109 protein-coding genes, 1 other RNA gene and 1 pseudogene (1 of these 111 only partly in view) are annotated in these 111,484 nt (G+C 63.1%); 66 read left to right on the forward strand and 45 right to left on the reverse strand.

Annotated features, from left to right (window positions below):
• Positions 1-546: 546 nt before the first annotated feature.
• Positions 547-918 (forward strand): translation initiation factor Sui1, encoded by a 372-nt coding sequence (locus B597_RS41435; RefSeq protein WP_003292385.1) that lies wholly within the window; start codon positions 547-549, stop codon positions 916-918.
• A 121-nt stretch (positions 919-1,039) separates the two neighbouring features.
• Positions 1,040-2,953, forward strand: a complete 1,914-nt coding sequence (gene speA / locus B597_RS41440; RefSeq protein WP_003292386.1) for an arginine decarboxylase — start codon at positions 1,040-1,042, stop codon at positions 2,951-2,953.
• Positions 2,954-2,984: 31 nt separating this feature from the next.
• Here speA and B597_RS41445 read toward each other — a convergent pair whose 3' ends face one another.
• From B597_RS41445 to B597_RS41455, 3 genes are all read right to left on the reverse strand, one after another.
• Positions 2,985-3,443, reverse strand: coding sequence for a DUF2214 family protein (locus B597_RS41445; RefSeq protein ID WP_003292387.1), 459 nt, complete (start codon positions 3,441-3,443; stop codon positions 2,985-2,987).
• Between the two features lie 4 nt (positions 3,444-3,447).
• Positions 3,448-4,824 (reverse strand): MATE family efflux transporter, encoded by a 1,377-nt coding sequence (locus B597_RS41450; RefSeq protein ID WP_003292388.1) that lies wholly within the window; start codon positions 4,822-4,824, stop codon positions 3,448-3,450.
• A 143-nt stretch (positions 4,825-4,967) separates the two neighbouring features.
• The gene (locus B597_RS41455) at positions 4,968-5,261 is read right to left on the reverse strand and encodes a hypothetical protein (protein ID WP_003292390.1); all 294 of its coding nucleotides are present in this window, start codon (positions 5,259-5,261) and stop codon (positions 4,968-4,970) included.
• A gap of 231 nt (positions 5,262-5,492) precedes the next feature.
• Here B597_RS41455 and B597_RS41460 point away from each other — a divergent pair, with 231 nt between their 5' ends.
• Positions 5,493-6,428 (forward strand): SdiA-regulated domain-containing protein, encoded by a 936-nt coding sequence (locus B597_RS41460; protein ID WP_003292392.1) that lies wholly within the window; start codon positions 5,493-5,495, stop codon positions 6,426-6,428.
• A gap of 15 nt (positions 6,429-6,443) precedes the next feature.
• On the opposite strand, the gene B597_RS41465 is transcribed toward B597_RS41460, so the two are convergent.
• From B597_RS41465 to cra, 6 genes are all read right to left on the reverse strand, one after another.
• Positions 6,444-6,893, reverse strand: a complete 450-nt coding sequence (locus tag B597_RS41465; RefSeq protein ID WP_003292393.1) for a DMT family transporter — start codon at positions 6,891-6,893, stop codon at positions 6,444-6,446.
• 84 nt (positions 6,894-6,977) lie between these two features.
• Positions 6,978-7,535, reverse strand: a complete 558-nt coding sequence (locus B597_RS41470) for a DUF4136 domain-containing protein (protein WP_003292394.1) — start codon at positions 7,533-7,535, stop codon at positions 6,978-6,980.
• A gap of 74 nt (positions 7,536-7,609) precedes the next feature.
• Entirely contained in the window at positions 7,610-8,212 is a 603-nt protein-coding gene (locus B597_RS41475; protein ID WP_003292395.1) for a DUF4136 domain-containing protein, read from the reverse strand.
• Between the two features lie 20 nt (positions 8,213-8,232).
• Entirely contained in the window at positions 8,233-8,982 is a 750-nt protein-coding gene (locus tag B597_RS41480) for a methyltransferase domain-containing protein (protein ID WP_003292397.1), read from the reverse strand.
• On the reverse strand, positions 8,979-9,284 hold the full coding sequence (locus B597_RS41485; RefSeq protein ID WP_003292398.1) for a nucleotide pyrophosphohydrolase: 306 nt from the start codon (positions 9,282-9,284) through the stop codon (positions 8,979-8,981). The genes B597_RS41480 and B597_RS41485 overlap by 4 nt, the downstream gene beginning before the upstream one ends.
• A 66-nt stretch (positions 9,285-9,350) precedes the next feature.
• Positions 9,351-10,340, reverse strand: coding sequence for a catabolite repressor/activator (cra, locus tag B597_RS41490; RefSeq protein WP_003292399.1), 990 nt, complete (start codon positions 10,338-10,340; stop codon positions 9,351-9,353).
• Positions 10,341-10,520: 180 nt separating this feature from the next.
• Here cra and ptsP point away from each other — a divergent pair, with 180 nt between their 5' ends.
• From ptsP to B597_RS0223685, 4 genes and pseudogenes are all read left to right on the forward strand, one after another.
• On the forward strand, positions 10,521-13,403 hold the full coding sequence (gene ptsP / locus B597_RS41495; protein ID WP_003292400.1) for a phosphoenolpyruvate--protein phosphotransferase: 2,883 nt from the start codon (positions 10,521-10,523) through the stop codon (positions 13,401-13,403).
• A complete protein-coding gene (pfkB, locus tag B597_RS41500) occupies positions 13,403-14,341 on the forward strand; it encodes a 1-phosphofructokinase (protein WP_003292401.1) in 939 nt (312 codons plus the stop codon). Before ptsP ends, pfkB begins: the two co-directional genes overlap by 1 nt.
• A 20-nt stretch (positions 14,342-14,361) precedes the next feature.
• Entirely contained in the window at positions 14,362-16,101 is a 1,740-nt protein-coding gene (locus tag B597_RS41505) for a fructose-specific PTS transporter subunit EIIC (RefSeq protein WP_024162398.1), read from the forward strand.
• A 121-nt stretch (positions 16,102-16,222) separates the two neighbouring features.
• Positions 16,223-16,573: pseudogene (locus B597_RS0223685) on the forward strand (membrane-bound PQQ-dependent dehydrogenase, glucose/quinate/shikimate family); the annotation flags it as partial.
• Between the two features lie 240 nt (positions 16,574-16,813).
• Here B597_RS0223685 and B597_RS41510 read toward each other — a convergent pair.
• Positions 16,814-18,397, reverse strand: coding sequence for a peptide chain release factor 3 (locus B597_RS41510; RefSeq protein ID WP_003292405.1), 1,584 nt, complete (start codon positions 18,395-18,397; stop codon positions 16,814-16,816).
• A gap of 406 nt (positions 18,398-18,803) precedes the next feature.
• On the opposite strand from B597_RS41510, the gene B597_RS41515 reads away from it, so the two are divergent.
• On the forward strand, positions 18,804-19,967 hold the full coding sequence (locus B597_RS41515; protein ID WP_003292406.1) for a type III PLP-dependent enzyme: 1,164 nt from the start codon (positions 18,804-18,806) through the stop codon (positions 19,965-19,967).
• 61 nt (positions 19,968-20,028) lie between these two features.
• On the opposite strand, the gene B597_RS41520 is transcribed toward B597_RS41515, so the two are convergent.
• Together B597_RS41520 and B597_RS41525 are read right to left on the reverse strand one after the other, a co-directional pair.
• Positions 20,029-20,787: a tetratricopeptide repeat protein gene (locus tag B597_RS41520; protein WP_003292407.1), complete on the reverse strand. Its 759-nt coding sequence runs from the start codon at positions 20,785-20,787 to the stop codon at positions 20,029-20,031.
• The gene (locus B597_RS41525) at positions 20,787-21,467 is read right to left on the reverse strand and encodes a Fe2+-dependent dioxygenase (RefSeq protein WP_003292408.1); all 681 of its coding nucleotides are present in this window, start codon (positions 21,465-21,467) and stop codon (positions 20,787-20,789) included. Before B597_RS41525 ends, B597_RS41520 begins: the two co-directional genes overlap by 1 nt.
• 136 nt (positions 21,468-21,603) lie before the next feature.
• Between B597_RS41525 and B597_RS41530 the strand changes: the two genes are divergently transcribed.
• Complete coding sequence (locus B597_RS41530; protein ID WP_003292410.1) at positions 21,604-23,862, forward strand: TonB-dependent receptor; 2,259 nt, start codon at positions 21,604-21,606, stop codon at positions 23,860-23,862.
• Positions 23,863-23,922: 60 nt separating this feature from the next.
• Here the strand turns inward: B597_RS41530 and B597_RS41535 are convergent, their stop codons facing one another.
• The 6 genes from B597_RS41535 to B597_RS41560 form a co-directional block, all read right to left on the reverse strand.
• On the reverse strand, positions 23,923-25,479 hold the full coding sequence (locus B597_RS41535; RefSeq protein WP_003292412.1) for a sulfite reductase subunit alpha: 1,557 nt from the start codon (positions 25,477-25,479) through the stop codon (positions 23,923-23,925).
• A gap of 76 nt (positions 25,480-25,555) precedes the next feature.
• Positions 25,556-26,431: a DUF4198 domain-containing protein gene (locus tag B597_RS41540; RefSeq protein WP_003292414.1), complete on the reverse strand. Its 876-nt coding sequence runs from the start codon at positions 26,429-26,431 to the stop codon at positions 25,556-25,558.
• Positions 26,432-26,445: 14 nt separating this feature from the next.
• Positions 26,446-26,955 (reverse strand): DUF2271 domain-containing protein, encoded by a 510-nt coding sequence (locus tag B597_RS41545; protein ID WP_003292416.1) that lies wholly within the window; start codon positions 26,953-26,955, stop codon positions 26,446-26,448.
• Positions 26,956-26,965: 10 nt separating this feature from the next.
• Positions 26,966-27,559 carry a PepSY-associated TM helix domain-containing protein gene (locus B597_RS41550; protein WP_003292417.1) on the reverse strand — a complete coding sequence of 198 codons (594 nt, stop codon included), beginning with the start codon at positions 27,557-27,559 and terminating at the stop codon, positions 26,966-26,968.
• A 156-nt stretch (positions 27,560-27,715) separates the two neighbouring features.
• Complete coding sequence (locus tag B597_RS41555) at positions 27,716-29,956, reverse strand: TonB-dependent receptor domain-containing protein (RefSeq protein WP_003292418.1); 2,241 nt, start codon at positions 29,954-29,956, stop codon at positions 27,716-27,718.
• A 197-nt stretch (positions 29,957-30,153) separates the two neighbouring features.
• Positions 30,154-30,858: an SIMPL domain-containing protein gene (locus B597_RS41560; RefSeq protein WP_003292419.1), complete on the reverse strand. Its 705-nt coding sequence runs from the start codon at positions 30,856-30,858 to the stop codon at positions 30,154-30,156.
• 152 nt (positions 30,859-31,010) lie between these two features.
• Here B597_RS41560 and B597_RS41565 point away from each other — a divergent pair, with 152 nt between their 5' ends.
• The 6 genes from B597_RS41565 to B597_RS41590 all read left to right on the forward strand — a co-directional run bounded on the left by B597_RS41565 (position 31,011) and on the right by B597_RS41590 (position 35,915).
• Positions 31,011-32,264 (forward strand): ATP-binding protein, encoded by a 1,254-nt coding sequence (locus tag B597_RS41565; protein WP_003292420.1) that lies wholly within the window; start codon positions 31,011-31,013, stop codon positions 32,262-32,264.
• A 31-nt stretch (positions 32,265-32,295) separates the two neighbouring features.
• Positions 32,296-32,856 (forward strand): response regulator transcription factor, encoded by a 561-nt coding sequence (locus B597_RS41570; RefSeq protein ID WP_003292421.1) that lies wholly within the window; start codon positions 32,296-32,298, stop codon positions 32,854-32,856.
• 134 nt (positions 32,857-32,990) lie between these two features.
• On the forward strand, positions 32,991-33,932 hold the full coding sequence (locus tag B597_RS41575) for an AEC family transporter (RefSeq protein WP_003292423.1): 942 nt from the start codon (positions 32,991-32,993) through the stop codon (positions 33,930-33,932).
• A 218-nt stretch (positions 33,933-34,150) separates the two neighbouring features.
• On the forward strand, positions 34,151-35,134 hold the full coding sequence (locus tag B597_RS41580; RefSeq protein ID WP_024162400.1) for a M23 family metallopeptidase: 984 nt from the start codon (positions 34,151-34,153) through the stop codon (positions 35,132-35,134).
• 79 nt (positions 35,135-35,213) lie between these two features.
• Positions 35,214-35,471, forward strand: a complete 258-nt coding sequence (locus tag B597_RS41585; RefSeq protein ID WP_003292425.1) for a hypothetical protein — start codon at positions 35,214-35,216, stop codon at positions 35,469-35,471.
• Between the two features lie 18 nt (positions 35,472-35,489).
• Positions 35,490-35,915: a bactofilin family protein gene (locus B597_RS41590; protein ID WP_003292426.1), complete on the forward strand. Its 426-nt coding sequence runs from the start codon at positions 35,490-35,492 to the stop codon at positions 35,913-35,915.
• A gap of 44 nt (positions 35,916-35,959) precedes the next feature.
• Here B597_RS41590 and B597_RS41595 read toward each other — a convergent pair whose 3' ends face one another.
• From B597_RS41595 to gatC, 6 genes are all read right to left on the reverse strand, one after another.
• Complete coding sequence (locus tag B597_RS41595) at positions 35,960-37,045, reverse strand: calcium/sodium antiporter (protein ID WP_003292427.1); 1,086 nt, start codon at positions 37,043-37,045, stop codon at positions 35,960-35,962.
• Positions 37,046-37,083: 38 nt separating this feature from the next.
• Positions 37,084-38,166, reverse strand: coding sequence for a calcium/sodium antiporter (locus tag B597_RS41600; protein WP_003292428.1), 1,083 nt, complete (start codon positions 38,164-38,166; stop codon positions 37,084-37,086).
• A 69-nt stretch (positions 38,167-38,235) separates the two neighbouring features.
• Positions 38,236-38,637, reverse strand: coding sequence for a septal ring lytic transglycosylase RlpA family protein (locus tag B597_RS41605; RefSeq protein ID WP_003295056.1), 402 nt, complete (start codon positions 38,635-38,637; stop codon positions 38,236-38,238).
• Between the two features lie 140 nt (positions 38,638-38,777).
• Complete coding sequence (gene gatB, locus B597_RS41610) at positions 38,778-40,223, reverse strand: Asp-tRNA(Asn)/Glu-tRNA(Gln) amidotransferase subunit GatB (RefSeq protein WP_003292430.1); 1,446 nt, start codon at positions 40,221-40,223, stop codon at positions 38,778-38,780.
• A gap of 11 nt (positions 40,224-40,234) precedes the next feature.
• A complete protein-coding gene (gatA, locus tag B597_RS41615) occupies positions 40,235-41,686 on the reverse strand; it encodes an Asp-tRNA(Asn)/Glu-tRNA(Gln) amidotransferase subunit GatA (RefSeq protein WP_003295057.1) in 1,452 nt (483 codons plus the stop codon).
• Positions 41,687-41,700: 14 nt separating this feature from the next.
• Positions 41,701-41,988: an Asp-tRNA(Asn)/Glu-tRNA(Gln) amidotransferase subunit GatC gene (gene gatC / locus B597_RS41620; RefSeq protein WP_003292432.1), complete on the reverse strand. Its 288-nt coding sequence runs from the start codon at positions 41,986-41,988 to the stop codon at positions 41,701-41,703.
• Positions 41,989-42,304: 316 nt separating this feature from the next.
• On the opposite strand from gatC, the gene mreB reads away from it, so the two are divergent.
• The 9 genes from mreB (at position 42,305) to tldD (ending at position 54,649) form a co-directional block, all read left to right on the forward strand.
• Positions 42,305-43,342 (forward strand): rod shape-determining protein MreB, encoded by a 1,038-nt coding sequence (mreB, locus tag B597_RS41625; protein ID WP_003292433.1) that lies wholly within the window; start codon positions 42,305-42,307, stop codon positions 43,340-43,342.
• 117 nt (positions 43,343-43,459) lie between these two features.
• Complete coding sequence (gene mreC / locus B597_RS41630; RefSeq protein ID WP_003292434.1) at positions 43,460-44,416, forward strand: rod shape-determining protein MreC; 957 nt, start codon at positions 43,460-43,462, stop codon at positions 44,414-44,416.
• The gene (mreD, locus tag B597_RS41635) at positions 44,413-44,901 is read left to right on the forward strand and encodes a rod shape-determining protein MreD (RefSeq protein ID WP_003292435.1); all 489 of its coding nucleotides are present in this window, start codon (positions 44,413-44,415) and stop codon (positions 44,899-44,901) included. Before mreC ends, mreD begins: the two co-directional genes overlap by 4 nt.
• A 178-nt stretch (positions 44,902-45,079) precedes the next feature.
• Entirely contained in the window at positions 45,080-46,222 is a 1,143-nt protein-coding gene (locus tag B597_RS41640; RefSeq protein WP_024162403.1) for a PEGA domain-containing protein, read from the forward strand.
• Between the two features lie 102 nt (positions 46,223-46,324).
• Positions 46,325-46,915 carry a Maf family protein gene (locus B597_RS41645; protein ID WP_003292437.1) on the forward strand — a complete coding sequence of 197 codons (591 nt, stop codon included), beginning with the start codon at positions 46,325-46,327 and terminating at the stop codon, positions 46,913-46,915.
• Positions 46,916-47,001: 86 nt separating this feature from the next.
• On the forward strand, positions 47,002-48,459 hold the full coding sequence (rng, locus tag B597_RS41650; protein ID WP_003292438.1) for a ribonuclease G: 1,458 nt from the start codon (positions 47,002-47,004) through the stop codon (positions 48,457-48,459).
• A gap of 49 nt (positions 48,460-48,508) precedes the next feature.
• Positions 48,509-52,309 carry a YhdP family protein gene (locus B597_RS41655; RefSeq protein ID WP_003292439.1) on the forward strand — a complete coding sequence of 1,267 codons (3,801 nt, stop codon included), beginning with the start codon at positions 48,509-48,511 and terminating at the stop codon, positions 52,307-52,309.
• Between the two features lie 49 nt (positions 52,310-52,358).
• On the forward strand, positions 52,359-53,204 hold the full coding sequence (locus B597_RS41660) for a carbon-nitrogen hydrolase family protein (protein WP_003292440.1): 846 nt from the start codon (positions 52,359-52,361) through the stop codon (positions 53,202-53,204).
• A gap of 2 nt (positions 53,205-53,206) precedes the next feature.
• Positions 53,207-54,649, forward strand: a complete 1,443-nt coding sequence (tldD, locus tag B597_RS41665) for a metalloprotease TldD (RefSeq protein WP_003292442.1) — start codon at positions 53,207-53,209, stop codon at positions 54,647-54,649.
• A 75-nt stretch (positions 54,650-54,724) separates the two neighbouring features.
• Here the strand turns inward: tldD and yjgA are convergent, their stop codons facing one another.
• Complete coding sequence (yjgA, locus tag B597_RS41670; RefSeq protein ID WP_003292443.1) at positions 54,725-55,246, reverse strand: ribosome biogenesis factor YjgA; 522 nt, start codon at positions 55,244-55,246, stop codon at positions 54,725-54,727.
• 112 nt (positions 55,247-55,358) lie between these two features.
• Between yjgA and pmbA the strand changes: the two genes are divergently transcribed.
• On the forward strand, positions 55,359-56,705 hold the full coding sequence (gene pmbA / locus B597_RS41675) for a metalloprotease PmbA (protein WP_024162404.1): 1,347 nt from the start codon (positions 55,359-55,361) through the stop codon (positions 56,703-56,705).
• Between the two features lie 55 nt (positions 56,706-56,760).
• On the opposite strand, the gene B597_RS41680 is transcribed toward pmbA, so the two are convergent.
• The 10 genes from B597_RS41680 to B597_RS41725 all read right to left on the reverse strand — a co-directional run bounded on the left by B597_RS41680 (position 56,761) and on the right by B597_RS41725 (position 63,765).
• Positions 56,761-57,033: an HPr family phosphocarrier protein gene (locus tag B597_RS41680; protein ID WP_003292444.1), complete on the reverse strand. Its 273-nt coding sequence runs from the start codon at positions 57,031-57,033 to the stop codon at positions 56,761-56,763.
• A 12-nt stretch (positions 57,034-57,045) separates the two neighbouring features.
• A complete protein-coding gene (rapZ, locus tag B597_RS41685; RefSeq protein WP_003292446.1) occupies positions 57,046-57,903 on the reverse strand; it encodes an RNase adapter RapZ in 858 nt (285 codons plus the stop codon).
• A 15-nt stretch (positions 57,904-57,918) separates the two neighbouring features.
• Positions 57,919-58,383, reverse strand: a complete 465-nt coding sequence (gene ptsN, locus B597_RS41690; RefSeq protein WP_003292447.1) for a PTS IIA-like nitrogen regulatory protein PtsN — start codon at positions 58,381-58,383, stop codon at positions 57,919-57,921.
• 6 nt (positions 58,384-58,389) lie between these two features.
• Positions 58,390-58,698: a ribosome hibernation-promoting factor, HPF/YfiA family gene (hpf, locus tag B597_RS41695; protein WP_003292449.1), complete on the reverse strand. Its 309-nt coding sequence runs from the start codon at positions 58,696-58,698 to the stop codon at positions 58,390-58,392.
• Positions 58,699-58,772: 74 nt separating this feature from the next.
• Complete coding sequence (locus B597_RS41700) at positions 58,773-60,281, reverse strand: RNA polymerase factor sigma-54 (protein ID WP_003292450.1); 1,509 nt, start codon at positions 60,279-60,281, stop codon at positions 58,773-58,775.
• 147 nt (positions 60,282-60,428) lie between these two features.
• The gene (gene lptB / locus B597_RS41705; protein WP_003292452.1) at positions 60,429-61,154 is read right to left on the reverse strand and encodes an LPS export ABC transporter ATP-binding protein; all 726 of its coding nucleotides are present in this window, start codon (positions 61,152-61,154) and stop codon (positions 60,429-60,431) included.
• Entirely contained in the window at positions 61,154-61,699 is a 546-nt protein-coding gene (gene lptA / locus B597_RS41710) for a lipopolysaccharide transport periplasmic protein LptA (protein ID WP_003292453.1), read from the reverse strand. Before lptA ends, lptB begins: the two co-directional genes overlap by 1 nt.
• A complete protein-coding gene (gene lptC, locus B597_RS41715; protein ID WP_003292455.1) occupies positions 61,686-62,258 on the reverse strand; it encodes an LPS export ABC transporter periplasmic protein LptC in 573 nt (190 codons plus the stop codon). The genes lptA and lptC overlap by 14 nt, the downstream gene beginning before the upstream one ends.
• A gap of 8 nt (positions 62,259-62,266) precedes the next feature.
• Positions 62,267-62,791, reverse strand: a complete 525-nt coding sequence (locus tag B597_RS41720; protein WP_003292456.1) for a KdsC family phosphatase — start codon at positions 62,789-62,791, stop codon at positions 62,267-62,269.
• Complete coding sequence (locus B597_RS41725) at positions 62,791-63,765, reverse strand: KpsF/GutQ family sugar-phosphate isomerase (RefSeq protein ID WP_003292458.1); 975 nt, start codon at positions 63,763-63,765, stop codon at positions 62,791-62,793. The genes B597_RS41720 and B597_RS41725 overlap by 1 nt, the downstream gene beginning before the upstream one ends.
• Positions 63,766-64,045: 280 nt before the next feature.
• Here B597_RS41725 and B597_RS41730 point away from each other — a divergent pair, with 280 nt between their 5' ends.
• The 11 genes from B597_RS41730 (at position 64,046) to hisC (ending at position 72,851) form a co-directional block, all read left to right on the forward strand.
• The gene (locus tag B597_RS41730) at positions 64,046-64,864 is read left to right on the forward strand and encodes an ATP-binding cassette domain-containing protein (RefSeq protein WP_003292460.1); all 819 of its coding nucleotides are present in this window, start codon (positions 64,046-64,048) and stop codon (positions 64,862-64,864) included.
• Positions 64,857-65,654: a lipid asymmetry maintenance ABC transporter permease subunit MlaE gene (gene mlaE, locus B597_RS41735; protein ID WP_003292461.1), complete on the forward strand. Its 798-nt coding sequence runs from the start codon at positions 64,857-64,859 to the stop codon at positions 65,652-65,654. The genes B597_RS41730 and mlaE overlap by 8 nt, the downstream gene beginning before the upstream one ends.
• Complete coding sequence (gene mlaD / locus B597_RS41740) at positions 65,654-66,112, forward strand: outer membrane lipid asymmetry maintenance protein MlaD (RefSeq protein WP_003292462.1); 459 nt, start codon at positions 65,654-65,656, stop codon at positions 66,110-66,112. Before mlaE ends, mlaD begins: the two co-directional genes overlap by 1 nt.
• Before the next feature lie 11 nt (positions 66,113-66,123).
• Positions 66,124-66,771: an MlaC/ttg2D family ABC transporter substrate-binding protein gene (locus tag B597_RS41745; RefSeq protein ID WP_003292464.1), complete on the forward strand. Its 648-nt coding sequence runs from the start codon at positions 66,124-66,126 to the stop codon at positions 66,769-66,771.
• Positions 66,764-67,078, forward strand: coding sequence for an STAS domain-containing protein (locus B597_RS41750; RefSeq protein ID WP_003292465.1), 315 nt, complete (start codon positions 66,764-66,766; stop codon positions 67,076-67,078). Before B597_RS41745 ends, B597_RS41750 begins: the two co-directional genes overlap by 8 nt.
• A gap of 16 nt (positions 67,079-67,094) precedes the next feature.
• Complete coding sequence (locus tag B597_RS41755) at positions 67,095-67,586, forward strand: phosphate-starvation-inducible protein PsiE (protein ID WP_003292466.1); 492 nt, start codon at positions 67,095-67,097, stop codon at positions 67,584-67,586.
• A gap of 107 nt (positions 67,587-67,693) precedes the next feature.
• Positions 67,694-67,933, forward strand: coding sequence for a BolA family protein (locus B597_RS41760; protein ID WP_003292467.1), 240 nt, complete (start codon positions 67,694-67,696; stop codon positions 67,931-67,933).
• 106 nt (positions 67,934-68,039) lie between these two features.
• A complete protein-coding gene (murA, locus tag B597_RS41765; RefSeq protein WP_003295062.1) occupies positions 68,040-69,305 on the forward strand; it encodes a UDP-N-acetylglucosamine 1-carboxyvinyltransferase in 1,266 nt (421 codons plus the stop codon).
• 108 nt (positions 69,306-69,413) lie between these two features.
• Positions 69,414-70,046 carry an ATP phosphoribosyltransferase gene (gene hisG, locus B597_RS41770; RefSeq protein WP_003292470.1) on the forward strand — a complete coding sequence of 211 codons (633 nt, stop codon included), beginning with the start codon at positions 69,414-69,416 and terminating at the stop codon, positions 70,044-70,046.
• A gap of 307 nt (positions 70,047-70,353) precedes the next feature.
• Positions 70,354-71,664, forward strand: coding sequence for a histidinol dehydrogenase (gene hisD / locus B597_RS41775; protein WP_003292471.1), 1,311 nt, complete (start codon positions 70,354-70,356; stop codon positions 71,662-71,664).
• A gap of 140 nt (positions 71,665-71,804) precedes the next feature.
• Positions 71,805-72,851: a histidinol-phosphate transaminase gene (hisC, locus tag B597_RS41780; RefSeq protein WP_003292472.1), complete on the forward strand. Its 1,047-nt coding sequence runs from the start codon at positions 71,805-71,807 to the stop codon at positions 72,849-72,851.
• Positions 72,852-72,959: 108 nt separating this feature from the next.
• Here hisC and algW read toward each other — a convergent pair whose 3' ends face one another.
• Positions 72,960-74,117 carry a Do family serine endopeptidase AlgW gene (gene algW, locus B597_RS41785; protein ID WP_003295063.1) on the reverse strand — a complete coding sequence of 386 codons (1,158 nt, stop codon included), beginning with the start codon at positions 74,115-74,117 and terminating at the stop codon, positions 72,960-72,962.
• Positions 74,118-74,284: 167 nt separating this feature from the next.
• Here algW and B597_RS41790 point away from each other — a divergent pair, with 167 nt between their 5' ends.
• The 3 genes from B597_RS41790 to cysN all read left to right on the forward strand — a co-directional run bounded on the left by B597_RS41790 (position 74,285) and on the right by cysN (position 78,048).
• Entirely contained in the window at positions 74,285-75,043 is a 759-nt protein-coding gene (locus tag B597_RS41790) for a Nif3-like dinuclear metal center hexameric protein (RefSeq protein ID WP_003292474.1), read from the forward strand.
• Between the two features lie 176 nt (positions 75,044-75,219).
• Positions 75,220-76,137, forward strand: coding sequence for a sulfate adenylyltransferase subunit CysD (gene cysD / locus B597_RS41795; RefSeq protein WP_003292476.1), 918 nt, complete (start codon positions 75,220-75,222; stop codon positions 76,135-76,137).
• Between the two features lie 12 nt (positions 76,138-76,149).
• The gene (gene cysN / locus B597_RS41800) at positions 76,150-78,048 is read left to right on the forward strand and encodes a sulfate adenylyltransferase subunit CysN (protein WP_003292477.1); all 1,899 of its coding nucleotides are present in this window, start codon (positions 76,150-76,152) and stop codon (positions 78,046-78,048) included.
• Between the two features lie 120 nt (positions 78,049-78,168).
• Here the strand turns inward: cysN and B597_RS41805 are convergent, their stop codons facing one another.
• The 3 genes from B597_RS41805 to B597_RS46595 form a co-directional block, all read right to left on the reverse strand.
• Entirely contained in the window at positions 78,169-78,606 is a 438-nt protein-coding gene (locus tag B597_RS41805) for a YtoQ family protein (RefSeq protein ID WP_003292479.1), read from the reverse strand.
• A 328-nt stretch (positions 78,607-78,934) separates the two neighbouring features.
• Positions 78,935-79,087 (reverse strand): hypothetical protein, encoded by a 153-nt coding sequence (locus B597_RS46585; protein ID WP_003292480.1) that lies wholly within the window; start codon positions 79,085-79,087, stop codon positions 78,935-78,937.
• A gap of 411 nt (positions 79,088-79,498) precedes the next feature.
• Positions 79,499-79,996 carry a pilin gene (locus B597_RS46595; RefSeq protein ID WP_003292481.1) on the reverse strand — a complete coding sequence of 166 codons (498 nt, stop codon included), beginning with the start codon at positions 79,994-79,996 and terminating at the stop codon, positions 79,499-79,501.
• A 320-nt stretch (positions 79,997-80,316) separates the two neighbouring features.
• Here B597_RS46595 and pilB point away from each other — a divergent pair, with 320 nt between their 5' ends.
• The 5 genes from pilB to yacG all read left to right on the forward strand — a co-directional run bounded on the left by pilB (position 80,317) and on the right by yacG (position 85,040).
• Complete coding sequence (pilB, locus tag B597_RS41810; RefSeq protein WP_003292482.1) at positions 80,317-82,020, forward strand: type IV-A pilus assembly ATPase PilB; 1,704 nt, start codon at positions 80,317-80,319, stop codon at positions 82,018-82,020.
• 2 nt (positions 82,021-82,022) lie between these two features.
• Positions 82,023-83,240 (forward strand): type II secretion system F family protein, encoded by a 1,218-nt coding sequence (locus B597_RS41815; protein ID WP_003292483.1) that lies wholly within the window; start codon positions 82,023-82,025, stop codon positions 83,238-83,240.
• Positions 83,241-83,242: 2 nt separating this feature from the next.
• On the forward strand, positions 83,243-84,112 hold the full coding sequence (locus B597_RS41820) for a prepilin peptidase (RefSeq protein ID WP_003292484.1): 870 nt from the start codon (positions 83,243-83,245) through the stop codon (positions 84,110-84,112).
• Positions 84,113-84,237: 125 nt separating this feature from the next.
• Positions 84,238-84,846, forward strand: coding sequence for a dephospho-CoA kinase (gene coaE, locus B597_RS41825; RefSeq protein WP_003292485.1), 609 nt, complete (start codon positions 84,238-84,240; stop codon positions 84,844-84,846).
• Positions 84,843-85,040 carry a DNA gyrase inhibitor YacG gene (yacG, locus tag B597_RS0223695; RefSeq protein WP_003292486.1) on the forward strand — a complete coding sequence of 66 codons (198 nt, stop codon included), beginning with the start codon at positions 84,843-84,845 and terminating at the stop codon, positions 85,038-85,040. Before coaE ends, yacG begins: the two co-directional genes overlap by 4 nt.
• Positions 85,041-85,077: 37 nt before the next feature.
• Here yacG and B597_RS0223700 read toward each other — a convergent pair whose 3' ends face one another.
• Both B597_RS0223700 and B597_RS41830 read right to left on the reverse strand, forming a co-directional pair.
• Positions 85,078-85,743, reverse strand: a complete 666-nt coding sequence (locus B597_RS0223700) for an energy-coupling factor ABC transporter permease (RefSeq protein ID WP_003292487.1) — start codon at positions 85,741-85,743, stop codon at positions 85,078-85,080.
• 69 nt (positions 85,744-85,812) lie between these two features.
• Complete coding sequence (locus B597_RS41830; RefSeq protein WP_003292488.1) at positions 85,813-86,850, reverse strand: NADP(H)-dependent aldo-keto reductase; 1,038 nt, start codon at positions 86,848-86,850, stop codon at positions 85,813-85,815.
• A gap of 429 nt (positions 86,851-87,279) precedes the next feature.
• Between B597_RS41830 and rplM the strand changes: the two genes are divergently transcribed.
• The 7 genes from rplM (at position 87,280) to B597_RS41865 (ending at position 92,078) form a co-directional block, all read left to right on the forward strand.
• Complete coding sequence (gene rplM / locus B597_RS41835; RefSeq protein ID WP_003292490.1) at positions 87,280-87,708, forward strand: 50S ribosomal protein L13; 429 nt, start codon at positions 87,280-87,282, stop codon at positions 87,706-87,708.
• Positions 87,709-87,722: 14 nt separating this feature from the next.
• Positions 87,723-88,115: a 30S ribosomal protein S9 gene (rpsI, locus tag B597_RS41840; protein WP_003292491.1), complete on the forward strand. Its 393-nt coding sequence runs from the start codon at positions 87,723-87,725 to the stop codon at positions 88,113-88,115.
• Between the two features lie 251 nt (positions 88,116-88,366).
• Positions 88,367-88,960 carry a ubiquinol-cytochrome c reductase iron-sulfur subunit gene (gene petA / locus B597_RS41845; RefSeq protein ID WP_003292493.1) on the forward strand — a complete coding sequence of 198 codons (594 nt, stop codon included), beginning with the start codon at positions 88,367-88,369 and terminating at the stop codon, positions 88,958-88,960.
• Entirely contained in the window at positions 88,960-90,171 is a 1,212-nt protein-coding gene (locus tag B597_RS41850) for a cytochrome b (protein WP_003292494.1), read from the forward strand. The genes petA and B597_RS41850 overlap by 1 nt, the downstream gene beginning before the upstream one ends.
• Positions 90,171-90,950: a cytochrome c1 gene (locus B597_RS41855; RefSeq protein ID WP_003292495.1), complete on the forward strand. Its 780-nt coding sequence runs from the start codon at positions 90,171-90,173 to the stop codon at positions 90,948-90,950. The genes B597_RS41850 and B597_RS41855 overlap by 1 nt, the downstream gene beginning before the upstream one ends.
• Positions 90,951-91,038: 88 nt before the next feature.
• Positions 91,039-91,656, forward strand: coding sequence for a glutathione S-transferase N-terminal domain-containing protein (locus tag B597_RS41860; RefSeq protein WP_003292496.1), 618 nt, complete (start codon positions 91,039-91,041; stop codon positions 91,654-91,656).
• A 14-nt stretch (positions 91,657-91,670) separates the two neighbouring features.
• Positions 91,671-92,078: a ClpXP protease specificity-enhancing factor gene (locus B597_RS41865; RefSeq protein ID WP_003292497.1), complete on the forward strand. Its 408-nt coding sequence runs from the start codon at positions 91,671-91,673 to the stop codon at positions 92,076-92,078.
• 48 nt (positions 92,079-92,126) lie between these two features.
• On the opposite strand, the gene B597_RS41870 is transcribed toward B597_RS41865, so the two are convergent.
• The 4 genes from B597_RS41870 to B597_RS41885 form a co-directional block, all read right to left on the reverse strand.
• Complete coding sequence (locus tag B597_RS41870; RefSeq protein WP_003292498.1) at positions 92,127-92,705, reverse strand: BON domain-containing protein; 579 nt, start codon at positions 92,703-92,705, stop codon at positions 92,127-92,129.
• Complete coding sequence (locus tag B597_RS41875; protein ID WP_024162406.1) at positions 92,702-93,295, reverse strand: phosphoheptose isomerase; 594 nt, start codon at positions 93,293-93,295, stop codon at positions 92,702-92,704. Before B597_RS41875 ends, B597_RS41870 begins: the two co-directional genes overlap by 4 nt.
• Before the next feature lie 108 nt (positions 93,296-93,403).
• A complete protein-coding gene (locus B597_RS41880; protein WP_003292501.1) occupies positions 93,404-93,766 on the reverse strand; it encodes a YraN family protein in 363 nt (120 codons plus the stop codon).
• Positions 93,763-95,568, reverse strand: a complete 1,806-nt coding sequence (locus B597_RS41885; protein WP_003292502.1) for a penicillin-binding protein activator — start codon at positions 95,566-95,568, stop codon at positions 93,763-93,765. Before B597_RS41885 ends, B597_RS41880 begins: the two co-directional genes overlap by 4 nt.
• A 91-nt stretch (positions 95,569-95,659) precedes the next feature.
• On the opposite strand from B597_RS41885, the gene rsmI reads away from it, so the two are divergent.
• The 15 genes from rsmI to B597_RS41955 all read left to right on the forward strand — a co-directional run.
• Complete coding sequence (gene rsmI, locus B597_RS41890) at positions 95,660-96,553, forward strand: 16S rRNA (cytidine(1402)-2'-O)-methyltransferase (RefSeq protein ID WP_419184909.1); 894 nt, start codon at positions 95,660-95,662, stop codon at positions 96,551-96,553.
• A gap of 67 nt (positions 96,554-96,620) precedes the next feature.
• An RNA gene (gene rnpB / locus B597_RS46120) (RNase P RNA component class A) lies at positions 96,621-96,980 on the forward strand.
• A gap of 297 nt (positions 96,981-97,277) precedes the next feature.
• Complete coding sequence (gene mraZ / locus B597_RS41895; RefSeq protein WP_003292505.1) at positions 97,278-97,733, forward strand: division/cell wall cluster transcriptional repressor MraZ; 456 nt, start codon at positions 97,278-97,280, stop codon at positions 97,731-97,733.
• On the forward strand, positions 97,730-98,677 hold the full coding sequence (gene rsmH, locus B597_RS41900) for a 16S rRNA (cytosine(1402)-N(4))-methyltransferase RsmH (protein ID WP_003292507.1): 948 nt from the start codon (positions 97,730-97,732) through the stop codon (positions 98,675-98,677). The genes mraZ and rsmH overlap by 4 nt, the downstream gene beginning before the upstream one ends.
• A gap of 17 nt (positions 98,678-98,694) precedes the next feature.
• Positions 98,695-98,964, forward strand: a complete 270-nt coding sequence (ftsL, locus tag B597_RS41905; RefSeq protein ID WP_234461635.1) for a cell division protein FtsL — start codon at positions 98,695-98,697, stop codon at positions 98,962-98,964.
• Complete coding sequence (locus B597_RS41910; protein ID WP_003292509.1) at positions 98,961-100,688, forward strand: peptidoglycan D,D-transpeptidase FtsI family protein; 1,728 nt, start codon at positions 98,961-98,963, stop codon at positions 100,686-100,688. The genes ftsL and B597_RS41910 overlap by 4 nt, the downstream gene beginning before the upstream one ends.
• On the forward strand, positions 100,688-102,151 hold the full coding sequence (locus B597_RS41915; RefSeq protein WP_003292511.1) for a UDP-N-acetylmuramoyl-L-alanyl-D-glutamate--2,6-diaminopimelate ligase: 1,464 nt from the start codon (positions 100,688-100,690) through the stop codon (positions 102,149-102,151). The genes B597_RS41910 and B597_RS41915 overlap by 1 nt, the downstream gene beginning before the upstream one ends.
• Positions 102,144-103,520 (forward strand): UDP-N-acetylmuramoyl-tripeptide--D-alanyl-D-alanine ligase, encoded by a 1,377-nt coding sequence (locus B597_RS41920; RefSeq protein WP_003292512.1) that lies wholly within the window; start codon positions 102,144-102,146, stop codon positions 103,518-103,520. The genes B597_RS41915 and B597_RS41920 overlap by 8 nt, the downstream gene beginning before the upstream one ends.
• The gene (gene mraY / locus B597_RS41925; protein ID WP_003292513.1) at positions 103,520-104,602 is read left to right on the forward strand and encodes a phospho-N-acetylmuramoyl-pentapeptide-transferase; all 1,083 of its coding nucleotides are present in this window, start codon (positions 103,520-103,522) and stop codon (positions 104,600-104,602) included. The genes B597_RS41920 and mraY overlap by 1 nt, the downstream gene beginning before the upstream one ends.
• A gap of 6 nt (positions 104,603-104,608) precedes the next feature.
• A complete protein-coding gene (murD, locus tag B597_RS41930) occupies positions 104,609-105,952 on the forward strand; it encodes a UDP-N-acetylmuramoyl-L-alanine--D-glutamate ligase (RefSeq protein ID WP_003292514.1) in 1,344 nt (447 codons plus the stop codon).
• Positions 105,952-107,175: a putative lipid II flippase FtsW gene (gene ftsW / locus B597_RS41935; protein ID WP_003292515.1), complete on the forward strand. Its 1,224-nt coding sequence runs from the start codon at positions 105,952-105,954 to the stop codon at positions 107,173-107,175. Before murD ends, ftsW begins: the two co-directional genes overlap by 1 nt.
• Complete coding sequence (gene murG, locus B597_RS41940) at positions 107,165-108,235, forward strand: undecaprenyldiphospho-muramoylpentapeptide beta-N-acetylglucosaminyltransferase (RefSeq protein ID WP_003292517.1); 1,071 nt, start codon at positions 107,165-107,167, stop codon at positions 108,233-108,235. Before ftsW ends, murG begins: the two co-directional genes overlap by 11 nt.
• On the forward strand, positions 108,228-109,688 hold the full coding sequence (gene murC, locus B597_RS41945; RefSeq protein WP_003292519.1) for a UDP-N-acetylmuramate--L-alanine ligase: 1,461 nt from the start codon (positions 108,228-108,230) through the stop codon (positions 109,686-109,688). The genes murG and murC overlap by 8 nt, the downstream gene beginning before the upstream one ends.
• Entirely contained in the window at positions 109,685-110,629 is a 945-nt protein-coding gene (locus B597_RS41950) for a D-alanine--D-alanine ligase (RefSeq protein ID WP_003292520.1), read from the forward strand. Before murC ends, B597_RS41950 begins: the two co-directional genes overlap by 4 nt.
• Positions 110,630-110,631: 2 nt before the next feature.
• Positions 110,632-111,484 carry the 5' portion of a cell division protein FtsQ/DivIB gene (locus B597_RS41955; RefSeq protein WP_003292521.1) on the forward strand. 5 nt of this gene lie beyond the right edge of the window, so the window shows 853 of its 858 coding nt (coding positions 1-853); its start codon is at positions 110,632-110,634; the stop codon falls past the right edge of the window.

Genomic DNA, 111,484 nt, shown 5'->3' on the forward strand with positions numbered 1-111,484 from the left:
GCTCTGTGCGCGAATCGCGGGCCAGGCTGATCCCAAGGTAATCGCTGCGTCGGTGCTTTGTTGGTGGGCTGAAGCCCACCCTACGGAACCGATGGCGTTCAGGTAGGCACGGAGATTCATTGCAGGAGCGCGCCCTGCGCGCGAATCGCGGGCCAGGCTGATCCCAAGGTAATCGCTGCGTCGGTGCTCTGTTGGTGGGCTGAAGCCGACCCTACGGAACCGGTGGCGTTCAGGTAGGCACGGAGAATCATTGTAGGAGCGCGCCCTGCGCGCGAATCGCGTGCCTGGCTGATCCCAAGGTAATCGCTGCGTCGGTGCCCTGTTGGTGGGCTGAAGCCCACCCTACAGAACTGCCTCCGTGCAACACGAAACGGGGACATTGTCTTCTCGAATAGCTGATGGTTGAGCCTCGGCAAACCGAAACGCCGGGAGGTGGCGGAAAGTTTTGTCGAGCGGTGGCGGATTCGTTCGCCTCTGTCTGTTAAATTGCGCCCTCTTCCGCCGCCTGCTGGCGCGGCTTCCATCCGTTTGATCGAGAGGTGTCTGGTGGCGAAGAAAACCACCTCACTCGCCAGCCTGGGCGGGCTGGTCTATTCCACCGAATCGGGACGTCATTGCCCCGATTGCGGCAAGCCGGTCGATGCGTGTACCTGCAGGCAGACGGCCATTCCCGAAGGCGACGGCATCGCCCGGGTACGCCGTGAAAGCAAGGGGCGGGGCGGCAAGACCGTGACCACCATCAGCGGCGTTGCACTGCCGGAAAGCGAACTCAAGGAGCTGGCCAGCGCGCTGAAGCGCCGCTGTGGTACCGGCGGGGCACTGAAGGACGGTGTCATCGAGATTCAGGGCGATCATGTCACGCTGCTGATCGACGAGTTGAGCAAGCGTGGTTTCAAGGCAAAGAAGTCCGGTGGCTGAGAACCCTTGCCGCGCCGGCTGCCAGTTTCGCCATTTCCGCATATCGGCTGTCGAAGCCGCATAGCCTTCGCCGGGCTGCTTCAGCCCGCTGCGAACCAGTCAATTTTTCCGGGAGGCCTCGATGCCTGTAAGACGCACACGTAAAGACGACGGTAGCCAGTGGACAGCTGCCGATAGCCGCAGCATCTACGGCATTCGCCACTGGGGCGCGGGGTATTTCGCGATCAATGACCAGGGCAGCGTCGAAGTCAGGCCGCAAGGCCCGAACGGCGAGCCGATCGAGTTCAGCGGGCTGATCGAGCAACTGCGCGAAGCGGGACTTTCGTTGCCGTTGCTGGTGCGCTTCCCTGGCATCCTGCAGGACCGTGTGCGGCGTCTGACCGGTGCGTTCGATGCGAATATCGAGCGCATGGAGTACGCCGGCAAGTACACCGCGCTGTATCCGATCAAGGTGAATCAGCAGGAAGCGGTGGTGGAGAACATCATCGCCACGCAGAACGTTTCCATCGGCCTTGAGGCCGGCTCCAAGCCGGAGCTGATGGCCGTGCTGGCGCTGGCGCCGAAGGGCGGCACCATCGTCTGCAATGGCTACAAGGACCGCGAGTTCATCCGTCTGGCACTGATGGGCCAGAAGCTCGGCCATAACGTGTTCATCGTCATCGAGAAGGAGTCCGAGGTCGGGCTGGTGATCGAGGAAGCCAACGAGCTCAAGCTGACCCCGCAGGTCGGCCTGCGCGTGCGATTGTCGTCCCTGGCGTCGTCGAAGTGGGCCGATACCGGTGGCGAGCGCTCCAAGTTCGGCCTGTCCGCGGCGCAGCTGCTTTCGGTGATCGAGCGTTTCCGCGCGGTGGGCATGGATCAGGGCATTCGCCTGCTGCACTTCCACATGGGCTCGCAGATCGCCAATCTGGCTGACTACCGCCAGGGCTTTCGCGAGGCGATCCGCTATTACGCCGAGCTGCGTGCGCTGGGGCTGCCGGTGGACTACATCGACGTCGGCGGTGGCCTGGGGGTCGACTACGACGGCACGCATTCGCGCAATGCCAGCTCGATCAATTACGACATGGACGAATACGCCGGTACCGTGGTCGGCATGCTCAAGGAGTTCTGCGACCGTCAGGAACTGCCGCATCCGCACATCTTTTCCGAGAGCGGCCGGGCGATGACCGCGCACCATGCCGTGCTGGTCATGCAGGTCACCGACATCGAACGGCACAACGACGAGGTGCCGCAGATCGACAACTACGACGAACTGCCGGAGATCGTCCAGTCGCTGGTCGACCTGCTCGGGCCGACCGACCCGGAGATGGTCACCGAAACCTACTGGCGCGCTACCCACTACATGAGCGAGTCCGGCGCGCAGTACGCGTCGGGCAAGCTGAGCCTGGCGCAGAAGGCGCTGGCAGAGCAGAGCTACTTCGCCATCTGCCGACGCCTGTACAACCAGCTCAAGGCCCGTCAGCGCTCGCATCGCGCGGTGCTCGACGAACTCAACGACAAGCTGGCGGACAAGTACATCTGCAACTTCTCGGTATTCCAGAGCCTGCCGGATACCTGGGCCATCGACCAGATCCTGCCGATCGTCCCGCTGCAGCGACTGAGCGAGGAGCCGGTGCGTCGTGCCGTGCTGCAGGACCTGACCTGTGACTCGGATGGCAAGATCAAGCACTACGTCGACGAGCAGAGCATCGAGAGCAGCATGCCGGTGCATGAGGTCGCGCCGGGTGAGGAGTACTTCCTTGGCGTGTTCCTGGTGGGCGCCTATCAGGAAATCCTCGGCGACATGCACAACCTGTTCGGCGATACCGATTCGGTGAACGTCTATCAGCGCGAGGATGGCAGCTATTACCACGCCGGCATCGAGACCCATGACACCATCGAGGACATGCTGCGCTACGTGCACCTGTCACCCGAGGAGCTGATGACCTACTACCGGGACAAGGTTGCCGGCGCCAGGCTGACCGCCAAGGAGCGCACCCAGTACATCGATGCGTTACGCCTGGGGCTGACGCGATCGTCCTATCTGACGCCTTGAGGGGATGAGCGATGTGCCGGGCTGTGCGCGGTCAGCCCGGCATGACACCGAAGCCACGCGCCATGAGCACCGCCAGCATGGGGATCAGCAGGAGCAGAAACAGTTCCAGGCGAATGCTCAGCCTGACCCATCTGGCGCAGCTGCCCGACACCACCGGCGTCTGGCCTGCCGCCAGGGCCGGGCGCCAGCGAAGGAAGGTCAGGGTCGGGTAGATGGACAGGACCGCGACCACCACGAACAGGCCGACCTTGGCGTGGAACAGACTGTTCTTCAGGTAATAGTCCAGGCCCTTGCCATAGAAGATCGCCCGTGCGCTACCGCTCGCCAGTACCGCCGCCGCGGTGATGCCGAAGGCGATATCGATGCGAAAAAGACTGCGTGCCCGCTCCAGCGTCAGTGGCTGGCGAAACAGCTGATGCTCCAGCAGAAGCAGTGCGAAGAGCACGAATATCGCCAGAAAGTGCAGGTAGGCGGCGACGGCATAGGCCATGTGTTCAGGTTCCTTCGACAGGGTGTCCGACGGCAGGCCCGGTCATGGTAAACCAGGCGCCGCGGCGTTGCAGGCGCCAGGCGACAGTACCCAGGCAGAGGCCGCGCATCAGCATGAAACTCAGGAAGGCCAGCCACAGTCCATGGTTGCCCAGCCCCTGCAGCAACCAGCCCAGTGGCAGGCTCAGCACCACCGCCAAGAGCATGCTGTCGCGCATTTCGCGCGCGCGGGTGGCGCCGATGAACAGGCCATCGAGCAGGTAGCTCCAGACCGTCACCAGCGGCAGCACCGCCAGATAGGGCAGGTAGGTCAGCGCGGTCTGGCGAACATCGGGGATGTCGGTCTGTAACTGGATGAACAACTGGCCGGCACAGAGAAAGAACAGGCCGAAGATTAAGCTGGCCATCAGCGACCAGCCGCCAGCGACGACCATCACCCGCTGCAGCGCCTTGCGATCGCGGGCACCGATGGCGTGCCCGCTCAGCGCTTCCACGGCGTGAGCCAGTCCATCGAGCGCATGGGCGGTCAGCAGCAGGCCGTTGAGCAACAGCGCATTGGCTGCAACCGTCGCGTCACCCAGTCGTGTGCCCTGCACCGTGACCAGGAAGAACACCAGCTGCAGCGCCAGCGAGCGCAGGAAGATGTCGCGATTGACCGCCAGCAACGGCCGCCAGCTTGCCCACCGACGCAACGCGCCGGCGTCGAGTCGGCCCGGATAGCGGGCCAGCGCATTGCGGGTGAGCGCCAGGCCGAGCAGCGCGCCGCTCCATTCGGCAATCACCGAGGCGCGGGCAGCGCCGGCAACGCCCCAGTCGAGGCCGAGGACGAACCAAAGGTCCAGCACGACATTGATGAGGTTGGTCGTCAGCAGGATGGCCAGCGGCGCACGAGCGTTCTGCGTACCGAGAAACCAGCCGATCAGTGCATAGCTGGCCAATGCCGCGGGCAGGCCGAAAAGGCGTGTCTGGAAATAGTCGCGGGTCAGTTCGTCCAGTTCGGCCGAGGGCTGCATGAACTGCAGGGCAATGCCTTTCAACGGGACGCCCAGTGCACCGAGCAACAGGGCGAAGCCCAGTGCCAGCAAGAGGCCCTGCAACAGGATCTGACGCAGCGCTCCACCATCGTCGCGGCCGGCGGCTTGTGCCGTGAAGCCCGTGGTGCCCATGCGCAGGAAACCCATCACCCAGACCAGCAGCGTGTAGAGGCTGCCGCCAACGGCCACCGCGCCCAACTGATGTGCGTGCGGCAGATGGCCGATCACGCTGCTGTCCACCAGGGCGACCAGCGGAACGGACAGGTTCGACAGGATCATCGGCGCAGCCAGCGCCCAGACGCGCTTGTGGGTCGGGGCGTGCTGCCAGGCGGTCAACAGCCGTGACATGAAGGTCTCCAGAGCAGCCGGACATGATACGTCGCGCTCAGGGGCGCGGCCAGCGCTGGAGCGTAAGGCGAGAGGTGGCTGACCGGGCGATGTGCTTCGTGCGAATCGATCGGCCCGCTATGCGGTGTGCTGCGTGTCCCGGGTCACTGAATCAGCCAGCTCAGCAGCCATAGGCCGAAAAACAGCCAGACCAGGCCGCCGATGATCGATCCGCGAAAGAATGCGCGGATCGCGGCGACCAGCAACAGCAACCCGATCACCAGCGCGACCAGGCTCAGTAGCGAACGGTCCATGCCGAGGGTGCGTGAAAGGCCCTCGAGAAAATTGTGCCCGGCGCGGGCGAACAGGCCGAAGAAGTCGCCCAGTCCCTCGACGATGAAGCGAATGACCGTACCGATCGCCTGACCCAGCCATTCGAAGAATCCCTCTACCCGCATGTATCACTCTCCCAAACCAGTCGAATGCAAGGCGCAAGCCCGGCCCTGCATATTGGGCTGCCGCACAGGCCCTAGAGTTCCATGTGTGGGCCGTAGGCGGGAACCAAGCGTGGCAAACGCGGGTCGGTATGTCGCTTCGTGACCCTCGCTGCATCCCCCGGAGTCCGCCGTCATTCAATTGCAACATGCGCCGGGCAGCCTGCCCAGTACTACCTGAACGAGTAAACGACGATGCGAGCCCTCGCCATAGCGCACCTAGGGCGGATAGCGACGCTGCGCCCACTCACCTGGGTCTACGCCTTCGTGCTGTTCGGCCTGCTTTATCTCGCCGCCACGCTTCATCTCGACGAGCGAGTGTTCTATTCACTGAAGACCGCCTGGCATGAAGCGAGCTGGGAGCGGCGCAGCCTGTGGCTGCCTGAGTACCGTGTGAAGATCGATGCGCTGCCCGTCGCGACGGTGACGAACAACCTTTCCGGGCTGACCTACGATGATCGACGCGATCATCTATGGGCGGTGCTCAATAACCCGGAAGAGCTGCTGGCGCTGGGCCGCGACGGCGCCTTGATCGCGCGTTACCCGTTGCAGGGCTTCGAGGATGTCGAAGGGGTGACCTATCTCGGCGATGACCTGTTGGTCCTGACCGAAGAACGCAAGCAATCACTGGTGGTGGTGCAGGTGCCCAGTGCTGCCGGGCCGCTGCTGCGTGCCGAGGCGCTCTCCCTCACCCTGGCCTTGAATGATGCGGACAATACCGGCTTCGAGGGCGTGGGATACGACCGGGCCGGGGACCGGCTGTTCGTGGTCAAGGAGCATTCGCCGCGCAAGCTCTACGAGATACGCGGTATCAAGCGTAGCCTGGCGGGTGACATGGCAATCACCATCATCGACCGCGAGGCATGGATCGAGAGGCTCGACATGGCCAGCGACCTGGCCTCGGTGCATTTCGACGAGCAAACCGGCCATCTGCTGTTGCTCAGTGACGAGGCGAAGATGATGCTGGAACTCGATGCCGAGGGCGAGTTGGTCAGCTTCCGCTCGCTATGGAGCGGTTTCGCCGGGCTCGAGCGCAGTGTGCCGCAGGCCGAGGGCATGACCTTCGATGCCGGGGGCAATCTCTATCTGGTCAGCGAACCCAATCTGTTCTACGCCTTCGAACACGAGTGAGCCGGCCTCTTCGCGCTAGCCGCGCTGGATCAGCCATACACCGGCGAAGATCAGCAGCAGGCCGGCCACCTTCCCCAGGCTGATGGGCGACTGACGAAAACCGGCCCAGCCGAAGTGATCCAGCAGCAGCGCGACGAACAATTGTCCGGCCAGCAGCAGTGCCATGAACAGCAGCGCGCCGGTGCGTGGTGCGGCAAAGGCGGCAGTGGCGATGAAGAACGCGCCGAGCAGGCCGCTGGTCCAGTGCCACCAGTTCAGGCTTCTGAGCGTCTGCAGTGCCGGCATGTCCCGTTGAATCAGCACGATGGCGCACAGTGCAAGCGTCCCCACTGCGAACGAAAGCAATGCCGCGCTCATGACGTTGCCGAGTTGACGTGCCACCTGACCGTTGATTCCGGCCTGCAGCGGCAACATCGCACCGGCGATGAACGGCAGGGTGAGTAACCACCAGGCAACGGCAGGCATTTCGAATCTCCAGCATCAGGGGCGCGACAGTATGGCGATCCCCGGAACGGCTCGCCAGCCTGTTGGGCGACCGGCCAGGCTGGATCAGCGAGGCGGGTATTGCGAGAGCACCCTGCTCACCATTTCCCGGGCCGCTTCGGCGCGTTCGGCAGGCGAGGCCTGCGGGCTGCGCAGCACCTGCTCGGCGCTGCCCCGCCAGACCAGCTTGCCGTCGGCTGCGTCATACAGGTCGATCTGCAGCGTGCCGACCTGATAGTCGACGGTGCGGGTATCGGTGAACATCGGCCCGCCCCAATAGCCGTACCAGGGGTTGCCCCACGCGCCGGACGTGGTGGTGTACTGCTGGGTGCGCTGGTCGACGATGTACCAGGCCTGCACCCGGACATCCGTTGCAGCTCCTTCGGCGGCAGGGCGCAGGCCGCGTTGGTCGAGCTGTGCGGCGATGGCGTCGCGGATGCGCTGCTCGGTCAGGTCGCTGTGTATACGCGGGTCGTCTGGCCGATACTGCAGCGCCGGCTCCTTCCAGCTCCAGTTGCGGTAAGCGGAGAAGTCTCTGGCTGGATCGAAATCGCGTTGCAACTGCAGGTTCTGGCAAGCCGCCAGGGCAAGGATGAGGGCAATCGGCAACAATCGGCGGAGCATGGTCGTTCTCCTGCGGTGGAATCTGCTCAGTCTAGGCCCGGCGCACGTTTTTGGCCCGTGCTCACTGGCTGCGCTCAGCGAGGTGGGTAGGCTTCGAGTGCGCGCTCTACCGCCTGGCGCACGGCTTCCTCCTGGCTGGAGCGGCTGTCGCTGCTGCGTGCCTCGGCGCGTGTGCTCCATACGGCCTGGCCGGAGGCCGCGTCGAACATCTCGATACGCACCGTAACCACTTCCTCTTCATAACTGCGCACGATTGGAACCCGTGTGCCGATGCCGTAGCCCGTTCCATACCCTCCACCGTAGCGCCCGGCACCGATCCCCGGGCCATAGTCGTCATAGGTATGCCGCAGCCGTGTCTCCATCCGGGCGATGGCGTTGATCTGCACGTCGCCCTTGGCGCCCTGCGCCGCGGGGCGCAAGCCGCGCTGGTCGAGCGCGCCGGAAACCATTTCCTGCAGCGCTTCGCCGCTGATCGAGGCGGTGCCGGCCGGCGGGTTGCGCCAGCTCCAGCTCTGGTAGGCGGAAAAATCACGAGGTGCGGCCGGGTAGGTGGGTGACTGGATCTGTTCCACCGGCGGCGCGGGCGGGATCGGCGCGGCGTCGCCGGTGTAGGGGTTGCTGCCCTGGCAGGCGGCAAGGCTCAGACAGAGCAGTGGCAGTGCGATGCGGATCGACATCGGTGACCTCCGGTCGGCGCTCAGCGGGGCCGACACAACCAGTGCAGGTAGCGCCCGAGACCGGCGAAGGCGGGATGGCGACGGTAGGCCAGTTCCATCTCGACGAGGTCGGCCGGCTCGGTGCGGGCCTGGAAATCGGCGGGCATGTAGTCATGGAATACGCGCACGCCACTGCTTGCTTCGACCTGCCAGTGCGGCGCGAGTTGCGCGGCCAGCTCGCGCGGGTCGAGCGGCTGTTGCGGCGTCAGGCTCTGGCGCTCGCCGGCGTAGGTCTGGCTGCGCAGCTTCTTGAAATGACCCTTGAGCAGGTTGCGGTAGATCAGTGCGTCGCGGTTGTAGAAGGCCAGCGACAGCCAGCCGTCGGCTGATGTCAGGCGATGCAGCACCGGCAGGATCGCCTGGGGCTCGGCCAGCCATTCCAGCACCGCGTGGCAGATGACCAGATCGAAGCGGCCCTCGACCTGGTTTTCGACTGTCTGCCAGGGCGCCTGAATGAAGGCTGCCTGCTGGCCGGCTGCGGCAAACTGCTTGCGAGCGCCTTCTAGCATCGGCTCTGCCGGTTCTGCCAGGGTCACATCATGGCCCTGCTGCGCCAGCCACAGACTCATATGGCCGAGGCCGGCGCCGATGTCCAGCACCCGCAACGGACGCTGCGGCAGGATTTCCGCGAGGTCGGCCTGCAGCACGGCAAGGCGGATCGCACCCTTGGCGCCGCCATAGATCTTCTCGGCGAAGCGCGTCGCCAGCTCGTCGAAATGGCGGTCGCTCATCGGGCGAACCGCCGCTCGTTGTCGGCCAGCTTGGCCAGCAGTGCCTGCTCCATGTCGATGCCCAGCTCGCTGCACATCAGCAGCAGGTACATGAGGATGTCGCCGACCTCCTGGCCGGCGTGCTCGAGCTTGTCGGCCGGCAGTCGGCGCGACTCGTCCTCGGTCTGCCACTGGAAGATTTCCACCAGCTCGGCCATTTCCACGCTGGCGGCCATGGCGAGGTTCTTCGGGCTGTGGAAGCGCTGCCAGTCGTTGCGATCGCGGATCGCATGCAGGCGTTGGGTGATCTGTTCGATGTTCATTTCAGGATGCGCGCTCGTTCGAAGGCCGCTAGCTTCCGTCAGCCAGTCATGGCCCGCAAGGGTTGATCAGGGGCGGCGAATCTTGAGCTTGCGTTCGATTGCCTGCACGCCAGGACGGTAGTCGCCCTGCTCGATGGCGCGGATCGCCTGCTCCAGCGCCCGTTCGGCGATCTGCGCGTGCTGCTGGGAAATCGCGTTGACCCGGATCGGCAGGAAATCCAGCAGCTGTGCATCGCCGAACGTGGCCAATCGCAGCCGGTCGGGCCACAGCAGGTCACGTTCGCGCAGCGCGTCGAAGACGCCTTCGAGCAATACATAGGCGGTGGTGATCAGCGCGTCAGGCAGTGGGCCTTGGCCGAGCAGGGCGAGCATCCGTTCACGGCCGCAGGTGCGACTGAATTGCTCCGCCTGCAAAACGCTGATCCGGCCCCGGTGCCGCGCAAGCGCCTGCCGGAAGCCAGCCTCGCGCTCCTGGCTGATGCGCAAAGCGGGGCGCGCACTGATCAGTGCGATATGCGCATCGGGCGGTACCTCAAGCGAGTGGGTCAGCTGGGCTGCGGCTTCGCGGTCAGCGCTGACCACCGAACAGAACTGCCCGGCATCCAGCGCCCGGTCGAGGGCGATCACCGGCGTCCCGCTCGCCTGGATCTCGCGGTAGCTGGCGTCATCGGCCGGCAGGCAACTGGCGACGAGCAGGGCATCGCAACGGCGCGAGCGCAGCACCCGGATGACCTGGCGCTCGGTCTCCGGCTCGTCGTCGGAACCTGCTATCAGCAACTGGTAACCGCGCTGGCGGGCACGCTGCTCGAGCAACTTGGCCAGGCGCGCATAGCTGGGGTTTTCCAGATCCGGAACGATGAGTCCGAGGGTGCGCGACTGCCCGCGTCGCAGGCCGGCCGCCTGCTGGTCGAGATGAAAGCCCTGCTGTTCGGCCACGGCCATCACCCGCTCGACCGTGGCCTGGCTGATCCGCCGCTGCGCGGCCTTGCCGTTGAGGACGTAGCTGGCGGTGGTCACCGAAACGTTGGCGAGGCGGGCGATGTCGGTCAGTTTCAACAGAGGGTCCTGAGACGGGCGGCGTGAACTCGGGCTTCTAGAATTACCCAATATTGCGTAATGTGCCAGCCTTAGGTGAAACGTTTCAGCAGTGTTTCGGTCTGAAGCGCCAGCCGAGGATTCGGGCAGAGCCGGCGCGACCGTCGGCCACAACAATCGCGAGCCCCGCAGGAGTTCTCCATGCTTGAGTTGAATGCACAGCACATCCACATGCATCAGGCCGCGGCCGACAAGCCTGCCGCGTTGGCGCTGCTGGGCGAGGTGCTGGTCGCCGACGGGTTGGTGGCGCCCGGGTATCTGGACGGACTGCGTGCACGCGAAGCGCAGGGTTCGACATTTCTCGGGCAGGGCATCGCAATTCCTCATGGCACGCCGGAAACCCGCGATCAGGTCTTCACCACGGGCGTGCGGTTGCTGCACTTTCCGCAAGGCGTCGACTGGGGCAACGGCCAGCAGGTGTACCTCGCCATCGGAATCGCTGCGCGTTCGGATGAGCATCTGCGTCTGCTGCAGTTGCTGACCCGGGCGCTGGGCGAGGGCGATCTCAGCGAGGCGCTGCAGAAGGCCGAAAGCCCCGAGGCGATCATCGACCTGCTGCAGGGCGCACCGCAGGAACTGGCACTGGATGGCGAACTGGTGGGGCTGGGCATCGCCGCCGACGATTTCGACGAGCTGGCCTGGCAGGGCGTCAAGCGGCTCAAGCGTGCCCAGTGCGTGGCGCCCGGTTTCAATGCGGGTCTGTCGCTGGAGCAGGCGCTGCCGCTGGGTGACGGCCTGTGGTGGCTGAGCAGCGAACAGGCGGTGCAGCGCCCCGGCCTCGCCTTCGTCACGCCAGCCTCGAAGCTGGCGCACCAGGGCCAACCGCTCAATGGTTTGTTCGTGCTGGCCAGTCTGGGCGAAGCACACCGGGCGATGCTGGAGCGCCTGTGCAACCTGCTGATCGAAGGACGCGGACAGGCGTTGAGCCAGGCGACCTCCAGCCGCGTGGTGCTCGAAGCGCTGGGCGGTGAGGTGCCGGCGGACTGGCCGAGCGCCCGGGTGCCGCTGGCCAATCCCCATGGCCTGCACGCACGCCCGGCCAAGCTGCTGACCGAGGTCGCCCAGGCCTTCGCCGGCGAGATCCGGGTGCGCCTGGCCGGCAGCCAGAGCGCCGGCGTGTCGGCCAAGAGCCTGAGCAAACTGCTGGCGATGGGTTCGCATCGGGGGCAGGTGCTGGAGTTCATCGCCGAGCCTTCGATCGCCGACGATGCGTTGCCGGCGCTTGTCCGCGCGGTGGAAGAAGGGCTGGGCGAGGAAGTCGAGCCGCTGCCGGTCGGCGGTGAGCCGGCGGAGCAGCCAGCTGGCATCGTGCAGTTGGATGAAGCGGCTCAGGACGTGCCTGCTTTGCGGGCCGGCGAGCAGGTCATCGGAATCGCCGCCTCGCCCGGCATCGCTATTGGCCCGGTGCTGGTGCGCAAGCCGCAGGCGATCGACTATCCGCGCCGCGGCGAATCCCCGGCAATCGAATTGCAGCGGCTGGATGCCGCGCTGGAAAAGGTGCATGGCGAGATCGGTACGCTGATCGCGCAAAGCCAGGTCGCCAGCATTCGTGACATCTTCACCACCCACCAGGCCATGTTGCGTGACCCGGCGTTGCGCGAGGATGTGCAGGTCAGCCTGCAGAAGGGCGCGAGCGCCGAAGCGGCGTGGATGGAGGAGATCGAGAGTGCGGCGCAGCAGCAGGAGTCCCTGCACGACAAGCTCCTGGCCGAGCGCGCGGCTGACCTGCGTGATGTCGGCCGGCGCGTACTGGCCTGCCTGACTGGCGTGGAAGCCGAGCAGGCCCCGGGCCGGCCCTACATTCTGGTGATGGACGAAGTGGCCCCTTCGGATGTCGCCACGCTCAATACCCAGCGTGTCGCGGGCATCCTGACCGCTGGCGGTGGGGCGACTTCGCACAGCGCCATCATTGCTCGCGCGCTGGGCATCCCGGCGATCGTTGGGGCCGGGCCGGGTGTGCTCGGCTTGGCGCGCAACACGTTATTGCTGCTCGATGGCGAGCGTGGCGAACTGCTGGTCGCGCCGACCGATGCGCAGCTGGAACAGGCGCACGGCGAACGCGCCGCACGCGAGGAACGCAAGCGTCTGGCCCATGAGCGACGCATGGAGCCGGCGGTCACCCGCGACGGTCACCCGCTGGAAATCGCCGCCAACATCGGCGCCGCTGGTGAAACCCCGGAAGCCGTGGCACTGGGTGCCGAGGGCATCGGCCTGCTACGCACCGAGCTGGTGTTCATGAACCATGCCCAGGCGCCGGACCAGGCGACCCAGGAAGCCGAGTACCGCCGCGTGCTGGAAGCGCTCGAGGGGCGTCCGCTGGTGGTGCGCACGCTGGATGTCGGCGGCGACAAGCCGCTGCCGTACTGGCCGATGCCGGCCGAGGAAAACCCGTTCCTCGGCGTGCGCGGCATCCGCCTGAGCCTGCAGCGTCCGGATATCCTCGAAACCCAGCTGCGCGCCTTGCTGTCGGCCGCCGATGGGCGCCCGTTGCGGATCATGTTTCCCATGGTCGGCAACATCGACGAGTGGCGTGCTGCCAGGGCCATGGTCGATCGCCTGCTTATGGAGCAGCCAGTGGCCGATCTGCAGGTCGGGATCATGGTCGAGGTTCCGTCTGCCGCGCTGATCGCGCCCGTGCTGGCGCACGAGGTCGACTTCTTTAGCATTGGCACCAACGACCTGACCCAGTACACCCTGGCCATCGACCGCGGCCATCCGACGCTTTCCGGCCAGGCTGACGGCCTGCACCCTGCCGTGTTGCGCCTGATCGGCATGACGGTGGAGGCCGCACATGCGCATGGTAAGTGGGTCGGCGTGTGCGGCGAGCTGGCCGCAGACGCGCTGGCGGTGCCGATGCTGGTGGGGCTGGGGGTCGACGAGTTGAGCGTATCGGCGCGCAGTATCGCGCTGGTCAAGGCGCGGGTGCGCGAACTGGATTTCGCCGTCTGCCGGCAATTGGCGCAGCAAGCCCTGATGCTGCCTGGCGCCCATGAAGTGCGCGCCTTCGTCGCGGAGCATTGCTGATGGCGCGCATCCTGACCGTGACCCTCAATCCTGCGCTGGATCTGACCGTGCAACTGCCCTCGCTGCGTCTGGGCGAGGTCAATCGCAGCGACAGCCTGCAGGTGCATGCCGCGGGCAAGGGGCTCAACGTGGCCCAGGTGCTGGCCGATCTCGGCCACCAGCTGACCGTCACCGGCTTTCTCGGCGAAGGTAATCCGCAGGCCTTCGAGCAACTGTTCGCCGCGCGTGGCTTTGCCGACGCGTTCGTCCGCGTGGCGGGCGACACCCGCAGCAATCTCAAGCTGGCCGAAGCCGATGGGCAGGTCACCGATATCAACGGCCCGGGGCTGCAGGTCAGTGCGGCGCAACGGGACGCGCTGCTGGCGCGCCTCGAGCGGCTGGCCCCGGCCCACGACCTCGTGGTGGTGGCCGGCAGCCTGCCGCGCGGCGTGGACTGCGAGTGGTTCGTCCAGCTGCTGCAGCGACTCAAGCAGCTCGGCGTGCGGATTGCGCTGGATACCAGCGGCGCCGCATTGCGTGAAGGGCTGACTACCAAGCCGTGGCTGATCAAGCCCAATGAGCAAGAGCTGGGCGAAGCGCGCGGCCTCGAGCTCAACGGGTCTTCAGCGCTGATAGCCGAAGTACGACGACTGCAGGCCGGGGGTATCGAGCATGTGGTCGTCTCGCAAGGCGCCGAGGGCGTCAGCTGGTTTGCGCCGGGTACGGCATTGCACGCCCGGCCGCCCAGGGTTCGGGTGGTCAGCACCGTCGGCGCCGGGGACTCGCTGCTGGCCGGCATGCTTCACGGCCTGCTCGAAGGCTGGCCGGCGCAACGCACGCTCGCGCACGCCACCGCGATCGCCGCGCAGGCGGTCGGGCAGGTCGGCTTCGGCATTTCCGATACGGCACGCCTCGCCGAGCTGGAGGCCGCGGTCCGGCTCCAGCCGCTGAGTCAATGATTCGAACAAGAGGTGAAGGAATGAATCTTCTCATCGTCACGGCCTGCCCCAATGGAATGGTCACCAGCGTGCTGACGTCACGCCTGCTCGAAGCGGCCGCCCATCGCCTGGGCTGGTCGACGGCCGTGGAGGTGCACGACCCCAAGGCCATCGGCTCGCCGTTGACGCCAGCGCAGATCAGCGATGCGGATCTGGTCGTCGTGGTCAGGACCGGACCGCTATCGCTCAAGCGCTTCATCGGCAAACGCGTCGTGCAATCGACACCTGCCGAAGCGTTGCTCGATCCGGAGGGCTTCCTGCGCAGCGCCGCCGATACGGCCACCGAGCTGCAGGCTGTTGATGACGGCGATGCCCCCCAGGCCAGCGGCAAGCCCAGGCTGGTGGCCATCACCGCCTGCCCGACCGGCGTCGCGCACACCTTCATGGCGGCCGAAGCCCTGCAGCAGGCTGCCATGCGCAAGGGCTACGAGCTGCAGGTGGAGACTCGCGGCTCGGTGGGCGCGCGCAATGTGCTCGAGCCGCAGGCCATCGAGGAGGCGGATGTGGTGCTGCTCGCCGCCGACATCGAAGTCGACGTCGCCCGTTTCGCCGGCAAGCGGGTGTTCCGTTGCGGCACCGGCGTTGCGCTGAAACAACCCGAGGCGACACTGGACCGCGCGCTGGAAGAAGGCGCGGTGCTCGGTGCTGGCGCCCCCGCCACTGCTGTCGGTGGCGAGCAGAAGGGCGAGAAGACGGGGGTCTACAAGCACCTGCTGACCGGTGTTTCCTACATGCTGCCGATGGTGGTGGCCGGCGGTTTGCTGATCGCGCTGTCGTTCGTCTTCGGGATCGAAGCGTTCAAGGAGGAGGGCACCCTGGCCGCCGCGCTGATGAAGATCGGCGGTGACACTGCCTTCCAATTGATGGTGCCGCTGCTCGCCGGCTACATCGCCTATTCGATCGCCGATCGCCCCGGCCTGGCGCCCGGCATGATCGGCGGGCTGCTGGCCGGTACGCTTGGTGCGGGCTTCATCGGCGGGATCATCGCCGGCTTCGTCGCCGGCTACGCGGCCAAGGCGGTGAGCCGCTGGGTCCCGCTGCCCAGCAGCATCGAATCGCTCAAGCCGATCCTGATCATCCCGCTGCTGGCGAGCCTGTTCACCGGCCTGGTGATGATCTACGTGGTCGGCACGCCGGTGGCCAAATTGCTCGCCGGGCTCACTGAGTTCCTCGACACCATGGGCACCTCCAATGCCATCCTGCTCGGGCTGCTGCTCGGTAGCATGATGTGCGTTGACCTCGGTGGTCCGGTGAACAAGGCGGCCTATGCCTTTTCGGTCGGCCTGCTCGCCTCGCAGAGCTACGCGCCGATGGCCGCCACCATGGCCGCCGGCATGGTGCCGCCGATCGGCATGGGTATCGCCACCTTTATCGCCCGGCGCAAGTTCGCCCAGACCGAGCGCGAAGCCGGCAAGGCTGCGCTGGTGCTGGGCTGCTGCTTCATCTCCGAAGGCGCGATTCCCTTCGCTGCCAAGGACCCGCTGCGGGTGATCCCCGCAAGTATCGCCGGCGGTGCGCTGACCGGCGCGCTGTCCATGGCGTTCGGTGCCAAGCTGCTGGCACCCCATGGCGGACTGTTCGTGCTGCTGATCCCCAACGCCATCAATCATGCCTTGCTATATCTCTTGGCGATCCTGGCCGGCAGTTTGCTGACCGGGGTGATCTATGCGCTGATCAAACAGCCCGAGGCACAGCCGCTGACTGTAGGTGCTGCAGCCTGATCAGCGGGCGAGGGTGGCTGAACTAACGGCTTACCCGCCGTATCCACTGAAGGCCGGCGAGGCTTCATGTCAAAACGTGTCGCCGGCTTTTTTCGACAGTGGATCGGTTGGAGAGCGTTGCAGCATGAAGAAGGTCTGGATGCACAAGAACGGCACGAGTCGCGACAGCGCGCCCTTGGGTATCCCGCTGCCGGTGGGTACGCCGACACTGGGCGGGCCGATCGTCACCGCGGGTGGCGTGGCCTTTATGAGCGGCACCCTGGATTATTACCTGCGCGCCTACGACCTGCAGAATGGCAGGGAGCTGTGGAAGGGCCGCTTACCCGCGGGTGGCCAGGCGACGCCGATCACCTATGTGTCGGAGAAGACCGGCAAGCAGTACGTGGTGCAGATGGCGGGCGGGCATGGCTCGTTCGGGACCAGGCTGGGCGACTCACTGATCGCATGGACGCTCGAGGAGGAAGCCCGATAGCTGCGCAATCAGGAAATCATTCGCGAGCAAGCTCGCTCCTACGGGTCCGGAGCGGCAAACGCTTTTGTAGGAGCCCAGCTTGCTGGCGAAGCTTGGCATTTAACGCCGGCCTGTTCGCGAGCAAGCTCGCTCCTACGGGTCCGGTTTAGCTGCTGATCGGAGCTAGCCTGCTGTGAGAGTCTCCTCGAGCAGTCCATCCGCACGCGCGGTGCTGCTCGGCCTAGGCACTTCGTCAATGTCTCAGTGGTGCTCTCGCGTCGCCCTGAACTTAACATCCGGCCAGCGCTCTTCCATCAGGCTCAGATTCACCCGTGTCGGCGCCAGGTAGGTCAGGTGGCCGCCGCCGTCGATGGCGAGGTTTTCGTAGGCCTTGTTCTTGAAGTCTTCGAGCTTCTTCTTGTCACCGCACTCGATCCAGCGCGCCGACCAGACGTTGATCGCCTCGTAGGCGCATTCCACCTTGTATTCCTCTTTCAGGCGGCTGGCGACTACGTCGAACTGCAGCACACCGACTGCACCGAGGATGATGTCGTTGTTGCGCTCGGGGAAGAACACCTGGGTCGCGCCTTCCTCGGCCAGTTCCTGCAGGCCCTGGCGCAGCTGCTTGGATTTCAGCGGGTCCTTCAGGCGCACGCGGCGGAACAGTTCCGGGGCGAAGTGCGGGATACCGGTGAAGCCGAGGTTCTCGCCTTCGGTGAAGGTGTCACCGATCTGGATGGTGCCGTGATTGTGCAGGCCGATGATGTCGCCGGCCCAGGCCTCTTCGAGCATCTCGCGTTCGCTGGAGAAGAAGGTCAGGGCATCGGCGATGCGGACATCCTTGCCGATGCGCGCGTGACGCAGCTTCATGCCTTTCTCGTACTTGCCCGAGCAGATGCGCATGAAGGCGATGCGGTCGCGGTGCTTGGGGTCCATGTTTGCCTGGATCTTGAACACGAAGCCGGTGAACTTCTCCTCGATCGGCTCGACAACGCGCTCGTTCGCTGCACGGGCGAGCGGCATGGGCGCCCAGTCGACGACGGCGTCGAGCACGTGATCGACGCCGAAGTTACCCAGCGCGGTACCGAAGAACACCGGGGTCAGCTGACCGCTGAGAAACTCGTCCTGGTCGAACTCGTGGCAGGCGCCCTGGACCAGTTCCAGCTGTTCGAGGAAGCGCTCGTACTCGTCGCCGATGTGCTTGCGCGCCTCGTCGGAATCGAGCTTCTCGATGATCTTGACCTCGGTGCGCTCGTGGCCGTGGCCCGGCGTGTAGACGATGATGTAGTCGTCCTTGAGGTGGTAGACGCCCTTGAAGTCGCGGTAGCAACCGATCGGCCAGGTGATCGGTGCGGCCTTGATCTTCAGCACCGCCTCGATCTCGTCGAGTAGTTCGATCGGGTCGCGGATATCGCGGTCGAGCTTGTTGATAAAGCTCACGATAGGCGTGTCGCGCAGGCGGCAGACGTCCATCAGCGCGATGGTGCGCGGCTCGACGCCCTTGCCGCCATCGAGAACCATCAGCGCGCTGTCCACCGCGGTCAGGGTGCGGTAGGTGTCTTCCGAGAAATCCTCGTGGCCGGGGGTGTCCAGCAGGTTGATCATGTGCTCGCGGTAGGGGAACTGCATCACCGAGGTGGTGATGGAGATGCCGCGCTGCTTCTCCATTTCCATCCAGTCGGACGTCGCATGGCGGTCGGATTTACGCGATTTCACCGTGCCGGCAACGGCGATCGCCTTGCCCATCAGCAGCAGCTTTTCAGTGATGGTGGTCTTGCCCGCATCGGGGTGCGAGATGATGGCGAAGGTACGGCGCTTCGCGACTTCGGCGGCCTGAGTGGTCATCGGAATTAAGGAACCCGTCGACGAGTAGTCGGTCTGTCAAAAAAGGCGGCGATTATAGCGGTAAATGGATTTCCCTGCGGCCGCGCCGCAGCGGAAATCGCTGATTTGTGCAGTTTCCATGACGCTTTGTTTTGAATCGACAACAACTCGAAACGGATGCGCCTTTGAGACGTTTTTTTGATTGATCTATCCCCCCCTTGGTCCTAAAGTTCGCGCCCGAACGTCCATGCTGGCAACGATCCATCCGGCTCAAGTACTGACGACGAGAGATCCACCGTGATACTCGGCGACATGCCTTGGGAAGTAGGCGAACCAAAGTGGGGAAACTGATCAGGCGTTCTTGTCAGGGCCGATGGCCCTCCACCCCCTCATCCGACTTTTGTTTCCTGTTTTTGGAGTCCCACGCATGACGGTCAAGATCGAAGATTATTTCCCTCGCGCCACTTTTCAGAAAATGAAGGCGTTCGCCGACCAGCACGAAACCCCCTTCGTGGTGATCGACACCGCAACCATCAGCCAGGCCTACGATGACCTGCGCGCCGGTTTCGAGTTCGCCAGCGTGTACTACGCAGTCAAGGCCAACCCGGCGGTGGAAATCATCGACCTGCTGCGCGACAAGGGTTCGAGCTTCGATATCGCCTCGATCTACGAGCTGGACAAGGTCATGTCCCGCGGCGTTGGCCCGGAGCGCATCAGCTACGGCAACACCATCAAGAAGTCCAAGGACATCCGCTACTTCTACGAGAAGGGCGTGCGCATGTTCGCCACCGACTCCGAAGCCGACCTGCGCAATATCGCCAAGGCCGCGCCGGGTTCGAAGGTCTATGTACGCATCCTCACCGAAGGTTCGACCACAGCCGACTGGCCGCTGTCGCGCAAGTTCGGCTGCCAGACCGACATGGCCATGGATCTGCTGATCCTCGCCCGCCAGCTGGGCCTGGTGCCGTACGGCATTTCCTTCCACGTCGGTTCGCAGCAGCGCGACATCTCCGTGTGGGACGCCGCCATCGCCAAGGTCAAGGTGATTTTCGAACGCCTGAAGGAAGAAGACGGCATCGAGCTGAAGATGATCAACATGGGTGGCGGCTTCCCGGCCAACTACATCACCCGTACCAACAGCCTGGAAACCTACGCCGAGGAGATCATCCGCTTCCTCAAGGAAGACTTCGGCGATGAGCTGCCGGAAATCATTCTCGAACCGGGTCGCTCGCTGATCGCCAATGCCGGCATCCTGGTCAGTGAAGTGGTGCTGGTGGCGCGCAAGTCGCGTACCGCTGTAGAGCGCTGGGTCTACGTGGACGTAGGCAAGTTCAGCGGCCTGATCGAAACCATGGACGAGTCCATCAAGTTCCCGATCTATGCCGAGAAGAAGGGCGAGATGGAAGAAGTGGTGATCGCCGGCCCGACCTGCGACAGCGCCGACATCATGTACGAGAACTACAAGTACGGCCTGCCGCTGAACCTGGCCATCGGCGACCGCCTGTACTGGTTGTCCACCGGTGCCTACACCACCAGTTACAGCGCCGTCGAATTCAACGGCTTCCCGCCGCTGAAGGCTTACTACATCTAAGCCGTAGAGGCCGAACGAACGCCCCGCATTGCGGGGCGTTTTCGTTTCCGGCTACAGGCGATCAGGCCTGCGTGCTGCGCAGCTCGTCCCGCCTTCGATCATAGGCCTCGACGATGTCGGCGACCTGCGGCAATGCGGCGGCTTGCAGGCTGGCCAGCGCGGTCTCGACGAACCTGAGGTGGCCGTGCGTCAGGGCACGAATCAGCCAGTGCCGCGCCGCGTCCCATTGCTGCTGGGCCAGCAACACGGCGGCGTGGCTGAACTGGCCGCGGAAATCACCGGCCTCGGCCGAGCGGCGATACCACTCGTGCGCCGCCGTAACATCCCGCGCCACGCCGCGGCCGTCCTCCAGGCAGCGACCGGTCAGGTTCATCGACTTGGCGTGGCCGAGTTCGGCGGCCTGGCGGTAGAGCCGGTAGGCTGCCGTTTCGTTCTGTTCGACACCGCGTCCGGTGGCCAGCAGGTTGGCCAGGTTGTACATGCCCCAGTCCAGGCCGATGCCTGCTGCGCGTCGGTAGAACTCGGCCGCGCGTGATGGATCGGCGGGGCAGCCCCAGCCATGTTCGTGGCAGCGCCCGGCCATGTTGCAGGCCATGGCATGGCCGCGTTCGGCCGCGAAGCCGAACCAGGTCAGCGCCAGCACTGGATCGGCCTCGATCCCGCGACCATCCAGCAGAATCTGGCCGAGCAGCGCCTGTGCTTCGATCTCCCCGGCTGCGGCAGCAGTCAGCACCAGGCGTGCGGCGCGGTGTGGCTCCTCGGCGAGGTCTGCGAGTCGATCGGTATCGAGGGTTTCCTCACGGCGCAGAAAATGCGACATCAGACCTCGACCCAGCGGCGCAGCAGGTTGTGGTAGGTGCCGGTCAGTTGCAGCAGAGAGGGGTGCTCCGGCACGTCGGCGGTCAGCTGCTGGATGGCCTGATCCATCTCATAGAGCAGCGTGCGCTGGGCGTCTTCGCGCACCAGGCTTTGAATCCAGAAGAACGAGGCCAGCCGCGCGCCGCGTGTGACCGGCTCGACCTTGTGCAGGCTGGTGCTGGGGTACAGCACCATGTCGCCAGCGGCGAATTTCACCCGCTGCGTACCGTAGGTGTCATGGATGACCAGCTCGCCGCCGTCGTATTCGTCGGGGTCACTGAAGAACAGGGTTGCCGAGAGATCGGTACGCACGCGCTCGGCGCTGTTGCGCACCTGACGGACCGCATTGTCAATGTGATAGCCGAACTGACCGCCCGCCGTGTAGCAGTTGAACAGTGGCGGAAAGACCTTGCCCGGAAGCGCGGCCGACATGAACTGCGGGTGCTGCCAGAGCCGTTGCAGCATGGCTTCGGCGATTTCGCGGGCAAGCGGGTCGTCTTCGGCCAGCTGCAGATTGTGCTTGGCCTTGGCCGACTGGTAGCCGGCGGTGACGCGTCCGTCCTGCCAGGCGGCCTGCTCCAGCGCCGCGCGGATACGATCGGTTTCTTCACGGGAAAACACGTTGGCAATGCGTAAAAGCATGGATCACCGGCAGGAGAAAAAGATCAAATGATAGTAATTTGCATTTAGATGTTTCGGAATGCGACAGAATGTATCAGAATGCTTGTCGCTAATAATAGCAATTCGCAGTTGCATTCAGATCAAGGACCTGCATTTTATGTCGCGTCAGTCTCTCGAACTGGCCCAGCCACCCCGCGTGTTGGCTTCGGCTATCGGTGTCGCCCTTACGGCATTTTCCGTTCCATCCATTGCCCAGACTGCTCCTGCCGCGTCGTCGCCCGGTGAGACACCGGTTGCGCTCGACGAGGTGACCGTGATCGGCGAGCAGGAACAGGCCTACAAGGCCGGTACCTCTGCCTCGAAGAAGTACACGGCGCCGCTGCGCGAAACGCCGAAATCGGTCACCGTCATCACCGACCAGGTGATTCGCGACACCGGTTCGCTCACGCTGGTCGATGCGCTGCGCACCACGTCCGGCATCACCTTCGGCGCGGGCGAGGGCGGCAACCCGGCGGGCGACCGGCCGATCATTCGCGGCTTCAACGCCGAGAGCGATACCTTTATCGACGGCCTGCGCGACGTCGGTTCGCAGACCCGCGAGATCTTCAACGTCGAAAGCATCGAAGTGAGCAAGGGGCCAGGCTCGGCCTACACCGGCGCGGGTTCCACCGGAGGCAGCCTCAACCTGATCAGCAAGACCGCCAAGCAGCGCGACTTCGGCGACGCCAGCGTCACCCTCGGTTCGGACCAGACACGCCGCTACACCCTGGACGTGAACCGGGTGCTCGGTGACAACGTAGCGGGTCGTCTGAACCTGATGAAGCACGAGGCCAATGTCGCCGGCCGCGATGGTGTGGACGTCAGCCGCTGGGGCGTGGCACCAACCATCACCTTCGGCTTCGATACGCCGACCCGGGCGACGCTGTCCTACTACCACCTGGAAACGGACGACATGCCCGATTACGGCATTCCGCTGACGGTGGCTACGCCAGGCAAACCGGGCCGCAAGCCGACCAGCGTCGATCGCGACAACTTCTACGGCCTGGAAAGCCGCGACTTCCGCGAGAGCACCACGGATGCCGGCACCATTCGTCTGGAGCACGACCTGAACGAGAACCTGACCGTCTCCAACACCACGCGTATCGCCCGCACCACGCTGGACTACATCGTCACCAACCCGGACGACTCGCGCGGCAACGTGCCCAACGGCCTGGTTTCGCGCGCCGCCAAGAGCCGCAACTCCAATACCCAGAGCTGGGTCAACCAGACCGATCTGACGGCGCGATTCGAAACCGGCAGCATCGAGCACACCCTGGTGACGGGCGTGGAGATCAGCGATGTCGGCGTGCACAACCGTCCCTACGTGGTCACCCCAGGCACCAGTGGCAGCACATGTACGCCTGCACACCTGGCGTCCGGCGATTGCACCAGCCTGCACAACCCGAGCCCCGCGGACGCCTGGACCGGCAGCATTGCGCGCAGCACGGCGACGACCGATACCGACACCGAAACGCTTGCGGCCTATGTCTTCGATACGCTGAAGTTCAACGAGCAGTGGTCGCTCAACATGGGGCTGCGCTACGACGACTACGAAACGGAGCAGAAGGCCGTCTCCACCGCCGGCGTGGTGACCCGGCCGGAGAACAAGAGCCACTTCTGGAACTATCAGTTGGGCCTGGTCTTCAATCCGCTGCCCAACGGCAGCATCTACGCGGCCTGGTCGACCTCCAGCAACCCGTCCGGCGAGACCGGTGGCGAAGGCTCCGATGCCCTCAGCGTGAACAACCAGGTCCTCGATCCGGAGCGCAACCGCAACTACGAGGTCGGCACCAAGTGGGACTTCTTCGACGAGCGTCTCGGCCTGACCGCTGCGCTGTTCCGAACCGAGAAGAGCAATGCGCGGGTAACCAACGCCAGCGGTTTCCAGGAGAGCATCGGCGAAACCCGGGTCGACGGCCTGGAATTGGGCGCGACCGGCCAGATCACCCATAACTGGCAGGTGTTCGCCAGCTATACCTATCTGGACGCCGAGCTGGTCAAGTCCGGTGCCGCCAACGTCGGCACCCGCGCGGCACCGGTGTACGTGGAGGGGCTGTACGACGGCAACGAGGTGCCCAGCACGCCGAAGCACAGCTTCAGCTTCTGGAACACCTACAACCTCACGCAGGACCTGACCATCGGTGGCGGCGCCACCTACGTCGACTCTCGCTTCGGCGATACGGCGAACAACATCGAGATACCGGAATACTGGCGCTACGATGCGATGGCTGCCTATCGTGTGAGCAAGAACCTGGACCTGCAGCTGAACGTGCAGAACCTGACCGACAAGCGCTATTTCGATCAGGTTTACGGCAGTCACTATGCCCACGTTGCCGCAGGCCGTACTGCCTTGCTGAGCACGAATTTCCACTTCTGATACGGGTGCGAGAAAAAACAAAGGCCGCTCTTCGAAGCGGCCTTTGTCGTTGTGGCGATATCAATACAGGTCGCGCCGATAGCGCCCCTGTTCGCTCAGTTGCTCCAGCTGCGCCTGGCCGAGCAGGCCGAGCAGGATCTGCTGCACCTCCTGGCCCATGCCTTCCAGGCTGCCGCAGACGTAGATCGCCGCGCCCTGATCCACCCAGCGGCGCAGGTCGTCGGCGGCATCGCGCAGCGCATGCTGCACGTAGCGCTTCGGTGCCTGGTCGCGCGAAAACGCCAGGTCAAGTCGTTGCAGATGGCCACTGTCGAGCCATTGCTGCAGTTCATCGTGGAAGAAGGCGTCGTGTGCGGCGTTGCGTTCCCCGAACAGCAGCCAGTTGCGCGAATGCGGCGTGGCGGCTCGTTCGCGCAGGTGCGCGCGCAGGCCGGCGATGCCGGTGCCGTTGCCGATGAGTATCAGCGGCGTCTCCGCGGCGGGGCCATGGAATGCTGGGTTGTGGCGAATGCGCAGGTCGATCTGCTGGCCGACGCCGGCATGGCGGCACAGCCAGCCCGAGCAGAGGCCGGGCGTCCCGTCCGGGTGACTGGCTTCGCGCACCACCAGTTGCAGCGAACCATCGGCAGGCACCGAGGCAATCGAGTACTCCCGGTGCGCTAGCGCCGGCAAGGCCAGCAAGGCGGTCATGTCGAGTTTCTGCAGCGCTTCGAGGTTCGGTAGCCTCGTGTTGCACAGGCGGCTGGCCAGAGTCTGGCCATCGATTAGCTGGTGCGAATCGAATCCCGACTGCTGCAGTAGCGCTTCGATGCGCGCCAGCTCGTGGCGAGGTCCGACTTCGACGATGTCGCCCGCGCGCCAGCTGACCTGGTGGGCCGCGGGTACCAGCGACAGGTGCTGCACCGGTGCACCGGCGCTATCAGGGTTCAGGCAGCGTCGATCGGCGAGTCGCCAGGCCTCATAGGGCGCCGGCAGCCAGTCGCTGAAGTCTCTGCCTCCGCTCAGGTGGGCGAGCTGCTGTTGCCAGTGACGCAGCACGCCGGGATCGCCGCGGTCGGCTTCCAGGCGGTCGAACAGCGGCGTGGCGCCGCATTGGCGCAGTCGTTCGTCGAGACGGCGACCAAACGCGCAGAAATGGCGGTACTGGCGATCACCGAAGGCCAGCACGGCATACTCCAGGTCGTGCAGCTGAGGACTTGCCGTGATCAGGCGCCGCTCGAAGCGTGCGCCGTCGTCCGGTGCCTCGCCTTCGCCATAGGTGCTGACGACGAACAGGATGCGCCGCGCTGGCAGCTGGCTCGGCTCGATCATATTCAGCGGCAGCAGTTGCACGTTCACGCCCGCTTCGCGAAGCTGCTCAGCGCTGCGCTCGGCGTAGAGCCGGGCTTGCCCGCCCTGGCTGGCATAGGTCAGCACCAGCGCCGAGGGCGCGTCCGTGGCTGCCGCTTTGCGGCGTAGCTGTCCGCGCCAGCAGTACAGCGAAATGGCCAGATAGACCAGCACGACCACGGCAGCGCTGATCGCCCGCGGCGGCTGCCACCACAGCAGCAGCGCAGCAAGCACGATACAGCCGAGCAGCGGCGACAGGTGCCGAACGGATCGGAAAGGTGTGGGCAAGGAGCGGACTCGTTACGGAGAATGCGGTAGCGGGAGCTGCCTGAGCGTCCGTGACGACCCAGGCAGCGTGCGGGCGTCAGGGGGCCAGCACTTCCAGGGTGGCGCTATAGCTGGCGCGCCGCTGGGTCGCCGGTTTGCTCACGCCCTTGTCAGTGGTCAGCTCGGCTTCCAGCCAGTGCATGCCGGCTTCCGGCCAGGTGATGCTGACCTTGCCGTCGGCATCGGTCTTCGCCTTGATCTCGCCCAGCTCGTCGCGGTAGCGATTGCCGCCGGGGATCACGCTGATCTCGATATCGGCGGCCGGCTTGCCTTCGAACAGGAAGACGAACTCGGCCGCTTCGCCGGCGAACAGGTCGTTGGGGTGGGTGACCGGCTTGAGTTCCAGACCCTGTCCGGTCGGCGCCAGTACTTCATCGGTGGGCGCGCCGGAGGTGACGAAGACTTCCATGCGGCTGCTGGTCTGGCTGACCTTGAGGTCTTCGGCCTTGGCCGGGACGTCCTTGGCAAAATTCTCCGGGTTGCCCATCCAACGGCGCGGCTGACCGTTTTCCTTCCAGCTGGCGAACAGGCCGCTGTTGGCGACCGCCAGCTTGTAGGTTCCCTTCTGGCTCAGTTGTACGTCGAAGGTGCTGCGGTAGCGGCCGATGGCACCGTTTTGCGGCGCGACCTTGGAGCCATCCGGCGCGATGATCTGCAGCTCCGGTACGGGCCGCCCGCGCATGCCCGGCGGACCTCCTGCCGGCGCCTGGGCCGCTTCGCCAATGCCCTTGAGGCGCATCGGCACGTGTTCGAAATAGAACAGATCGTTGGAAACGGCGGCGTCGACGGTGATCCACGGCTCTTCGCCGGAGAGCACGGTTGCCGAGGGCAGCATCCAGGCGCGGTGAGCCTGGGCCGACAGCGGCAGGCAGACGGCGAGCGCCAGGGCGGTCCATTTGATGACGGGTTTCATGGCGTGCTTCCTGTTCATGGGGTCAGCTTGAGGGTGATTGCGCCCAGTTCGCTCTGGCCCTGGGCTTGGTGCTCGGCGCTCTGCTGAGGCGGCCAGCTGAACGGAACGCGCAGCAGTTCGCGGCCACCGACTTCACGGGCGGCTTCGACCACCAGGCGGTATTCGCCGGCTGCCAGCGTCTTGAGCGGCTCCTGCTTATCGGAGAACTGCAGCGTATGGCTGCCAACGGCGCGGGTTGCGCCGCTGACACCATCGATCGGCATCTCCAGGCTGCGGCCGCTGCGGCGCCACCATTGGCGCAGATCCTTGAGCCACTTCTCGCCTTCCTTGTCCTTGAGCTTGGTGTCGTACCACACCGCCAGATTGGCGACGTGGCTCTGGTCCGGGCGCTCCAGCCAGATGGCGACATAGGGGCGGTGGTATTCGGCCACGTCCAGGCGAGGGATTTCCACATCGAGCTGCAGGTCCGCGGCGTGCAGAGGAGCGCTGAGCAGGGCGAGGGGCAACAACAAGCGTTTACGCATGGGACAGTCCTTAGTGAATGAAGAGCAGCGCCAGCAGCACGGGGATCACCAGACCCAGGCCGACCAGTGGCCAGGTACCGGGGCGGTTGCCGGCGTGACGTTGCAGAAGCAGCAGGCCGGTGAGGCTGAATACCACACAGGCAACGGCGAACAGGTCGATGAACCAGCTCCAGGCTTCGCCGCTGTGACGGCCTTTGTGCAGGTCGTTGAAGTAGGCGATCCAGCCGCGGTCGGTCGACTCGTATTCCAGCTCGCCGCTTTCCAGGCTCAGGCTGAGCCAGGCGTCGCCGCCGGGACGGGGCAGGGCGACATAGAGTTCGCCATCGCTCCACTCGACCTCACGGCCGTCCAGTTGCAGGTCCAGGGTCTGTTCCAGCCATTGCCGCAGATCAGCCGGCAAGCCGGCCTCTGGCGTATCGGCTTGCAGACTGCTGAGCAGCCGCTCGGGCAATTGCCCTTCGCGGGTTTCCACCAGCGGTTTGCTCTCGATCTGCCCGGCGTGGTTCAGCGTGATGCCGGTGACGGCGAACAGCAGCATGCCAACCAGGCAAAGCGCGGAGCTGATCCAGTGCCATTGGCGCAGGGTGCCGAGCCAGAAGTGCATGGTGGTCCTTGTCGTGCGGGAAGGTGGACGAATTCTAGGTCGACTGACGTGGCGATGCTAAAGATTTACAAATAGCATACATTCGCGTCTTTCATTTTCTGTGTAGGCGAGAACAACAGAGCCGGGATGGTCCCGGCTCGTTGTGTCGCCTTCAGCTCAGAAGGTCAGGTTGGCGGACAGCCAGAGGCGGCGGCCTTCCTCCACAATACCGGTAGTGGCCGCCCCGGAGTGGCTGAAGTCGGTGCCGTAGGCAGGGGCGCCAGGTGCGCCGCCGGGAGTGATGAGGACACCGGCGTTGTTATAACGAGGAGCGGAATAGGTGGTGTAGGCCTTGCCGTCAACAAAGTCCTTGTCGAACAGGTTGTAGATCGTCGCATTGAACGTCAGGTTTTCCGTGGCCCGATATGACCCGCCAAGGTGGAACAGGGTGTATGCCTTGGCGTTCTTGCCCAACGTGTCGTAGATCGACTGGCTGGTGGAGTAGCTGCCATCAGCATTAGCGAGGTTGGCATAGCTGGAGGTGAAGCGCGCGCGCTCACCGCGATACTCGCCCCTCAGCCACAGGCCCAGACGGTCGGTAGTCTGCCAGTCGAGCTTGGCATTGGCCAAGTGTTCGGGCGTGTTGGTCAGCGGCTCACCCTTGTTGTCGCCACTCTTCTGCTCGCTATCGGTGTAGGTGTAGTTGGCGCTCAGCTTCCAGGCTGGAGCGAACTGCCAGCTGCCGCCCAGCTCCAGCCCCTGGGTTACCGCTTCGTCGACATTGATCTGCTGCGAACAGGTCCCGCCGCTGTTACCCGCGCACAGCGGGTCGGTAATCGGATCGCCGCTGGCGATCTTGTCCTTGAACTTGTTGTGGAACAGCGTGGCGTTGGCGCTGTAGCCGGTCAGGCTGTCGAAATAGGCGCCGATCTCCGTGCTGGTGGTTGTCTCGGGGTCCAGGTCGGGGTTGCCGATGGTGATGATGGTGCCCTGGCCGGTTACGCCATTGATGCCGCCGTGCAGGTCGTTCAGGTCCGGCGTCTTGTAGCCTTTGCTGATGCCGCCCTTGAGGGTCCAGTTGTCGGTGGTGTTCCAGACCAGGTAAGCCCGCGGGCTGACGTGCCCGCCGAAGGACTCGTGGTCGTCGTAGCGGGCACCGAGGGTTAGCGCCAGGTCGTCGCGCAGACGCCACTCGTCCTCGGCAAACAGTGCCCAGGTTTTCTGCTCGAATTCCGTTTGGGCGATGCCATCGGTCATCTCGGCTTTCCACCATTGGCCGCCTACGGTGGCGATATGCGACTCGCCGATCGGGGCAACCAGTTTAGTGTCGAGGACCAGGTTCGTGGTTTCCAGCTCGCGATCGTCTCCGCCGACTGCGCCAGATACGGCGGTCGGCGCGCCGATGGTGCCGGGAATCGTGCGGCCGATGGTTTCGGTGGTGTTGTGCATCAGGCTGGATTCGAGCGTGCCGAATCCCAGTCGACCGGTATGGGTGAGCGCGATCTGTTCGCGCTCGAAGCGAAGCTCGTCGGCATAGCCATTTGCGGCAGTGTCCGGTGCGCTGCAGGCCCTGTTCAGGCCGTCCAGGGTGCCGAGCTGGCAGGCGTCGTTGTTGTAGGCTTGCCGGCCGCGCTCGAGGTCCAGTGCGAAATCGTGGTCGTCATGCGGTGTCAGGGTGAGACGGGCGCCGAGATTGTGATTGCGGCCATCCACTGGTGAAGGCCCGCGCTTGCTCACATCCACCCCGTTGCCATAGCTCAGGTCGGACTCTTCTCGATCGAACAGGCTGCCGCGCACCTGCAGGCCAAGCAGCCCGTCGACCAGCGGCCCGCTGGCGTAGACGCCGGTATTGCGGGTATCGCCGAAGTCACGGTCTTGCTGATAGGTGTAGTCCTGAGTCAGCGAGCCGGTCCATTCCTTGGCTACCTTGCGGGTGATGATGTTGATCACTCCACCCATCGCATCGGAGCCATAAAGCGTCGACATCGGGCCGCGGATCACTTCGATGCGTTCGATGGCGGACAGCGGCGGCATGAAGCTGGTGGACGTTTCGTTGAAGCCGTTGGGGGTGACGTTGCCCGCGGCGTTCTGCCGGCGACCGTCGATCAGGATCAGAGTGTATTCACTGGGCATGCCGCGAATGCTGATATTCAGTCCGCCGGTCTTGCCCGTACTCTGGCCGATGTCGATGCCTTCCACGTCGCCCAGGGCCTGCGCCAGGTTGTTGTAGCGCTTCTGCTGCAAGTCCTCCTGGCTGATCACGCTGATGCTCGCTGGCGCTTCGGTGATCTTTTGTTCGAAGCCGGAGGCACTGACGACCGTGTCGTTGAGCGTGACCGGTTCGGTCTGGGCGTAGGCCGTCAGGCTGCAGCCAATCAGGGCGCAGGACAGGGTGGTTCGTGCGAAGGGAATGGGCATGCGGGCTCCTTGTGTGCCGTCTCGTCAAGGCTCGCATGATAATTATTCTTAAATAAGAATTTACGTTTGTTCGCGATAATTTCTCATTTGCATGGGTTGAACAGGGTGGCAGCCTTACTGCCGTCGGGGTTCTGCGATTGTAAGGAAATATTTATCGATCGAGCGGGGCGTGTGCTTGCCGCTCGATCGTGATCCAGCTACGGCATCTGCACTTCGATGACACCATCGGCGCTGACCGTGACCTGGCGGCTGCCCGCCTCGATTTCGGGGATGGGTGCCGACTCCATCATGTCCATCTTCATCGCGCTGCTGCGCATGACCGGCTGCAATCCTCCGCCGTTGAGGTTGAGGCTCACCAGCTTGTAGCCGCTGCCGCCGAGCGCCTCGGTCGCCAGCTGTGCCCGAGCCTGGAAGGCGGCGACGGCATCCTTGAGCAGGGCATCTTCGTTCTGCTTGCGGATCGGGTCGGAGACGCTGAAGTACATGCCGCCCATTTTCAGGCTTTTCATCAGTTCGGCGGTCAGTTTCGACAGGCTGGCGAAGTCGCTGCTTTCCAGGCGTAGCTCGGCACGTTCGCGCCAGCCGGTGATCTGCTGGCCCTTGTCGTCGTAGACCGGGTAGCTGTTGCGGCTGCCCTGGCTGACGATCACGTCCTTGTTCTGGCGTGCGCTCTGCAGCGCCTGGTTCAGCGTGCGGGTGTTCTGCGCCGCGAGTTCGGCCGGATTGCTGTGCTGTGCTTCGCTGTAGAGCGTGACGTGCATGCGATCATGAGCGACTTCGCTGCTGACTTCGGCGCGAAGTGCGACCTGGTTGTAGCGGGGCTGTTCGGCCATGGCGGGCAGGCTTGTGAAGCTGGCGACAACCGCCAGCAGAGCGGCACTGTGCAGGAGGATACGGGACATGACGGTTCCTTGCTGGAGCACCTCGGCGGTGCGATAGCACAAGACTCTACCTGCGCCGGCCAATCTATGCAGCCGCCCGTGCGGCGCGTTGCCGCATTTCGGGCTGGGCACCGGGCGGCTTGGTTATACTCCGCCGAATCGTTGGAGACTCCATGTACGCATCCGTCCCGCTGCTCTCTGCCAGCCGGCAGAATCTTCGCTTACTGACCCTCATCCGCGTCGTTGTGCTGGCCGCGCAATCCGGCGCCGTGGGTGTCGCCTACGCGACTCAGTTGCTGGAGTTGCCCTGGCTTGCGCTCGGTATCACGCTTGCTGTGTCGGCCGTGCTTTGCCTGGGCACCGCGCTGCGATTGCGTGGCCCCTGGCCGGTCACCGATCTGGAATATGCGGTGCACCTTGGCTGCGACCTGCTGATTCACAGTGCCCTGCTGTACTACTCCGGCGGTTCGACCAATCCCTTCGTGTCCTACTATCTGGTCCCGCTGACCATTGCCGCGGCGACGCTGCCCTGGCTGTATTCGATCGTGCTGTCCGGCCTGGCTCTGCTTGGTTATACGCTGATGCTGGTGTGGTACGACCCGCTCGCCCTGCCGCCGCTGGAGCGCGCCACGCTGCAGGTTTACGGCATGTGGCTGAGCTTCGCGCTGGCAGCAGCGCTGATCACCTTCTTCGTCGCGCGCATGGCCGAGCAGCTGCGCCGCCAGGAAGAGCAGCAGGCCCAGCGTCGCGAGGAAAGCATGCGCGATCAGCAGTTGCTGGCCGTGGCTACGCAGGCCGCCGGGGCTGCGCACGAGCTGGGTACTCCGCTGGCGACCATGAGCGTGCTGCTCAAGGAGTTGCGCCAGGAGTACCAGGACCCGCAGCTGAGCGAAGACCTTGGCCTGCTGCAGTCGCAGGTCCAGTTGTGCAAGGAGAGCCTGCGCCAACTGGTGCGCGCTGCCGAGGCTGATCGCCGCCAGGCGATCGTCGAGCAGACGGCTCGCGAATGGGTCGACACGGTGTTGCAGCGCTGGCACCTGATGCGTCCTGAAGCGACCTTTCGCTTCCAGTGCGTGGGCCTCGGCAGCGCGCCGCGCCTGATGCCGCCGGCAGACCTCAGTCAGTCGCTGCTCAACCTGCTGAACAACGCCACCGACGCCAGCCCGGAGAACCTCGATATTCGCCTGGACTGGGATGCCCAGTGGATCAGGCTGACCATCCGCGACCACGGTGCAGGTGTGCCGCTGGCCGTCGCCGAGCAGATCGGCAGGCCATTCATCACGACCAAGGGTAAAGGTTTCGGCCTTGGTCTGTTTCTCAGTCAGGCCAGCGTGACGCGCGCTGGAGGCACAGTGAAGCTCTACAATCACGAAGAAAGTGGCACACTGACAGAACTGCGTCTGCCACGTGGTTCGGTGCGCGCCTGATCCCGAGTGTCCAATGCGAGGAAATGCACAGATGACCGACGAATTGCAGCAAGAGGGCGAAGAACAACCTCATCTGCTGTTGGTGGATGACGACCCCACCTTCACTCGTGTAATGGCGCGTGCCATGAGTCGCCGCGGGTTGCAGGTCAGTATCGCCGGCTCGGCCGAGGAGGGCCTGGCTCTGGCCAGGCAGGACATCCCCGACTACGCGGTGCTCGACCTGAAGATGGAGGGCGACTCCGGCCTGGTGCTGCTGCCCAAGCTGCTCGAACTGGACCCGGAAATGCGGGTGCTGATCCTGACCGGCTACTCCAGCATCGCCACCGCCGTTGAGGCGATCAAGCGTGGTGCCTGCAATTACCTGTGCAAACCTGCTGACGCCGACGACGTGCTGGCGGCACTGCTGTCTCAGCATGCCGATCTGGACAGCCTGGTACCGGAAAACCCCATGTCGGTCGACCGCCTGCAGTGGGAGCATATCCAGCGCGTGCTCAGCGAGCACGACGGCAACATCTCCGCCACTGCTCGCGCGCTGGGGATGCATCGTCGAACCTTGCAGCGCAAGCTGCAGAAGCGACCGGTCCGGCGCTGACTCGAGGGCACCGCTGAACGCCGGGTGTCGATAGCCCGGCTGCTGCCCGGCGGCTTGCCCTCCGGCGCGGCTGTGGATGAGCCGTCGCGGCGCTCTTGCTTTATGCTTGCGCTTTCGTAGTCGCGGACCTCCCCATGCTTCCCCTTGTTCTGCAGACCCTGAGCGTGACCGCTCCGGTGTTCGCCATGCTCTTTCTCGGCGTTGCGCTCAAGCGTCTCGGCTGGATTGATGCCGCTTTCGTATCTACCGCCTCCGCGCTGGTGTTCAAGGGCACCATGCCGACGCTGCTGTTCATTTCCATCATCAAGGCCGACCTGAACACGGCGCTGCAGCCCGGGTTGTTGATCTATTTCGTCTTCGCCACCATCGCCACCTTTGCTCTCGCCTGGATCTGGGCGCTCTGGCGCTGCCCGACCGCCGATCGCGGCGTATACGTCCAGGGGGCCTTCCGCGGCAACAATGGCATCGTCGGCCTCGCGCTGGCCAGCAGCCTCTACGGCGATTACGGTCTCTCGCTCGGCGGCGTGCTGGCCGGTGTGGTTATTCTGGTCTACAACAGCCTTTCGGCAGTTGTGCTGGCGATGTACAGCCCTGGAGGGCGTGTCGGGGCAAAGGGCATTCTCCTCAGTATCCTGCGCAACCCGCTGATTATCGGTGTGGTGGCCGCGGTGCCGTTCGCCTACTGGCAGGTGGCCCTTCCTGGCTGGTTGATGACATCCGGGCAGTACTTTGCACAGATGACCCTGCCACTGGCCCTGATCTGCATCGGCGCCACCCTAACTCTGGATGTGCTGCGCCAGAGCAGCGGCAGTGCGCTGAGCTCGAGTCTGATGAAAATGATCTGGTTACCGGCGATCGCGACCTCGGGTGCCTGGATGTTTGGCTTCCGCGGCGCCGAGCTGGGTATTCTCTTTCTCTACTTTGCCAGCCCCACAGCCGCCGCGAGCTTCGTCATGGCGCGCGCGGTGAACTCCAATCACCAACTGGCGGCAGCCATAATCGTCATCACGACCCTGATGGCTGCGCTTAGCATTAACCTGGGATTGTTTCTGCTCGGCTGGCTGGGCTGGATATAGAGCGTCTGGCGGGCGGAGTCGGCGATCGATGCCGTGCTGGCGGTTTGCTACTGCCTGGCTCTAATGTGATCCAGGTCCGCTTTTAAGCATAAGAAAGGCGCCGTGAGGGGCGTAATCGCTCATGATGCCTCAGCAAATCGCTCGTTTGCGCCAGATTGCCTTGGGCGATGAGACGGCTGGCTTGGGGCGATGAACGGTTGTGCTTCAGAGATTTCCCAATGTCGATCCTCAAACCTTCGAACCGGTCGCTGACACGGGACGGCATTCGTGTCGTCAGCCTGCGTCGGCTTGTGGCGCCGGGACTTGTCCTGATGCTGGCGCTGAGTCTGGGCAGCTTCGCCGGTGGCCTCTGGCTGGGCCGAGATCTGCAGGCGCAACCCCAGCCCACGGTGCAGGTCGAACCCGGCCCTGGCGAGGAGAAGCGGTTCGCCATCGCCCGTGTCGGCGAAGTGGTTGGTCGTCTGAAGTCGCTGGAGTCCGACCTGCTTGCCTTGCAGCTGATGATGGACGAGCAGCGCCTGCTGCACGCGCAGCTGTCGGCTCTGGACCCGGCGCTGCTGCCCGGGATGGCGCCCGATCGTTCGGAGCGCCCGGGAGACGGGCAGGGTGGCGTGCTTCTACCGCCGCGCGGCTGTTCCGCAACGCTGCAAGCCGATGTCGCCGACAGGTCGCTGAGCGATCTGGCGCGCAGTGAAAGTTCGGCGCGCTGCATGCGGGTGATGCTCGATGCGTTGATGCAGCGCGTAGCCCAGCGCAACGCCGCACTCATGGCGATTCCCTCCCGGCGCCCGGTAGGCGAGGCCCGTCTCGGTTCGGCGTTCGGCAATCGTGTCGACCCCTTTCGCAAGCAGCTGGCCTTTCATTCGGGGGTCGATTTTGCGCTGAGGGCCGGCTCCGAGGTCGTCGCTGCAGCCGGTGGGCGGGTGCGCTTTGCCGGCTATCGCGGTGCCTACGGCAAGCTGGTGGAAATCGATCATGGCAATCGCCTGGTGACCCGTTATGCACATCTGTCGCGGCTGGATGTGCGCCGGGGCGAGCTGGTCACGCCCGCGCAGCGCATTGGTGCGGTTGGTTCCACTGGACGATCTACTGGCCCGCACCTGCATTTCGAAGTGTTGCACAAGGGGCGTTTCGTCGACCCGCAGCGTTTCCTGGCTCTTGGCGATCTGGAGCGCGTCAGCGATGGCCTGGCGAACGACTAGAAGGCCGTCGACCCGCGAGCTGGTTCGTGCCGAACACCGGCCACGGATTGCCGGGGCCAGCGCTGGCGGACGCTGGGGCATGCTCGTGCTGCTGTGCGTGATCGCTGCTTTGCTTTATCTGCGCAATCTGGAACAGGCCGCTCATGCGCAACGTATTGACGCGCTGAATGAAGAGAGCCGGGCGTTGCGGGTGGCTCTGGACAACGGTCGCCTGCAGCACAGGGAGGCTCAGGCGACCGAAGAACAGTTGCTCAGGCGCATCGCCACCCAGTCCGCTCAGGTGGAGCGGCTACAGACCGAGCTGGCCTTTTTCCGGCAGCAGAAGAAGGCTCTTTGAACCTTTGTGGAGTAGATGATGTTCAGCAGGAAGAAATCGACGCCTCGCATCGCCATTGATCAGTTTTCCAGTCTGGTCTCCGGCAATCTCTCGCTGGATGGCGATATGACGTTCGAGGACGGACTCAAGGTAAGTGGCGAGATACGGGGGGATGTCCGCCATAAACCGGGTACGCACAGCCTCCTGGCACTCAGCGCCGAGGGCAGGATCGAAGGCAATGTCAGCAGTTACGACGCGCTGATCGATGGCACCATCGTCGGCGATCTGCTGGTCGAGCACCTGCTGGAGCTGCATTCCAATGCGCGGGTTCGCGGCAACATCCGCTACCGCCAGCTGAGCATGGAAAGTGGCGCGGTGGTCGATGGCACGCTCAGTCGGATGGGTGACGAGGAGGGCTCGGCCCAGGTCCTTGAGCTGCCTCGTTCGCGGGTTCGCGAAGGCTGAGCGATGGGCGGCCGGCCAGGCCCGCCCATCATCTCAGAGCCGGCTCAGCGCTGAGCCTTCCAGGCGCGGGCGGCAATGATCAGCAGGGTGATGGCGGTCAGCGGCAGTGCATAGCCGAGCATGGCGTCACCGAAGGTTTCGGCGAACGGTCGGCCGGTGCTGGCCAGCACCAGATACAGCGTGTACGCCACGTAGTAGGCGAGGAATAGCGCACCCTCCCAGCGTTTGATGCAGTAGCCGGCGAAGAAGATCGGCAGGCAGGCCACGGCGACCGCGATCATCACCGGGAAGTCGAAGGCCAGTGCGTTGGAGGAAACACCAATCGTCTGCGGCGACACCAGCGAGGCCAGGCCCAGTACGCAGAGCAGGTTGAAGATGTTGCTGCCTACGATGTTGCCAACGGCGATATCCCGCTCGCCGCGGATGGCCGCCATGATCGAGGTCGCCAGTTCCGGCAGCGAAGTGCCGATGGCAATTACCGTCAAACCGATGACCAGCTCCGACAGTCCGAGCGCGCGGGCCAGGGCCACCGCGCCCTCGACGAGAAAGTTGGAACCCACTACCAGCAGCACCAGGCCTGCGAGCACCAGGCCGGCGTTGATCAGACCCGCGTGCGGCTTGGCCGGTTCGTCCAGGCCGAACTCCTTGGCGAATTCATCGTCGGCCTCTGCCGCTTTCTCGCGGCGACTGCTGATGATCAGGAACAGCGTGTAGGCCACAACCCCGGCGAACAGCAGCGCACCGTCGATGCGGCTGAGTTCGCCGTCCCAGGCGAGGCCGAAGGTGACCAGGCTGGCACCGATCATGATCGGCACGTCCAGGCGGATCAGTTGGCGCGACACCACCAGCGGCGCGACCAGCGCGGTCATGCCGAGAATCAGTAGTACGTTGGCGATATTGCTGCCGACCACGTTGCCGATGGCGATATCGCCGCTGCCGTTGAGTGCGGCTTGCACGCTGACTGCCGTCTCTGGCGCGCTGGTGCCGAAGGCGACCACGGTGAGGCCGATGACCAGTGGCGAAATGCCAAACTGGGCGGCGAGTTTGGCTGCGCCGCGCACCAGCACCTCCGCGCCAGCGACCAGCAGCACCAGGCCGGCAATGAGGTAGACGAAAGTCATCAGGGTCACGATGTGGAACTCCGCAAAGACAGGTAGGAAATGAGGGGTTAGCGCTGGCGTTGCCAGGCGCGCAGGAAGATCACCAAAAGCGTGACAGCCGTCAAGGGAAAGGCGAACCAGAGCATTGCAACACGTAACAGCTCGATGGCGCCGAGGCCGGTGGCGAACATGACCAGGTACAGGGTATAGGCCAGGTAGTAGGCAAAGAACAGCAGGCCTTCCCAGCGGCGGATGCAGTAGCCGGAGAAGAAGATCGGCAGGCAGGCGACGAACACGGCGAGCATCACCGGGAAGTCGAACGACTGCGCGTTCGGCGATATGGACAGGCCGTCTGCCGATACTGCCGCGCCCGCACCGAGTACCAGCAATAGATTGAAAATGCAGCTGCCCACCACATTACCCACGGCGATGTCGCGTTCGCCCTTGAGCACCGCGAGCACCGAGGAGGCCAGTTCCGGCATTGAGGTTCCGACGGCGACCACGGTCAGGCCGATGACCAGCTCCGAAAGGCCGAGCGTTCGTGCCAGGCCAACTGCGCCCTCGATGAGCAGGTTCGAGCCGCCGATCAGCAGGCCGAGGCCGAGCAGGATCGACAGCATCTGACGGACCCAGGCGAACGGCTTGTCGTCGCCGGTGGGGCCGAATTCGGTGACGAACTCGTCGAGCGCCGGCGCCTTTTCCCTTTTGCTGGCAACCACCAGGAACACCGTGTAGGCAATCAGGCTGACCAGCAGCAGGGCGCCATCCAGTCGGCTGATGCTGCCATTCCAGGCCAGGGCGTAGCAGAGCAGTCCGGCGCCGATCATCACCGGCACGTCGAGGCGTATCAACTGCCGGGACACCAGCAGCGGGGCAATCAGTGCGGAAATCCCGAGGATCAGCAGTATATTGGCGATGTTGCTGCCTATGACATTGCCGACGGCGATGTCACCGCTGCCATTCAGCGATGCCTGAACGCTGACCGCCGTTTCCGGTGCGCTGGTGCCGAAGGCGACCACGGTCAGGCCGATGATCAGCGGCGGAATGCCGAAGCGGCCGGCAAGCTTGGCAGCCCCGCGAACCAGCGCTTCGGCACCGACGACGAGCAAGACCAACCCGCCGATGAGGTAGGCGAAGGTCATCAGCGACATGCCTGGGTTCCTGTGGCGAGTGGTACGGTGTTCGCGGCTGTCATGCTGCCTCGGCGTCGGTGATGGCTTTCATGGGAGCACTTCGATTCGTACGCGGGCCACGCCACGCTCGAGCATGCCCAACTGCTGCGCCGCGGCACGGGAGAGGTCGATGATCCGCCCGCGTCGGAACGGTCCGCGATCGTTGATGCGTACCACCACCTGCTTGCCGTTCTGCTCGTTGGTTACGCGTACGCGCGTGCCGAACGGCAGGCTGCGATGGGCGGCTACCAGGGCATTCTGATCATGAGTTTCGCCATTTGCCGTGCGCTGGCCGTGGTGCATGCGCGCGTAGTAGGACGCTTTGCCACTCTGGCTGAAGCGCTCCTCTGTGGCGGATGGTGCCTTGGGCTGCTGAGTCGGCTGGCGATCGGCGCAGCCACTGGCCAACAGGGCCAGAAGCAGCAGGGCAGTGAAGCGTGTCAGGCGCATGGACAATCCTTCCGTTGGGTCGATCGCTGAGTCGGCGATGCCCCGCGGCAGGTGTCGCGACGTTGTGGCGGTGCCGGGAGCAGTGATGCCGCGATGTCCGCGGTTGCCGCAGGGGCAACCGCGGAGGCCCGTCGCTCAGCTTAGCCTTCGAGTTTTTTCTTCAGCAGTTGGTTCACCTGGCCGGGGTTGGCCTTGCCCTTGGACGCCTTCATCGCCTGGCCGACGAAGAAGCCGAACATCTTGCCGCGCTTGGCTTCGTCGCTGGAACGATACTGTTCGACCTGCTCGGCATTAGCCGTCAGCACCTCGTCGAGCATCTTTTCGATGGCGCCGGAGTCGGTGACCTGCTTGAGGCCTTTCTTCTCGATGATCTCGTCAGCCGACCCTTCACCGGCGGCCATCGCTTCGAAGACCATCTTGGCGATCTTGCCGCTGATGGTGTCGTCCTTGATGCGCAGGATCATGCCGCCCAGTTGCTCGGCCGATACCGGCGACTGGTCGATTTCCAGGCCGTCCTTGTTGAGCAGGCTGGACAGCTCGCCCATCACCCAGTTGGCCGACAGCTTGGCGTCGCCGCAGACCTGTTGCACGGCTTCGAAGTAGTCGGCCATCTCGCGACTGGCGGCCAGCACCGTGGCGTCATAAGCGGACAGGCCGAACTCGCGCTCGAAGCGCTCACGCTTCTGCACCGGAAGCTCCGGCAGGCTGGCGCGCACCTCGTCGAGGAAGCTCTGCTCGATCACCACCGGCAGCAGGTCGGGGCAGGGGAAGTAGCGGTAGTCGTTGGCCTCTTCCTTGCTGCGCATGGAGCGCGTCTCGTCCTTGTTCGGATCGTACAGGCGGGTTTCCTGCACCACCTTGCCGCCGTCCTCGATCAGCTCGATCTGGCGCTGCACCTCGTGGTTGATCGCCTTCTCGATGAAACGGAAGGAGTTGACGTTCTTGATCTCGGCACGGGTGCCGAACTCGGCCTGGCCCTTGGGCCGCACCGAGACGTTGCAGTCGCAGCGCAGCGAGCCTTCGGCCATGTTGCCGTCACAGATGCCGAGGTAGCGCACCAGCGCATGGATCGCCTTGACATAGGCCACCGCTTCCTTGGCCGAACGGATGTCCGGCTCGGAGACGATCTCCAGCAGCGGCGTGCCGGCGCGGTTCAGGTCGATGCCGCTCATGCCGTGGAAGTCTTCGTGCAGGCTCTTGCCGGCATCCTCTTCCAGATGCGCGCGGGTGATGCCGATGCGCCGTGTGCTGCCATCTTCCAGGGTGATGTCCAGGTGGCCCTTGCCGACGATGGGATGATCCATCTGGCTGGTCTGGTAGCCCTTGGGAAGGTCAGGGTAGAAGTAGTTCTTGCGCGCGAAGACGTTCTTCGGCGCGATCTCGGCGTCGATCGCCAGGCCGAACTTGCAGGCCATGCGCACCGCTTCGGCATTCAGCACCGGCAGGGTGCCGGGCATGCCCAGATCGACCAGGCTGGCCTGGGTGTTGGGCTCGGCGCCAAAGGTGGTGGCGCTGCCGGAAAAGATCTTCGACTGGGTGGCGAGCTGTGCGTGGATCTCAAGCCCGATCACGGTTTCCCATTGCATCTTCAATCTCCTCAGAATCCGGCCGGGGCGCGCGTGTGCCAATCGGTGACTTGTTGATACTGGTGCGCCACGTTGAGCAGGCGCGCTTCCTGGAAGTACGGCGCGAGCAACTGGACGCCCACCGGCAACCCGTCGATAAAACCGGCCGGCATCGACAGGCCCGGAATGCCGGCCAGGTTGGCGGTGATGGTGTAGATGTCTTCCAGGTAGGCGGAAACCGGGTCGGCATTCTTCTCGCCGAGCTTCCAGGCCAGGTTCGGCGTGGTCGGGCCGAGAATCAGGTCGACCTGCTCGAAGGCTGCGACGAAATCCTGCTTGATCAGGCGACGGATCTTCTGCGCCTTGAGGTAGTAGGCATCGTAATAACCGGCCGACAGCGCGTAGGTGCCGACCATGATGCGCCGCTTGACCTCGTCGCCAAAGCCTTCGGCACGCGAGCGCTTGTAGAGATCGGTGAGGTCGACCGGATTTTCGCAGCGATAACCGAAGCGCACGCCGTCGAAGCGCGAGAGGTTGGAAGAGGCCTCGGCTGGCGCGATCACGTAATAGGAGGGAATCGCATGCTGCATGTTCGGCAGGCTGATTTCCTTGACCGTGGCGCCGAGCTTCTTCAGCTCCTCGACGGACGCCATCACGGCGTCAGCGATCTTCGGGTCGAGGCCGGCGCCGAAATATTCCTTCGGCAGGCCGATGCGCAGGCCGGAGAGGGGTTGGCTAAGACCGGCGAGGTAGTCGTCCAGTGGCTGGTCGACGCTGGTGGAGTCCTTGGCATCGAAGCCGGCCATCGCCGACAGCAGCAGTGCGCAGTCTTCGGCCGTGCGGGCCATGGGGCCGCCCTGGTCGAGGCTCGATGCATAGGCCACCATGCCCCAGCGCGAAACCCGGCCATAGGTCGGCTTGAGGCCGGTGAGGTTGGTCAGCGCCGCTGGCTGGCGGATCGAGCCGCCGGTATCGGTGCCGGTGGCGGCAGGCAACAGGCGTGCCGCGATGGCTGCCGCAGAACCGCCCGAGGAGCCACCTGGCACGCGGGTCAGGTCCCAGGGGTTCTTGACCGGGCCGTAGTAGCTCGATTCGTTGGCCGAGCCCATGGCGAACTCGTCCATATTCAGTTTGCCGAGGGTGACCGTGCCGGCCGCCGCGAGTCTTTCGACTACGGTGGCGTCGTAGGGAGCCTTGAAACTGTCGAGGATTTTCGAGCCGCAACTGGTGCGGATGCCCTCGGTGCAGAACAGGTCCTTGTGGCCAATCGGCGCACCCAGCAGCGCGCCGCTCTCGCCAGCGGCGCGACGTGCATCGGCAGACCTGGCCTGCGCGATAGCGAGCTCATCGGTAACGCTGATGAAGCTGTTGAGCTGCGGGTCGAGCTGCTGGATGCGAGTCAGCAGGGTGCGCGTCAGTTCCTCGGCGGAAAAACGCTTTTCGGCGAGGCTGCGAGCGATCTCGGCAAGCGTCAGATTGTGCATGTCGGTGTCCTTCATCACTCGATCACCCGCGGAACTAGGTAGAGGCCTTCTGCCACGGCGGGTGCGATGGCTTGGTAGGCATCACGCTGGTTGGTCTCGGTGACCACATCCGCGCGCAGCCGCTGAGTGGTTTCCAGCGGGTGGGCCAAAGGCTCGATGCCGGTGGTGTCGACCGCCTGCATGCGATCGATCAGGCCTAGAATGTTGTTGAGTGTCTCGGTGGTGCGGGGCAGGTCGGCTTCAGACAGGCCCAGGCGGGCCAGGTGAGCGATCTTTTCCACCTCGGTGCGTTCAAGCGCCATCGGGTATCTCCAGCGGAAAGCGAATCGGGGTTGCACCTTCCGTCGACTGGACGGGGCGCATGGCGGCGCGGGGCGAGCCGCGGCAATGGGCTTTCGAGCCCGGAAAAGCCGTCAATCTTACATGCCTGGGGTGGTTATCGGTAGCGTGGGCGCGGTATGCAGCTTGGGTCGAGCTTCGCTCCTGCGCTGCGGCCTGGCGCACAATGGCTTACGTCTTGCGTAATCCGGGCGGACTCGCGCCTTGCCCTAAGTTCGCACCATTGTTAGAGTTTGCGGCACTTTTTTCCCCACGCGTTTGCCTCAGGGCCCTTTTCCCATGTTCAAGAAACTGCGTGGCATGTTTTCCAGTGATCTGTCGATCGACCTGGGCACTGCCAATACCCTTATTTACGTGCGTGATCGCGGCATAGTTCTCGATGAGCCCTCGGTGGTCGCCATTCGTAGCCATGGCAACCAGAAAAGCGTCGTCGCCGTAGGCACCGAGGCCAAGCGCATGCTGGGCCGTACCCCGGGCAACATCAATGCGATCCGCCCGATGAAGGATGGCGTGATCGCCGACTTCAGTGTCTGCGAGAAGATGCTGCAGTACTTCATCAACAAGGTGCACGAGAACAGCTTCCTGCAGCCCAGCCCGCGCGTGCTGATCTGTGTGCCCTGCAAGTCGACCCAGGTCGAGCGTCGTGCCATCCGCGAATCCGCGCTGGGTGCGGGTGCCCGTGAGGTGTTCCTGATCGAAGAGCCGATGGCTGCGGCGATCGGTGCCGGCCTGCCGGTCGATGAAGCGCGTGGCTCGATGGTGGTCGATATCGGCGGTGGTACCACCGAGATCGCGCTTATTTCGCTCAATGGCGTGGTTTACGCCGAGTCCGTACGGGTCGGCGGTGATCGTTTCGACGAGTCCATCGTGACTTATGTGCGTCGCAACTACGGCAGTCTGATCGGTGAGTCCACCGCTGAGCGCATCAAGCAGGAAATCGGCACAGCCTTCCCGGGCGGCGAGCTTCGCGAGGTGGATGTCCGTGGGCGCAATCTGGCCGAAGGTGTGCCGCGCAGCTTCACGTTGAACTCCAACGAGGTCCTCGAGGCGCTGCAGGAATCGCTGGCAACCATCGTTCAGGCAGTCAAGAGTGCACTGGAGCAGTCGCCGCCGGAACTCGCCTCGGACATCGCCGAGCGTGGTCTGGTGCTGACCGGTGGTGGCGCGTTGCTCAGGGACCTGGACAAGCTGCTCGCCCAGGAAACCGGCCTGCCGGTGATCGTCGCCGAGGAGCCGCTGACCTGCGTGGCCCGAGGCGGCGGTCGTGCCCTGGAAATGATGGATCGTCACGCCATGGACCTGCTGTCCACTGAGTGAGCATGCGCCGTCGTTCATGACGAGCCGAACGCATCGGTCGCGCCGACTTCGGCCTGTCGCGTTTTAGCCTGAAGCCGCGAGGTAGTCGCAATCAAGCCGCTATTTGCCAAGGGACCTGTGCTCGGCGCGCGCCTGCTGGTGTTCGTCGTGCTCTGTGTCGTGCTGATGGTGGTGGATGCGCGTTTCGACGTGTTGAAGACAGTGCGCAATCAGATGTCGCTGGTGTTAACGCCCTTCTACTGGGTGGCCGAGACACCGGTGCGCCTCTGGCGAGGTGCTACCGAGCAAATCGCCAGCAGCAACAGCCTGATGGCGGAAAACGAGAGGCTCAAGGCCGAAGCGCTGCTGATGCAGCGTCGCCTGCAGAAGCTGGCCATGCTCACCGAGCAGAACGTGCGGCTGCGCGAACTGCTGAACTCCTCGGCTCTGGTCGACGACCGGGTCCTCGTTGCTGAGCTTATCGGCCTTGATCCGAACCCGTTCACCCACCGTATCCTGATCGACAAGGGCGAAAAGGATGGTGTCTTCATGGGGCAGCCGGTACTGGATGCCAGTGGGCTGATGGGGCAGGTGGTCGAGGTGTTGCCACACGCGGCCCGCGTGCTGCTGCTTACGGACGTGACGCACAGCATCCCGGTGCAGGTCAATCGCAATGGTTTGCGGGCCATTGCCGTTGGAACCGGCAGTCCGGACTACCTGGAGCTAAGGCATGTCGCGGAAACCGCTGATATCAAGGCCGGTGACCTGCTGGTCAGTTCAGGGCTCGGTCAGCGCTTCCCCAGTGGCTACCCGGTCGCCCAGGTCACGGAAGTGGTGCGGGGCTCGGGCCAGCCATTTGCCATCGTTCGTGCAGTGCCGACCGCGATGCTCAATCGCAGTCGCTACCTGATGCTGGTATTCAGTGATTCGCGGACGCCGGAAGAGCGTGCGGAAGCGGCGGCGCAGGCGCAGAACGACGCCGATCGGAAGGCAGCGGCCGAAGGCGCCGCAGTTGCCTCGCCGGCTGTCGATGCAGGGGCCGCAGATGTCCCTCGGACTGCTCCCGATACGCCGGCGTCGGAGACGGGGCAATGATCAGTGGGCGGCCGAACAATGGGTGGGTCATCTGGTTCAGCCTGGCCATGGCGCTGCTGCTCAGCGTGGTGCCCATGCCCGGCACCGCGGAGCTTGCCCGTCCGCTTTGGCTTGGCCTGGTCATCGCCTTCTGGTCGCTGACACTGCCGCATCGGGGGTGGCTTGGTGCCGCTTTCTGTTTCGGTCTCGCTCAGGATGTACTTGCCGGTACGCTGTTCGGTCAGAGCGCACTGCCTCTGATCCTGATCGCCTTTTTGGTGCTCAGCCTTCAGCAGCGCCTGCGCATGTTCCCCTTGTGGCAGCAGAGCATGGTGTTCCTGGTGGTGTTCGGCCTTGCGCAGTTGGTGCAGTTGTGGCTCAACACATTGACTGGCAATCGCCCGCCGACCTTGTTGTTTCTGGCGCCGGTGCCAATCAGTGTATTGCTCTGGCCGTGGCTGTTCGTTGCGCTGCAAGGGCTTCGGCAGCGGTTTGCCGTGTATTGAAAATGATATCGTTTGAGCGTTAGTGGCCAGATCTTTGTGATGGCTTGGATAGGCGGGACGACTCGCGGCTTGATGCTGCTGGCCATTTCTGGAATCATGGCAGCGATTGATGGCTTATAGCTATTACTGGCACCCTGTTTTAGAACAACAGCAAGCACAACAGCACGGGCGAAAGGGTATGGAAGCTGGCGTTATGAATTGTTCCAGGCCGCAATGGGCTCGCACCCGCACGGCAATGGCTGCCGCCGGTACGGCCGGCTCTCTGCTTTTGGTATTGATCATAGGTGCTGGCTATTCCCAGGCTGGCAGCGCTCAACAGGCGCAGCAGTTGGTCAGTTCTCCCCAGCCCGTGGCTGAGGCAACGCCAGAAACCGGGGACGCCGCCGATTCGCTTCGGGCGGAGCAATTGGAAAGCAAGCTCGCTGAGCTTGACAGCATTCTGATTGAGAAGCTGAAGCTCGAGGACGCGCTGCGTACGGCGAAAAGCGAGCTGGCCGCCATTGAGTTGCAGTTGCAAAGCACCAAGAAACTGATTCGGCTGGAAGTCGACGGTTTTCTCGGGCAGAGCACCGAGCGCAAGCGACTCGATGATCTGTTGGACGAGCACAAGCGTAGCGCTGAAGCTGCAGCTACCATCGGCGAGCGTGTCGTTGCCCTGGAAAAAGATCTTGGCAGCGAGCACCTGAAGTTTTCGCTCGCGACCCGCGATGTGGAGCGCCTCAAGTCCCAGCTGGCCGCGGAGATGCGCGAACGCAACAGCAGGAAGATCCAGGCCATCGCCCGCAAGCTGGACAAGACCATTCGCTTCGAGCGGTCGGTTTCGTTCCGCTGCTCGGCCAGCAAGAGCCTCGCCGCCTGTCTGGCCGAGCACCGCAACGACGGACAGATGTCGCAATGGGTGCTGGACAACTATCAGCGCGCATTGGCCGAGGATATCCGCGACCAGGTTGCGGACGTTACGCTGGACACCGGTTGGTATCGTTACCGTACACGCACTGACTTTGCTCACGCGAGCATGAGCCTGGACGGTACCGTTAACGCTCAGATGAATATCGAGGCGACCGTCACGGCGAAGAAGATGATGCCGTGTGCGATCCTGGACGTACCTTACGAGCAATGCGACACCAAGACGCATTCTCTGATCGTGCGCAGCAACAAGTACGGCGATCAGGTGCGTATCAATGACCAGGAGTACGGTGCAACGCCGGTCTCACTGGTGCTGGACGGCGGCGTTTATGATATCCAGGTCACCGCTGGCGGCATCACCCAGAAGCGGTCGCTTTCGCTCAAGGCCGACCAGGTAATCAACTTCAAGTTCTGATCAGAGGGGCGTCGGCCGAGCCTCTCTCGCGCCGCGCCCTGAGCCTTCCTCGACGTACCCGGATATGCGACGCTGTCGCTTATTCACCGTTGAGGACCCACCATGGGCATCCTGTTTCTTGCCTCGGCATCACCCCGTCGCCGCGACCTGCTCGCGCAGATCGGCGTTCCGTTCTCCCTGATTGATGTCTCGGTCGATGAATCACCCTCGCCGACCGAGTCTCCAGAGGCCTATGTCGAGCGCGTTGCACGGGACAAGGCGTTAGCCGGCCTGTCCGGTCTGGACGAGCGCGACGCCTGCGTGCTTGGCGCCGATACCAGCGTAGTGCTTGATCAGCGCATCCTCGGCAAACCCGTCGATCGCGCGGATGCCCTGGCGATGCTGGCTGCCTTGTCTGGGCGCACGCACCGGGTGATGACGGCCGTGGCGCTGGTCAGTCGGACGGCTTGTGAAGTGCGGGTGGTCATCAGTGAGGTCACCTTTCGTGTCATCGATGAAGCCGAGGCAGAGCAGTATTGGGCCAGCGGTGAGCCGCTAGACAAGGCAGGCGGTTATGCCATCCAGGGCTGGGGTGCTGCGTTCGTCAGCCAGTTGCATGGCAGCTATTCGGCGGTGGTCGGCCTGCCTCTGTGCGAAACCGCGCAGTTGCTCGATGAGTTCGGTATCCCGCGTTGGACCAAAGGCTCAAGCTAGAGCCTGTGGCTTCGGCGCCCATGCCGGTTAGAATCGACCACGACCATCAGCTAGTGCTGCACATCAAGCCACCGCCGAGAACAATAATGAGCGAAGAAATCCTGATGAACATCACCCCCATGGAATCGCGGGTGGCGGTGGTGGAGAACGGTGTCCTGCAGGAGGTGCACGTCGAGCGCACCCAGCGCCGGGGCATCGTCGGCAATATCTACAAGGGCAAGGTGGTGCGGGTGCTACCGGGCATGCAGGCGGCTTTTGTCGATATCGGCCTGGACCGCGCGGCGTTCATTCATGCGTCGGAGATTTCCAGCCGTGAAGGCAACGCGGTGGAGCCGATCAATGCGCTGGTCCATGAAGGCCAGAGCCTGGTAGTGCAGGTCACCAAGGACCCCATCGGCACCAAGGGTGCGCGGCTCACCACGCAGCTGTCGATCCCGTCGCGTTATCTGGTGTACATGCCGCGAACCAGCCATGTTGGTATCTCGCTGCGTATCGAAGATGAAGCCGAGCGCGAACGGCTCAAGCAGGTAGTCGCCGAGTGCGTGGCTGCCGAGGGTATTCAGGAGGTCGGCGGCTTCATCCTGCGCACCGCCGCCGAAGGCGCGGGTCGCGAGGAGATCCTGATGGATATCCGCTACCTGCGCCGTTTGTGGGAGCAAATCGCCAGTCAGATCAAGACCGTCGAAGCGGCAACGGTGATCTACGAAGACCTGTCGCTGGCCATGCGCACCTTGCGCGACCTGGTCAATCCGCGGATAGAGAAGATTCGTATCGATTCGCGGGAGAATTTCCAGAAGGTCACCCAGTTCGTTGGCGAGCTGATGCCCGAGCTGGGCGACCGTCTCGAACACTATCCCGGCGAGCGGCCGATCTTCGATCTCTACGGCGTCGAGGATGAGATCCAGAAGGCTCTGGAGCGCAAGGTCATGCTCAAGTCCGGTGGCTATCTGATCATCGACCCCGCCGAGGCGATGACCACCATCGACGTCAATACCGGCGCCTTCGTCGGTCATCGGACACTTGAGGAAACGATCTTCAAGACCAACCTCGAGTCGGCCACCGCCATCGCCCGACAGCTTCGGCTGCGCAATCTGGGCGGCATCATCATCATCGACTTCATCGACATGGAGGACGAGGAACACCGTCGCCAGGTCTTGCGCACGCTGGAAAAGCAGCTGGAGCGCGATCACGCCAAGACCAACATCATCGGCATCACCGAACTCGGTCTGGTGCAGATGACCCGCAAGCGCACCCGCGAAAGCCTCGAGCAGGTGCTCTGCGAGCCGTGCATGTGCTGCAAGGGCCGTGGCAAGCTGAAGACGCCGGAAACCGTCTGCTACGAGATCTTCCGCGAAATCCTGCGCGAGGCCCGCGCCTATCAGGCCGAAGGCTATCGCGTGCTGGCCAACCAGAAGGTGATCGATCGCCTGCTGGATGAAGAGTCGGGCAATGTCGCCGACCTCGAGGCTTTCATCGGTCGCTCGATCAAGTTCCAGGTGGAAAGCATGTACTCGCAGGAACAGTACGACGTGGTGCTGCTCTGAATAAAGGTAAACCAGACCGCAGGGGCCGGGATGGCCGGAGCGCATCCGCATGAATCGCCTCGTCGACTTCCTCGTCACGTTGTCGCGCCAGTTGCTCTGGATCGGTGCGTTCGGGCTGGTGCTGGCCGCGCTGTATGTCAGCCTCGGGCGCCAGCTGGTGCCGCTGGTTGCCGAATATCGGGTAGAGGTTCAGCAGAAAGCGCAGGCAGTATTGGCCATGCCCGTTCAGGTGGGCCGCCTGGAAGGCAGCTGGGAAGGCTTTGCGCCGCGCCTGCTGGCGCATGATGTGTTGCTCGGCGAGGGCGACAATGCCATGCGCGTGGATCGCATTGCCGTGGTTCCAGACCTGGCGGCCAGCGTCTGGTCGCGCGACTGGCGGCTGGACAGGGTGGAGATCGGTGGCGTTCACCTTTCGTTGGCCGAGGCAGCCGACGGCAAGTGGCGCGTGGAAGGCTTGCCTGTCCAGACCGGACAGCCAGCGCCCGATCCGCAGAAGATTCTCGAATCATTGCAGCGTTTTCGCGGGCTGGCGGTGCTCGACAGCCAGATCACGTTGGAGCCCTTTGGCGAGTCGCCGGTGACCCTGAGCTATACCGATCTTGGCCTGCGCGTCGATGGGGAGCGGCTGAGGCTGGACGGGCGCAGCGTCCTGCCGGACGGCCTGCCCGTGGCACTGAAGGTGGATGCCCAGGTGCAGCCGCAGCGCTGGCAAGAGGCGCAGGCGCAGGCCTATCTGAACCTGCCGCAGAGCGATTGGGCCGCCTGGTTGCCGCGACGCCTGACCGGCCACTGGCAACTGCAGAGCCTGCAGATGGGCGGTGAGGTCTGGGCTCACTTGAAGAACCGGCAGCTCGAGCGCGCCGTGCTGCGCATGCATGCGCCCCGGCTGCAGGCCAGCTATGCCGAGCGCAAGCTACAACTGCTCGAAGATCTGGCGTTCGATGCCTATGTCGATCATGGCGACCAGGGCTACCGGTTGTTGCTCGACGGTGTCGCATTCGATCTCGATGGCGAGCGCTGGGGTGATGCCCGCCTGGTATTGCAGCAGGATCAGGCGCAACAGCGCTGGCGCCTGCAGGCCGATCGCCTGGGCGTCGCGCCAATCGCCACGCTGGTCGGCGCACTGGCGCCGTTGCCGCAGACGGTTGCCGAGACGCTGGCCGCACTGCAGCCCGGTGGTACGCTGCGTAACCTGCAACTCGACTACCGGAGTGCGCTGGATTCGCCGCAGCGATTGCGCTTCGCCGCCAACCTCGATCGACTGAGTTTCCGTGCGCATGACTGGACCCCTGGCGTCGGCAACGTCAGCGGAAGCATTCAGGGTGACCTGGCCAGCGGTGAGTTGCGCCTGGACAGTGACGATTTCAGCCTGCATCTGGCCCATCTTTATCCTGAGCCCTGGCGCTATCGGCATGGCGCGGGCCGTCTGCTCTGGAAGCTGGACGAGCAGGGCGTGACGCTGGCCGCTCCGTATCTCCGGCTCGATGGCGAGGAAGGGAAAATCGCCGGGGATTTCCTGATTCGTCTGTTTCGGGACCCCGAAGCCGAGGACTACATGGACCTTCGTGTCGGGCTAAGCGAGGGAGATGCGCGTCATACCGAGAAATACCTGCCAACGCGCTCGCCCGCCCTGAGCCCGGCGCTGGTCAGCTGGCTCAGGCAGGCCATTCGCGGCGGAGCGGTCGAGCAGGGCTATTTCCAGTACCAAGGGGCGCTGAACAAGGGCGCGTCCGACAGCGCACGCAGCCTGAGCCTGTATTTCAGGGTGCGCGATGCCGTGCTGGCGTTCCAGTCTGGATGGCCGGAGCTGCGCGAGGGGCGGGGCGAAGTACTGATCGAAGACAGCGGCGTGCGAGTGCGGCTGGCCGAAGGGCGGATTCTGGACTCTCGGCTGCAAGGCGCGACTGCGGACATCCCTCGCTCGGTAAACGGCCAGGTGCCAAGTCTGGCGGTCAAGGGGCAGGTGCTGAGCAGCCTGGGCGATGCACTGAAACTGTTGCAGGAAGCACCGATCGGGACCGGCGAAATCTTTGCGGGCTGGCAAGGTCAGGGAGGTCTGCAGGGGGCGCTCGACCTGCAAATCCCGTTAGGCAAGGGCAAGCCGCGCGTCGTCGTGGACTTTTCCAGCAATGACGCGGCACTGAAGATTAGCCATCCGGCGCTCAGTCTCGAGCAGCTCAGCGGCACATTCCGCTACGACACCGACCGCGGGCTGAGCGCGGAGGATATCCAGGCGCGTCTGTTCGGCCACTCGGTCCGCGGTCGGGCCGTGGCGAGCGGTTCGGCTGGCAATCCTGCCTCGCGCATCGAGGCCCGTGGCAGTGTGGGGCTGGAGCGGCTGGTCGAGTGGCTAGGGCTTGAGCAGCCATTGCCGGCCCGTGGTGAGCTGCCTTATCAGATGCGCCTGGATCTGGCAGGCAGCGATAGCCGGTTGCAGATCGATTCGTCGTTGCAGGGCCTGGATATCGAGCTGCCGGCGCCGTTCGGCAAGGTTGCCGGCGAACGCCGTGATACCTCGTTGCGCATGACCCTGCAAGGCGACGAGCGCCGCTATGGCGTCAAGCACGGGCAACTGGCGGCGCTTGCATTCGCGGCGGCGCCTGACGCCTGGCTGCAGGGGCGCGGAGAGCTTCGGCTGGGCCCTGGTGCGGCAGATCTTCCCGCCCGCTCCGGACTCTACGTGCGTGGCCGTATCCCGGAATTCGACTGGCAGGCGTGGCAAGCTGTGCTCGAGCGGCATGGCAAGGGCGATCCGCAGCAGGCGGCCGGATCGCTGCTGCGCCGGGTACAGGTCGAGATCGGCCGCTTCGAAGGCTTGGGGAGTCGCATCGATGGGCTTGGCGTCGATCTGCGGCCCGCCGACGGCGGCTGGACGCTGGGATTGCGCAGCCAAACCATCAGCGGCTCAGTGCGTCTGCCGGCCGCGACCCACGGCATCATCGTTGCCGAGCTCGATCATCTGCGCTTGCCTGCCGCGAAGAGTGGTCAGGCCCCGGCGGCAGGCACCGACCCGCTGGCCGATATCGATCCACAGGGCCTGCCGGCAATGGATATCGCCATCAAGCAGGTCGCGCGTGGAGATGATCCACTCGGCGCCTGGTCGTTGAAGCTGCGTCCGGTCAGTGGCGGAGTCGAGTTTCGTGACGTCGATCTTGACCTAAAGGGCTTGAAAGTCGGCGGCAGTGGCGGCTGGCAGGCTGGGCAGACCTGGTACAAGGGGCGACTGGAGGGAGGTAACCTGGCCGACGTGCTGCAGGCATGGGGCTATGCGCCCTCTGTGACCAGCGACAGTTTTCGCCTGGACGCGGACGGGCAATGGCCCGGCTCGCCGGCCTGGTTCGCCATTGCACGCTACTCCGGCAGCATGCGCCCGCGCTTGCGCAAGGGGCAGTTCATCGAAATCGATGGTAGCGCCCAGGCCCTACGCGTGTTCGGCGTGCTTAACTTCAACTCGATCGGGCGGCGCCTGCGGCTGGATTTCTCCGACCTGTTCAGCAAGGGGCTGAGCTACGACCGGCTGGATGGACGGCTGCAGGCCAGTGAAGGGGTTTTCACCACGCGTGAGCCGATCACGCTTAGCGGCCCGTCGAGCAACCTGGAGCTGGACGGCACGCTGGACATGGCGCGCGACCGGATCGATGCCAAGTTGCTGGTGACACTGCCGATCAGCAACAACCTGCCGCTGGCGGCGCTGATCGTCGGTGCGCCGGCCATCGGCGGCGCGCTGTTTGTCGCGGACAAGTTGCTGGGCGATCGCGTAGCGCGCTTTGCCAGTGTGCAATACGACGTCAAGGGATCCTGGCAGGCGCCGAAGATCAGCTTCGACAAGCCGTTCGAAAAGCCCAATTGATTGGCCTTCGCGGCGCAAAACGATCATCGCTCGATCTGCAGGAGCTCTCATGTCTGTGTCTGTAATCCAGATGGCCAGCCAGGCCGATGTGGCGGCCAACCTGGCAACCGCCCGTCGCCTGCTGGAGCAGGCGGCCGCCGAGGGCGCGCGCCTGGCGGTACTGCCGGAGAACTTCGCCGCCATGGGCCGCAGTGACCTGCCGCAGCTGGGCCGCGCCGAAGCGGCAGGCGAAGGCCCCGTTTTGCCCTGGTTGAAACAGGCCGCCCGTGACCTCAGGTTATGGATTGTCGCCGGTACCTTGCCATTGCCGCCGGACGACTGTCCGCAAGGCAAGCCCAACGCCTGTTCGCTACTTATCGATGAGCAGGGGCAGCGGATTGCGCGTTACGACAAGTTGCACCTGTTCGACGCGGACGTGGCCGACAGCCGCGGATGCTACCGCGAGTCCGATGACTATGCGGCGGGGCAGCGGCTGGTGGTGGCCGATACCCCGATGGGGCGCCTGGGCATGAGCGTGTGCTACGACCTGCGCTTTGCCGAGCTCTATGCCGCGTTGCGTGCGGCGGGCGCCGAGCTGATCAGCGTGCCCTCGGCCTTCACCACGGTAACCGGCGAGGCGCACTGGGAGAGCTTGATTCGCGCCCGTGCCATCGAGACGCAATGCTATATGCTGGCGGCCGCGCAGGGCGGTGAACATCCCGGCGGTCGCACCACCCATGGCCATTCGTCTATCGTTGACCCATGGGGCCGGCTGCTGCGCGAGCAGGCGGCTGGCGAGGCGGCGTTGACTGCCGGCCGGGACGTGGCCGAGCAGGCTGCTATCCGCCAGCGCATGCCGGTGCAGCGCCACCGCCGATTTTCCGTACCGTGCCTGGCCACGGACCGTTTGGAGTGAATATGAGTGAACTGCTGTTACCCGTCACCGAGCGACTGCTAGCGCCTGGCGGCCTGAGTATCGATGATCTGCCTGGGTTGCTGGGAGAGCTTGCCGGGCCTGGCGTGGATGCCGCGGACCTGTACTTTCAGGACCAGGTCTCTGAGTCCTGGGTGCTGGAGGATGGCATCGTCAAGGAAGGCGGCTTCCATCTTGAGCAGGGCGTTGGCGTGCGCGCACTGTCTGGCGAGAAGACCGGTTTCGCCTATAGCAATGCGATCACTGCCGATGCCCTGCGTCAGGCCGCCCAGGCCGCACGCTCCATTGCCCGGAGTGGCCAGCAGGGGCAGGTCAGGGTGCTATCCCGCGCGGCGTGCGTGCCGCTCTATAGTCGTCACAATCCCCTCGATGGGCTGAGTCGCGCCGAGAAGGTCGAGTTGCTCAAGCGCATCGACGTCGCGACCCGCGCCCTGGACCCGCGTATCAAGCAGGTCACGGTGAGCCTGGCGGGCGTCTGGGAGCATATCCTGGTGGCCGGCATGGATGGTGGGATGGCCACGGACATCCGTCCGCTGGTGCGTTTCAACGTCAGCGTGATCGTCGAGCAGAATGGTCGCCGCGAGCGTGGCGGGCAGGGCGGCGGTGGGCGCACGGGCTACCAGTATTTTCTCGATGAAGACCGCGCCATGGGTTACGCCCGTGAGGCGTTGCGCCAGGCGCTGGTCAATCTCGAGGCGGTGCCGGCACCGGCGGGTTCGCTGCCGGTGGTGCTCGGTCCCGGTTGGTCGGGCGTGCTGCTGCATGAGGCGGTCGGTCATGGGCTGGAGGGCGATTTCAACCGCAAGGGCAGTTCGGCCTACAGTGGCCGGATAGGCCAGCAGGTCGCATCCAGGCTCTGCACCATCGTCGATGACGGCACCCTGGCCGATCGCCGCGGTTCGCTCAGCGTCGACGACGAAGGCACGCAGACGCAATGCACCACACTGATCGAGAACGGCATTCTCAAAGGCTATATCCAGGACAAGCTCAACGCCCGCCTGATGGGTGTCGCGCCGACCGGTAACGGCCGCCGCGAGTCCTACGCGCACCTACCGATGCCTCGCATGACCAATACCTACATGCTGGCTGGTGAAAGCGATCCGCAGGAAATCATCCGCTCGGTGAAGAAAGGCATCTACTGCGCCAGTCTCGGTGGTGGTCAGGTGGATATCACCAGCGGCAAGTTCGTGTTCTCCACCAGTGAGGCCTATCTGATCGAGGATGGCCGCATCACTGCCCCGGTCAAGGGCGCGACGCTGATCGGCAACGGCCCCGAGGTGATGAATCGGGTGTCGATGGTAGGCAACGATCTGGCCCTGGACAGCGGCGTCGGCACCTGTGGCAAAGACGGGCAGTCGGTTCCGGTGGGAGTCGGTCAGCCGACACTGAAGATCGACGAAATCACCGTAGGCGGGACGGGCGCTTGAGCAGGGGGCGGGCCGCGGGCCGCGAACGCGGGCGAACACTGAGCCCGGTTCACAGCCTGCAGCAGGGTGCCGTGATCAGCGCAGGCCGCGCTTGCTCTCGTCCAGGTCGCGGATGTACTTGAATATCTTGCGGCTTGCGGCCGGCGGCTTGTTGCGTGCGGCTTCGTGCTGGGCGTGGCGGATCAGCCCGCGCAGATGCTGGCGGTCGGTCTCGGGGTACTCGGTTACGAACGCTTCCAGGGTGGCGTCGTCGCCGCCGATCAGGTGGTCGCGCCAGCGCTCCAAGGCATGGAAGCGTTCGTTGTACTGGCGGGTGGAAGCGTCGAGCTGGTCGACCAGCGCCAGGATGGCATCGACATCCTGGTCACGCATCAGCTTGCCGATGTACTGGATGTGCCGTTTGCGCGCGATGTGCGCTTTGTGTTTCGGCGCATCGGCCAGTGCCTTCTGCAGCGCGTCGCTGAGCGGCAGGCGAGCGATGAGGTCGGGCTTCAGAGTAGTCAGGCGCTCGCCGAGTTCCTGTAGGGCAAGCAGCTCGCGCTTGACCTGGGATTTGCTTTTTTCGTCGAAATCTTCGGCGTCGGAGTGTTCAGACATGGGGATGGTCCATTAGGAAATGCCGCCATGATAACAGCAGCCCTGGCGGCAGGCTTCAAAGGAGCTTGCCGGGCTGCAACTTGATTCGATTGCAGGTGGTTTGGGAGTGCTTATGAGTGAAGTAGAGGGCATCGGCCCACACGCGCTGCCCGGTTTGCGCGAGAAAGTCGAGCGCATCATCGAGGAGGCGCGCCGGCAGGGTGCCAGCGCCAGCGAGGTTTCTGTTTCCATGGAGCAGGGGCTTTCTACCTCGGTGCGTCAGGGGGAGGTGGAGACAGTCGAGTTCAATCGGGACCAGGGCTTCGGCATTACGCTCTATGTCGGCCAGAGCAAGGGCACGGCGAGCACCACCGGAAGTGGCGACGATGCCATCCGGGAAACCGTGGCAGCTGCGCTGGCCATCGCCCGGCATGCCTCGGAAGACGAGTTTGCCGGCCTCGCTGACGCCACGCTGATGGCGCGTGAGCTTCCCGATCTCGATCTTTACCATCCTTGGGCGATTACCCCCGAGCAGGCCATCAAGCAGGCACTGAGCTGCGAAGGAGCGGCCTTTGACTTCGATCCGCGCATCCGCAACGCCGATGGCACCAGTATCAACACGCATCAGGGTTGCCGCGCCTATGGCAACAGCAATGGCTTCATCGGTGGATATTGCAGCAGTCGCCACAGCCTCAGCTGCGTGATGATCGCTGAAAGCGAAGGCCAGATGCAGCGCGACTATTTTTATGACGTCAATCGGATCGGCGAAGCGCTGGCTGATCCGCAGACCATCGGCCGACGCGCCGCGGAGCGTGCCGTGCGGCGCCTGGGGGCGCGTCCGATTCCTACCTGCGAAGTTCCTGTGCTGTTCTCTCCTGAACTGGCGACGGGTCTGTTCAGCCATTTCATCGCAGCCATTTCCGGTGGCAATCTCTATCGCAAGGCCTCGTATCTGGAGGATGCCCTGGGGCAGACGCTGTTCCCCGAATGGCTGAGCCTTGATGAGCGCCCGCACATCCCGCGTGCATTGGGCAGCGCCGGCTATGACGGTGATGGCCTTGCGACCTATGCCAAGCCGTTCGTGGAGAACGGTCGCCTGTTGTCCTACGTGCTGTCGACCTACTCGGGGCGCAAGCTGGGCATGCCGAGCACGGCCAATGCCGGAGGGGTGCACAACCTCTTCGTCAGTCACGGTGTTGAGGACCAGGCGGCGCTGATCCGTCAGATGGGGCGTGGCTTGCTGGTGACGGAACTGATGGGCCAGGGCCTGAATCTGGTCACCGGCGACTATTCCCGTGGCGCCGGCGGTTACTGGGTCGAGAACGGTGAGATCCAGTTCCCGGTGCAGGAGGTGACCATTGCCGGAAATCTGCGCGACATGTTCCGCCAGATTGCCGCTGTAGGCTGCGATGTCGAGACGCGCGGCAATGTGCGCACCGGCTCGGTGCTGATCGAACGGATGATGGTGGCTGGCAAGTAGCCTTGGGCTGTGAACGGCACGGGCAGTCTTGTCCGCGCCGATTGTCGTGGCGTGCCTATTCGCCTTCTTCGAAGTAATCCTCGATGAGCGCGATCAGCGCAGCAAGGGCTTCGTTTTCCTGTTCGCCCTCGGTATGCAGGTGCAGCGTGGCACCCTTGCTCGCGGCAAGCATCATGACCGCCATGATGCTCTTGCCATCGACCAGCGTGGCAGGGCAGCGACCGACCCGGATGGTACATGGAAAACGGCTGGCGACGCCGACGAACTTGGCGGCCGCGCGAGCGTGCAGGCCGAGCTTGTTGATGATGGTGACTTCACGGGCAGGCATGGGGTGGTATTCCTAAACGAGATCCCGATGACGGACCTGCAGGTTCTTCAGCGGCTCCCTGAGCGCCTGTCCCAGGCGCTCAGCCAGGTAAACCGACCGGTGGTGACCGCCGGTACAGCCGATGGCGATCGTCACGTAGGCTCGATTGCTGGCGGCAAAGCGAGGCAGCCACTTGCTCAGGTAGGCGTGGATGTCCTGGAACATTTCCTCCACGTCGGCCTGGGCGGCGAGGTAGTCGATGACCGGCTGATCGAGCCCTGAGAAGTCGCGTAGTTCCGCCTTCCAATAGGGGTTGGGCAGGCAGCGTACATCGAAGACCACGTCGGCATCGACCGGCATGCCGCGCTTGAAACCGAACGACTCGATGAGAAAGGCGGTGCCCGGCTCGGGTTTGTTCAGCAGGCGCAGCTTGAGCATGTCGCGCAGCTGGTAGAGATTCAGGTGCGTGGTGTCGATCTTCAGGTCGGCATGATCGATGATCGCAGCCAGCAGCAGCTCTTCGTCATGGATGGCTTCGGCGAGGGAGCGGCTTTCGTTGGTCAGGGGATGGCGCCGGCGGGTTTCCGAGAATCGCTTGAGCAGCGTTTCATCGTCGGCGTCCAGATAGAGGACATCGCACTGGATGTGCCGGGCGCGCACCTCTTCGAGCAGTTCAGGGAAGCGCTTGAGCTGGCTTGGCAGGTTGCGTGCATCGATCGATACGGCGACCTGCGGATGCAGTAGCTCGGTGTGCAGCAGGGCCCGCTCGGCAAGCTCGGGGAGAAGGCCCGCCGGCAGGTTGTCGATGCAGTAGAAGCCGTTGTCCTCGAGTACGTTCAGCGCGGTGCTCTTGCCCGAGCCCGAGCGGCCGCTGACAATGATCAGCCGCATCTGGTCCCCATTCTGCTAGGCGCCATTCTGCACGTCGACCACTACCTGGTAGAGGCTCTCATTGCTGGGCGCCTGGCGCAGCCGTTGGCGCACGTCGTCACGATCGAGCATGCTGGCGATCTGGCGCAGTAGTTCGAGATGCTCGTCGGTGGCCGCTTGCGGGACCAGCAGGACGAACAGCAGGTCCACCGGGGCGCCGTCGATGGCATCGAAGTCCACCGGGGTTTCGAGACGCAGGACCGCACTGAGCGGGGCGTTGCATCCGACCATGCGGCAGTGCGGGATGGCAATGCCGTTGCCAAAGCCCGTCGAACCCAGCTTCTCGCGGGCGATCAGGCTTTCGAAGATGGTTTGGTAGTCGAGGTCAGGGAGGTCCTGGGCGATCACTTTGGCGATCTGCTCCAGGACGCGCTTCTTGCTGCCACCCGAGACGTTCACCAGGGAACGTCCGGGGGTCAGGATGTTTTCGAGTCGGATCATAGTGGGTCAGCGGGTGACGGCGCCCTGAGTATGGTCTAGCTGCTTCTCCTTGTGCTTGATCAACTGGCGATCAAGCTTGTCGACCAGCAGGTCGACTGCAGCGTACATGTCTTCGTGTTCGGCGTTGGCAATGACTTCGCGGCCCGCGACATGCAGCGTCGCTTCGGCTTTCTGCTTGAGCTTTTCGACCTGGAGAATCACCTGGACATTGATGATGCGGTCGAAGTGACGGGCAAGCCGATCGAATTTCTCCTCGATGTAGTCACGCAGGGCACTGGTTACTTCCAGATGAACACCGCTGATGTTGACTTGCATACTGCTATCTCCTTTGCCTTGTGCGAAGAGCAGGCCCGAAGCCCTGCCGCCGGGACAGTTCGACCAGTGGCCGATCACAACAATCGTTTGCGCTCGCTGGACGGCGCTATACCGAGCGACTCGCGGTACTTGGCGACTGTGCGGCGGGCCACCTGAATGCCCTGCGCCTCCAGTAAACCAGCGATCTTGCTGTCGCTCAACGGCTTTTTCTGGTTTTCCGCGGCGACCAGCTTCTTGATGATTGCGCGGATCGCGGTGGATGAGCACTCGCCGCCTTCGGCGGTGCTGACATGGCTGGAGAAGAAGTACTTGAGCTCGTATATCCCGCGCGGCGTGTGCATGTATTTTTGCGTGGTCACGCGGGAAATGGTCGACTCGTGCATGCCTACCGCCTCGGCGATGTCGTGCAGCACCAGCGGCTTCATGGCCTCGTCACCATGCTCGAGGAAGGCGCGCTGGTGTTCGACGATCTGCGTGGCAACCTTCATCAGCGTCTCGTTGCGGCTGAGCAGGCTCTTGATGAACCAGCGCGCTTCCTGCAGTTGGTTGCGCATGAAGGTGTTGTCCGCACTGGAGTCGGCGCGTTTGACGAAACCGGCATATTGCGCGTTGACGCGAAGGCGCGGCATCGCTTCCTGATTCAGCTCCACCAGCCAGCGATCGTTGTGTTTGCGCACGATCACGTCAGGCACCACGTACTCCGGTTCGCTGGCCTCGATCTGCGAGCCCGGGCGCGGGTTCAGGCTCTGGATCAGCTCGATGACCTGGCGCAGCTCGTCTTCCTTGATCTTCATCCGCCGCATGAGGAGGCTGTAGTCCCGGCTGCCGAGGACATCCAGATATTCACTGACCAGGCGCTGCGCCTCGTTCAGCCAGGGCGTGCGTTCGGGTAGCTGGCGCAGTTGCAATAGCAGGCATTCGCGCAGGTCGCGCGCGCCGATCCCGGCAGGCTCGAACTGCTGGATGCGGCGCAGGACGACCTCCACCTCGTCCAGTTCGATTTCCAGCTCAGGGTCGAAGGAGTCGACGATCTCCTCGAGCGACTCCTCGAGATAGCCCTGGTCGTTGATGCAATCGATCAGGGTCGTGGCGATCAGTCGATCGGTGTCGCTCATTGGTGCGAGGTTGAGCTGCCACAGCAGGTGGCTCTGCAGGCTGATGCCGCTGGACGTGCGAGTGGTGAAGTCCCATTCGTCGTCATCGTTGCTCGGCAGGCTGCTGGCGCTGGTCTGGTAGATGTCTTCCCAGGCCGTATCGACCGGCAGTTCGCTGGGGATGCGCTCACCCCAGTCACCGTCTTCGAGGCTCTCGGCGCTGTGCGAGGCCTCCTCGTAGGTGCTTTCCTGAGCGGTGCTCTTTTCGCTGCCAGCCTCGCCTGGTCTGTCGGCAGCCTCGGCCATGGGGTCGGAGCTGTCGAAGTCGTCGCCGTCTTCTTCGCGCTCGAGCATGGGATTGGAATCCAGCGCCTCCTGGATCTCCTGTTGCAGATCGAGGGTGGATAGCTGGAGGAGCCGTATGGCCTGTTGCAGCTGCGGTGTCATCGTCAGCTGCTGGCCCATCTTCAGGACTAGCGATGGTTTCATGGCAGAGGACTTCGAACCTTGTATGCCGGCGCAACCGCGCCCATTCCAACGTGCGACGCGCTAGGCGCCGGCAGAAAGCAAATTATATGCCTGCCGAGGAAGCCTTTGCCTAGAGCCGATTTGCCGAGCTACGCAAAAAATCCGTCGCTACAGGCGGAATTCATGGCCGAGATAGACTTCCTTGACCAGTTGGTTGCTCAGGATGGTCTGTGCATCGCCTTCAGCGATCAGCTGCCCATCGTTGACGATGTAGGCGGTTTCGCAGATATCCAGCGTCTCGCGGACATTGTGGTCGGTGATCAGGACGCCGATGCCCTTGGCCTTGAGGTGATGGATGATCTGCTTGATGTCGCCTACCGAAATGGGGTCGACGCCGGCGAAGGGTTCGTCGAGCAGAATGAACTTCGGTGCGGTGGCCAGCGCCCGTGCGATCTCCACGCGGCGACGTTCGCCACCGGACAGGCTCATGCCGAGGCTGTCGCGAATATGGTTGATGTGGAACTCCTGCAGCAGGCCCTCGAGTGCCTGCTGGCGGCCGCTGCGGTCAAGATCCTTGCGGGTCTCGAGAATCGCCATGATGTTGTCGGCCACCGAGAGCTTGCGAAAGATGGACGCTTCCTGTGGCAGGTAGCCGATGCCGGCCCGGGCTCGCCCATGCATTGGCAGGTGGGTCACGTCGTCCTGATCGATCAATACGCGGCCCTGGTCGGCGTTCACCAGGCCGACGATCATGTAGAAGCAGGTGGTCTTGCCGGCGCCGTTGGGGCCGAGCAGGCCGACGATCTGCCCGCTTTCGATCGACAGGCTGACGTCGCGAACGACCTGGCGGCTCTTGTAGCTCTTGGCCAGGTGTTGTGCTTTGAGTACGGCCATTACTCCGCCTGCTCCGTTGCCTGACCGTTCTTGCGCGGCTGGATGACCATGTCGACGCGTGGTCGCGGTGTGGTTACATCGGCATTGCTGGCGCGGCCGGCATTGACGATCTGTCGGCGGGTGTCATAGACGATCTTCTCGCCCTCGAACGTATTGCCTTCCTGAACGACCTTGGCCTGGTCGATGAGCACGATGCGTTCGTTGGCCGCGAAGTACTGGATGGTCAGGCCGTAGGCCTTGACGATTTCCTTGTCGACCGCCGGCTTCTGCTCGTAATAGGCCGGCTTGCCAATGGAGGTGAAAACCTCGACATCGCCATTGTCGTTCTGGGTGATGGTCACCGTGTCGCCGGTGATTTTCATGGTGCCCTGGGTGATGACCACGTCGCCACGGTAAACCGCTACACCCTGGCGGTCGTCCAGTTCGGCGGAGTCGGCCTGTACGCGGATGGGCTGTTCACGGTCATCGGGCAGCGCCCAGGCGCTGGCGCCAAGCCAGAATGCGCTCAAACCGAGCAGGAGGGGGAGAGTCTTAACGCAGCTCATGCTGGCCTCTTACATTGGACAGCAGGAGCATCCTGCCGTCATCCAGATACGCTTTCATGCCGGTTGCGGTGGTCACGCCATTGGCGGCCTCGATTCTAACGGCTTGGTTTGTCTCGGCATAATCCTTGTCCGGCAGCACCTTCAGCCGGCTGGTGGTCATGATGGTCGGACGGCCTTTGGCATCGGTCCGTTCGACCCGGACGTTGTCTATCAGCTGGACCTCGTCACCTTCGGCCGAGACTTCGCCGCGCTCGCTGCGCACGTGCCATGGCAAGTCGGTGCCGCGATAGGACATCAGATCGGGCTGGGTCAGCAGGCTGACGTCGCTGGCCTTGATGTGCTCGAGTTTGTCGGCCGTCAGTTCGTAGTTGCGCTTGCCGTCGGGCAGGTACTGAACGGTGCGCGAATTGATTACATAGAAGTCGACATCGGGCGTCTCGGCGCTGGCAGTGGTGGGCTGCTGCATGAAGCTTTCCGGGCGGATGTTCCAGTAGCCGACGGCCACCAGCAGGGCGGCGATCAGCGTCAGCAGGGCGGCGAAGCGTAGTGTACGGAGCATCCAGACCTCTACAGGTAAGCGTTCTGCGCTGCTGCCAGGGTGCCCTGGGCGCGCATGATCAGTTCGCAGAACTCGCGTGCCGCGCCCTCGCCGCCGCGGGCCTGAGTCACGCCGTGGGCATGCTCGCGGACGAAGGTGTCGGCGCTGGCGACGGCCATGCCGAGGCCGACGCGGCGTATCACGGGCAGGTCGGGCAGGTCATCGCCGAGATAGGCCACTTCAGAGTAGCTCAGGCCGAGTTCGGCCAGCAGCTCGTCGAGCACGACCAGCTTGTCCTCGCGCCCCTGATACAGGTGCTGGATGCCGAGATTCTGCGCCCGGCGTTCGACCACGGGCGTCTTGCGGCCGCTGATGATCGCAGTGCGTACGCCGGAGTTGATCAGCATCTTGATGCCGTGGCCGTCCAGCGTATTGAAGGTCTTGAACTCGCTGCCATCGGTAAGGAAATAAAGCCGCCCATCGGTGAGCACGCCGTCGACATCGAAGATCGCCAGGCGAATGTCGCGGGCGCGTTGCAGCAGATGCTCGTGCATTACATCACCCCCGCGCGCAGCAGGTCGTGCATGTTCAGGGCGCCAATCGGCAGCTGGCCGTCGTCGATCACCACCAGCGAGCTGATGTTGTGATCCTCCATGATCTTCAGGGCCTCGGCGGCGAGCATCTCGGCATGGGCGGTCTTGCCGTGCACGGTCATTACCTCGTCGATAGGGGTCTGGCGAACGTCCACGCCCTTGTCCAGTGCACGGCGAAGGTCGCCGTCGGTGAATATCCCGGCCAGCCGGCCGTCCGCTTCGACGATGACGGTCATGCCCAGGCCTTTCTGGGTCATCTCCAGCAGTGCATCGCGCAGCGATGTGCCGCGCCCGACTCTGGGCAGGCGCTCACCGGTATGCATGACATGCTCGACCTTGAGCAGCAGGCGCCGGCCCAGGGCGCCGCCTGGGTGGGAGAAGGCGAAATCTTCGGCGGTGAAGCCGCGGGCTTCGAGCAGTGCGATGGCCAGGGCATCGCCGAGCACCAGGCTGGCGGTGGTCGAGGAGGTCGGTGCGAGGTTCAGCGGGCAGGCTTCGATGGCGACGCTGGCGTCCAGATTGACTGCGGCGGCCTTGGCCAGAACCGAGCCCGGGTTGCCGGTCATGCTGATCAGGGTGATGCCGAGACGCTTGATCAGCGGCAGCAACGTGACGATTTCGCTGGTGGTGCCGGAATTGGACAGGGCCAGGACCACGTCGTCCTGGGTAATCATGCCCATGTCGCCGTGGCTGGCTTCTGCCGGGTGCACGAAAAAGGCTGCTGTTCCGGTGCTGGCCAGGGTGGCCGCAATCTTGCGTCCGATATGCCCGGATTTGCCCATCCCAACCACGACGACCCGGCCCTTGCAGCCGAGGATCAGCTCGCAGGCCTGTACGAAGTCCGCGTCGATACGCGCATTCAGCTGCTCAACTGCCTCGATTTCCAGGCGGATGGTGCGTTGCGCGGTTTCGATCAACTGGCTGCTCTGGCTCATGGCTGGCGAGGTCGTCCGATTAAAAGGCGGGGATTATAGCGAGAAACGGGTTGGTGCTCATCGAAAATGTCGGCGCCGAGGTGTTGCCGCGTCATGCCGATTCGATCACCGCCGGCTGAAGCGAAGCTTAACGGCCTGTGGCCAGTCATCTGCGGAAACGCTCGTCGGTTGGGCGCTTCGGGGCGCGGTGCTATAGTGCGCGGCCGAAAACGGTCAGGCAGAAAGTATCCCGGCGTCATCGGGAGCCGTCTGTTTCGCAGACTGCATGCAAGGAGACCAGATGAGCGCCTGTAATGACTACGCCGTCGAGCTGAAGGGCGTCACCTTCAAGCGCGGTGAGCGCAGTATCTTCGATCACGTCGATATCGCCATTCCGCGAGGTAAGGTGACGGCCATCATGGGGCCGTCCGGATGCGGCAAGACGACCCTGTTGCGGCTGATCGCCGCTCAGCTGATGCCCTCGCGGGGCGAGGTCTGGGTGGCTGGTAAAAACCTGCCGGGCCTCTCGCGCAGCGAGCTGTTCGACATGCGCAAGCAGATGGGCGTGCTGTTCCAGAGCGGCGCGTTGTTCACCGACCTCGACGTGTTCGAGAACGTCGCGTTTCCGTTGCGCGTGCATACTCGGCTGCCCGAGGAAATGATCCGTGACATCGTGCTGATGAAGCTTCAGGCGGTGGGCTTGCGGGGTGCCATCGAATTGATGCCCGACGAGCTGTCCGGCGGCATGAAGCGGCGTGTCGCGCTGGCACGGGCGATTGCCCTCGACCCGCAGATCCTGATGTACGACGAGCCGTTCGCCGGCCAGGACCCGATCGCGATGGGTGTGCTGGTCCGCCTGATCCGTCTGCTCAACGATGCCCTGGGGATCACCAGCATCGTTGTGTCCCATGATCTGGCGGAGACTGCATCCATTGCCGATTACATCTACGTGGTGGGCGATGGCCAGGTATTGGGGCAGGGGGCTCCGGCCGAGCTGATGGAATCGGACAATCCGCGTATCAGGCAATTCATGAAGGGCTCGGCCGACGGTCCGGTTCCTTTCCATTTTCCGGCGCCGGCCTATGCCGACGATCTGCTGGGAGGTACTTCCGATGCGTAAGCGCTCCCTGTTGGACCGGATTGCTCTGCTCGGTCGCGCCGGCCTCGATGTCGTGGCGGCGCTGGGGCGCTCGACGATATTCCTCGGGCATGCGTTGTTCGGTCGCAGCGGCCTGCACAATGGTTTTTCCCTGCTGGTGAAGCAGCTGTACTCCGTTGGCGTCTTGTCGCTGGCGATTGTCGTGGTGTCCGGTATCTTCATCGGTATGGTGCTGGCGCTGCAGGGCTACAACATTCTCAGCAGCTATGGCTCGGAGCAGGCGGTCGGGCAGATGGTCGCGCTGACCCTGCTGCGTGAGCTCGGGCCGGTGGTTACCGCGTTGCTCTTCGCCGGTCGCGCCGGCTCGGCACTGGCGGCCGAAATCGGCAACATGAAGTCCACCGAACAGCTCTCGAGCCTGGAAATGATCGGTGTCGATCCGCTCAAGTACATCATTGCGCCGCGCCTGTGGGCCGGGTTCATTTCGCTGCCGTTGCTGACGCTGATCTTCAATGTGGTCGGGATCTGGGGCGGTGCGATGGTCGCGGTGGACTGGCTGGGCGTATTCGAAGGTTCGTTCTGGGCGAACATGCAGAACAGTGTCGACTTCCATTCGGATGTGCTCAACGGCGTGATCAAGAGCGTCGTGTTTGCGCTGGTGGTCACCTGGATCGCCGTGTTTCAGGGCTATGACTGCGAGCCGACGTCTGAAGGTATCAGTCGCGCCACCACCCGGACCGTGGTGTACGCCTCGCTGGCGGTGCTCGGCCTCGATTTTATTTTGACCGCGTTGATGTTTGGAGATTTCTGATGCGTAACCGCACACTGGAGTTGGGTGTCGGCCTGTTCCTGCTTGCCGGCCTGCTGGCCTTGCTGTTGCTGTCGCTGCGCGTCAGCGGGTTGAGCGTGGCCAGCGCCGATACATACAAGCTGTATGCCTATTTCGACAATATTGCCGGTTTGACGGTCCGATCGAAGGTGACCATGGCGGGCGTGACCATCGGCAAGGTCACGGCGATCGATCTGGATCGCGACAGCTACACCGGACGAGTGACCCTGGAAATTCAGCAGGACGTGAATATCCTGCCTGCCGACTCCACTGCCTCGATCCTCACTGCCGGCCTGCTGGGCGAGAAGTACGTCGGAATCAGCGTGGGCGGCGATGACCAGTTGCTGGAAGATGGCGACACCATCCAGGACACGCAGTCCTCGTTGGTGCTCGAAGATCTGATCGGCAAGTTCCTGCTCAACTCGGTTAACAAGGACTGAAGGAGATATCCATGATCCCTGCCCTGCGACGCGGCCTGCTGATACTGCTGGCTATGCTGCCCATGTTCTCTCACGCCGCGCTGACGGCTCATCAGGTCATTCAGCAGACCACCGATGAACTGCTGGCCGACCTCAAGGCCAACAAGGAGCAGTACCGCAGTGATCCGGCGGCCTTCTACGATTCGCTGAACCAGATACTCGGTCCGGTGGTGGATGCCGAAGGCATTTCGCGCAGCATCATGACGGTGAAGTACTCGCGCAACGCCAGTCCCGATCAGATGATGCGCTTTCAGGAGAACTTCAAGCGCAGCCTGATGCAGTTCTATGGCAATGCCTTGCTGGAATACAACAATCAGCAGATTCGGGTCCTGCCGCCGAGCGGCAAGCAGGACGCCAAGCGCACCAGCGTCGGTATGGAAGTGATAGGACGCCAGGGCGAGGTCTATCCGGTGTCGTACACCATGGTCAATGATGGCGAATGGCGCGTGCGCAACGTGATCATCAATGGCATCAACATCGGCAAGCTGTTCCGCGATCAGTTCGCCGATTCCATGCAGCGCAATGGCGGTGACCTGGACAAGACCATCGACGGTTGGGCCGAAGTGGTGGCGCGTGCCAAGGACACCGATGCCGGGCAGCAGGCTGCGGGCGATGAGTGAGGCGCGAATCGAACGTGGTGGCGAAGGCGAGTTGCGCCTGATCGGTGTGCTGGATTACAGCAGCGGACCCGCCCTGCGCGAGGCTGGGCGGATGCTGATCGCCGGAAGCCGTGCGCCGCTGACGCTGGATTGTTCGGCTGTCGAACGCTCCAGCAGTGTCGGCTTGTCTCTGCTGCTGGCGTTCATGCGTGACGCCAGGTCGGCCAATATCGATCTGCGCGTCAGTGCCTTGCCGGACGATATGCAGAAGATTGCCAAGGTATCCGGCTTGCTGGAGATCCTTCCGCTGGAAGCACCCCGGACTTAACTAAGGAAACAGCCGTATGAAACTGCGCTGGGCGGAAGAGCTGCGCGATAGCGTGCACGAACTGGCCGAATCGCTGGGTAACCTGCTGGTCGAGAGCTTTCATTACCTGGCGCTGTTCGCCATTGGCGCGGTGACGGCCTGGGCGGCAGTCATTGCCTTTCTCGGCATGGTCGAGAAAGGGCACATCACGGTCGATGACATCCTGCTGCTGTTCATCTACCTCGAGCTGGGTGCGATGGTCGGGATCTACTTCAAGACCAACCACATGCCGGTGCGGTTTCTGATCTATGTCGCGATCACTGCGCTGACTCGTCTGCTGATCTCCGATATTTCCCATCACCACCGCCCGGACATGGGCGTGGTCTACGTCTCCGGCGCAATCCTGCTGCTGGCGCTGGCCATTCTGGTGGTGCGCTTCGCCTCGTCACGCTTTCCGGCCGTGCAGAACAACACGGACAGGGCGCGGCATTCGCGCAGTCGAGACCAGGGTGCCGAGACCATCGACTGAAACTTGAGCACCGTTCGGGGCCGATCGGTCGGGGCGGGGTTCGCAGCCTTCGGGCTTTTTTGTATGATGGCCGGCCCGTGCGCGTCCTGCGCCGATCGAGGTTGAACATGCAGGCCCTAGAAGTGAAGAATTTCCTGGAAGAGAAAATCCCGGGAACCCAGGTGGAAGTGGAAGGCGAAGGCTGTAACTTCCAGCTCAATGTGATCAGCGACGACCTGGCGGCCCAGGGTCCGGTCAAGCGTCAACAGCAGATCTATGCCCACCTCAATCCCTGGATTGCCGATGGCAGCATTCATGCCGTCACCATGAAGTTCTTCAGTCGTGCCGACTGGGCCGGGCGCGGCTGATCGCATTTTTGGCCGGCGCCATCAATCATTTCAGGCAGAGCGCGTCGTGCAGACTGCGCCGCCTCCTTCGACAGTGCTTGCAGCCCTGCGGCTTACGGGAATACCCATGGACAAACTGATCATTACCGGCGGCATTCGCCTCGATGGCGAAATTCGCATCTCCGGCGCGAAGAACTCTGCTCTGCCGATCCTGGCCGCTACGTTGCTGGCCGATACCCCCGTCACCGTCTGCAACCTGCCGCACCTGCATGACATCACCACGATGATCGAATTGTTCGGCCGCATGGGTGTGCAGCCGATCATCGACGAGAAGCTCAGCGTCGAAGTCGACGCCAGCAGCATCAAGACCCTGGTCGCGCCTTATGAGCTGGTGAAGACCATGCGTGCGTCGATCCTGGTGCTCGGGCCGATGGTCGCGCGCTTCGGCGAGGCCGAAGTGGCGCTGCCGGGCGGTTGCGCCATTGGTTCCCGTCCAGTCGACCTGCATATCCGGGGGCTAGAGGCCATGGGCGCGCAGATCGATGTCGAAGGCGGCTACATCAAGGCCAAGGCGCCGGCCGGCGGACTGCGCGGTGCGCATTTCTTCTTCGACACGGTCAGCGTGACCGGGACCGAGAACATCATGATGGCCGCCGCGCTGGCCAACGGCCGCAGCGTGCTGGAAAACGCTGCGCGCGAGCCTGAAGTGGTCGACCTGGCCAACTTCCTCAACGCCATGGGTGCCAAGGTGTCTGGTGCCGGCACCGACACCATCGTCATCGACGGCGTCAAGCGCCTCGGCGGTGGTCGCTACAGCGTCATGCCCGACCGTATCGAAACCGGCACCTATCTGGTGGCGGCCGCAGCGACTGGCGGTCGCGTACGCCTGAAGGACACCGATGCGACGCTGCTCGAGGCCGTACTGCACAAGCTGGTCGAAGCCGGCGCTCACATCGACACCGGCAGCGACTGGATCGAGCTGGACATGAAGGGCAAGCGGCCCAAGGCCGTCAACGTGCGCACTGCGCCATACCCGGCATTCCCCACCGACATGCAGGCGCAGTTCATCGCCCTGAATGCCATTGCCGAAGGCACCGGTACGGTGATCGAAACCGTGTTCGAGAACCGCTTCATGCATGTCTACGAGATGAATCGCATGGGTTCGCAGATTCTGGTCGAGGGCAATACCGCCGTCGTCACCGGTGTCGAGCGTCTCAAGGGTGCGCCGGTCATGGCGACCGATCTGCGCGCCTCGGCGAGCCTGGTTATCGCCGGCCTGGTGGCCGAAGGCGATACGCTGATCGATCGCATCTACCACATCGACCGTGGCTATGAGTGCATCGAGGAGAAGCTGCAGTTGCTGGGGGCGAAGATTCGCCGGGTGCCGGGCTGAGGCGCAGCGTCTTCATGTAGGAGCCAGCTTGCTGGCGATCAAGCAGTACGAGCCGTCGCCAGTGACCAGGGGCCCTGACGGCCGAAGCGCAACCCAAGGATTAACGCAATGCTCACCATCGCCCTGTCGAAAGGCCGCATCCTCGACGACACCCTGCCGCTGCTGGCTGCCGCCGGTATCGTGCCCACCGAGAATCCGGACAAGAGCCGCAAGCTGATCATCCCGACCACTCAGGATGACGTTCGCCTGCTGATCGTTCGCGCCACCGACGTGCCTACCTACGTCGAGCATGGAGCGGCCGACCTCGGCGTTGCCGGCAAGGATGTGCTGATGGAGTATGGCGGCCAGGGGCTCTACGAGCCGCTCGATCTGCGAATCGCCAACTGCAAGCTGATGACCGCCGGCAAGGTCGGCGCGCCGGAGCCCAAGGGACGCCTGCGCGTCGCGACCAAGTTCGTCAATGTCGCCAAGCGCTACTATGCCGAGCAGGGGCGTCAGGTCGACATCATCAAGCTGTACGGCTCGATGGAGTTGGCGCCGCTGGTGGGGCTTGCCGACAAGATCATCGACGTGGTCGACACCGGCAACACGCTGCGCGCCAACGGTCTTGAGCCGCAGGAGCTGATCGCCACGATCAGCTCGCGGCTGGTGGTGAACAAGGCCTCGATGAAGATGCAGCACGCGCGCATCCAGGCGCTGATCGACACGCTGCACGCCGCGGTTCAGCAGCACCAGCATTGATACGCCTCGCGGTCGCTACCGCGCCTGCCTATCCGTGCCATAGCTGAAATTCTCGGGTGCCCGCACGGTGGGCTTGTTATTCTAGCGGCGCCTGAAAACCTGCCCAAAGTCTGCTGCGTGTCGGCACTGCTGCGTTGAAGACTGGCCCGGAATGCTCCTTTGCAGTTCGTAAACTGCGCTTCCTCGCCAGCTCTTGCCCTGCATTGCTCCAGCGTGCGTGACTTTGGTCCCGAGTCTGCCTTTCGATTCGCCGTACAGACGACGATCGCGAGCAGTTTTTGATGCCTAGTCAACCATGAGGCCCGCCATGACCGCTCCATCCGCCATTCGCCGACTCAACGCTGCCGATGCCGACTTCGCTCGTCATCTGGATCATCTGCTGAGCTGGGAAAGCGTCTCCGACGAAGGCGTGAATGCGCGGGTGCTGGAGATCATCAAGGCGGTGCGCGAGCGCGGCGATGCGGCCCTGGTGGAACTGACCCAGCGTTTCGATGCCCTTGAGGTCGCCTCCATGGCCGATCTGATTCTGCCGCGCGCGCGCCTGGAACAGGCGCTCGAGCGCATCACCCCGGAGCAGCGCGAAGCGCTCGAAATAGCCGCAGAGCGTGTGCGCAGTTATCACGAGCGGCAGAAGCAGGACTCCTGGACTTACACCGAGGCCGACGGCACGGTGCTCGGGCAGAAGGTGACCCCACTGGATCGTGCCGGTCTGTATGTGCCCGGTGGCAAGGCCTCCTATCCTTCCTCGGTGCTGATGAATGCGATTCCGGCCAAGGTCGCGGGCGTGCCTGAAGTGGTCATGGTGGTGCCGACGCCGCGTGGCGAAGTCAACGAACTGGTGCTCGCGGCAGCCTGTATCGCCGGGGTCGACCGGGTATTCACCATCGGTGGCGCCCAGGCCGTCGCGGCGCTGGCTTATGGCACCGAGAGCGTGCCGCCGGTGGACAAGATCGTTGGTCCGGGCAACATCTACGTCGCCACCGCCAAGCGCCACGTGTTCGGCAAGGTCGGCATCGACATGATCGCCGGGCCTTCGGAAATACTGGTGGTCTGCGATGGCCAGACCGATCCGGACTGGATCGCCATGGACCTGTTCTCCCAGGCCGAGCACGACGAGGATGCGCAGTCGATTCTGGTCAGCCCTGACGCCGAGTTCCTCGACCGCGTAGCCGAGAGCATCGCGCGCCTGTTGCCGACGCTCGAGCGTGCCGAGATCGCGCGTACCTCGATCGAGGGCCGTGGCGCCCTGATTCAGGTGGCCGACATGCAGCAGGCCATCGAAGTGGCCAACCGCATCGCTCCGGAGCATCTGGAACTCTCGGTTGCCGAGCCGGAGCAGTGGCTGCCGCAGATCCGCCACGCCGGTGCGATCTTCATGGGGCGCTATACCGCAGAAGCGCTGGGCGATTACTGTGCCGGGCCAAACCACGTGTTGCCGACTTCGGGTACCGCGCGCTTCTCGTCGCCACTGGGCGTGTATGACTTCCAGAAACGCTCGTCGATCATCAATTGCTCGGCCGAGGGTGCCTCGACGCTGGGCAAGGTGGCATCGGTGCTCGCGCGTGGCGAGTCGCTGACCGCCCACGCCCGCAGCGCGGAATACCGGATCAAAGGCTAGCGACCAGCTTCAAGCGACAAGTCAGATCGTCGGGTGGGCAGCGCTTTGCTTGCCCACCTCAGGCCAACCTGGCAGGTGGAAAGCGCTTCGCGCTGTTCCACCCTACGGCAAACCGACCACATTCGAGGAGAGAAGGGCGGATGAGCAGATTCTGGAGCCCCTTCGTCAAGGACCTGGTGCCCTACGTGCCGGGTGAGCAACCGAAGCTGACCAAGCTGGTCAAGCTCAACACCAACGAAAATCCCTACGGGCCATCACCTCGGGCGATCGCCGCCATGCAGGCCGAGCTCAATGACGACCTGCGGCTGTATCCCGATCCCAACGGTGATCGGCTCAAGCAGGCGGTGGCCGAGTACTACGGCGTGCAGCCTTCGCAAGTGTTCGTCGGCAATGGCTCCGACGAGGTGCTCGCCCACGCTTTCCATGGGCTGTTCCAGCATGGCAGTCCGCTGTTGTTTCCCGATATCAGCTACAGCTTCTACCCGGTCTATTGCGGGCTATACGGCATTGCCTACGAAACCGTAGCGCTGGACGAGCAGTTCCGGATCGACGTGGCTGATTACAACCGCCCGAACGGCGGCATCATCTTCCCCAATCCGAATGCGCCGACCGGCTGCCTGCTTGCGCTCGAGGTCATCGAGCAACTGCTGCAGGCCAATAGCGAATCCGTGGTGCTGGTGGATGAGGCGTACGTGGATTTCGGTGGCGAGTCGGCTATTGCACTGGTCGATCGCTACCCGAACCTGCTGGTAACCCAGACGCTCTCCAAGTCTCGCTCGCTGGCGGGGCTTCGGGTCGGCCTGGCGGTCGGTCATCCGGACCTGATCGAGGCGCTGGAGCGGATCAAGAACAGCTTCAACTCTTATCCGCTGGATCGCATCGCGATTGCCGGCGCGGCGGCGGCGTTCGAGGATCGGGCGTATTTCCAGCAGACCTGCCAGCAGGTCATCGACAGCCGCGAGGCGGTGGTGAATGCGATGCAAGGGCTGGGCTTCGAAGTGCTGCCGTCGGCGGCCAACTTCATCTTCGCGCGCCATCCTCAGCGCGACGCGGCCGGCATCGCTGCGAACCTGCGTGAGCAGGGCGTGATCGTCCGGCATTTCAAGCAGCCGCGTATCGAGCAGTTCCTGCGCATCACCATCGGCACGCCGGAGCAGAATCAGGCATTGCTGGACGCGCTCGGCTAGCCCGGGCGGCGTGCTGGGCCAGAATCGGGCCGGCCTGCATCGAAGCGGGTCGCGCCGCCTGCCTGGCCCGGCGCGCACGCGCATTGATTTGCAGCGCTGTACTCTGACTTACTTCGGCGCCGCGTTGACCGGCGGACGAACGCCCACTTCTGCGGTAAACGTCAGTGGCTTGCCATTGCGCAGAATATCGATGTCGATCTTCGCACCGGGCCGCGCACGGGCAACCTGATTCATCGAGCTGCGACCGTCGGCCGACTGCACGCCATCGATGCTCAGGATCAGATCCCCTGGCTGAAGTCCGGCGCGAGCGGCGGGGCCGTCGCGATACACGCCCGCCACGACGATGCCCGGGCGACCCTCCTGGCCGAAGGATTCGGCGAGCTCCTGGGTCAGCGATTGCACCTCAACGCCCAGCCAGCCGCGAATCACCTGGCCATGCTCGATGATCGATTTCATCACCTCCAGCGCAAGCTTCACCGGAATCGCGAATCCGATGCCCTGGGAGCCGCCGGACTCGGAAATGATGGCGGTGTTGATGCCGATCAGATTGCCGCCGGCATCCACCAGCGCACCGCCTGAGTTGCCGCGATTGATCGCCGCGTCGGTCTGGATGAAATCTTCGTAGGTATTGAGGCCAAGCTGGTTGCGGCCGGTGGCGCTGATGATGCCCATGGTGACCGTCTGGCCGACGCCGAACGGATTGCCGATGGCCAGGGTGACGTCGCCGACGCGTATGCGGTCGGAATGGCCGAGGGTGATGACCGGGAGTTCGGTCAGGTCGATCTTCAGCACGGCAAGGTCCGTTTCCGGATCACTGCCGATGACCCGGGCGAGGGTTTCGCGGCCATCCTTCAGCGCCACCACGATCTGCTCGGCGTTGGCCGTCACGTGGTTGTTGGTCAGCAGGTAGCCTTCGGAGCTCATGATCACCGCTGAGCCGAGGCTCGACTCCATCCGCCTTTGCCTGGGCAGGTTGTCATTGAAGAAGCGCTGAAACAGCGGGTCCTTGGCCAGCGGGGGCTGCGGCTCGGTCTTTTCGATGACCTTGGTGGTATAGAGATTGGCCACTGCCGGTGCGGCGCCGGCCACTGCGTTGGCGTACGAATACGGGCCCTGCTGGGGGGCGGCAGCGCTCAGTGGCGCCTGCTGCAATCCGATGTCGTGCTCGCTGATGCCCACCAGTTGTGGGTAGCGCTGGATGATCAGCAGTGCTACGAGCAGGCCGACCAGCAACGGCCAGCCGAAGAAACGCAGGGCATTGAACATCGCACGGGGGTCCGGACAGAGTTGCGGGCGCTGGGAGCGGCCCTTAAGGTGGCGGCATTATACGAAGCTGCAACTGAAATGCAGCTCCATGCGTGCATCAATTGCAGGGCGTGCTCAGGTCGGCAACCGGCTGCAGCGCGGCCGCATCGACCAAGAAGAGGTTAGTCATGAGTGTTGCGCTCACCACACTGGTCCAGGAGACAGACCGTTATCTGGATGCCGGCAGGATCGCCGACTACTGCCCCAACGGCTTGCAGGTGGAGGGGCGGGCGCAGGTCGCGCGGATCGTCTCTGGCGTGACGGCCAGCCAGGCGCTGCTGGACGCTGCCGTCGAAGCGAAGGCGGACCTGGTCCTGGTGCATCATGGCTATTTCTGGAAAAACGAGGACGCGCGCATTGTCGGCATGAAGCAGCGGCGTTTGAAAACCCTGCTGGCCAACGAGATCAGTCTGCTGGCCTACCACCTGCCGCTGGACGTGCATCCCGAAGTCGGCAATAACGTTCGCCTGGGCGAGCTGCTGGGGCTGCGCATCGAGGGCGGGCTTGAGCCGGATAACCCGCGCTCGGTGGGGTTGGTGGGGTCGCTGGAGCATCCGCTGGCGCCTCGGCAATTCATGCGTCGCATAGAGGACGCGCTGGGACGCCAGCCGCTGATGGTCGAAGGCAAAGAGCCGATCCGGCGCGTCGCCTGGTGTACCGGCGGTGCGCAGGGCTACATCGACAAGGCCGTGGCTGCGGGCGTCGATGCTTACATCACCGGGGAGATATCCGAGCCTACCGCGCATATCGCCCGCGAAAACGGCTTGAGCTTCTTCGCTGCTGGTCATCATGCCACCGAGCGCTATGGGGTCCAGGCGCTGGGCGATTACCTTGCCCGCCGGTTCGGTATCGAGCATCGTTTCATCGACTGTCCCAATCCGGCCTGATGCCGTGCCGATGGCGGTCCGGCGGGGTGCACTGCAGGACCCGTACAGGACGGCGACTCGGTATAAATCTATAGCTTTTAGGTCTAATAAGTCGCCTGATTAGAATGGAAGCTCGTGTTAGAGTTGCGCCCAATTTACGGCCGGCCGGCCGTCCACCTGCCTAATCGTGAGTAGCCATGGTCGACAAACTGACGCATCTGAAACAGCTGGAGGCGGAAAGCATCCATATCATCCGCGAGGTTGCCGCAGAGTTCGGCAACCCGGTGATGCTTTATTCCATTGGCAAGGATTCGGCCGTGATGCTGCATCTGGCGCGCAAGGCCTTTTTCCCGGGCAAGCTGCCGTTTCCGGTGCTGCACGTCGATACCCGCTGGAAATTCCAGGAGATGTACAGCTTCCGCACCAAGATGGTCGTGGAAATGGGGCTCGAGCTGATCACCCACATCAATCCCGACGGTGTGGCGCAGGACATGAATCCCTTCACCTATGGCAGTGCCAAGCACACCGACGTGATGAAGACCGAGGGCCTCAAGCAGGCGCTGGACAAGTACGGTTTCGACGCAGCCTTCGGTGGAGCGCGGCGCGACGAGGAAAAATCCCGCGCCAAGGAGCGCGTCTATTCCTTCCGCGACAGCAAGCACCGCTGGGATCCGAAGAACCAGCGCCCCGAGCTGTGGAACCTGTACAACGGCAAGGTCAAGAAGGGCGAGTCGATCCGCGTATTCCCACTCTCCAACTGGACCGAGCTGGACATCTGGCAGTACATCTACCTTGAGCAAATCCCGATCGTGCCGCTGTACTTCGCCGCCGAGCGGGAGGTGGTCGAGCTCAACGGAACGCTGGTCATGATCGATGACGAGCGCATCCTCGAGCACCTGACGCCGGAACAGAAGGCTGGCATCCACAAGAAGATGGTGCGCTTCCGTACGCTCGGCTGCTATCCGCTGACGGGGGCCGTCGAGTCCACCGCAACCAGCTTGCCGGAAATCATTCAGGAGATGCTCCTGACCCGTACGTCGGAGCGTCAGGGCCGAGTCATCGATCACGATGCCACCGGATCGATGGAAGAAAAGAAACGCCAGGGCTACTTCTAAGGATCTCGCATCATGTCGCACCAATCCGAACTGATCAGCGAGGACATCCTCGCCTACCTGGCCCAGCACGAGCGCAAGGAGCTGCTGCGCTTCCTTACCTGCGGCAATGTCGACGACGGCAAGAGCACGCTGATCGGCCGCCTGCTGCACGATTCCAAGATGATCTACGAGGATCACCTCGAGGCCATTACCCGCGACTCGAAGAAGGTCGGCACCACCGGCGAGGATGTCGACCTGGCGCTGCTGGTCGACGGCCTGCAGGCCGAGCGGGAGCAGGGCATCACCATCGATGTGGCGTACCGTTATTTCTCCACCGCCAAGCGCAAGTTCATCATTGCCGACACCCCCGGCCATGAGCAGTACACCCGCAACATGGCGACCGGTGCGTCCACCTGCGACCTGGCGATCATCCTCGTCGACGCCCGTTACGGCGTGCAGACCCAGACCAAGCGCCACAGCTTCATTACCTCGTTGCTGGGCATCAAGCACATCGTCGTGGCCATCAACAAGATGGACCTGATGAACTTCGATCAGGAGGTCTTCGAGCGCATTCGTGCCGACTACCTGGCTTTCGCCGACCGCATCGAACTGAAGCCGTCTTCGCTGCACTTCGTGCCGATGTCCGCCCTGAAGGGCGACAACGTGGTCAATCGCAGCGAGCGCGCACCCTGGTACGACGGGCAGTCGCTGATGGAAATCCTCGAGAGCGTCGAGATCGCTGGCGACCGCAACTTCGACGACCTGCGCTTCCCGGTGCAGTACGTCAACCGCCCCAACCTCAATTTCCGCGGCTTCGCCGGCACCCTGGCCAGCGGCATCGTACGCAAGGGCGACGAAATCGCAGTGCTGCCATCCGGCAAGATCAGCCGCGTGAAATCCATCGTCACCTTCGATGGCGAGCTGGAGCAGGCAACGCCGGGCGAAGCCATTACCCTGACGCTGGAAGACGAGATCGATGTCTCCCGCGGCGACATGCTGGTGCATGCTGACAGCCGTCCGCGTATCGCCGACAGCTTCGACGCGATGCTGGTATGGATGGGCGAAGAGCCGATGCTGCCGGGCAAGAAGTACGACATCAAGCGCGCCACCAGCTACGTGCCGGGCTCGATCGCCAGCATTGCCCATCGGGTCGACGTAAACAGCCTGGAGCAGGGGGCTGCGAGCAGTTTGCAGCTCAATGAGATCGGCAAGGTCAAGGTTGCCCTGGACGCGCCGATCGCGCTGGACGGCTACGCACAGAACCGCACCACGGGTGCTTTCATCGTCATCGATCGGCTTACCAACGGCACCGTCGGTGCCGGCATGATCATCGCCGAGCCGGTTGCCCAGGGCGCGGGCGGGCATCATGGTGCCCTGGCGCATGTGTCCACTGAAGAGCGCGCGACCCGCTTCGGTCAGCAGCCGGCTACCGTGCTGTTCACCGGACTGTCCGGTGCTGGTAAGAGCACCCTGGCGTACGCGGTCGAGCGCAAGCTGTTCGACATGGGCCGTGCTGTCTACGTGCTGGATGGTCAGAACCTGCGCCACGACCTGAACAAGGGCCTGCCACAGGATCGCGCCGGGCGTACCGAAAACTGGCGTCGTGCCGCTCATGTGGCACGTCAGTTCAACGAAGCCGGCCTGCTCACCCTGGCCGCCTTCGTCGCACCCGATGCCGAAGGCCGCGAGCAGGCCAAGGCGTTGATCGGCGATGAGCGCCTGATCACCGTGTACGTCCAGGCATCCCCACAGGCATGCCGTCAGCGTGACCCGCAGGGTCTGTGCGCTGCCGGCGGGGATAATATTCCGGGCGAGTCCTTTCCCTATGACGTGCCGCTGAGTGCGGATCTGCTGGTCGATAGCGAAACGTCGACGGTGGAAGAGGGAGCCAGGCAGGTGATCGATCTGCTGCGTAAGCGCGGCCTTATCTGATCGATGAGGCAAAGCAAAACGCCCTGCAAATGCAGGGCGTTTTTGTGTGCGCTGAGTGCCTTGAGCAGGGAGGTCGCCGAAGGACTACAGCCAACCGCAATGCTAGGGCTACGGTCGGCCTTAGCGCACCACGTACCTGAGAATTTCCACGACCTGATCCGTGGTGGTCGCCCAGGCCATGGCGGCCGCATCGACTTCCTTCAGCGGATGCACGATGTCTTCGCCATGCAGCGTCACGTAGGGCTTGCCCAGTGCCGCACAATAGCCGGCATCGAACGCGGCATTCCACTGCTTGTACTTGTCGCCGAAGCGCACTACGACCAGGTCCGCGTTCTGGATCAGGGTCTTGGTACGGATCGCGTTGACCTTGGACGACTTGTGGTCGCGCCAGAAGGCGTTGGGCTCGGCGCCGAGACAATCACCGGCGGCATCGCTGGCGTCATGATCGGTTACGGCGGAAGTGAAGGTCACGTCCAGCTCGGCTGCGGCAGCGCCACGCTTGATCTCGTCGCGCCAGTCGGTGTGGATTTCGCCGGACAGGTAAACGGTAAAGCTCATGAATCCTCCTGATGTTTGGGTGTCTGCGCTGCCTCTTTGGCAAAGAGGGGGATGCTAGCCCAGCGACATACCTGTGGGCCAGATGATGCGGTGAAAACACGCCGATTCGTAGGAGCGAGCTTGCTCGCGAACACAGCCAGGTCGATGCCAATCCTGATAGTACGGGGGCTTGGTGTCCTCAGGGTTTTGCAAGATTGGCGTGCATAGTCGGGCGCGGAGCGTAACCAAAAAACAAAGTCCCACCGGTAAGGGTGGGCTTTCAATGGCCGTTCAGGCGGTGCGTAATTGTGGAAGTTTCACCACCCTAAAGCACTAGCGCGCATCGCGTTCAGGGGACGCCGACACGCTCGATATGTTCGAGCAAGGCCGGGTTGTCGATGCTCGCTCGCAAGGACAGGTCGACCATCCAGGGCAGCAGCAACTCATCGATCTGGTTTTCCAGTACCAGCAATTGCGCAAAGGTCAGCCCATGTCCTTCCATCGTCAAGTCGATACGGCAGCATCTGGATTATCTGCATGCCAATCCATCGAAGCGTGGGCTTGTAAGCGCCGTTATTGATTGGCCGTGGTCGTTATTTCACCGTTGGGTCAGGCGCGGGATATATCCCGCCGATTGGGCCGGCGCCAAGGACGAGGCGAACGGCATCTCGCGACGTCGAGTGACGTCGGGCGGGTGAAACCCGCCGAGCGCGGTGAGCATCCATTTCCTGGTTGGCGTTGGGCATATCCGTAAAAACAAAACCCCGCCGGTAAGGGCGGGGTTTTGTGTGGCCGATCAGGTGATGTGTAACCGCGCGGGTTTCACCCGCCCTGCAGGGCTACGTAGGGGAAGCGATCCGCCGTACCGCGGTAATCCATCCTACGAATCGACCCGCCTTACCGCGTTGGTTGATTAGCTAGCAGGGCAACCGCTTGGTGCAAGGTTATCATCAGCAACTTGGCCACCCGCAATTGCGCAGGACCAAGAGCCGTTTTCACTTCTGGACCAAGTAATGGATGCTCCTTTAACGCGAGCAGAGACGTTTCCGTTGAGCAGGCCAACAATCGAGGCTTCACCGGTATCAGCATCAATTGTAAGTGTTACTGCTTCTGAGGTTACGTCGTTGCCGTCTGTGTCAGTGGAGGTGGCTCCGTCGAAAATATCGGAAGTTGTATATCCAATATCTGCAAGGGTTAATGCTGTTCCTGCAGCGTTCAGGCCGCCACGAGTGTTAATTGCATCCTCTACCCCAGTTTTCAGGGAGGAAAGTTCGCCTACCCCGCGTGCTACTTGGGAACGGCCAACATAATTCTGATATTGCGGTATCGCCACCGCAGCCAAAATACCAATGATCGCCACCACGATCATCAATTCAATCAGGGTAAAACCCTTCTGCATCTGAGCTTTCATTTTGAATCTCCTTGACTGTTAAGGCGTTGGGCCTGGTGGTGATAAAGCAGTTGGCGTGCCAGTTAGCTTCTGCCCTGCGTGGCGTCGCCAGGAATGAGAGGTGTATCAACTATTGTCGCCTTGGCGGTATTTATGTGAAGCGATAGAGGTCCTCTGTCCTTGGGGGGCAGCCATCGAGTACGGGGTCTTGCTCGTTGATGACCGATCTCTGCCTGGTTCTTTACGGCGAAATGTGACCAATAGCGTCACCTGGTACTGACTTTGTTTGCAGGTGCCAGCAACTGCGCTATAAGGCGGGCACAGATTGGAACGAGGCCGCCATGAGCGAGAATACTTCCCTATCCGGGCTGGCACGGCAGATGGTCGGGGCTGGTGTGCTGGACGAAAAAACAGCTCAGCAGGCCCAGGCTCAGGCCATTCGCAGTAAAAGCCCCTTTGTCACCTATGTCGTGCAGAACAGGCTGGCCAAAGGCCGCGTCATAGCCGAGCTTGCATCCGAGCAGTTCGGTGTCGCATTGCTGGACCTTGCTGCGCTGGACAAGGAGTCGCTGCCCAGGGAGTTGATCAGCGAGAAGTTGGCGAAACAGCATCGGGTGCTGCCGCTTTCCAAACGCGGCACCAAGCTCTATGTCGCCATTTCCGATCCTGCGAACCACCAGTCGATTGCTGATATCCAGTTCAGCACAGGGCTTTCGATCGAACCGATTCTGGTGGAAGACGACAAGCTCGGCGAAGCCATCGACAAACTGTACGACAACGGTACGACCGGGCTTGAGGATTTGGGTGAAGTCGACCTGGACGGGGTGGACGTCGAATCCGTGACCGATGATGGGCGGGCGGATGAGCCGGGAGAGGCTGTCGATGACGCTCCGGTCGTCCGCTTCGTCAATAAAATGCTGCTCGACGCCATTCGTGGTGGCTCATCTGATCTTCATTTCGAGCCTTACGAGAAAGTTTACCGTGTTCGGCTGCGTACCGACGGCATCCTGCATGAAGTGGCGCGCCCGCCGGTTCAGCTGGCGCCGCGGATCTCGGCGCGCTTGAAGGTCATGGCCGGCCTGGATATTTCCGAGCGGCGCAAACCGCAGGACGGCCGGATCAAGATGAAGCTGTCCAAGGCCAAGGCCATCGACTTTCGCGTCAATACTCTGCCCACCCTGTGGGGCGAGAAGATCGTGATGCGGATTCTCGATCCGTCCAGCGCCCAGATGGGCATCGATGCGCTGGGCTATGAGGCGGATCAGAAGGAGCTATATATGAATGCCCTGCGTCAGCCGCAGGGCATGATTCTGGTGACCGGACCGACCGGTTCCGGCAAGACGGTTTCCCTGTATACCGGCCTGAATATCCTCAACACGGTCGATGTGAATATTTCCACGGCCGAAGATCCGGTGGAGATCAATCTGGAGGGCATCAATCAGGTCAACGTCAATCCACGCCAGGGCATGGACTTCGCCCAGGCGCTGCGTTCCTTCCTGCGCCAGGACCCGGACATCATCATGGTGGGCGAGATCCGCGACCTGGAAACTGCCGAAATCGCCATCAAGGCCGCGCAAACCGGGCATATGGTGATGTCGACGTTGCACACCAACAGCGCAGCCGAAACGCTTACCCGCCTGCGCAACATGGGTGTGCCTGCCTTCAACATCGCCACATCGGTGAACCTGATCATTGCGCAGCGATTGGCGCGCAAGCTGTGTAGCAACTGCAAGAAGGAAGTCGATGTGCCTCGTGACGCGCTTGTGCGCGAAGGCTTTCCGGAACAGTCGATCGGTACGTTCAAGATTTACGGCCCGGTTGGATGCGATAGCTGCAAGGGTGGGTACAAGGGGCGTGTTGGTATTTATGAAGTGGTTAAAAACACGCCTGCATTGCAGCGGATTATCATGGAGGACGGAAACTCCATTGATATTTCCGTCCAGATGCGCAAGGACGGCTTCAACGACCTGCGAACCTCGGCGCTGATGAAGGCCATGCAGGGCGTTACCAGTCTCGAAGAAGTCAACCGGGTCACCAAGGATTAAGCATGGCGCAGAAAGCGATCAGAACCAGTGTGTTCGCCTGGGAGGGCATCGACCGCAAAGGTAGCAAGGTCAGGGGCGAGCTGAGTGGGACTAGCCCGGCACTGGTGAAGGCGCAGCTGCGCAAGCAGGGGATCAATCCGCAGAAAGTGCGCAAGAAGTCCACCTCGCTTTTTGGTGGGGGGAAAAAGATCAAGCCGATGGACATCGCGTTGTTCACTCGGCAGATGGCTACGATGATGAAGGCTGGCGTGCCGTTGCTGCAGTCGTTCGACATCATCGGCGAAGGGTTCGACAATCCGGACATGCGCAAGCTGGTGGACGACCTGAAGCAGGAGGTCGCGGCAGGTAACAGCTTTGCGGCGGCCTTGCGCAAGAAGCCGCAGTATTTCGATGATCTGTATTGCAACCTGGTGGATTCCGGTGAGCAGTCCGGTGCGTTGGAAACCCTGCTCGATCGCGTGGCGACCTACAAGGAGAAGACCGAGGCGCTGAAGGCCAAGATCAAGAAGGCGATGAACTACCCTATTGCGGTAGTGCTGGTGGCGGTCATCGTTTCGGCCATTCTGTTGATCAAGGTGGTGCCGCAGTTTCAGGAGGTCTTCGCCAACTTCGGGGCTGAATTGCCGGCGTTCACCATGATGGTGATTGGCCTGTCGGAAGCACTGCAGGAATGGTGGTTCATGGTTCTGGCTGGGCTGCTGGCCGCCGCTTTTGCTTTCAAGGAGGCGCACAGGCGCTCCGAGAAATTCCGCAACTGGTTCGACCGTCTGCTGCTGAAGGTGCCTATTGTCGGCGATATTCTCTACAAGTCGTCGGTTGCCCGCTTTGCGCGTACCTTGTCCACGACCTTTGCCGCAGGTGTGCCGCTGGTGGACGCCCTGGATTCGGTCGCGGGTGCGACGGGTAACGTGGTCTTCCGTAGCGCGACGATGAAGGTCAAGAATGATGTGTCGACCGGTATGCAGCTGAACTTTTCCATGCGAACAACCGGGACCTTTCCGAGCATGGCGGTGCAGATGACCGCCATCGGCGAGGAGTCTGGCTCGCTTGACGAGATGCTGGCCAAGGTCGCGACCTTCTACGAAGACGAGGTCGACAATATGGTCGATAGCCTGACAAGCCTGATGGAGCCGATGATCATGGCGGTATTGGGCGTCCTGGTGGGTGGCCTGATCATTGCTATGTACCTGCCGATCTTTCAACTGGGTGCCGTCGTCTAAACATGATTCTGATCGATTATCTGGCCAGCCACGTGCTGGCCTTTGTTTTGTGTGTTGGCGTGCTTGGCTTGCTGGTCGGCAGCTTCCTCAACGTGGTGATCTATCGCCTGCCTGTCATGATGCAGCGCGACTGGCGCATGCAGGCGCGTGAGTACCTTGAGTACCCCCCGGAGCCTGTCGGCGAGCGCTTCGATCTGCTGCTGCCGAGCTCGCGCTGCCCTCACTGCGGTCATGGGATCCGTTCCTGGGAAAACATCCCTGTGCTCAGTTGGTTGGCCCTGCGCGGTAAATGTTCGTCCTGCCGAGCGCCGATCAGTTGCCGCTATCCGTTGCTGGAGCTGGCGTGTGGTCTGCTGTCGGGCTATGTAGCCTGGCATTTCGGCTTTTCCTGGCAGGCGGGCGCGATGCTGCTGCTGACCTGGGGGTTGCTGGCGATGAGCATGATCGACGTCGATCATCAGCTGCTGCCTGACTCGCTCGTGTTGCCCTTGTTGTGGCTGGGGCTCATTTCGAGCAGCTTCGATTTGTTTGTTTCCCTCGAGGATGCGCTTTGGGGAGCGGTCGCGGGGTATTTGAGCCTTTGGTCGGTTTACTGGCTGTTCAAGCTGGTGACCGGCAAGGAGGGCATGGGCTACGGCGACTTCAAGTTGCTGGCGATGCTGGGAGCCTGGGGAGGCTGGCAGGTGCTGCCTCTTACCATTCTGCTGTCGTCGGTGGTCGGCGCCGTGCTCGGCAGCATCCTTCTGAGGGTGCAGCGCGCAGACAGCGGCACGCCTATTCCGTTTGGACCTTATCTGGCTATCGCGGGATGGATTGCAATGCTCTGGGGCGACTGGATTACTGAAAGCTATCTGCAATTCGCTCGCTTCTGATCCGTCTGTGTGAGCCGTCCTGGGTAGACGACGTTAGCGCCTGTCATGAAATCGGTCAGGACTTGCGCTGCGCTCGGTGAGTGGGTACTACTGCGCGTCCTATTTTTACCTGGGTGTGACTGACGATGAAGCCCTGGATTCTCGGGTTGACGGGAGGTATCGGCAGCGGCAAGAGCGCGGTGGCGAATCATTTCGCCAGCCTCGGTGTGCATACGGTCGATGCTGATCAGGCCGCGCGCTGGGTGGTTGAGCCGGGGCGGCCAGCCCTGTCGCAAATCGTCCAGCGATTCGGGGACGGTATTCTGCTGCCGAGTGGTGAGTTGAACCGCGCAGCTCTGCGGCAGCGAATATTTGGCGAGCCGTCCCAGCGGCAGTGGCTCGAGCAGCTCCTGCATCCCCTGATTCGCGCCGAAGTTTCGCGTCATCTCGCCTTGGCCGAATCGCCCTATGCCATCATGGTTTCACCGCTGCTGGTCGAGTCCGGACAGTATCGACAGGTGGATCGGGTATTGGTCGTGGACGTTCCTGAAGCGATTCAGATAGCGCGCACCGTGGTTCGTGATCAGGCGAGCGAAGAGCAGGTGCGTGCCATTCTCAAGGTCCAGGCTGATCGCGCGGAGCGTCTGCGGCATGCCGACGATGTGCTGCTGAACGATCGCGACCTGTCCTGGCTCGAATCGGAAGTCGAACGCCTGCATCATTTTTATCTCGGATTGAAAGGAGGTCGGGAATGACTGCGACCGTGGTTGAGTGTCCCACTTGTGGTGCGCCGGTGGAGTGGGGTGTGCAAAGCCCCAGCCGGCCGTTTTGTTCCGAGCGCTGCAAGCTCATCGATCTGGGGGCTTGGGCTTCGGAAGAACATGCCATTCCAGGTAACGAGCTCGAGGACGAGCTTTTCTCGGGTGACCTGCCTTCGCGCGAACATTGATCATCGCGACGTGCGCCAGCTTCTACTTTTCGTCCTTTCAGGGTGCCTGCAGATAACGGCTCTGATTGAAGCTTTCCAGCCAGTCCGGATAGAACACCACAAGCGCCGTTACTGCGGTGCCATTGATGAACGCTTCAGGAAACATCACCAGCCACACGTAGCCCGCAAAATCCTCCAGCCAGGGTGGCATCGGGAAGCGACCGTCGAGCAACAGTATGCCCAGTGAGGCCAGGATGCATGCCAGTGCCGCTATCGCTGCCGGGAAGAAGCCGGCGAAGAAGATGTAGACGAACAGGTTGCGCGGTTGCGCGCGCTCTACCAGCCTGGCGCACGTCACGGTTACCGTTACCGGGATCAGCACCAGTAGCACGCCGTTGATGCCGAGCGCGGCCAGGTGTTGATGGCCGGTCAGCGTAAGGCCGAGCTGGGCGGTCAGTGCTGCAATGATTGCCAGTGGCCAATCCAGCAACAGGGTGACGGCGGTCAGGCCGATGAAGTGGAAGGAAAGGCCGGAGTCGAAGTCGCGCCGCACCAGCCAGAGTAAAAAAATGGCCAGCATTGCGCCGAATAGCAGGTGCTGTCGGCGTGTATCGCTGAACAGTTCGACCCATGGTGCGCGCCATGCGGCCCATAGCAGCGCGCATGAGTAGATCAGCCAGCCGGCGAACAGGCTCGATGGGGCAAGCAGATGGGCGGCAATCATGCTGGTCTTCCTGTGTTTCGAATCGGTTGTACGCTGCCCTTGCCTGACGCGCCTGCGTCTCGGCAGCGATCAGGGCGCTGGGTTCGGTTGTTCCTTGTGGATTGCTTCGATACCTTCCACGATCTCGTTGGACAGTTTTATCGATGCGCTGCCCAGATTGGATTCGAGTTGTTCCAGTGATGTGGCACCGATGATGTTACTGGTGACGAAGGGCTGGGCCGTGACGTAGGCGAGAGCCATCTGCGCCGGATCCAGGCCGTATTCACGAGCGAGCGCGACGTACTTCGAACAGGCTGTTTGCGCCTGGGGGTTGCTGTAGCGAGCAAACCGCTCGAACAGGGTTATGCGGGCGTCCGCTGGTCGTGCCCCGTTTTCATATTTGCCGCTCAGCATGCCGAATGCGAGTGGCGAATAGGCGAGCAGGCCGCATTGTTCGCGCATGCTGATTTCAGCCAGGCCTATCTCGTAGCTGCGGTTGAGCAGGTTGTAAGGATTCTGAATCGAAACCGCGCGTGGCCAGCCGCGCGATTCGGCCAGCTGCAGGTACTTCATCGCGCCCCAGGGGGTTTCGTTGGACAAGCCTATGTGCCGGATCCTGCCGGCCTTGACTTCCCTGTCGAGCGCCTCGAGAACATCTTCCAGTGGGGTGAAATCCGAGTCCTGATGGCGGTAGCCCAGTTGGCCGAAGAAGTTGGTGTTGCGTTCGGGCCAGTGCAGTTGATAGAGGTCGATCCAGTCGCTTCGAAGGCGGCGAAGACTGTCGTCCAGCGCCGAGCGGATATGTTCACGGTTGAATTTCAGGTTGCCATCGCGGATGTGGCCGATGCCATTTCCGGGGCCGGCAATCTTGGTTGCGACGATCCAGTCGGCCCGGTTGCCGCGCGCTTTGAAATAGTTGCCGATATAGCGCTCGGTGGTCGCGTAGGTTTCCGGCCGCGGCGGGACTGGATACATTTCCGCGGTATCTATGAAGTTGACGCTGGCTGCCTGGGCTCTGTCGATCTGGGCAAAGGCGTCGGCCTCTGTATTCTGTTCTCCCCAGGTCATGGTGCCCAGGCAGAGCGAGCTCACCATCATGTCGGTGCGGCCTAACGGGCGGCGTTCCATGGAAATTCCTCTTGAAAGTCGAAGCGTCGGGTATCGAAAGCTTATCGGAGATGCGGCGGTCGTTGCTCGTGTGAGTTGCCGCATGCCTCAAGGTGCCGGGCGCATGCCATGTGTGAGGTCGTAAGGCGATCGGCTGGTGCTGGCAAGCTGTCGGGCGGGTTTGATCTACGGATGCGCGCCAGGGATAAATGTCGGTTGCTATTTTTCTGGTAATCAGGATAATTCCGCAGCCTGTCGCCGGGGATGCCTAGCCTGTCGACGCAAGCCAAAGGTAGGGGATGCCTAGCCTACCGAATCACTGCCGTAGCGGACGCGCTGACCCGAGCCCCCGATAGCGTCTGTTTCCGGCTGCCCTGGTCTTGCCAGGGCGAGCACCATTCAGTAAGATTCGCCGTCTTATTTTCAGGGCGGCCCCTGAGGCTATAACGAATGAAGACATTTACTGCTAAACCGGAAACCGTCAAGCGCGACTGGTTCGTCGTCGACGCTGCCGGCCAGACCCTGGGTCGTCTGGCAACCGAAATCGCTAGCCGCCTGCGTGGCAAGCACAAGCCGGAATACACCCCTCACGTCGATACCGGCGATTACATCGTCGTGATCAATGCCGAGCAAGTGCGTGTTACCGGTGCCAAGACCACCGACAAGATATACTACTCCCACTCCGGTTTCCCGGGTGGCATCAAGTCGATCAGCTTCGAAAAGCTGATCGCCAAGGCGCCAGAGCGTGTGATCGAGACCGCGGTCAAGGGTATGCTGCCCAAGAACCCGCTGGGTCGCGACATGTACCGTAAGCTGAAGGTGTACAAGGGTGCCGGCCATCCGCACACCGCTCAGCAGCCCCAAGAACTGAAGATTTAACGGAATAGTTCATTATGTCGGCGACTCAAAACTACGGCACTGGCCGTCGCAAGACTGCAACCGCGCGCGTCTTCCTGCGCCCGGGCACTGGCAAGATCTCCATCAACAACCGTGAACTGGACAACTTCTTCGGTCGCGAAACTGCCCGCATGGTGGTTCGTCAGCCGCTCGAGCTGACCCAGACTGTCGAGAAGTTCGACATTTACGTCACCGTTCTCGGTGGTGGTGTCAGTGGTCAGGCTGGTGCAATTCGTCACGGTATCACTCGCGCTCTGATCTCGTATGACGAGACCCTGCGTAGCCCGCTGCGCAAGGCAGGCTTCGTCACTCGCGATGCTCGTGAAGTGGAGCGCAAGAAGGTTGGTCTGCGCAAAGCGCGCAAGCGCCCGCAGTACTCCAAGCGCTGATTCACGCTTGCAAAGAAGCGCCCAGTTTCGGTTCGAACTGGGCGTTTTTTTTGCTCGAGAATGGTGGTGCGACAGCTTGTCGCGCGCTGGAAGGCCCGGTTTTCAAGGGCTTGGGCCGGTTTGTCACAGGCTATTACCTTGTCAGCAGCAGGTCTTTTCTTTACCATTTGGCGAATTTTTTTTGCGGCCCAAATTTTCGTGGTACATGCCTGCCTAGTGCAGGCCATAAGAAGCTGATGGGAGACGACTGAATGAGCAATGACGGCGTGAATGCTGGCCGGCGTCGCTTCCTTGTGGCCGCCACTTCGGTGGTGGGTGCTGCAGGAGCGGTGGGTGCCGCGGTCCCGTTCGTGGGATCGTGGTTCCCGAGTGCCAAGGCCAAGGCAGCCGGTGCACCGGTAAAGGTGAATATCAGCAAGATCGAACCGGGGCAGCAGATGGTTGCCGAATGGCGCGGTCAGCCGGTGTTTATCGTGCGTCGTACCGATGAGATCCTCGGGAATCTGGAGAAGGTGGCCCCTCAGGTAGCCGACCCGGAGTCCAAGGCTTCGGTGCAACCGACCTATGTCGATCCCAAGACCCGCTCCATCAAGCCCGAGCTGCTGGTGATCGTCGGTCTGTGTACTCACCTGGGGTGTGCTCCGTCCTTCCGTCCGGAAGTCGCCGCGGCTGACCTGGGTGCAGATTGGCTGGGCGGCTACTTCTGCCCTTGCCACGGCTCCAAATATGACCTGGCAGGCCGCGTCTACAAGTCGCAGCCTGCTCCCTTGAACCTGCCGGTGCCCCCGCACTCGTACGAGACCGATAATGTGATCATCATCGGTGTGGACCAGGAGAACGCCTGATGAGCAAGTTCATGGAATGGGTCGATGCGCGCTTCCCCGCGACCAAGATGTGGGAAGACCATCTGGCCAAGTATTACGCTCCGAAGAACTTCAACGTTCTGTATTTCTTCGGTTCTCTGGCACTGCTGGTGCTGGTCAACCAGATCCTGACCGGTATCTGGCTGACGATGAGCTTCGAGCCGTCGGCCGAGGGCGCCTTCGCGTCCGTCGAGTACATCATGCGCGACGTGGAGTACGGCTGGATCATTCGCTACCTGCACTCCACCGGTGCTTCGGCATTCTTCGTGGTGGTCTATCTGCACATGTTCCGCGGGCTGCTCTACGGTTCCTACCAGAAGCCGCGTGAGCTGGTGTGGATCTTCGGCATGATGATCTACCTGGCGCTGATGGCTGAAGCCTTCATGGGCTATCTGCTGCCGTGGGGGCAGATGTCCTACTGGGGTGCCCAGGTGATCATCTCCCTGTTCGGTGCGATTCCGGTCATCGGCGATGACCTGACGCAGTGGATTCGTGGTGACTACCTGATCTCGGGCATTACCCTGAACCGCTTCTTCGCTTTGCATGTGATTGCCCTGCCGATCGTCATTCTCGGGTTGGTGGTGTTGCACATCCTGGCGTTGCACGAAGTGGGTTCGAACAACCCGATGGGCGTGGATATCAAGAAGGTCAAGGATGAGGCCGGCGTGCCGCTCGATGGTATTCCGTTCCATCCTTACTACACCGTCAAAGACATCGTCGGCGTTGTAGTCTTCCTGTTCGTCTTCTGTGCAGTCGTGTTCTTCTTCCCGGAAATGGGCGGCTATTTCCTCGAGAAGCCAAACTTCGAAGTGGCGAACGCCTTCAAGACTCCGGAACACATTGCGCCGGTTTGGTACTTCACGCCGTTCTACGCGATCCTGCGCGCCGTACCGGACAAGCTCCTTGGCGTCATCGCGATGGGTGCTGCGATCGCCGTACTGTTCGTACTGCCCTGGCTCGACCGGAGCCCGGTCAAGTCCATGAAGTACAAGGGCTGGATGAGCAAGGTCGCGCTGCTGGCCTTCTGTGTCGCCTTCGTCATCCTCGGCGTGCTGGGTGTCCTGTCGCCGACACCGGAACGTACGCTGTTGTCGCGTATCTGTACGGCTATATATTTCGGCTACTTCATCCTGATGCCGTTCTATACCAAGCTCGAGAAGACCAAAGTGGTTCCGCAAAGGGTGGCTGGCTGATGAAAAAGCAATTCGCTGCATTGATTTTCGCGATTCTGCCGGTCTTTGCCTTCGCTGCCGGCACTGGGGTGCACCTTGACGAGGTCGATATCGACCTGACCGACAAGACCGCCATGCAGGATGGTCTGAAGACCTTTGCCAACTACTGCATGGGTTGTCACAGCGCCCAATACCAGCGCTATGAGCGTGTCGCCACGGATCTCGGGATTCCCGAGGAAGTCATGTTGGATAATGTCGTCTTCAGTGATGCGAAGATCGGCGACCACATGCAGATCGGCATGAAGCCGGCCGATGCCAAGGTCTGGTTCGGTGCCGCTCCGCCAGATCTGACGCTGGTGGCTCGTGTGCGTGGTAATGACTGGCTGTATACCTACATGCGCAGCTTTTACGAGGACCCGGCTCGCCCCTACGGCGTGAACAACACGGTGTTCCCGAACGTCGGTATGCCACACGTCCTGGCGCCGCTGCAGGGGCGTCGAGTGCTTGGTTGCAAGCAGGTCCAGGTGGTCGAGGACGGTCGCAAGCTGTTCGATCCGCTGACCGGCACGCCGATCACCGAGGAAGCCTGTGACCAGATGGTGGTCGAGCCGGGTACCGGCACCCTGACCGAGGCAGAGTACGACGAGAAGATCAGGAACCTGGTGACCTTCCTCGCCTACTCGGCCAACCCGGTCAAGCTGGAGAGCCAGCGTATCGGTACGTACGTGCTGTTGTTCCTGGCGGTCTTCTTCGTGTTCGCCTACCTGCTCAAGCGTGAGTACTGGAAAGACGTCCACTAAGCGCTCTGCCGTCATCGCTGTATCCTGCGCGCGCCCAATGGGCGCGCGTGTTTTTTCTGCCTTCATATAAATGAGTGAGGAAGGACCTATGGCTGCAACCAACCGGTTGGGCTGCTACTCCGATCCCGCCGACCACTATTCCCATCGTGTCCGTCTTGTCCTCTCCGAGAAAAACGTGAGCGTCGATATTCTCGATGTCGAGTCAGGGCAGTGTCCGGTCAAGTTGGCCGAAGTGAATCCATATGCCAGTGTGCCGACATTGGTGGATCGTGATCTCGCCCTGTATGAGACTGGCGTGATACTGGAATATCTGGAAGAGCGCTATCCGCACCCGCCACTGCTGCCGGTCTATCCCGTAGCCCGAGCCAACACGCGACTGCTCGTGCACCGCATTCAGCGAGACTGGTGTTCCCTGGTCGATCGCATCCTCGACTCTCGAGCAGCCGAAACTCAGCGCGCATTGGCTCGCAAGGAGCTTCGCGAGAGTCTGACGGGGGTCTCCCCCATTTTCGCCGAGAAGCCTTATTTCATGAGTGACGAGATCAGTCTCGTCGACTGTTGCCTGTTGCCTATCCTCTGGCGTTTGCCCAGACTCGGAATCGAGTTGCCGCGAGCGGCCAAGCCGTTGCTCGACTACATGGAGCGCAATTTCGCCCGCGAGGCCTTCCAGGCCAGTCTTTCTGCCGTCGAGCGCAATATGCGCTGAGAGAGGATGCCGTCATGAATTCGAGTCGCCCCTATCTGGTAAGAGCGCTTTACGAATGGATCGTTGATAACGATTGCACGCCACACCTTCTGGTCAATGTGGATTATCCGGGGGTGCGGGTACCAGCCGGCTTCGCCAGCGATGGCCAGATCGTACTGAACGTTGCGCCGAGCGCTGTTCGGCATCTGCATATGGATAACGAAGTGATCAGTTTCGAAGGGCGCTTCGGTGGTGTTGCCCATTCGCTCAACGTGCCGTCTGCTGCGGTCATGGCCATTTATGCCAGGGAGAACGGCCAGGGCATGGTCTTCGAGATCGAGCCCACTCCGCCAGACGATGAGACGCCTGGCGATCAAGGGGGCGCCGGAGATGAAGGTGCGCCTCGCCCCGGCGGCCGACCAAGCCTGAAGGTCGTCAAGTAAGCGGTTGTGGAGCCCAGTGCAGCCGCCTGGGCATCCGGTGGTTATGCTTCAGTCGATATATTCGAACAGTTTGACGATTCGCTGGACCCCGGATACGCCCTGAACGAGGTTGGTGGCGCGGTCGCCTTCCTGCCGGGTCACCAGGCCAAGCAGATAAACGATGCCGTTTTCGGTGATGATCTTGATCCTCGAGCCGGGCACGCTATTGTCGGCCAGCATCTGGGCCTTGATCTTGGTGGTCAGCCAGGAGTCGTTGCTGCGCGCCAGTGCAGACGATGGCTGCAGGATCTGCAATTCGTTATGTACGCGTTTGACCCGCTGTACATTGCTGGCGGCCTGCTCGGCCAGTTGTTTCAGTTCGGCGCGGGGTGTTTGCCCTGCAAGCAGGACGACGCCGTTGTAGCTGGCAACGACAATATGTGACGCCTGGTCGAGGTCGGGGTGGGCTTTGGCGATATTCACCGAAGCCTTGGTTTCGATCAGCGAGTCGTCGATCTTGCTGCCAATGGTGCGGGTGCCGCGGTTGTCGGCAATGGGGTCGTCGCGGGTGGCGGTCAGCACAGAGCTGCAGCCGCTGACGGCAAGGCAGAGTCCTAGCGCGATGGCGCGCACGTGGAACCGGTTCATTCCTCACTCCCGAACAGTTGGTTGTCGATCAGGTCGCACAGGCAGTGAATGGTCAGCAAGTGGACCTCCTGGATGCGCGCCGTTACCTTGGCGGGTACGCGAATCTCAACATCCTCCGGCAGCAGTAGCGAGGCCATGCCGCCTCCGTCCCGTCCAGTCAGTGCTACTACAAGCATTTCGCGGTCATGAGCCGCCTGGATGGCCTGGATGACGTTGGCAGAGTTGCCGCTGGTGGAAATGGCGAGCAATACGTCGCCAGGTTGCCCCAGTGCGCGAATCTGCTTGGAAAATACTTCGTTGTAGCTGTAGTCATTGGCGATCGAGGTGATCGTCGAGCTGTCGGTCGTCAGGGCGATGGCCGGCAGGCTCGGGCGTTCGCGCTCGAAGCGGTTGAGCAGCTCCGAAGAGAAATGCTGAGCATCGCCGGCCGAGCCACCGTTGCCGCAGGTGAGAATCTTGCCTTCGCTGAGCAGGGTATTGACCATGACTTGGCCGGCTTGTTCGATACTCGGTGCCAGCACATCCATGGCCTGCTTCTTGGTGTCGATGCTGGCCTGGAAAAGCTGGCGGATACGGGTTTGCATGTCCATCGATGGTTGACCTTCAAGGTGGCGTGCGGGTCCGGGAGTCGCTCGGACGATTCGCTTGCGGTTCGCTAGGGCTGAGCGGCCTGGCGCAGCGGGCTGCGTGATGGGTCGTCAGCTGTCAAAGGCGTTGCGGATCCAGTTCAGGCCCTGTGTCTGTGCGGTTGGCGCGATGGCAACCACGTCGAAGCGGCAAGGGTTTCGGGCCCAGCGGCTTTCCTTTTGCAAAAACAGCTGGGCAGCCTTGATCAGCTTCTGTTGCTTGCGCGTATCGACGCTTTCCAGAGCGCCGCCCCAGGCGGCATGGCGCCTGTAGCGGACTTCGACAAATACTACTGTATCGCCGTCAAGCATGACCAGATCAAGCTCGCCGCTACGGCAGGACCAGTTGCGCTCGAGCAGGCGCAGGCCTCTGTCGCAGAGATGGCGCAGGGCAAGCGTTTCGGCAGAGCGTCCGCTGCTCTGGGCTTCGCTCATTGTTGTGCGTCGTTCAGTCGCTCGACCTCGCCGTCACGAAACTGCGCCCAGGGCAGTTGGCGCTCGATGCGCTGATCAGGCTTCAGTCTGAGGGTCCCGGACAGTCCGTCGATTTGGGTGTCCGGGAGGGCCAGGAGTTGATTCAGTCGTGGTGCGAGCAAATATGCATCGGCGCCCATCGCATAGAGTCTGCCGAGACTGCCGCCTGCCTGTGGCCACTTCTGCTCGACTTCCTGACGCAGTGGCAACTGGTCGTCCAGCAACCAGGGGGTTTCGGCAAAGCGGATGCCCTCGAGATCCAGATACTGCGTGCGGTCGTGACTGGCTGCGTGCAGGTGGGAGGTCGCGTAGATCGGCAGGTCGCCAGCGTACTGGAAGATTAGGGTGGGTCTGACCTGCTGGGCTTGTTGCGGGGTGGCAGCGAGGAAGATGAAGTCCACGTCCTGGCGGCGGGTGGGTTGGCTGGCGGTCGGGGTATCGATGGAGCTGCTTACGCGCTGCGCACGGTCTTCGCTGTTGCGCAGTTGCAGAAGGTCGGCGATCTGGTTGGCCAGTTGCACCGGCTCGGCCAGTGGTTCGGCCGCGACCAGTGTTCCACCAGCTTCCTGCCAGCTCTGGCGGAATGCATCGAGAATCCGGTTGCCCCAGTCGCCACGCGGTGCCAGGGCGATCGCCCGGCGGTGCCCATCGGACCATGCGCGTCGGGCGACTTCCCGCGCTTCGTCTTCTGCTGCGAGACCGAACTGGAACAGTTGCGGGGGCGTTTGTTGTCCGGCATCGCTGTAGTTCAGCGCCAGTGTGGTGATTGGCAACTGGTCGCGCTCGGCGAGCTGGCGAACCAGGTCCTTCTCCAGTGGGCCCACCACTAGCTGTACGCCAGCTGCCTTGGCCTGACGGTAGAACTCATCGATGGAACTCATATGGGTGCTGTCGAACAGTTCGATCCGCAGCTCCTGGCCTGCTCGCTGGGCGTGCAGATGGGCAGCGAGAAAGCCATCCCGTAGAGCGCGGGCGACATTTGCCAGTTGGCCATCCATGGGCAGCAGGAGCGCTACGTGGGTCAGTGGCTGGTCAGCCAGTTCGCGAAGCTTCTGCAGTGCATTTGGCAACTGTTGTGCGGCAGGGTGTTGCGGATTTTGCGCGACCCAGTCGTCGATGGCTCGTTGCTGCTGGGCGACGGTGCCGGCGCGCTTTACCGACAGGGCAAGGGCCTGCCAGCCAGCCAGATCGGTGTCCGTGGCGCCCTGCAGTTGCTTTTCGGGTAGCGTCGAAAGCAGTTTCCAGATCGTTTCATGGTTCTCTTGTGCTTGCTGGCCGCTGAGCAGTGGGGCGGTAAAAACCCGTTCACGTGCCGCCGCTGCTGGTTTGCCATTGGCTTCCAGGGCTTGGGCTCGTGCCAGTTGGCTGCGCACCTGCTGCTCGACCGGCAATTCGGCAAGGCGTTCGAATGCTGGATGCTGGAAGGCCTGCTCTGCCTTCTCTGGTGCATTGTCGGCCAGGGCGATTTCTGCCTGTAGTGTCAGTGCGAATATTTGCTGTGCTGGCTTGAGCGCTTCCAGTCGGACTTTCTGCAGGATGTCACGTGCGTGTGCGGCGTTGCCCTGCTGCAGGCTTTGGTCCGCTGCAGCCAGGCGCAGCTGGGCGGCTTTCTCGGGGTCACTCTGGTCGGCCTCCTGCAGCAGTTGCTGAGTGGAAGCCTGCGGGGTGCGAGGCAATTCGCCCAGGGTCGAAGAGGGTGAGCTGGAGCAGGCCACGAGTGCGGCGGTAAGGCAGAGAAGGAGAAGTGGGCGTAAGCAGGCCATTGTTTGATCGTTCCTGGATGCACTGGCAAGTTGGCTGATTGTACCGAAGCGCCGAAGCGGCCGCGATGTCGCGGCGGAGAATCGGGCTACAATGCGCATTTCCGTGACTGAGGTAAGCCCTGTGACTGCCAGTGATGGTATGAATTCCGGAGTGGGTACGCTTTATGTCGTTGCCACGCCTATTGGCAATCTGGAAGACATCAGCGCTCGCGCCCTGCGGGTGCTGCGCGAGGTGTCGCTCATTGCGGCAGAAGATACCCGGCACTCGTCCCGCCTGCTGGCGCACTTCGGTATCCAGACGCCATTGGCGGCCTGCCATGAGCACAACGAGCGCGATGAGGGAGGGCGGTTCATCGGGCGGTTGCTCGCCGGGGACGATGTGGCGCTGATCTCGGACGCGGGTACGCCGCTGATTTCTGATCCTGGCTACCATCTGGTTCGCCAGGCGCGGGCGGCCGGGGTTGCTGTGGTGCCGGTTCCGGGGGCGTGCGCATTGATCGCTGCGTTGTCGGCAGCGGGCCTGCCATCGGATCGATTTATCTTCGAAGGTTTTCTGCCTGCCAAGGCTGGCGCTCGTCGCGCACGTCTGGAAGTACTGAAGGAGGAGCCTCGTACGCTGATTTTCTATGAGGCCCCGCATCGCATTCTCGAGTCGTTATGCGATTTCGAGACGGTTTTTGGCGAAGAGCGCAATGCGGTGCTCGGGCGTGAGTTGACCAAGACGTTCGAGACGCTGAAAGGGCTGCCGTTGGGCCGGTTGCGTACCTGGGTCGAGGCGGACAGCAATCAGCAGCGCGGCGAGTGCGTGCTGCTGGTGGAGGGGTGGCAGGCTCCGGTGGATGAGGATGCGGTGAGCGCCGATGCGCTTCGCGTGCTGGATCTGCTCCTGGCGGAGATGCCGTTGAAGCGGGCCGCCGCCATAGCGGCCGAGATCACCGGGGTTCGCAAGAATCTGCTATATCAGTCTGCCCTGGAGCGCAGATAGCGGAAGAAGGCGCCCAGGCGCTGCCGCGCTTGCGGCGGAGCTCCTGCGGCGATACTCTGGCGTCCGGAGAGTCGATCGGACAGTCGCTGTCTCTTTTTGTTCCAACAAGAAGGGAGGGAGGAAAGTCCGGGCTCCATAGGGCGAAGTGCCAGGTAACGCCTGGGAGGCGTGAGCCTACGGAAAGTGCCACAGAAAATAACCGCCTAAGCGCTTCGGTGCCGGTAAGGGTGAAAAGGTGCGGTAAGAGCGCACCGCACGGCTGGCAACAGTCCGTGGCTAGGTAAACCCCACTTGGAGCAAGACCAAATAGGGATCCATTGGCGTGGCCCGCGCTGGATCCGGGTAGGTTGCTAGAGGCAGTCAGTGATGGCTGTCGTAGAGGAATGGCTGTCCTCGACAGAACCCGGCTTACAGATCGACTCTCCTCCTTTCCTGTTTCCTTTCGTCGCCGACGATTTTAATTCCGAAAGATTCTTGCTCTTAACAAAGCACATTAACTTTGTTGAGTAGGTTTCTGTTTGCTCTGAATGTCTTTTTGAGATTTTCCCGCGGCTCTGCTTCAAACCCTTCGCAGCATCGCTAAATTCCCGCCCTGTAAGGCTTTTCCCGTCCGGCTCGCCTTGACGGTGAGGCGGCGGCGTTTCTATAGTGCGCACGAGTGGTGGGAAGTGGGGAAAAGTGGGTAAATATGGGTATGGATAGCTAATTCAGAGGAAGCGCAGCCGTGTTTCGCGGAGCTAACGCCATCAGTCTCGACGCCAAAGGCCGGCTAGCCATGCCCAGCCGGTATCGCGACGAGCTGAGTTCCCGTGGCGATGGCCAACTGATCATCACGATCGATGCCGTGGATCGTTGCCTGTGCATTTATCCCTTGCCGGAGTGGGAGCTGATCGAAGCCAAGCTCCGCGAGCTGCCTTCGTTGCGCGAAGAAGCCCGTCGTCTGCAGCGCCTGCTGATTGGTAATGCCGTTGACCTGGAGATGGATGGCAGCGGTCGTGTGGTTGTCCCGCCGCGTCTGCGTGAATATGCCCGGCTGGACAAGCGCGCAATGCTGGTAGGGCAGCTCAACAAGTTTCAACTGTGGAATGAGGACGACTGGAACGCGATTTCCGACGCGGACCTGGCGGCCATCAAGCAACCCGGCGGTCTGCCGGAAGAACTACGTGACCTAATCCTGTGAACCAGATCAGCAGCCTGCGACATATCACCGTGTTGCTCGACGAAGCCGTCGCGGCGCTTACAGTGCGTCCGGACGGTCGCTACCTGGATGGCACCTTTGGCCGGGGCGGCCATAGCCGGCTTCTGCTGCAGCAGCTCGGGCCTGATGGCCTATTGCTAGGGTTCGACAAGGACCCGTTAGCCATCGCTACGGGGCAAGCACTGGCGGCCGAGGACGGCCGCTTTGTCGTTGTGCAGAGAAGTTTTGCCGAGCTCGGCGAGGAAGTGGCGCAGCGTGGCTGGGTCGGGTCTGTCAGCGGTGTCCTGCTGGATCTGGGCGTTTCGTCGCCGCAGCTGGATGATCCTGAGCGTGGCTTCAGTTTCCTCAATGACGGTCCGCTGGACATGCGTATGGACCCCAGTCGCGGAGTCAGCGCAGCCGAATGGATTGCCAGTGCCGCCGAAGACGAGATCGCCCGGGTATTCAAGGACTACGGTGAGGAGCGCTTTGCCAAGCGCATGGCGCGTGCCGTGGTGCAGCGCCGTGCAGTGTCGCCCTTCGAGCGCACCGCCGACCTGGCCAAGGTGCTGACCGAGGCCAATCCTGCCTGGGAGAAGGGCAAGAACCCTGCGACTCGCGCTTTCCAGGGCCTGCGTATCCATATCAACAATGAGCTGGGCGATCTGGAGCGCGGCCTCGATGCAGCACTGGACGCCCTGGAGGTTGGCGGCCGCCTGGTCGTCATCAGCTTCCACTCGCTGGAAGACCGTATCGTCAAGCAGTTCATGCGTCGGCACGCCAAGGGCGAGGCGGACAAGCTGCCACGCGACTTGCCGATCATCCCGAAGGCTTTCGAGCCTCGTCTGAAGTTGCTCGGCAAGCCGCAATACGCTTCCGAGGCCGAGGTGAAAGCCAATCCACGGTCACGCAGCGCAGTCATGCGCGTAGCGGAGAAGCTGCGGTGAGCCGCGTGCTGCGTTCCATGCCAAGCGGCAGCCTGCTGATGCTTGTGCTGTTCGTCGGCGTTTTGCTGTCGGCGATCGCGGTCGCCTATTGTGCGCACTGGAACCGGCAATTGCTCAATGAGCTCTATGGCGAGCTCAGCGTGCGCGACAAGGCCCAGGCCGAATGGGGACGCCTGATCCTCGAGCAAAGTACCTGGACCGCGCATAGTCGCATCGAGACGCTGGCGACCGAACAGCTGCGCATGCATATTCCTGCTGCAGCAGATGTCAGGCTGGTGAAGCCATGACCCTGCAGGGCGCGCTCTATCCGTGGCGTTTTCGCATCGTGCTGGCGCTGCTGGCGTTGTTGGTAGGCGCCATTGTCTGGCGCATCGTCGATCTCCAGGTCATGGACCAGGGCTTCCTCAAGGGGCAGGGCGATGCACGCAGTGTTCGGCACATCCCCATTCCTGCCCACCGCGGGCTGATCACCGATCGCAACGGTGAGCCGCTTGCTGTGAGCACGCCGGTCACCACGCTTTGGGGCAATCCGAAGGAGCTGCAGGCTGCGCGCGCTCGCTGGCCTGAGCTGGCCAGGGCGCTGGGTCAGGATGCAGCCAGCCTGAGCGAGCGGCTGCAATCGCAAGCGTCGCGCGAGTTCACGTATCTGGTACGCGGGCTGACTCCGGAACAGGGCCAGGAAGTGCTCGATCTCAAGATTCCGGGCGTCTACGCCCAGGAAGAGTTCCGCCGCTTCTACCCCGCTGGCGAGGTCGCAGCCCATGTGGTCGGCTTCACCGACATCGATGACCGGGGGCGCGAAGGCATGGAGCTCGCTTATGACGAGTGGCTGGCCGGCGTGCCTGGCAAGCGGCAGGTGCTCAAGGACCGTCGTGGACGGCTGATCAAGGACGTGCAGGTAGTGAAGAATGCCAAGGCCGGCAAGGCCATGGCCTTGTCGATTGATCTTCGTCTGCAGTACCTGGCCCACAGCGAACTGCGCAACGTGGTCCATGAATACGGTGCCAAGGCTGCGAGTCTGGTCATGATCGACGTCAAGACCGGCGAGATCCTGGCGATGGCCAACCAGCCGACCTACAACCCGAACAACCGCCGCAATCTTCAGCCGGCGGCCATGCGCAATCGCGCCATGATCGATGTCTTCGAGCCTGGCTCGACGGTCAAGCCTTTCAGCATCGCAGCGGCATTGGGGACCGGCAAGTACCAGCCGGATTCGGTCGTCAATACCTTGCCCGGCTGGATGCGCATCGGTCGCTATACCATCCGCGACGTATCCCGCGGCGGGCTGCTGACGCTGACCGGCATTCTGATGAAGTCGAGCAACGTCGGCATCAGCAAGATCGCTCTGGATATCGGTGCCGAACCGGTCTACGCGGTGATGCAGCAGGCTGGCTTCGGCCAGGACACCGGGCTTGGCTTTCCCGGCGAGCGCGTCGGCAATCTGCCCAACCATCGCAAGTGGCGGGACGCCGAGACCGCGTCCTTGGCTTACGGTTATGGCCTGTCGGTCACTGCGGTTCAGCTGGCGCATGCTTATGCGGTGCTGGGTAACCAGGGGATCAATGTCCCGCTTTCGCTGCTGCGCCTTGACCGGGCACAGGATGGCGTGCAGGTCATCGACAGGCAGATTTCCGGCACCGTGCTGCAGATGCTGCGGGCCGTCGTGGAAGAGGACGGTGGCGGTGGTGCGCGGGCCAAGGTTCCGGGCTACCACGTCGGCGGCAAGAGCGGTACGGCAAAGAAGATTTCTGGCACGGGCGGCTACACCAAGGACGCTTATCGTTCGTTCTTTGCCGGCGTCGCTCCGCTTTCCAATCCGCGGATCGCGGCAGTGGTCGTTGTGGACGAACCGAGCAAGGGGCAGTACTACGGCGGCTTGGTAGCGGCCCCGGTCTTCGGCAACGTCATGGCGCGTGCGCTACGCCTGATGAACGTCGCACCGGACAACCTGCCGCCACCTGCGGAGTTGCAGACGGCGGAAGCGACCAAAGGCAAGGGAGGGCGTATCTGATGCCGATGCCATTGAACCACCTGCTGCCTCAGGCAGGCAGTGACGTACTTATCCGCGAGCTGACGCTCGACAGCCGCAAGGTTCGTGGCGGAGACCTGTTTCTGGCAGTTCCCGGCTTGCAGCACGACGGTCGTGATCATGTGGCCGACGCCGTAGCGCGCGGCGCAGCGGCGGTGGCTTATGAAAGCGAGGGCCTCGACGCTCCACTGGCTGGCAACGCCGTTATGGTCCCGGTGCAGCATCTGGCCAGCCAGCTGTCTGCAATCGCCGGGCGATTTTATGGCGAGCCAAGCCGCAGCCTGCGTGTGATCGGCGTCACCGGCACCAACGGCAAGACCAGCGTCAGTCAGTTGGTCGCCCAGGCGCTCGACCGGCTTGGCGAACCCTGCGGCATCATCGGCACGCTGGGTACCGGTTTCCATGGTCAGCTGGAGCTTGGTCGCCATACCACGCCGGACGCGATCGGCGTGCAGGCTACATTGGCCAACCTCAAGCAGGAGGGCGCCCGGGCGGTGGCCCTGGAAGTCTCCTCCCATGGTCTGGAACAGGGCCGGGTCGCCGCGCTGGATTTCGATGTCGCCGTATTCACCAACCTGTCGCGCGATCATCTCGACTACCACGGCACCATGGAGGCCTACGGTGCGGCCAAGGCGCGTCTGTTCGATGTTCCCGGCCTGAGCTGCCGGGTGATCAATCTCGACGATGCCTTCGGTCGTGTACTGGCCGGCGAAGAGCGCGAGTCGCGGCTGATCACCTACAGCCTGGAAGACCCCTCGGCCTATCTGTACTGCGCCGAAGCCCGGCTCGACGACGATGGCATTCACGCGCGCCTGATTACGCCGCAAGGCGAACGTTCGATGCGCAGTCCACTGCTCGGACGCTTCAACGTCAGCAACGTATTGGCCGCCGTCGGTGCCTTGCTCGGCATGGACTATCCGCTTGATGAAATCCTCGCCGTACTGCCCGAGCTCGAGGGGCCGGTCGGCCGCATGCAGCGCTTGGGCGGCGGCGATCATCCGCTGATCGTCGTCGACTACGCGCATACACCCGACGCGCTGGAGAAGGTCCTCTCTGCGCTGCGCCCGCACACACGCGGCAGGCTGCTCTGCCTGTTCGGTTGCGGTGGTGATCGTGATACCGGCAAGCGTCCGCTGATGGCCGAGGTTGCGCAGCGTCTGGCTGATGCAGTCCTGGTCACTGATGACAACCCACGCAACGAGGCGCCGGAACACATTCTCGACGATATCCGGGCGGGGTTCTCCAATCCCGACGCGGTGATCTTCATGCACGGTCGCGCCCAGGCGATTGCCAGCCTCGTCGCGGCAGCGCAAGGCGACGACGTGGTGCTGCTCGCGGGCAAGGGTCATGAGAACTATCAGGAGATTCGTGGCGAGCGTTTGCCGTTCTCCGATATCGAGCAAGCCTCTGCCGCGCTGTCTGTCTGGGAGGAGCCCCATGCTTGAAGCGATGCGCCTGAGCGAGCTGCAGCTGCCGTTGTCCGGTCGCCTGGTAGGCGCCGATGCCAGCTTCTCGGCGGTCAGTACCGACAGCCGGGCGATCCAGCCGGGCCAGCTGTTCATCGCGCTGACCGGGCCGCGTTTCGATGGGCACGCATATCTGGCCGACGTGGCAGGCAAGGGTGCCGTGGCGGCGCTCGTCGAGCGCGAAGTGGAAGGTACGCCCCTGCCGCAACTGGTGGTCGCCGATACCCGCCTGGCGCTGGGTCGCCTGGGCGCGCTCAATCGTGACGCCTTCAGTGGGCCGCTCGCCGCCATCACCGGCTCCAGCGGCAAGACCAGCGTGAAGGAAATGCTCGCGAGCATTCTGCGCAGTGCCCACGGGCAGAGCGCCGTGCTGGCGACCCGCGGCAATCTCAACAACGACCTCGGTGCGCCACTGACGCTGCTGGAGCTGAGTGCCGGACACCGCAGTGCCGTCATCGAGCTGGGTGCTTCACGTCTGGGCGAGATCGCCTACACGGTCAGTCTGGTGCGCCCGGACGTCAGCCTGATCACCAACGCCGGAACCGCCCATGTCGGAGAGTTCGGTGGCCCGGACAGGATTGTCGAGGCCAAGGGTGAAATTCTCGATGGGCTGAGCGCAAGCGGCATCGCGGTGCTTAATCGCGACGACAAGGCCTTCGCGGTCTGGGCCGAGCGTGCGGCAGGCAAGCGCATCGTCTCCTTTGGCCTGGTCGACCCGCTCGCGGACTTCTCGGCTGGCTCGATCGCCTACGACCCGCGCGGCTGCCCGAATTTCGTGCTGACCGGCCCGCTGGGCAATCTCCGCATTCAGCTCAATCTGCTGGGACGTCACAACGTCGCCAATGCCCTCGCGGCTGCCGCGGCAGCCCACGCGCTGGGGATCGAAGCCGATGCCGTGGCCGCGGGACTGCAGAGTCTGCAACCGGTCAAGGGACGCGCCGTGGCGCAGATGCTGGCCAATGGTGTACGCCTGATCGACGACAGCTACAACGCCAACCCGGCTTCGATCTGCGCCGCGATCGACGTGCTGGCCAGCTTCGCCGGCCGTACCGTCCTCGTGCTTGGCGACATGGGCGAACTGGGCGACTGGGCCGAACCGGGCCACCGGGAAGTCGGCGCCTATGCCGTGGGCAAGGTCGACACCCTCTACGCCGTCGGGCCGCTCATGGCCCATGCGGTTGATGCTTTTGGCCCGGCCGCTCGGCATTTCGCCGATCAGGCCAGCCTCATAGACAGCCTGCGCGCCGAGCAGGGCAGCGGTACCACCATTCTGATCAAGGGCTCACGCAGCGCGGCGATGGATAAAGTCGTCGATGCGCTGGCTGGGCCATCCATGGAGAAACACTGATGCTGCTGCTGCTCGCTGAGTATCTGCAACAGTTCCACAAAGGCTTCGCAGTCTTCCAGTACCTGTCGCTGCGCGGGATTCTTGGCGTGCTCACCGCTCTGGTGCTGTCGCTGTGGATGGGACCGTGGCTGATCCGTACGCTGCAATTGCGTCAGATCGGCCAGGCGGTGCGTACCGATGGTCCGCAATCGCACCTGTCCAAATCGGGCACTCCGACCATGGGCGGAGCGCTGATCCTCAGCGCCATCGGTATCAGCACGCTGCTCTGGGCGGACCTGTCCAACCGCTATGTCTGGGTGGTACTGGCGGTGACCCTGCTGTTCGGCGCGATCGGCTGGGTCGATGACTATCGCAAGGTGATCGAGAAGAATTCCCGCGGCCTGCCGAGCCGCTGGAAATATTTCTGGCAATCGGTGTTCGGCCTCGGCGCCGCAGTCTTCCTCTATATGACTGCGCAGACGCCGGTGGAAACCACGCTGATCCTGCCGTTGCTGAAGAACATCGAGATCCCCCTGGGGATCGGCTTCGTGGTGTTGACCTACTTCGTCATCGTCGGCTCGAGCAATGCGGTCAACCTTACCGACGGCCTCGATGGACTGGCGATCATGCCGACCGTCATGGTCGGCGGCGGCCTGGGTATCTTCTGCTACCTCTCCGGCAACATGAACTTCGCCGAGTACCTGCTGATCCCCTATATCCCCGGCGCGGGTGAGCTGATCGTGTTCTGCGGCGCGCTGATCGGCGCTGGCCTTGGCTTTCTCTGGTTCAACACCTATCCGGCGCAGGTCTTCATGGGCGATGTCGGCGCGCTGGCGCTGGGCGCGGCGCTGGGCACCATCGCGGTAATCGTCCGCCAGGAAGTGGTGCTGTTCATCATGGGGGGCGTGTTCGTGATGGAAACCCTGTCGGTGATGATCCAGGTTGCCAGCTTCAAGCTGACTGGCAAGCGCGTGTTCCGCATGGCGCCGATCCACCACCACTTCGAACTCAAGGGCTGGCCCGAACCCCGGGTGATCGTGCGCTTCTGGATCATCACCGTGATCCTGGTGCTCATCGGCCTTGCCACCCTGAAACTGAGGTAACCCCGAGTGCTAATCGCTTCCGACCAGTTCCGCATCGTTGTCGGCCTCGGCAAGAGCGGCATGTCCCTGGTACGCCACCTGGCGCGCCGTGGCCTGCCGTTCGCGGTCGCCGATACCCGTGCGAACCCGCCGGAACTGGCCACGCTCAGGGCCGAGTATCCAGGTGTACAGGTGCGTTGCGGCGAACTGGACGTGGATTTTCTCTGCACCGCCAGTGAGTTGCTGGTGAGCCCCGGACTGGCGGTCAGCACTCCAGCCTTGCAGGAAGCCGCGGCCCGTGGCGTCAAGCTGTCTGGCGACATCGAGCTGTTCGCCCGCGAAGCCAAGGCGCCGATCATCGCCATCACCGGGTCCAATGCCAAGAGCACCGTGACCACGCTGGTCGGCGAGATGGCTGCTGCAGCCGGGCGCAAGGTGGCGGTAGGCGGCAATCTCGGTACGCCGGCCCTCGACCTGCTTGCCGATGACATCGAGCTTTACGTGCTGGAGCTGTCCAGCTTCCAGCTGGAGACCACCGAGCAGCTCAACGCCGAGGTGGCGACCTGCCTGAACATCAGCGAAGACCACATGGACCGCTACAGCGGGCTGCCGGCCTATCACCAGGCCAAGCACCGGATCTTCCGTGGCGCGCGCCAGGTGGTGGTCAATCGTGATGACCGGCTCAGCCGGCCGCTGGTGGGCGAGGATGTGCCGACCTGGACCTTCGGTCTGGGCAAGCCCGACTTCAAGGGCTTCGGCCTGTTCGAGGAGAACGGCGAGAAGTACCTGGCGTTCCAGTTCGATGCGCTGATGCCCGTTCGTGATCTCAAGATGCGCGGTGCGCACAATCAGTCCAATGCGCTGGCTGCGCTGGCGCTGGGGCATGCGGTCGGGTTGCCGTTCGAGCCGATGCTGGCGACGCTGCGTCAATTTGCCGGTTTGCCGCATCGTTGCCAGTGGGTTGGCCTGCGTGGCGAAGTCAGCTACTACGACGACTCCAAGGCCACCAACGTCGGTGCGGCGCTGGCCGCGATCGAAGGGCTGGGTGCGGATATCGATGGCAAGCTGGTGCTGATCGCCGGCGGTGATGGCAAGGGCGCGGACTTCTCCGGGCTGCGTGCGCCCGTCGCGCGTTACTGTCGTGCCGTGATTCTGCTCGGGCGCGATGCGCAGCTGCTGGCCGATGCCCTGGTCGACGCTGCGCCGCTGGTCCGGGTGGCAACTCTGGAGGAGGCCGTGCAGCGCGCCTCCGAGTTCAGCGTGGCGGGCGATGCAGTACTGCTCTCGCCAGCCTGTGCCAGCCTGGACATGTTCAGGAACTTCGAAGAGCGCGGTCGCCTCTTCGCTGCAGCGGTGGAGGCGCTCGACTGATGCTCGCCTTCCTGCGCCACGCACCTTCGCCCCTGTTCGGCCGCCGCGGCCTGGACCTGGACTTTCCCATGCTCGCCGGCTGCCTGGCGCTGCTCGGTCTTGGCCTGGTGATGATCACGTCGGCCTCATCCGAAGTGGCGGCGGTCAACTCCGGCAACCCGCTGTACCACATGATCCGTCATCTGATTTATGTCGCGCTGGGCCTGGGTGCAGGCATCGCGATGCTGCTGGTACCGCTGTCGGCCTGGCAGCGGCTGGACTGGGTGCTGCTGCTGGCGGCGTTCGGCCTGCTGATCCTGGTGCTGCTGCCAGGCGTCGGCCGGGAAGTGAACGGCTCGATGCGCTGGATCGGTTTCGGCGCATTCAACGTTCAGCCGTCCGAACTGGCGAAGGTGTTCGTGGTGATCTACCTGGCCGGTTACCTGGTTCGTCGGCAGGAAGAAGTTCGCGAAAGCATGTGGGGGTTCGCCAAGCCATTCCTGGTGCTGCTGCCGATGGCGTTCCTGCTGTTGCTTGAGCCTGACTTCGGCGCCACGGTTGTTATGATGGGCGCTGCGGTCGCGATGCTGTTTCTTGGCGGCGTAGGCATGATTCGCTTCAGCCTGCTGGTGATCGCCGCAGTGGGGGCGGTGGTGGTGCTGGTGCAGACCCAGGAGTACCGCCTGCAGCGTCTGATCACCTTCACCGATCCCTGGGCGGACCAGTATGGCGCCGGCTACCAGCTGACCCAGGCGCTGATCGCCTTCGGGCGTGGCGAATGGTTCGGTGTCGGCTTGGGTAACAGTGTGCAGAAGCAGTTCTACCTGCCCGAAGCGCATACCGACTTCGTCTTCTCGGTGCTGGCCGAGGAGCTGGGCATGGTGGGCGCGCTGGCAACCATCGCCCTGTTCGCCTTTGTGGGTGTTCGTGCGCTCTATATCGGCCTCTGGGCAGAGAAGGCCCGGCAGTTCTTCGCCGCCTACGTGGCATGGGGGCTGGCCTTCCTCTGGCTGGGTCAGTTCCTGATCAATGTCGGCGTGAACGTCGGCCTGCTGCCGACCAAGGGGCTGACGCTGCCTTTCCTCAGTTATGGCGGCAGCTCGCTGGTCGTTACCTGTGCAAGCATGGCGCTGCTGCTGCGCATCGAATGGGAAAGCCGCACCGTGCTCGGCAGCGAGGACACCGAGTTCGACGAGGCCGACTTCGCCGAGCCGCCGACCAAGGAGGTCGCCCATGGCCGCTAATGTGCTGATCATGGCCGGCGGCACCGGCGGCCACGTATTCCCCGCGCTGGCCTGCGCTCGTGAATTCCAGGCACGCGGTTACGTCGTGCACTGGCTCGGCACGCCGCGCGGCATCGAAAACGAACTGGTGCCGGCGGCTGGCCTGCCGCTGCACCTGATTCAGGTCAGCGGTCTGCGCGGCAAGGGCGTCGCATCCCTGCTCAAGGCACCGCTGCAACTGATTCGTTCGCTGTTCCAGGCGCGGCGGCTCATGCGCGAGCTGCAGCCGGTATGCGTACTTGGCTTGGGCGGCTATGTGACCGGCCCCGGTGGCCTGGCAGCAAGACTCGCCGGTGTGCCGCTGATAATCCATGAACAGAACGCCGTCGCTGGCACTGCCAATCGTAGCCTGGCGCCGCTCTCGAGTCGTGTCTGCGAGGCCTTCCCGGACACCTTCAAGGCCAGCGGCAAGCGCCGCACCACCGGCAATCCGGTACGTGAAGAGCTGTTCCTCGAGACGCCACGCGACGCGCTGGTCCAGCGCCGTCCGCGCTTGCTGGTTCTGGGCGGCAGCCTGGGCGCCGAGCCGCTGAACAAACTGTTGCCTGCCGCGCTGGCGCAGGTTCCCGTGGAACTGCGGCCGGAGGTGTTCCATCAGGCCGGCAAGCAACACGCCGAAATCACCATGCAGCGCTATGCCGAGGCGGGCGTCGTGGCCGAGGTCGCCCCGTTTATCAAGGACATGGCGCGAGCTTATGCCTGGGCGGATCTGGTCATCTGCCGCGCCGGTGCGCTCACCGTCTGCGAGCTGGCCGCCGCGGGACTGCCTTCGTTCCTGGTGCCGTTGCCGCATGCGATCGACGACCACCAGACACGCAACGCCGAATATCTGGCGAAGGAGGGCGCTGCCGTCCTTCTGCCGCAAGCCAAGACTGATGCGGCCATGCTCGCCGCTCAGCTGACCGAGGTAATGATGCAGCCGGAAAAACTCAAGGCCATGGGGGCTACCGCACGCCGGCTGGCCCGGCCCGATGCCACCCGCAGCGTGGTCGATATCTGCCTGGAGGTGGCCCGTGGCTAAGTCGCCTGCCGCCGTGAAAGCCGAAGTCCGCCGCATGCGGCGTATCCGTCGTATCCATTTCGTCGGCATCGGCGGGGTCGGCATGTGCGGTATTGCCGAGGTGCTGCTCAACCTCGGTTACGAGGTTTCCGGCTCCGACCTCAAGGAGTCGGCCAGCACTGAGCGCCTGCAGAGCTTCGGTGCGCAGATCTTCATCGGCCATCAGGCCGGCAATGTCGCTGGTGCCGACGTGCTGGTGGTGTCCAGTGCCATCAACTCGGCCAATCCGGAAGTGGCTCTGGCGCTGGAGCAACGCATTCCAGTCGTCCCGCGCGCCGAGATGCTCGCCGAGCTGATGCGCTATCGGCACGGCATCGCCGTCGCGGGTACCCATGGCAAGACCACCACCACCAGCCTGCTCGCCTCGGTCTTCGCGGCCGGTGGGCTCGATCCGACCTTTGTCATCGGTGGTCGTCTGACCGCGGCAGGCACCAACGCACAGCTGGGCAGCAGTCGCTACCTGATCGCCGAGGCGGACGAGAGCGATGCCAGCTTCCTCCACCTGCAGCCGATGGTCGCGGTGGTGACCAATATCGACGCCGACCACATGAGCACCTATGGCGGCGATTTCGGCAAGCTGAAGAAAACCTTCGTCGAGTTCCTGCACAACCTGCCCTTCTATGGCCTGGCCGTGCTCTGCGTCGACGATCCGGTGGTGCGCGAGATCATCCCGCAGATCGGTCGCCCGACCACTACCTACGGCTTCAGCGAAGACGCCGATGTGCGCGCCATCAACGTTCGCCAGGAAGGCATGCGCACCCATTTCACCGTGTTGCGCGATGGCTGCGAGCCGCTGGACGTGTCGGTGAACATGCCCGGCAACCACAACGTGCTCAACGCCCTGGCGACCATCGCCATCGCCACGGACGAAGGCATCGATGACGAGGCCATCGTCCAGGGGTTGGCCGAGTTCGCTGGCGTCGGGCGCCGCTTTCAGGTCTATGGCGATCTTCCGGTCGAGGGCGGCAGCGTGATGCTGGTCGACGACTACGGTCACCATCCGCGCGAAGTCGCGGCGGTAATCAAGGCGGTACGCGGTGGTTGGCCGGAACGACGCCTGGTGATGGTCTATCAGCCGCATCGCTACAGCCGTACCCGCGACCTTTACGACGACTTCGTGCAGGTGCTGGGTGAATCCAATGTCCTGCTGCTGATGGAGGTCTACCCGGCTGGCGAAGAGCCGATTCCGGGGGCCGACAGCCGCCAGCTTTGCCACAGCATCCGTCAGCGCGGCCAGCTGGATCCGATCTATGTCGAACGCGGCGTCGAGCTGGCGCCACTGGTCAAGCCACTGCTGCGCGCGGGCGACATCCTGCTGTGCCAGGGCGCTGGCGATATCGGCGGACTGGCACCGCAACTGCTCAAGAGTCCCCTGTTTGGTGGCGATGCGGCCGCCGCGAGGAAAAGTAAATGATCAACCTGCATTCGACTCGCGATCCCGGCTCATTCGGTCGTGTCGCCGTGCTCTTCGGCGGCAAGAGTGCCGAGCGCGAAGTCTCCCTGAAATCCGGCGCGGCGGTGCTCGCTGCGTTGCAGGAGGCAGGTGTCGATGCGTTCGGCATCGACGCAGGCGATGACCTGTTGCAACGCCTGAGCAGCGAGCGGATCGATCGTGCCTTCATTGTCCTGCATGGCCGTGGTGGTGAGGATGGCAGCATGCAGGGTCTGCTGGAGTGCGCCGGTATTCCCTATACCGGCAGTGGCATCCTGGCGTCGGCGCTGGCCATGGACAAGCTGCGTACCAAGCAGGTCTGGCAGAGCCTGGGCCTGCCCACGCCGCGGCACGCGGTGTTGGCCAGCGAAGCCGACTGCGAGGCGGCGGCCGAGACACTGGGCTTCCCGCTGATCGTCAAGCCGGCCCATGAAGGTTCGAGCATCGGCATGGCCAAGGTCGGTGACCTTGCCGCGCTGATCGACGCCTGGCGTGCAGCCGGTACCTACGACGCGCAGGTACTGGTCGAACAGTGGATCCAGGGCCCGGAATTCACCGTTGCGGTGTTGCATGGCCAGGTGCTGCCACCGATTGGCCTGGGCACGCCGCACAGCTTCTACGACTACGACGCCAAGTACCTGGCCTCCGATACCCAGTACCGGATTCCCTGCGGTCTCGACAGCGTCCGGGAGCAGGAACTCAAGGTGCTGTCGGCCCGCGCCTGCGAAGCAGTCGGTATCCGTGGCTGGGCCCGGGTCGACGTGATGCAGGACGCCGATGGCAATTTCTGGCTGCTGGAAGTGAACACCGTACCGGGCATGACCGATCACAGCCTGGTACCGATGGCTGCACGGGCAGCGGGCCTGGACTTCCGGCAGTTGGTGCTGAGCATTCTCGATGACGACCTCGAGGCGAGGAGCTAGCCATGATCACCACGCTGCGCCATTCGCAACCCGGTAGCGGTCGCGCCACGCGCAAGCCGCTGCCGCGCGGTGCGAGTCGCCTGGTGGCGCCGCAGCCGCTGTCCCGGCGTCTGCCGCGGCCGAGTCTTGTGGGGCTCAAGCGTTTTGTCTGGCCGGTACTGCTGGTGGGCCTGGTGATCGGGCTCTACCAGTTGGGGCAGCTCCTGTTGCCCTATGCCGACCGGCCAATCGCCAAGGTCAGCGTGCAGGGTGAAATGGGCTACGTCAGCCGTGAGGCGGTGCAGCAGCGCATCGCGCCTTTCGTCGAACAGAGCTTCTTCAAGGTTGATCTGAACGGCATGCGTCACCAACTCGAACAGATGCCGTGGATCGCTCACGTCGAAGTTCGCCGCGTCTGGCCGGACCAGGTCGTGGTGCGCCTGGATGAGCAATTGCCGATTGCCCGCTGGGGGGGTGAAGCATTGCTTAACAATAAAGGTCAGGCTTTTGCGCCGGATGACCTAAGTCGATATGAACACTTGCCACATTTATATGGTCCGAAGCGGGCCCAACAGCGTGTCATGCAGCAATATCAGATGCTCAGCCAGATGCTGCGGCCGCTGGGATTCTCCATTGCCCGTCTCGAACTACGTGAGCGTGGGAGCTGGTTCCTGACCACCAGCCAGGGCGTCGAGTTGTTGCTGGGGCGGGATCAGGTTGTAGAAAAAATGCGTCGTTTCACTGCCATCTATCAAAAGGCACTGGAGCAGGAAAGCGAGAAAATCGCACGGATCGATCTGCGCTATGCGAACGGCCTGGCCGTTGCCTGGCATGAGCCGATCCCGACTGCGACGGATACGACCGTCGCCGTGAAGA

It is taken from the genome of Stutzerimonas stutzeri KOS6 (genome assembly GCF_000307775.2).
Taxonomy (GTDB): Bacteria; Pseudomonadota; Gammaproteobacteria; order Pseudomonadales; family Pseudomonadaceae; genus Stutzerimonas; species Stutzerimonas stutzeri_B.

What these genes read in the sequence shown, in the direction of transcription:
- speA (WP_003292386.1), top strand. Translation starts at nt 1,040, where the DNA reads ATGCCTGTAAGACGCACACGTAAAGACGACGGTAGCCAGTGGACAGCT.
- B597_RS41445 (WP_003292387.1), bottom strand. Translation starts at nt 3,443, where the DNA reads ATGGCCTATGCCGTCGCCGCCTACCTGCACTTTCTGGCGATATTCGTG.
- B597_RS41450 (WP_003292388.1), bottom strand. Translation starts at nt 4,824, where the DNA reads ATGTCACGGCTGTTGACCGCCTGGCAGCACGCCCCGACCCACAAGCGC.
- B597_RS41455 (WP_003292390.1), bottom strand. Translation starts at nt 5,261, where the DNA reads ATGCGGGTAGAGGGATTCTTCGAATGGCTGGGTCAGGCGATCGGTACG.
- B597_RS41460 (WP_003292392.1), top strand. Translation starts at nt 5,493, where the DNA reads ATGCGAGCCCTCGCCATAGCGCACCTAGGGCGGATAGCGACGCTGCGC.
- B597_RS41465 (WP_003292393.1), bottom strand. Translation starts at nt 6,893, where the DNA reads ATGCCTGCCGTTGCCTGGTGGTTACTCACCCTGCCGTTCATCGCCGGT.
- B597_RS41470 (WP_003292394.1), bottom strand. Translation starts at nt 7,535, where the DNA reads ATGCTCCGCCGATTGTTGCCGATTGCCCTCATCCTTGCCCTGGCGGCT.
- B597_RS41475 (WP_003292395.1), bottom strand. Translation starts at nt 8,212, where the DNA reads ATGTCGATCCGCATCGCACTGCCACTGCTCTGTCTGAGCCTTGCCGCC.
- B597_RS41480 (WP_003292397.1), bottom strand. Translation starts at nt 8,982, where the DNA reads ATGAGCGACCGCCATTTCGACGAGCTGGCGACGCGCTTCGCCGAGAAG.
- B597_RS41485 (WP_003292398.1), bottom strand. Translation starts at nt 9,284, where the DNA reads ATGAACATCGAACAGATCACCCAACGCCTGCATGCGATCCGCGATCGC.
- ptsP (WP_003292400.1), top strand. Translation starts at nt 10,521, where the DNA reads ATGCTTGAGTTGAATGCACAGCACATCCACATGCATCAGGCCGCGGCC.
- pfkB (WP_003292401.1), top strand. Translation starts at nt 13,403, where the DNA reads ATGGCGCGCATCCTGACCGTGACCCTCAATCCTGCGCTGGATCTGACC.
- B597_RS41505 (WP_024162398.1), top strand. Translation starts at nt 14,362, where the DNA reads ATGAATCTTCTCATCGTCACGGCCTGCCCCAATGGAATGGTCACCAGC.
- B597_RS41510 (WP_003292405.1), bottom strand. Translation starts at nt 18,397, where the DNA reads ATGACCACTCAGGCCGCCGAAGTCGCGAAGCGCCGTACCTTCGCCATC.
- B597_RS41515 (WP_003292406.1), top strand. Translation starts at nt 18,804, where the DNA reads ATGACGGTCAAGATCGAAGATTATTTCCCTCGCGCCACTTTTCAGAAA.
- B597_RS41520 (WP_003292407.1), bottom strand. Translation starts at nt 20,787, where the DNA reads ATGTCGCATTTTCTGCGCCGTGAGGAAACCCTCGATACCGATCGACTC.
- B597_RS41525 (WP_003292408.1), bottom strand. Translation starts at nt 21,467, where the DNA reads ATGCTTTTACGCATTGCCAACGTGTTTTCCCGTGAAGAAACCGATCGT.
- B597_RS41530 (WP_003292410.1), top strand. Translation starts at nt 21,604, where the DNA reads ATGTCGCGTCAGTCTCTCGAACTGGCCCAGCCACCCCGCGTGTTGGCT.
- B597_RS41540 (WP_003292414.1), bottom strand. Translation starts at nt 26,431, where the DNA reads ATGAAACCCGTCATCAAATGGACCGCCCTGGCGCTCGCCGTCTGCCTG.
- B597_RS41545 (WP_003292416.1), bottom strand. Translation starts at nt 26,955, where the DNA reads ATGCGTAAACGCTTGTTGTTGCCCCTCGCCCTGCTCAGCGCTCCTCTG.
- B597_RS41550 (WP_003292417.1), bottom strand. Translation starts at nt 27,559, where the DNA reads ATGCACTTCTGGCTCGGCACCCTGCGCCAATGGCACTGGATCAGCTCC.
- B597_RS41555 (WP_003292418.1), bottom strand. Translation starts at nt 29,956, where the DNA reads ATGCCCATTCCCTTCGCACGAACCACCCTGTCCTGCGCCCTGATTGGC.
- B597_RS41560 (WP_003292419.1), bottom strand. Translation starts at nt 30,858, where the DNA reads ATGTCCCGTATCCTCCTGCACAGTGCCGCTCTGCTGGCGGTTGTCGCC.
- B597_RS41565 (WP_003292420.1), top strand. Translation starts at nt 31,011, where the DNA reads ATGTACGCATCCGTCCCGCTGCTCTCTGCCAGCCGGCAGAATCTTCGC.
- B597_RS41570 (WP_003292421.1), top strand. Translation starts at nt 32,296, where the DNA reads ATGACCGACGAATTGCAGCAAGAGGGCGAAGAACAACCTCATCTGCTG.
- B597_RS41575 (WP_003292423.1), top strand. Translation starts at nt 32,991, where the DNA reads ATGCTTCCCCTTGTTCTGCAGACCCTGAGCGTGACCGCTCCGGTGTTC.
- B597_RS41580 (WP_024162400.1), top strand. Translation starts at nt 34,151, where the DNA reads ATGTCGATCCTCAAACCTTCGAACCGGTCGCTGACACGGGACGGCATT.
- B597_RS41585 (WP_003292425.1), top strand. Translation starts at nt 35,214, where the DNA reads ATGCTCGTGCTGCTGTGCGTGATCGCTGCTTTGCTTTATCTGCGCAAT.
- B597_RS41590 (WP_003292426.1), top strand. Translation starts at nt 35,490, where the DNA reads ATGTTCAGCAGGAAGAAATCGACGCCTCGCATCGCCATTGATCAGTTT.
- B597_RS41600 (WP_003292428.1), bottom strand. Translation starts at nt 38,166, where the DNA reads ATGTCGCTGATGACCTTCGCCTACCTCATCGGCGGGTTGGTCTTGCTC.
- B597_RS41605 (WP_003295056.1), bottom strand. Translation starts at nt 38,637, where the DNA reads ATGCGCCTGACACGCTTCACTGCCCTGCTGCTTCTGGCCCTGTTGGCC.
- gatB (WP_003292430.1), bottom strand. Translation starts at nt 40,223, where the DNA reads ATGCAATGGGAAACCGTGATCGGGCTTGAGATCCACGCACAGCTCGCC.
- gatA (WP_003295057.1), bottom strand. Translation starts at nt 41,686, where the DNA reads ATGCACAATCTGACGCTTGCCGAGATCGCTCGCAGCCTCGCCGAAAAG.
- gatC (WP_003292432.1), bottom strand. Translation starts at nt 41,988, where the DNA reads ATGGCGCTTGAACGCACCGAGGTGGAAAAGATCGCTCACCTGGCCCGC.
- mreB (WP_003292433.1), top strand. Translation starts at nt 42,305, where the DNA reads ATGTTCAAGAAACTGCGTGGCATGTTTTCCAGTGATCTGTCGATCGAC.
- mreD (WP_003292435.1), top strand. Translation starts at nt 44,413, where the DNA reads ATGATCAGTGGGCGGCCGAACAATGGGTGGGTCATCTGGTTCAGCCTG.
- B597_RS41640 (WP_024162403.1), top strand. Translation starts at nt 45,080, where the DNA reads ATGGAAGCTGGCGTTATGAATTGTTCCAGGCCGCAATGGGCTCGCACC.
- B597_RS41645 (WP_003292437.1), top strand. Translation starts at nt 46,325, where the DNA reads ATGGGCATCCTGTTTCTTGCCTCGGCATCACCCCGTCGCCGCGACCTG.
- rng (WP_003292438.1), top strand. Translation starts at nt 47,002, where the DNA reads ATGAGCGAAGAAATCCTGATGAACATCACCCCCATGGAATCGCGGGTG.
- B597_RS41655 (WP_003292439.1), top strand. Translation starts at nt 48,509, where the DNA reads ATGAATCGCCTCGTCGACTTCCTCGTCACGTTGTCGCGCCAGTTGCTC.
- B597_RS41660 (WP_003292440.1), top strand. Translation starts at nt 52,359, where the DNA reads ATGTCTGTGTCTGTAATCCAGATGGCCAGCCAGGCCGATGTGGCGGCC.
- tldD (WP_003292442.1), top strand. Translation starts at nt 53,207, where the DNA reads ATGAGTGAACTGCTGTTACCCGTCACCGAGCGACTGCTAGCGCCTGGC.
- yjgA (WP_003292443.1), bottom strand. Translation starts at nt 55,246, where the DNA reads ATGTCTGAACACTCCGACGCCGAAGATTTCGACGAAAAAAGCAAATCC.
- pmbA (WP_024162404.1), top strand. Translation starts at nt 55,359, where the DNA reads ATGAGTGAAGTAGAGGGCATCGGCCCACACGCGCTGCCCGGTTTGCGC.
- B597_RS41680 (WP_003292444.1), bottom strand. Translation starts at nt 57,033, where the DNA reads ATGCCTGCCCGTGAAGTCACCATCATCAACAAGCTCGGCCTGCACGCT.
- rapZ (WP_003292446.1), bottom strand. Translation starts at nt 57,903, where the DNA reads ATGCGGCTGATCATTGTCAGCGGCCGCTCGGGCTCGGGCAAGAGCACC.
- ptsN (WP_003292447.1), bottom strand. Translation starts at nt 58,383, where the DNA reads ATGATCCGACTCGAAAACATCCTGACCCCCGGACGTTCCCTGGTGAAC.
- hpf (WP_003292449.1), bottom strand. Translation starts at nt 58,698, where the DNA reads ATGCAAGTCAACATCAGCGGTGTTCATCTGGAAGTAACCAGTGCCCTG.
- B597_RS41700 (WP_003292450.1), bottom strand. Translation starts at nt 60,281, where the DNA reads ATGAAACCATCGCTAGTCCTGAAGATGGGCCAGCAGCTGACGATGACA.
- lptB (WP_003292452.1), bottom strand. Translation starts at nt 61,154, where the DNA reads ATGGCCGTACTCAAAGCACAACACCTGGCCAAGAGCTACAAGAGCCGC.
- lptA (WP_003292453.1), bottom strand. Translation starts at nt 61,699, where the DNA reads ATGAGCTGCGTTAAGACTCTCCCCCTCCTGCTCGGTTTGAGCGCATTC.
- lptC (WP_003292455.1), bottom strand. Translation starts at nt 62,258, where the DNA reads ATGCTCCGTACACTACGCTTCGCCGCCCTGCTGACGCTGATCGCCGCC.
- B597_RS41720 (WP_003292456.1), bottom strand. Translation starts at nt 62,791, where the DNA reads ATGCACGAGCATCTGCTGCAACGCGCCCGCGACATTCGCCTGGCGATC.
- B597_RS41725 (WP_003292458.1), bottom strand. Translation starts at nt 63,765, where the DNA reads ATGAGCCAGAGCAGCCAGTTGATCGAAACCGCGCAACGCACCATCCGC.
- B597_RS41730 (WP_003292460.1), top strand. Translation starts at nt 64,046, where the DNA reads ATGAGCGCCTGTAATGACTACGCCGTCGAGCTGAAGGGCGTCACCTTC.
- mlaE (WP_003292461.1), top strand. Translation starts at nt 64,857, where the DNA reads ATGCGTAAGCGCTCCCTGTTGGACCGGATTGCTCTGCTCGGTCGCGCC.
- mlaD (WP_003292462.1), top strand. Translation starts at nt 65,654, where the DNA reads ATGCGTAACCGCACACTGGAGTTGGGTGTCGGCCTGTTCCTGCTTGCC.
- B597_RS41745 (WP_003292464.1), top strand. Translation starts at nt 66,124, where the DNA reads ATGATCCCTGCCCTGCGACGCGGCCTGCTGATACTGCTGGCTATGCTG.
- B597_RS41750 (WP_003292465.1), top strand. Translation starts at nt 66,764, where the DNA reads ATGAGTGAGGCGCGAATCGAACGTGGTGGCGAAGGCGAGTTGCGCCTG.
- B597_RS41755 (WP_003292466.1), top strand. Translation starts at nt 67,095, where the DNA reads ATGAAACTGCGCTGGGCGGAAGAGCTGCGCGATAGCGTGCACGAACTG.
- B597_RS41760 (WP_003292467.1), top strand. Translation starts at nt 67,694, where the DNA reads ATGCAGGCCCTAGAAGTGAAGAATTTCCTGGAAGAGAAAATCCCGGGA.
- murA (WP_003295062.1), top strand. Translation starts at nt 68,040, where the DNA reads ATGGACAAACTGATCATTACCGGCGGCATTCGCCTCGATGGCGAAATT.
- hisG (WP_003292470.1), top strand. Translation starts at nt 69,414, where the DNA reads ATGCTCACCATCGCCCTGTCGAAAGGCCGCATCCTCGACGACACCCTG.
- hisD (WP_003292471.1), top strand. Translation starts at nt 70,354, where the DNA reads ATGACCGCTCCATCCGCCATTCGCCGACTCAACGCTGCCGATGCCGAC.
- hisC (WP_003292472.1), top strand. Translation starts at nt 71,805, where the DNA reads ATGAGCAGATTCTGGAGCCCCTTCGTCAAGGACCTGGTGCCCTACGTG.
- algW (WP_003295063.1), bottom strand. Translation starts at nt 74,117, where the DNA reads ATGTTCAATGCCCTGCGTTTCTTCGGCTGGCCGTTGCTGGTCGGCCTG.
- B597_RS41790 (WP_003292474.1), top strand. Translation starts at nt 74,285, where the DNA reads ATGAGTGTTGCGCTCACCACACTGGTCCAGGAGACAGACCGTTATCTG.
- cysD (WP_003292476.1), top strand. Translation starts at nt 75,220, where the DNA reads ATGGTCGACAAACTGACGCATCTGAAACAGCTGGAGGCGGAAAGCATC.
- cysN (WP_003292477.1), top strand. Translation starts at nt 76,150, where the DNA reads ATGTCGCACCAATCCGAACTGATCAGCGAGGACATCCTCGCCTACCTG.
- B597_RS41805 (WP_003292479.1), bottom strand. Translation starts at nt 78,606, where the DNA reads ATGAGCTTTACCGTTTACCTGTCCGGCGAAATCCACACCGACTGGCGC.
- B597_RS46585 (WP_003292480.1), bottom strand. Translation starts at nt 79,087, where the DNA reads ATGGAAGGACATGGGCTGACCTTTGCGCAATTGCTGGTACTGGAAAAC.
- B597_RS46595 (WP_003292481.1), bottom strand. Translation starts at nt 79,996, where the DNA reads ATGAAAGCTCAGATGCAGAAGGGTTTTACCCTGATTGAATTGATGATC.
- pilB (WP_003292482.1), top strand. Translation starts at nt 80,317, where the DNA reads ATGAGCGAGAATACTTCCCTATCCGGGCTGGCACGGCAGATGGTCGGG.
- B597_RS41815 (WP_003292483.1), top strand. Translation starts at nt 82,023, where the DNA reads ATGGCGCAGAAAGCGATCAGAACCAGTGTGTTCGCCTGGGAGGGCATC.
- B597_RS41820 (WP_003292484.1), top strand. Translation starts at nt 83,243, where the DNA reads ATGATTCTGATCGATTATCTGGCCAGCCACGTGCTGGCCTTTGTTTTG.
- coaE (WP_003292485.1), top strand. Translation starts at nt 84,238, where the DNA reads ATGAAGCCCTGGATTCTCGGGTTGACGGGAGGTATCGGCAGCGGCAAG.
- yacG (WP_003292486.1), top strand. Translation starts at nt 84,843, where the DNA reads ATGACTGCGACCGTGGTTGAGTGTCCCACTTGTGGTGCGCCGGTGGAG.
- B597_RS0223700 (WP_003292487.1), bottom strand. Translation starts at nt 85,743, where the DNA reads ATGATTGCCGCCCATCTGCTTGCCCCATCGAGCCTGTTCGCCGGCTGG.
- B597_RS41830 (WP_003292488.1), bottom strand. Translation starts at nt 86,850, where the DNA reads ATGGAACGCCGCCCGTTAGGCCGCACCGACATGATGGTGAGCTCGCTC.
- rplM (WP_003292490.1), top strand. Translation starts at nt 87,280, where the DNA reads ATGAAGACATTTACTGCTAAACCGGAAACCGTCAAGCGCGACTGGTTC.
- rpsI (WP_003292491.1), top strand. Translation starts at nt 87,723, where the DNA reads ATGTCGGCGACTCAAAACTACGGCACTGGCCGTCGCAAGACTGCAACC.
- petA (WP_003292493.1), top strand. Translation starts at nt 88,367, where the DNA reads ATGAGCAATGACGGCGTGAATGCTGGCCGGCGTCGCTTCCTTGTGGCC.
- B597_RS41850 (WP_003292494.1), top strand. Translation starts at nt 88,960, where the DNA reads ATGAGCAAGTTCATGGAATGGGTCGATGCGCGCTTCCCCGCGACCAAG.
- B597_RS41855 (WP_003292495.1), top strand. Translation starts at nt 90,171, where the DNA reads ATGAAAAAGCAATTCGCTGCATTGATTTTCGCGATTCTGCCGGTCTTT.
- B597_RS41860 (WP_003292496.1), top strand. Translation starts at nt 91,039, where the DNA reads ATGGCTGCAACCAACCGGTTGGGCTGCTACTCCGATCCCGCCGACCAC.
- B597_RS41865 (WP_003292497.1), top strand. Translation starts at nt 91,671, where the DNA reads ATGAATTCGAGTCGCCCCTATCTGGTAAGAGCGCTTTACGAATGGATC.
- B597_RS41870 (WP_003292498.1), bottom strand. Translation starts at nt 92,705, where the DNA reads ATGAACCGGTTCCACGTGCGCGCCATCGCGCTAGGACTCTGCCTTGCC.
- B597_RS41875 (WP_024162406.1), bottom strand. Translation starts at nt 93,295, where the DNA reads ATGGACATGCAAACCCGTATCCGCCAGCTTTTCCAGGCCAGCATCGAC.
- B597_RS41880 (WP_003292501.1), bottom strand. Translation starts at nt 93,766, where the DNA reads ATGAGCGAAGCCCAGAGCAGCGGACGCTCTGCCGAAACGCTTGCCCTG.
- B597_RS41885 (WP_003292502.1), bottom strand. Translation starts at nt 95,568, where the DNA reads ATGGCCTGCTTACGCCCACTTCTCCTTCTCTGCCTTACCGCCGCACTC.
- rsmI (WP_419184909.1), top strand. Translation starts at nt 95,660, where the DNA reads ATGCGCATTTCCGTGACTGAGGTAAGCCCTGTGACTGCCAGTGATGGT.
- ftsL (WP_234461635.1), top strand. Translation starts at nt 98,695, where the DNA reads ATGCCAAGCGGCAGCCTGCTGATGCTTGTGCTGTTCGTCGGCGTTTTG.
- B597_RS41910 (WP_003292509.1), top strand. Translation starts at nt 98,961, where the DNA reads ATGACCCTGCAGGGCGCGCTCTATCCGTGGCGTTTTCGCATCGTGCTG.
- B597_RS41915 (WP_003292511.1), top strand. Translation starts at nt 100,688, where the DNA reads ATGCCGATGCCATTGAACCACCTGCTGCCTCAGGCAGGCAGTGACGTA.
- B597_RS41920 (WP_003292512.1), top strand. Translation starts at nt 102,144, where the DNA reads ATGCTTGAAGCGATGCGCCTGAGCGAGCTGCAGCTGCCGTTGTCCGGT.
- mraY (WP_003292513.1), top strand. Translation starts at nt 103,520, where the DNA reads ATGCTGCTGCTGCTCGCTGAGTATCTGCAACAGTTCCACAAAGGCTTC.
- ftsW (WP_003292515.1), top strand. Translation starts at nt 105,952, where the DNA reads ATGCTCGCCTTCCTGCGCCACGCACCTTCGCCCCTGTTCGGCCGCCGC.
- murG (WP_003292517.1), top strand. Translation starts at nt 107,165, where the DNA reads ATGGCCGCTAATGTGCTGATCATGGCCGGCGGCACCGGCGGCCACGTA.
- B597_RS41950 (WP_003292520.1), top strand. Translation starts at nt 109,685, where the DNA reads ATGATCAACCTGCATTCGACTCGCGATCCCGGCTCATTCGGTCGTGTC.